Here is a 115,108-nt window from a genome sequence, read left to right on the forward strand (position 1 = left end):
GTTACGCACCACGCCTTCAGTAGCGGAGCAGGAAGGACATCTGATGGAAATGGAAGCCACGCAAGCACCTTAAAATCACCATCATACACTAAATCAGTAAGTTGGCAGCATTACCCGCAAGCAGGTACGCAGCGAAACAACTTTATCCGAACGCCTACTAATCGAGGCCACCGCCGAAGTTATTGCCAAAGTACGAATGGAGCATTGCAGTGATATCCGCCGGGCTAGAACCCTAGCCAACGCGCTGTTTGATGAGCTTGAGGCGGAGTGCGCAGCCGTCGACTCTCTGTGTAAGTTGGGCGAGCTAATGCTGGACGTAGATGAAAACGGGCGCGACCGCCTTAACGAGCTTTACCATGCCATCATCAGCATGCCGGAGCGCGTTAAGTCGATGAAAGCCCTGAGCGAGACGATGAAGAGTTTCATCGGCCTTGAACGGCAGGCCTATAGCATGGACGAAGGCGACCAATTTGTCAGGCTATTACGCCTATCTGTGGACCCAAATGCTGGCCGACGACGGCTATCAGTGGTTCGTGGAAGAGGGCGGACTGACTCGCGAAAACGGACAGAAATTCCGCGAGGCGATTTTGTCCCGCGGGAACAGCACTGATTTAGCTGAACTTTATCGGGCGTGGCGTGGGCACCATCCGCAGATCGAGCCGATGCTGGTGAATCGCGGCTTGAGTTCGTAAAGGGATTTTTCAGGCTGGAAACTGAACCGGGCGCGATGCCCGGTTTTTTGTCCACTTACACCCAGTCGTCGTTATGATTCGCGATAGCCCACGATATTGACCCGCTGGCGACTATTATACCCACGGTGAATCCGAAGGTCTGGAAATGGGTCAAATCATTACTCGTATCTGGAATCTGCCCCAGGGCGATGATATTTGCGACAACAGTGAGGCAGAAGTAATCAGTGATCCATTACCACCCCCGATATGAGCACTATGAGCTAATTTCCAATTAATTGTTATCTATAACATCCCGCGCCACTGGCCTCGTCGCCAAGGGACGGCGGTAAGTTGGAATTATCCGCGAGGTCAGGCCAACCACTTTAAGCCCAAGCATTTAGCCGGGGCTTTTTCGCATCTGATATCCCCATACCTGGGACTATAAGCGCATAGCGCAACGCAGTACCCATCGATTGGCAGACCAGAACCTGCCTTTTTTATTCCGGGTTCCGGGAATCACTATCAATATGTCTCGTCGTTAATTCATGCCGAGAGCCCCCTCCAATACCGCTCCCGGACAACGTCTGGAGGTAAGAAATATGCCTATGATTCCGCGACGTGATTTTGTTCCGCGGGAATGGCACTGATTTAGCTGAACTTTATCGTTAGTGGCGTGGGCATGATCCGCAGATTGAACCGATGCTGGTGAATCGCGGCTTGAGTGCGGAAGGGCTTTTTCAGGCTGGAAACAGAACCGGGCGCAATGCCCGGTTTTTTCACCTGAAAGATGCATCTGCCAGCTCAGTTGAACCTCTTGTTTATCCTCCCGCCTCGCTCGATATAACCATAAGCATGCCTTATATTTTAATGGTGGCGATTTGCCGCATATGCCAACAGGAGTTCAAAATGAAATCCAACGAGCAAGGTTCGAACAAAGATCAGTCTAAGCAGTCACAAAAGAACCCCAAAGATGACCAATCCAAACAGAAACCGGGTAAAGCCAGGTAGACTCTCATAACTAAGTTTGACGGAGGTTTTATGACTGATCGTCCAGATTACGTTGATCCTCTTCCTGATGATGAAACGCTTCCTGATGATGACATTCCTGACACACCTGATGTGAATGACCCGCTGGTCGAGGATGACCCTGATATCACCAGGAGACCGCTATAAAAATTTGATAACCGCCTTCGGGCGGTTTTTTTATGTCAAGCGTGCACAGCTATGTTGTCTAAAGGTAAAACGTTAAAGTGGAAAATAATGCGCAACGATATTGGCCAGGAGACGTGATGGATTTTTCCCCTTTTATGCACGCGTTAGCGGCACTTAGTGTCCAGTGTCTGTGCGGTCTGAAATGGAATCGGTGGGGTACGGGCGGGGCGCTGGGTTCGCTGTGGTTTATCGCCCGGGAACAGACCCAGGCTGAATACCGCTGGATTGCTCTGTTTGGTCACGGCAAGCGCGCCAATATGCCGTGGTGGGGCGGGTTTGACTGGCAGGTCTGGAATGTCGCCAGCCTGCTCGACTGGCTGGTGCCGGTGGTCGCCTGCACCCTTATCTGGCTTTTATCCCGCTCCATGCGCCAGAAAAGGGCAAATATCCCGCAGCTATAGCGCATGTTTAGTCTTTATTTATCTTCCCCATGCTAGCTTATTGAGGATCCGCAACCTGGTATGGAATGCCGGGTCCGTAGATAGCAAAATACAAATCTATCCATGCAAGCATTTACCGCCAGTCTCTGGCGGTTTTTTTTGCCTTTCAGCCTGAACATGAATTTTTTTCAACACCAGTGAATTTTTCTCGTTTGCCGTAAGCCCGGCGCTGTGACATCTTTTTTAGACATTTAGCCATCCAGAAGGCTAAAGCTTCAAGAGATGAATTATCACTGTCGGCAATTACCTGGCGGCAGTTAAAGGAGAAAAGCATGCAGCGACAACACGCCCCGTACCGTGCCGATGTGGTAGGCAGTTTCTTACGTCCCGACGCCATCAAGCAGGCACGGATCCAGTTCGCCAGCGGTGAGATTAACGCGCAGCAGCTGCGTGCAGTAGAAGACGAGGCGATTCGCCATGTGGTTGAACAGCAGTGCGCCTGCGGCCTGCAGGTGGTGACCGACGGGGAGTTTCGTCGCGCCTGGTGGCACTTTGATTTCTTCGACGGTCTGCAGGGTGTGGAGCGCTACGAATCTGAGCAGGGGATCCAGTTTAATGGTGTGCAGACCAAAGCCCACGGCGTGCGCGTCACCGGTAAACTGGGCTTCGGCAGCCATCCGATGCTCGACGACTTCCGCTATCTGCAAAGCATCAGCGGTAATGCCCAGCCGAAGATGACCATCCCAAGCCCGAGCGTGCTGCATTTCCGCGGTGGGCGTAAGGTGATCGACGCCACGGTCTACCCGGATCTGGAGGTCTATTTCGACGATCTGGCGCAAACTTGGCGCGATGCTATCCACGCGTTCTACGACGCGGGCTGTCGCAATCTGCAGCTGGACGATACCGTATGGGCCTATCTCTGCTCCGACGATCAGCGCCGCCAGATCCGCGAGCGGGGCGACGACCCGGACCAGCTGGCGCGTACCTATGCCCGTGTGCTAAACAAGGCGCTGAAAGGCAAGCCGGACGATCTGACTATCGGGCTGCACGTCTGCCGCGGCAACTTCCGGTCAACTTGGATCTCCGAAGGGGGCTACGAGCCGGTGGCCGAGATTCTGTTTGGCACCGTCAACGTCGATGCTTTCTTCCTGGAATACGACAACGATCGCAGCGGCGATTTTGCCCCGTTACGCTTTATCCGTCCGGGCAAGCAGCAGGTGGTGCTGGGTCTGATCACCACCAAAAGCGGCGAGCTGGAGAACCCGGAAGGGGTGAAAGCGCGTCTGGAAGAGGCAGCGAAGTATGTCGCGAAAGATCAGATCTGCCTCAGCCCGCAGTGCGGCTTTGCCTCCACCGAAGAGGGGAACGCCCTGACCGAAGCGCAACAGTGGAACAAGGTGCGTCTGGTCACGCAAATCGCCAGCGAAGTCTGGTAACCGCTTCTCACAGCGTTGCATTAATAAAGTGCAACGCTGTGCCATCCTGATCCGCGCCTGAGTTTAAAAATCCTCTCCAGCCCCCTGATCTCGCTGATTTTTCGTTCTGGCATCCTTTTTGCTCTGTCTCCTCCTGAATGCTTTTTCTGCGTCCACGCCGTAACGGACGATTTCGCACAGCGTTTCTTTTCAGGAGTGAAAATTATGCATCGTCGTACCTTGTTAAAAGCCTTTGCTTTGTCGGCCTCTGTGGTGGCCATGGGGATGAGTTTCAGCGTGCAGGCCGCCGACACCATTAAAATTGGCATCATGCACTCCCTCTCCGGAACGATGGCGATTTCGGAAACGCCGCTTAAGGATGTGGCGTTGATGACCATCGATGAGATCAACGCCAAAGGCGGCGTGCTGGGTAAAAAACTGGAGCCGGTGGTAGTAGACCCGGCCTCCAACTGGCCGCTCTTTGCCGAAAAAGCGCGTCAGCTGTTAAGCCAGGATAAAGTGGCGGCGGTGTTTGGCTGCTGGACCTCGGTCTCACGCAAATCGGTTCTGCCAGTGTTTGAGGAGCTGAACGGTCTGCTGTTCTACCCGGTGCAGTACGAAGGGGAAGAGATGTCGCCGAACGTCTTCTACACCGGGGCCGCGCCTAACCAGCAGGCTATCCCGGCGGTGGAGTACCTGATGAGTGAAGACGGCGGAGCGGCGAAACGCTTCTTCCTGCTCGGCACTGACTATGTCTACCCGCGCACCACCAACAAAATTCTGCGCGCCTTCCTGCACTCCAAAGGGGTTCAGGATAAAGATATCGAAGAGGTCTACACCCCGTTCGGCCACAGCGATTACCAGACCATCGTCGCCAGCATCAAGAAATTCTCTGCCGCAGGCAAAACCGCGGTGGTCTCCACCATCAACGGTGACTCCAACGTACCGTTCTACAAAGAGCTGGCGAACCAGGGCGTAAAAGCCACCGAGGTACCGGTTGTCGCCTTCTCGGTAGGGGAAGAGGAGCTGCGCGGCATCGACACCAAACCGCTGGTGGGTAACCTGGCGGCGTGGAACTACTTCGAATCGGTGGATAACCCGGCCAACCAGACCTTTGTTGCGGCGTACAAAAACTGGGCGAAAACGCAGAAGCTGCCAAACGCCGATACGGTCGTGACCAACGATCCGATGGAAGCTACCTACGTAGGCATCCATATGTGGGCCCAGGCGGTAGAGAAAGCGGGCACCACCGATGTGGATAAGGTGCGTGCGGCGATGGCGGGCCAGTCCTTTAAAGCGCCGTCGGGCTTCACCCTGACCATGGATGCCACCAACCACCATCTGCATAAGCCGGTAATGATCGGTGAAATCGAGGGTAACGGCCAGTTCAACGTGGTGTGGCAGACCGAAGCGCCGGTACGCGCCCAGCCGTGGAGCCCGTTCATCGCCGGAAACGACAAAAAACCCGACACGCCGATTAAAACCGCCAGCAACTGAATCCGGATCAGAGAGGTAAAGCCATGAAAGTCATGCGCACGATCTTCGCTCTCGTATGGCTTGCCGGACTGCTGCCAGGGATGGCGCAGGCAACGGACGCCGATAATTTTGTTGCCGCCAGCCGCAGCCAGCAGGCCGTTCTGCTGGAGCAGTGGGCCGCCGCGCCGGATCCGTCCAGGCTGCCGCTGCTGCAGGCTCTGAAACAAGAGAATGTTGTTGTCGACGACAACAAACACGCTTTTACCCGCCAGGCGGGCGGGTTAATCGCCCTCGGTGATGCGGCTCAGGCGCAGGGCTCACCTAAAGCGGTGCGCCTGACCAACCGCCTGAGGGTGCTGGCCGCCACCGCGCTCGCTACCCATCAGCTGACAGGTGACAGTGTCACCGAAAGGCTGGCGGCGGCGCGTCAGCTTCAGCGCGATCCCCAGCCGCAGATGCTGCCGTTTTTACAACGCCAGCTGGCGAGTGAAAGTGATGATGGGGTGCGGCAGGTGTTGAGCCTCGCCGTCGCCAGTCTGCAACTGACCAGCCCGCAACCCGCGGTGCGCAAGCAGGCGGTGACGCTGCTGGGAGAATCGAGCGACCCGGACGTGCAGGCCCGCCTGCTGCCCTATACCCGCGCCCAGACGGAGCCGGATGGTGAAGTACGCGAGGCCGCGGCGGAAAGCCTGCGCCAGATCCAGCATCGTCAGACGATAAGCGACCTGCTGGGGCAGGCGTTTATGGGGCTGTCGCTGGGCTCCATTCTGCTGCTGGCCGCGCTCGGGCTGGCGATCACCTATGGATTGCTGGGGGTGATCAATATGGCGCACGGGGAGATGCTAATGCTCGGGGCTTACGCCACCTGGCTGGTGCAGCAGGCGATGGCGCAGTTTACCCCACAGTGGCTCACCTTTTATCCGCTGGTGGCGCTGCCGGTGGCGTTCATGCTGACGGCGACGGTAGGTATGGCCCTTGAGCGCACGGTGATCCGTCATCTGTATGGCCGTCCGCTGGAGACGCTTCTCGCCACCTGGGGTATCAGCCTGATGCTCATCCAACTGGTGCGCATGCTCTTCGGAGCGCAGAACCTCGAAGTGGCGAACCCGGCATGGCTCTCCGGCGGCGTGCAGGTCTACGCCAGCCTGATCCTGCCGTGGAACCGGCTGGTGGTGCTGGGCTTTGTGCTGCTGGTGCTGTTTTTCACCTGGCTCATCCTCAACAAAACCCGTCTGGGGCTGAACGTGCGGGCGGTAACGCAGAACCGCAGCATGGCCGCCTGCTGCGGGGTACCGACCGGGCGCGTCGATATGCTGGCTTTTGGGCTGGGATCGGGGATTGCCGGGCTCGGCGGCGTGGCGCTGTCGCAGCTGGGGAACGTCGGGCCGGAGCTGGGCCAGGGTTACATCATCGACTCCTTCCTCGTGGTGGTGCTCGGCGGTGTGGGTCAACTGGCTGGCAGCGTGGCGGCCGCCTTTGGTCTGGGGATTTTCAACAAGATCCTCGAGCCGCAGATGGGGGCCGTACTGGGCAAAATTGTGATTCTGGTGGCGATTATTCTGTTTATTCAGAAGCGCCCGCAGGGGTTGTTTGCACTGAAAGGGAGGGTAATCGACTGATGAGCCAGCCACTGACCTTAACCCTGGCGCGGAAAGCGCCGCGCAGCGTCCCGATACTCCTCGGCCTGATCCTCGCCGCACTGCTGGTGCTGCCGTTTCTGGCGCTGCTGCCCGCCACCCATCCGCTGGCGGTCTCTACCTGGATGTTGACGCTGGTGGGCAAAATCCTCTGCTATGCCATCGTTGCCGTGGCGCTGGATCTGGTGTGGGGCTACGCCGGGATGCTCTCGCTCGGCCACGGTCTCTTTTTTGCCCTCGGCGGCTACGCCATGGGAATGTACCTGATGCGTCAGGCTGCAGGCGACGGCCTTCCGGCGTTTATGTCCTTCCTCTCCTGGAGCGAATTACCCTGGTACTGGTGGGGCACCCAGCATTTCGCCTGGGCGCTGGTGCTGATTGTGCTGGTTCCGGGCCTGCTGGCACTGCTGTTCGGCTGGTTTGCCTTCCGCTCGAAAATTAAGGGGGTCTACTTTTCGATCATGACCCAGGCGCTGACCTTCGCCGGGATGCTGCTGTTCTTCCGCAATGAAACGGGCTTTGGCGGCAACAACGGGTTTACTGGCTTTACCACGTTGCTGGGCTTTTCCGTGACCGCCACCACCACGCGTATCGGATTGTTTATTGCCACCGTGCTGCTGCTGGCCGCCTCGCTGGCGGTGGGCTATGCGCTGGCGAAAAGCAAGTTTGGCCGCATTCTGACGGCGGTGCGGGATGCGGAAAACCGGCTCACCTTCTGCGGCTACGATCCGCGCGGTTTTAAACTGCTGGTCTGGACCCTGTCCGCAGTGCTGTGCGGACTGGCCGGGGCGCTCTACGTTCCGCAGGTCGGGATCATCAACCCCGGCGAGATGTCGCCCACTAACTCCATCGAAGCGGCGATCTGGGTGGCCCTCGGCGGTCGCGGAACCCTGATCGGCCCGGTAATTGGCGCGGCATTGGTCAACGGTGCAAAAAGCGTTTTTACCGTGGTGATGCCGGAGTACTGGCAGCTGTTTCTCGGGCTGATCTTTATCGCGGTCACGCTGTTTTTACCGCGCGGGGTCACGGGCCTGTTGCGCAAAGGAGATAAATAATGCAGCCAGCCGAAGCGTTATTTACCCGCCAGCTTCCCGGAGATCGTTACCGCGATCAAACCGACCCGGTGTTGCAGCTGGAGGGGATCAACGTCAGCTTTGACGGTTTTAAAGCACTTACCGATCTGTCGCTCAATATTGGCGTGGGGGAGTTGCGCTGCGTGATTGGCCCCAACGGCGCCGGGAAAACCACCCTGATGGATGTTATCACCGGTAAAACGCGCCCCCAGAGCGGACGGGCAATTTACGATCAGACAACCGATCTCACCACCCTCGACCCGATAGCCATTGCCCGCCAGGGCATCGGGCGCAAATTCCAGAAGCCGACGGTGTTTGAGGCCCTGACGGTATGGGAAAACCTCGAGCTGGCAATGAAAGGGGATAAATCGGTGTGGGCCAGCCTGCGCGCCCGGCTGAGCAGCGAGCAGGGGGACAGGATCAATGAAATGCTAAGCCTGCTTCGCCTCGGCGGGGAGCGGCATCGCAGGGCAGGGTTGCTGTCGCACGGCCAGAAGCAGTTCCTGGAGATCGGCATGCTGCTGGTGCAGGAGCCGCATTTGTTACTGCTCGACGAACCGGCCGCCGGGATGACCGACGCCGAAACCGAGTACACCGCCGAGCTGTTCCGCACCCTGGCGGGTAAACACTCCCTGATGGTGGTGGAGCATGACATGGGTTTTGTTGAAACCATTGCCGATCACGTGACGGTGCTCCATCAGGGCCGGGTGCTGGCGGAGGGCTCGCTGCGCGACGTGCAGGCCAACGAGCAGGTAATAGAAGTCTATCTCGGACGCTAAGGAGCGCGGATGCTTAAGGTTAATGAACTCAATCAGTATTACGGCGGGAGCCACATTCTGCGCGGGGTCAGCTTTGAGGCGCTGCCGGGCGAAGTCACCTGCCTGCTCGGGCGCAACGGCGTAGGTAAAACCACGCTGCTGAAGTGTCTGATGGGGCTGATACCGGCGCGCAACGGGGAGATCCTCTGGCAGGGCACAAATCTTACCCAGGCTAAACCGCACCAGCGGGTGCAGGCGGGTGTCGCCTATGTGCCGCAGGGGCGGGACATTTTTCCCCGCCTGACGGTGGAGGAGAACCTGCTGCTTGGCTTATCGCGCTTTCCGGCCCGCGAGGCGAAGCAGGTGCCCGACGAGATCTGGCGGCTGTTTCCGGTATTACAGGAGATGAAGCAGCGTCGGGGCGGCGATCTCTCGGGCGGGCAACAGCAACAGCTGGCAATTGGCCGGGCGCTGGCCAGCCGTCCGCAGCTGCTGATTCTGGATGAGCCGACGGAGGGGATTCAGCCGTCAGTGATCAAGGAGATCGGCCAGGTGATCCGCCAGCTCGCCAACCGGGGCGATATGGCGATCCTGCTGGTGGAACAGTTCTATGATTTTGCCGCCGAGCTGGCCGACAGTTATCTGCTCATGTCCCGGGGAAGCATTATCCAGCGCGGGCGCGGAGAGAACATGGAGCAGGAGGGTGTCCGCGGCCTGGTCGCAATTTAACAGGGTTGTTTTGCGCAATGTTATACTATAACATCCTCACTTACTTAAACGGAGTGAGGATATTATCTTGGCAGGACATATTGGTAAGTTTGCAATGACTCTGGGGGCGCTGCTGGTCAGCGGCCAGCTGTATGCCCATTCCCACGGACATCAGATGACCGAGGCGGAACAAAAAGCGGCTAACGGCGTGTTTGACGACAAAGACGTAAAGGATCGCCCGCTGTCCAACTGGGACGGCGTCTGGCAGTCGGTCTATCCGTTTCTGCTGAGCGGCGATCTCGACCCGGTATTCAAAAAGAAGGCGGAGAAAGACAAGAGTAAAACTTTTGATCAGGTAAAAGCCTACTACCGTACCGGTTACGCCACCGACGTAGAGAGCATCGGCATCGAAAATAATGTGATGGAATTTCATCGCGGGAAAAACGTCGCCAGCTGCGAATATGTCTCTAACGGCTATAAGATCCTGACTTACGCGTCCGGTAAAAAAGGGGTGCGCTACCTGTTTGAATGTAAGGACGCCAGCAGCCAGGCGCCGAAATTTGTCCAGTTCAGCGACCATATTATCGGCCCGCGCCAGTCCAGCCATTTCCATATCTTTATGGGCAATACTTCCCACGAGGCGTTATTAAAAGAGATGGACAACTGGCCAACCTACTATCCAAACGAAATGTATAAAGAGCAGGTCGTTGAGGAGATGTTGCACCATTAATTTCGGTGCGATATGTGTGCCGGGTGGCGGCTGCGCCTTACCCGGCCTACTAAAGCTCTACGCTATATTAAATTGGGCGTTTCATCCCACGCCTTCATCCGCATCCCGCGCAAAATCATCATCCACGCCAGCACAATGGCGACCATCATGATCACAAACAGCGACCAGTGCGGAAGGTGGGTTAGTATCAGCCCGGTGATCATCGGGTTAAACGCCGCACCCAGCCAGCCGAGCGCCTGGGCGGAGAAGTAGCTCGCCTTCATGCCCGGTGGGGCGATATTGTCGATAAGCATATATTCGCCTGGCGCATAAATAATTTCGCCGATGGTAAACACCGCCGCGGCAATACCCCAGTAGACCAGATTCTCGCCGGAGAGCATAAACCCCGCCAGACCAAGAACGAAAAATAGGGTGCCCAGGGTCATCAGCGGGCGAATATTACGTGCCGACAGTTTGCGACCAATGATGTATTGCAGGGAGACCACCAGCGCGGCATTCACCGGGAGCACCACAGCCACCACCTTTTGGGCAAAATCGCTGTCGTAATCGGCCGCCAGCACATACTGAGAGATACAGCTGGCGAACGAGCCGCCCACGTAGGAGGCCAGCAGCCCGGAGAGGGTATACCAGAACAGCGCCCGGTCACGAAGCAGCACCGAGGGCTGCCACGGCACCGGGGCGTTTTCACCGTCGGCCGCCACGCTTTTCTGCACATAGCGCTGAACTAAAACCAGCGGCAGCGCAGCGCAGAAGGCGGCAACCCAGAACGGCAGTTGCAGGCTGTACATCACCAGCAGCGTGCTCAGCGGCGGTCCAATGGTCCAGCCAATGTTCAGAAAACTGTAGTTTAACGAGAAAACGCGCGCCTTTTCCGCCGGGCTCAGCACATCGGAAAACCACGCCTTCAGCACCGTGGAAAAGACCGAATAGGCGCAGTTGATGAGCGAGAATGCCAGCACCACCATGACTGCATTATCCACCAGCGGAATCGCCAGAAAGCCCAACGCCACTGCGGTAATGGCGATCAGCATATAGCGGTTTTTATCGAACTTGTCGGCCAGAATGCCAAACCCTAAGCTGAATACCACGCCAATCGTCAGGGCCACCGTCAGGGCATAACCAATATTCTCCACGCTCATGTTGAAGACGCGGGTTAAATAGATGGTCATAAACGGCAGCGTGGCGCCGCGGCCAATGGTGAGTAATAGCGATGACGCCAGCAGCGCTGCGGTTGAACGCCTGAGAGACTGTTTCATTTTCCTGCCCGACAAATGCATGTAAATTTTTGTAATATCTATCAGGATTATCACGCCATAAGCATCTTGTATAGCACCCAATTTATCCCTAAGTGCTTTGCCTGCCTGTCAGAATTAATGATCTGTTCCTCGCCCGTTTTTTTGGTTACTTTGATAAGTGTTTACAAAAATTTAATAAACAGGGGCAGGGTATGACGCGCAAAGACGGGCTGCTGGCGTTGCTGGTCGTGGTGGTTTGGGGACTGAATTTTGTGGTGATCAAAGTCGGGCTGCACAATATGCCCCCGCTGATGCTGGCCGGTTTACGCTTTCTGCTGGTAGCCTTCCCGGCGCTCTTTTTTGTCGCACGCCCGAAAATCCCGTTTCGTCTGTTGCTGGGCTACGGTCTGACCATCAGCTTTGGTCAGTTTGCCTTTCTGTTTTGCGCCATTAACTTCGGCATGCCTGCCGGGCTGGCTTCCCTGGTGCTGCAGGCGCAGGCATTCTTTACCATCATCCTTGGAGCAATGGTGTTTGGCGAGCGGCTGCAGGGTAAGCAGCTGGCGGGGATCGCTCTGGCCGTCGTCGGCGTGCTGGTGCTGGCAGAGGCCAGCCTCAACGGGCAGCACGTCGCGCTGCTGGGCTTTTTACTGACTCTGGCGGCGGCATTCAGCTGGGCCTGCGGCAACATTTTCAACAAAAAGATCATGCAGCTGGAGACGCGTCCGGCGGTGATGTCGCTGGTGGTGTGGAGCGCGCTTATTCCGATTGTGCCCTTTATGCTGGCCTCCTGGCTGATGGATGGCCCGACGGTCATGCTTAACAGCCTGGTCACTCTCGATCTCACCACCATTTTGTCGCTTTTCTACCTGGCCTTTGTCGCCACCATTATCGGCTATGGCATCTGGGGCTCACTGCTCGGACGCTACGAAACCTGGCGGGTGGCGCCGCTGTCGCTGTTAGTACCGGTGGTGGGGATCGCCAGCGCGGCGCTGCTGTTGGATGAAAAGCTCGGCGCATTGCAACTTGCAGGGGCAATTCTGGTGATGGCAGGGCTCTATATTAATGTCTTTGGTTTTCGCGTGCGCCGGACAGCGCGGGTGAGAAGCTAAAAAAAAGCCCCGCGCGGGCGGGGCAAAACGAATTAATTGTGCTGATTGTAGTACGGCACCCCTAATTCGTCGGATTTGTCGCTGCCTGCGCCCATATGGTTAAAATCGTGAGGCGACTGACCGTTAGCGGTCGGCAGAATCATCGTGTCGCGGCTGTGTGGCTGCGGCACGGATGGCGTTTGCTCCGCAAAACTCTGGCCTGAGACCAGCACCAAAGCGGTAAAGGCGGCGGAAGCGAATAGTTTCATGATTTCCTCGATACGTCTTAGAGCCTAACTCACCAGGCTCTTAATACAGGCGATTAGCAGTTACAATGATTGATCGGAAGCAGATACCGGGATTCCCCATGCATATTGGTAATACGGTATTTATGCGGCGGCACATCGAAGTAGTTCTTGAACGTGCGGGTCAGGGTCTGTTGCGATTCAAACCCGTAACGCTCAGCCAGATACAGGATCGGCTCGTTACTTTCCTTCAGCTTCTGTGCGATTTCCGTTAATTTGCGGCTGCGGATGTACTGGCCTAATGAGTGGCCGGTCTCTTTTTTAAACATCCGTTGCAGGTGCCATTTTGAGTAACCTGAGCGCTCAGACACTTTTTCAAGCGAGAGCGGTGACTCCAGGTTATCTTCGATCCAGTCCAAAATGCTATGAATAGTGATGGCGTCAGTATTGCGTCTGGACATCGTCATACCTCTTTCTGTTTACGGCAGGATTTTCTTAAGCAAACGCTCAAGAGTTGCCACTTCGTCCGCCGTTAAGTTTTTTGTTAGTTCCTGGTGCAGCTCTTGTCCTACTAATTGATGACATTTTTCACACATTTCCGCGCCGTTGCTGGTCAGTTGCAACAGCACGCCGCGTTTGTCATTCGGATTCGGGCGGCGTTCAATCCACCCTTTGCAGACCAGCCGATCGATCATTCGGGTCAGCGCGCCGAGGTCCACAGATAAGATTTTCTTCAGCTCAACCGGGGTAATACACCCTTCGCAGCGCACAGAACAAAGCACTTTAAACTGCGTAGCGGTGATATCCAGCGGCGACAGATAGTCATTGAGCAGGCGATCTTTCTTCTGGTTAACCATATAGATAAGGCGACCCAGCGGAATGATTTCGTTGAAGAGGTCACTGGTGCTTTTCACAATGGTTGCCCTGGCAAGTAGTTTAATCACGGCAGATATTATTGCTCAGGCAACTATAAGTCAACTGAATGCATTTGCTTATGACACGATTTGCTAAAGCGATTCAGATCAAGTTTTTGCCCGTTTTGTCGTTCTATCCATCACCAGAATAAATTGATTCCGTAACGAAAATATTACTTACGATGTGTGCGTGGCTGAAACAGGCGGTTTAACCTTATAATTGCCCGGTTAAATTTTGATAAGGACAACTCAGTAAAATGGTTGATTTAATTAAAGCAATTGGGCTTGGGCTGGTGGTATTGCTGCCGCTGGCTAACCCGTTAACTACCGTTGCGCTGTTCCTGGGTCTGGCGGGCGATATGAACCGTGAGCAACGTAACCACCAGTCGCTCATGGCATCCGTATACGTCTTCGCGATCATGATGGTGGCGTACTACGCCGGGCAGCTGGTCATGAACACCTTCGGGATCTCTATTCCCGGCCTGCGTATCGCGGGTGGACTGATCGTTGCTTTTATCGGCTTCAGAATGCTGTTCCCGGCGCAAAAAGCGACGGATACCACCGACGCGCAGGACGCGCTTGAGGAGAGGCCGGGTAAAGAGGTGCCGAATATCGGCTTTGTGCCTTTGGCGATGCCCAGCACCGCAGGGCCGGGCACCATTGCTATGATCATCAGCTCTGCCTCAACGGTGCGTAGCGGGTCAACTTTTCCGGAATGGGTGGTGATGCTTGCGCCGCCGCTGATCTTCGCCCTTATCGGCGTGATCCTTTGGGGCTGTCTGCGCAGCTCCGGCGCCATTATGCGCTGGGTAGGCAAAGATGGTATCGAAGCGATCTCCCGCCTGATGGGCTTCCTGCTGGTCTGCATGGGCGTGCAGTTTATCATTAACGGCGTGCTGGAAATTATCCAGACCTACCCCTAATCATTGAACCGGGTGGCATTCCGCCACCCGTTCGCCTCGCTAGCCGTGATGGGGCTGCTCTTCCAGCGTGACGGGCCATTTGCGGAAAATCAATACCGACCAGATTAACGCCGCCAGCGCCGGTATCGCCCCCAGATAGCCGATTGATGCCATCGACAGATGCAGGCTTATCTGATTCCCCACCAGCGCACCTGCGCCAATCCCCAGATTGAAAATGCCGGAAAAGAGCGCCATCGCCACGTCGGTGGCATCGGGCGCCAGCGCCAGCACTTTAACCTGCATCCCAAGACCAATAATCATGATCGCCACGCCCCAGACCAGGCTCAGCAGCGCCAGATGCATTTCGCTCCCGGAGGCGGGGAGCAGAAGCAGCAGACAGACCAGCAGCAGGCCAATAGCGCTGCTGACCAGCGTAGAGGCGTGACGGTTGCCGAGCTTACCGAACAGCAGGCTGCCGATAATGCCGGCGCCGCCCAACAGCAACAGCAGTACCGTGGCGAAGCGGGCGCTGAATCCGGCAACCGACTGCACAAACGGCTCGATATAGCTGTAGGCGGTGTAGTGCGCAGTCACCACGACGACCGTCAGCAGATAGAGGCTCATCAGCGCAGGGCGACGCACCAGCAGCGGCAGGCTTTTCAGGGAGCCGGAGTGCTCGCTCGGCAGTTTCGGCAACAGTTTAATCAGACACAGCAGGGTGAACAGCGCCCCGAGGCCGATAACGAAAAAGGTGGTACGCCAGCCAAAATATTGCCCGACGATGCGGCCCAGCGGCAGCCCAAGCACCATCGCCAGCGCGGTGCCGGTCGCCAGCAGGCTCAGCGCCTGGGCGCGCTTCCCAGCCGGGGCCAGGCGGATAGCCAGCGAGGCGGTAATCGACCAGAAAATGGCGTGGGCAAACGCAATCCCGATCCGGCTTATCACCAGTACGGTAAAGTTCCATGCCAGGAACGACAGCACATGGCTGGCGATAAACAGCACGAACAGGCCGATCAGCAACGCGCGGCGCTCAATCTGGCTGGTGAGCAGCATAAAGGGGAGCGACATCAGCGCTACCACCCAGGCGTAGATGGTAAGCATGATCCCCACCTGCGCCGTCTCCATGCCGAAACTGCTGGCGATGTCCGAAAGCAACCCGACAGGGACGAACTCCGTGGTGTTAAAGATAAACGCGGCGACGGCGAGGGTCACCACCCGTAGCCATGCGACCCGGCGGGAAACTGTGTTGGTTGTCATAGGAATGTCAGGGATCGGTTAGGTATATGAGGTGTTTTGATCTTAAAACCATCACTGATGGAAATACAATCATTTTGTGATGCAGATCTCACTGTGGTGGCAAAGTAATCGCTGGTGAAATCGGTTATTTTCCATGAATATAGGATGCAACATTAAGTTAACAGTAGGTAGAGCGATGCAGGAAATTGAGTTTTATCTCGTTGATGCGTTTAGCGATAGCGCATTTGGCGGTAATCCGGCAGCAGTGTGCCCCCTCGCGGAGTGGTTGCCGGATGAGACGCTACTGAAGATGACGCAGGAGCATAATCAGTCGGAGACCGCCTTTTTTGTGCGCCATAAAGGTGGCATCGAACTGCGCTGGTTTACCACCCACGGCGAGGTCAACCTCTGCGGCCACGCGACGCTTGCCACCGCCTGGGTGTTGTTCAACGAGATGGACTATCCCGATGCCCGGATCCATTTTGATACTGCTTCCGGCAGGCTCACCGTCAGCCGGGACGGTGACTGGTTAACCCTCGATTTCCCGGCCTGTCCGACGGAGGCCCAGACCCCACCGCCAGAGATGCTCCACGCGCTGGGGATTGACCGCTATGTCGAGGCCCGTAAGGGACGCGCCTGGGTGCTGGTGCTGGAAAACCGTCAGCAGGTTGAGGCGGTTACGCCTGATATTCAGGCCATGACCCCCGGCGAGCACAAAGTGTCGATTACCGCCCGGGGCGAGGGCGAATACGATTTTGTCAGCCGCTTTTTCTCGCCGGGCGTGGCATTGTGGGAAGATCCGGTTACCGGCTCGGCGCATACCATGCTGATCCCCTACTGGAGTGAAAAGCTGAACAAAACCTCGCTGTTTGCCCGCCAGGTCTCTGCGAGGGGTGGCGATGTGCGTTGTGAACTGAAGGGCGACCGGGTGCTGATGAGCGGCAAGGCATCACTCTACATGAAAGGTCATCTGTTTTTACGCTAATAACAAGGGTTAACCCAATGAAAGAAATAGCATTGTATCTGGTCGATGCGTTTAGCGACCGCGCATTTGGTGGGAATCCTGCAGCCGTTTGCCCTCTGGAGGCGTGGCTGCCGGATGAGGTTCTGTTAAAGATGGCACAGCAGCATAACCAGTCGGAGACCGCGTTTTTCGTGCGCACCGATACCGGTTTTGAGCTGCGCTGGTTTACCACGCTGCATGAAATTAACCTGTGCGGTCACGCCACGCTTGCCAGCGCCCACGTGATTTTTGAATATCTCGACTACCCGCACACGGAGATCGTTTTTTCCACCCGCTTTGTCGGCGAACTGCGGGTTAAGCGCAGCGGCGACTGGCTGACGCTGGACTTCCCGGCATGGGGTTGTGAGGCGGTGGAAAACCCACCCGAACTGCTGTTCAGCACCCTGGGTATCCGTGAGGCGAAAGAGGTGCGGGCAGGGCGCGATTATATGGTAGTGCTGGAAAACCAGCAGCAGGTTGAGGCCCTAACCCCGGATATCGACGGCATGATGCCGCTGGGTAAGATGGTCTGCGTCACCGCCCCGGGGGATGAGTATGACTTTGTCAGCCGCTTCTTCTGCCCGGGCGAAGGGGTGGCGGAAGATCCGGTTACTGGCTCCGCCCACAGCATGTTGATCCCTTACTGGAGCGAGAAGCTGGGTAAAACTGCTATGCAGGCTCGCCAGGTCTCCGCTCGCGGCGGCGATCTGCGCTGCGAGCTGAAGGGCGACAGGGTGTTGATTAGCGGGCAGGCGGCGCTCTATCTGAAGGGCACCGTTTTCCTCCGCACGCTTTAGAAGCCTTTGTTGTGCTTTAACCACTCCACCTCTTCAGGGGTGGAGCTTCTCCCCATAATGCTGTTGCGGTGCGGATAGCGGCCAAAGCGCGCAATAATCGCGCGGTGTTTGATTTCCGCATTGAGAAAGCCCGGCTCATTCAGGGCGGTAAACAGCCGCTCTGCTTCCTGATGAATGACCCGTGATTCCGCATGCATCATCGGCAGTAGCGAGACGCCCTTTTGGTTGCTGTCCAGTTCATGCCACATCGGCTGATAAACCAGCTCCTGAGCCAGAATCAGGGCCATACCATCCTGCTGCCAGGCGCGGGGATCGTTGCGGTTCAGGTTACGCGAAAGCTGATCCAGCAAAATAATTTCCGCCAGCCGTCCGTGCGGCCTGTCCCGCCAGTGAAATAGCTCCCCCCGGCAGGCGGCCTGCCACAACGGGTAGAAGCGATGTTTGCACTGGGCGTCAAAATCATCGTTACGGGAAAACCAGAGCGCCTGGTGTTGGTCGTGAAACCAGAATTCAAGAAGCGGGGTGTATTCCATGGTAGCTCCGGCGTTGGGGATAGTGGTTAAAACGTAGCACAATTGTTGCTCACTCTCTGTGGGAGAGGGGCACTCATTACCCTCGTCGGCATCGCCCAGCGGCGCTGCGCTTGCACGGGCCTACACCCCCCCGTAGGCCGGGTAAGGCGCAGCCGCCACCCGGCTTAAGGCCGCACAATCTACCCCAACGACGCCCCCCCGCACAGTACCAGTTCCTGCCCGGTGACGGGCGCAGCCTCGGCGCTCAGCAGATAGCTCACCATTGCCGCTACCTCTTCCGGGGCGATGAGCCTCCCCATCGGCGGCATTTTTGGCGGTGACGTTTCCCGCCCCGGCGCGCTCAGCATCGGCGTCTGGGTTGCTCCCGGCGCAACCACGTTGGCGGTGATCCCCCGCGGCGCCAGCTCTGCCGCCCAGCTGCGCACCATGCCTACCAGTGCCGCTTTGGTGGCGACATACTGCGACCGGCCCGCGGCACCGCGAGAGGTTCGGCTGCCGATAGCCACCAGCCGTCCACCGGCGCTCATCCGTGGGGCAAAGTGGTTGAACAGGATCTCGGCGGCGTGAATATGCAGCCCCCACAGGCGGGCGCTGACTGCCGGATCCAGCTCACCGAGCTGGGCGGCAGCCATCATCCCAGCGGCGTGAATAATCGCCTGTGGCACCGGAAGGGCGTTGAGCGCGCCAGAAATCGTGACAGTGTCACTTAAATCGACGCTCAGGCTGGTGAAGTACGGATGGGCGTTATCCACCCCGCGACGGCTGATGCCCGTTACCTGCCAGCCCTCGGCCAGCAGGCGGTTAACGATCGCTTCGCCGATGCCGGAGCTGGCCCCCGTGACGATGGCTGAACGCATATCACCCCTCCAGCAGCGCGCGCGGCACTTTAAACACCGCCTTGCGCACGGTCATGGGTTCATCCACGGCACACAGCGCCTGATGGGGTTCTCCGGGCAGAAATACCGCGAAATCGCCGGCGCGCAGGGTGATGCTCACCGGATGAACCGCGCCGGGAGCGATAAAGAGATCCGGCTTGCGCTCTTCGTCGCCCACCTTGGCCAGCGACTGCGTGCCGGCGTTAATGATCTCTTCACCCGCCAGCACCACCTGAATATCGGCCCACTGATGGTGATATTCAGTATGGCGCTCGGCCTGCGGCTGAGTCTGCGCCGGGCCGATATGGCAGAACCATGTACAGCCTTCCGGCTGCCAGCGTCCGTCATCCCGGGCAGTTAGCGCCGCCAGAGTGCACTCCGGGCGATGGAGGATCTCACGGAGAGCGCAGGGCAGCCCTGCCAGCGGCAGGGCGTTAAGGTGACCGATAATCACTGTTGCGACTCCTTCACCCATTCCGGGGATACGCGTACGTATTTGATCGCCTGACGGAAATACGTGTAGGCGATATGCAGCGTGCCGTCGGAGCTCTGCTTGATGCTGGGATAGGAAAACTCACGGTTGAGCTTCTCCAGCGAGTTGTTGGTCATGCAGTAGCCGTCGCCTTCATCGAGATTGCGCTGCCAGGGCCAGCTTTTCCCGCCGTCGTTGGATATCGCCACCGTCATCGGCGCGCGCGGTGCGCCCCAGAACGCGGCGCGGCCATCGGTCACTTCCGGCTCTTTACGCCCGTCGCCGTCGTCGATCTCGTCATACAGCGAGGCGCGACGCTCCAGCGCCCCCGCCGCGCTCATGTGGTTAAACACCAGCGCCAGCTCGCCGCTCGCAAGGGTGGTGACCTGAATCGATGAGTTGTTGTTCGGCAATTCAGTCGGCTCCGGCACCGACCAGCTTTCGCCGTTGTCCAGCGACTGGCTGATGTAGATATTATCCGCCCAGCGGCTGCGGTAGAGCGCCACCAGATTGCCGTTTTTCAGCGCCGTAATGTTCATATGCACGCAGCCCAGGCTCTCCGGCACCTCGACATCGCGCCAGCTTTTCCCCTGATCTTCCGAGATTTTTACCGCGCTGATGTCGTCGTTACCTACCCATTTTTCGCCCGGCTTAGTGCGGCAGTAGAAGACAGGCAGCAGCCAGTTGCCGTTCTCCAGCACCACGATGGGCTGGCGAATAAAGGTGCCGGGCTTATCGAGCAGGGTGGCGATCTCCCCCCAGCTCTGGCCCAGATCCTCAGACTTGCGGTAGCGCACGATGGCGGTATCCTGGTTGCCGGAGATCTGCGCGGTCCACAGCAGCCACAGCACGTTGTCAGGGGCAAGGAACAGGACCGGGTTCTGCTCCGAGCGGCTGGCGTCGTCGGAGAGCTTCACCGCCGCGCTCCACTGATTGCTGCCGGGGGCCAGGCGCGACCCCCACACCGAAATATCAGCGATCCCTTCCTGGGTGCCGCCGAACCAGACGCACATCAGGGTGCCATCCGGCAGCGGCAGCAGGTTCGCGGCGTGGTTCTGCGGGCAGGAAGAGGGCAGCATCGCCGTTTCCACGCGGGCATCCTCTGGCTGCGGGCGAACAATCCCGTCACGGGTTACGGTTACAGACATATCAGACTCCATTATGTTGAACAGGGGCATGCGCTTTGCGATCCGCTTTATTCGGGATGATGCGGTCGAGAACCATAATCACCGCCGGGGTGATCAGCGCAATGTACATATTGTTAATACCAAACGGGTCGCCCAGCAGATACCACAGCGAGGTCATCACACAGGCACCAATCAGGCCAGCGTTGGCACCGCGGGTGCTTTTGAAGAACGGGGCGTAGAAGGCGATCACCGCCACCACCGAAATCGACAGACGAATGGCGCGGGTGAAGAACGACAGCTTCAGCACTTCCGGTACCAGCAGGACGAAGATCAGCGGCAGGAAGCCAATCAGCAGCGACAGCCAGCGGGTCGCTTTAAACTCCTGCTCCGGGGTGGGGTTGCGGTATGGCACGTAGAAATCTTTCACCACCAGCGAAGCGATAGCCAGTGCCACGGTACTCACGCTGACAAAAATCGACGCCACAAGTGACGTTGTCACCAGGCCGGCCAGCCATGGATTCATGTCCTGCAGGAAGATAGGCATGGCGTAGAGGCTGTCGATCTCCGGGTGCAGATACTTCGCCGCCACGCCAATCACCGCAATCGCCAGCGCAATCGGCAGGCAGAAGAAGAAGGCGACCCAGGTGGAGCGTTTCGCTGATTTCACATCCTTGGTGGACGAGATGGCCTGGATAACGAACTGGGTACAGAAGATGGAGCCGATGGTGCCGATCAGCCAGGCGACGATGGTGCTGGCGCCGATGTTGCCGTCCCAGGTCCAGTAGTAGCTCGGCATCTGCTCAATCATAGGCGTAAAGCCGCCGGTTTTAGAGAGCGCGAAGCCCATGATGATCAGGATGCCGAAATATTTCAGGGCGCTGTGCAGCAGCGTCACCCACGCCACCCCCTTCATGCCGCCAAAGGCGAAGTAGAAGGTACTGACAACCGCGGTAATAAAGGCGGCCACCGGCAGGTTGACCTTCAACACGGTGGAGATCGCCGCCGCGCCGGAGACATAGTTGCCGACGTTTACCAGCAGCAGGGCGTAGATCATGATGATGGAGATGATGTTTTTGGTGCTGTTGCCGTACTTCTCGGCAATCGCCCCGGAGATGGTGATTTTGCCGGTGTTATAGATACGTTTCACCAGCAGCAGGCCAAACAGCGGGAAGCCGATGGCTGCGCCAATCACCGACCAGGAGGCGGCAAAACCATCCTCGAACGCTGCCTGGGCGGTCCCGATGGTGGACTTAGCGCCGATATATTCAGACATCAGCAGGATCCCGACGATAAAGGCCGGCATCGCCCGGGAGCCTTCCATAAAATCACCGGTGTTTTTACTGCGTAACCGGAAGGTCAGCCAGGTGGTAAACAGGATGTAGACAATCACGATGCCTACGATGATCAGGGTATCTTCAGCGGTAAAATTGTTCATCTTTGCCTCTCTTCAGGGCGTAGGAAACCTGGGCACACCCGGTGCCCGGTATTCTTATGGACGAAATCAAACGCCGGTTACTGCAGTGACTTCGTCACTATCTGGCGGATCTGTTCAGTCTGTTGCGCATCGAAAGCCACCGCGTAGCGGCTTTCACCCACCTCTTCGCTCATCACCTGCAGCGCTTTTTTTACCGCCGCCGGAGAGAAGGCCACTTTATACAGATTCGTGCGCAGTTCAGTCACGCCATCCTGCGCCCGACGCGAGCCCTCAACATCGCCCGCATGGAAACGCGTCCAGATGGCGTTGATCGCCTCCGGCGCCACGTTCGCCAGCCCGGAAATACAGGCCGAACAGCCCTCAACAAAGCCCTGATGGATGAGCGAATCGGGGCCGTTGAGCACGTCAAAACCGTCGATATCCGCTACGGCTTTCAGGAACCCGCTCAGGCTCTCGTAGCTGCCTGCGCTGTCCTTAATGCCGATGATGTTCGGGTGCGAAGCCAGCACCCGCGCGGTCTGCGGCTCGATGGTATTGCCGGTGCGCGCCGGAATGTTGTAGAGAAATACCGGCACCGTCAGGGCATCGGCGATGGCGGTGTAGTGGGTAATCAGTTCCGCCTGGTTCATGGGAACAAACCATGGGGTGATTACCGAGACGGCATCCACGCCGAGGGTTTCGATCTGCTTGCCGAGACGAATAGTGGCGCGGGTGGAGATTTCCCCGATATGCGCCACCACCGGCGCACGCCCGGCGACCTCTTCCACGCAGGCGCGAGTGACGGCCACTTTTTCCTCTTCGGTCAGCACGAAAAACTCCCCGTTGGTGCCGCCGCAGAAAATGCCGTTACCCGCCGCCAGCTGACGCTGGATCTGGCGTTTCAGCCCCGGCAGATGCAGGGCGCCGTCGTCCGTAAAGGGGGTGACGATCGCCGTCAGCACGCCTTCAATCTTGTTACGCATTATTCACTCCTTCGATATTAACGTTCGGGGAACAGGGTCTGGTAAATACCCTGTACCTCGGCATGGCTGACCTGACGCGGGGCGTTATTCATCAGGCGTTTTACGTTCAGGGCGGCATCGCTCAGGGAAGCGATATCATCCCGCGGGACGCCCAGCGTCTCGAGGTTGTCCGGTAAGTTCAGGCGGCGCACCAGGGCGGCAAACCACTCCACCAGCGCGTGGGATTTCGCTTCCATCGACAGGGAGGTATCGGCACCCGGCACCAGATCCCACACTTGGGCAAATTTTTCCACCGCGTCCGGGCGCACCACGCGCATGCAGGGCGCTAACAGGATGGCGTTCGCCACCCCATGCGGCAGGTGATATTTGCCGCCCAGCGGATAGGAAAGGGCATGCACCAGATGGGTTCCGGCATGGGCGATGGCTACGCCGCCGTAGTAGGACGCCCACAGCATTTCGAGCTTCGCCGCCAGGTTGTGCGGCTCGGCGCAGGCGGTTTCAATGTTATTGACCAGCTTGCGCAGACCAATCAGCGCTGCGTTATCGCTCACCGGATTCGCGACGGTGGCGGTAAAGCACTCGATCAGGGGGCACAGGGCGTCGATCCCGGTCGACGAGGCGATGTGCGGCGGCATGCTGGTGGTCAGTTCCGGCAGCAGCGCCACGTAATCGGGCAGCAGTACCGGGGAGATAATGCCGATTTTGGTGCTCTGCTCGGGTATGGCGAGGATCGCGTTCGGCGTGGCTTCGGAGCCAGTACCGGCGCTGGCGGGAATCAATAATGAAGCAAGGCGCTGGGTGGGCTTTTCACCTGCCAGCAGGGCGTCCAGCCCCGGCGAGGCCGGATGGCACAGCACGGAGAGCAGTTTCGCTACATCCAGTACGCTGCCGCCGCCTACGCCCACCACCAGATCAAAAGCGGTATCGTTGATGTCAGCCAGCAGAGCGTGAACGTCGTGATGCGTGGGCTCTGGCGGCACGCGCTCAATCACGCTGACGCTGCGGTTATCGGCTTCCAGCAGGGCGCGGATAGCGCGGGCGGCCTCCAGACGGGCAATATTACCGTCGGTGACCAGTAAAAGGCGCGACTTGCCTGCTAGCAGTGGCGCGAGGGCCGGGATCGCACCCGCACCGCTGATTATCGTACTGTTAATGGTTAACACATTGCTCTCCTGTTGCTGTGTCTGTGATTGATTTCGCTCAAAACAGGCAATCACAGTCATCGTGTCTCTAAATTTATAATTTATTCGCAAACCGAATAACTTGATCTTGCTCACATATAATCAATCATGATTGAATATAATCATTAACAGGAACGACGAACCTTTGGGGATGAACGTGAACAACCTGAACAGAGAGATCGTGGTGATCGCCGACGACTTTACCGGCGCTAACGACGCGGGGGTGAGCCTGGCGCTAAGCGGCAAAAAAGTCAGCGTGGCGTTTCAGACGCCTTTTACCGACGACACCGATGCGCTGGTTATTAATAGCGATAGCCGGGCGATGAAGGCATCAGAGGCGGCTGAAAAACTGACGCAGTATGCGACCGACGTTCACGCGGCCAAATGGCTGATTAAGAAAATTGACTCAACGCTTCGCGGCAACCCGGGCGCTGAAGTAGAGGCGCTGCTGAGGCTCAGCGGTAAGTGCCAGGCGATTATCGCCCCGGCATTTCCGGCCGCTGGGCGCACCACCGAAGAGGGCGTCTGCCTGGTGAACGGCGTGCCGGTGACGGAGACCGAGTTTGCCAGCGACCCGAAAACCCCGGTACGCCACGCGCATGTAGCGAAGGTGCTGGCGGAGCAAACCCGGCTTAAAAGCAGGGTGGTCACGCCGGCGGAACTTGCCACAGCGCTCGCGAGCGATGCGCGTCTGGTGATTGTGGATGCGCAGACCGACGCGGAGCTGGACCAGATTATCAACACGGCGTTTGCCTGCGATGAAAAGCCGCTGCTGGTGGGCTCCGCCGGGCTGTGCGATGCCCTGGCGCGCCGTCTTGCCACGCCGCGCCAGCTGCTGGCGGTTATCGGTTCGATGAGCGAAATTGCGCAAAAGCAGATCCAGCGCGTGCGCGACCAGCACAATGTCAGCACGGTATTAATTGATATCAATGATGTGTTTAACGGGACGATGGCGGGATACCAGCAGCAGATCGCCCAGGCGCTTGCGGCAGGCCAGCACTGCGTGGTGCATACCTGCGCTGACACCCAGGCACGGCATCAGATAGAGACGCTCTGCCAGCAGCACGGGTTAAACCGCGCGGCGCTGGGAGAGACTATCAGCGCCTTTCTGGGTGCGCTGACGCGTAACGCGCTGGAGATCAGCCACCCGGCGGCGCTCTATGTCTCCGGAGGAGACGTGGCGATGGCGGTTGCCAGCGCGCTCGACGCACAAGGTTTTGCCATTCGCGGACAAGTGGCGCAGTGCGTGCCGTTTGGTCGATTTTTGGGTTGTCGCTGGCAGGGGCCAGTCATGACCAAAGCGGGCGGTTTTGGTACTGAAACCACGCTGCTTGAGGTTTTGCATTTTATCGAGGAGAAGATGAGTGACTAATATCATTGCTGTAACGATGGGTGACCCGGCGGGCATTGGCCCGGAAATCATTATCAAATCCCTGACCGAGGGGGAGCTCTCCGGCGCGCCTGTCGTGGTGGTGGGTTGCGCCCGTACCCTGCAACGGGTGCTGGAAAAAGGTATCACCGCGCCGGCGGAGTTACGCGTGATCACTCGCGTCAGCGACGCACAGTTCGGCCCGGCCATCATTAACGTGCTGGACGAACCGCTGGCGGAGCCCGACAGCTTACAGCCCGGCGTGGTGCAGGCTCAGGCCGGTGACCTGGCCTACCGCTGCGTGCGTCGTGCCACCGAGCTGGCGATGGCGGGCGAGGTGAAAGCCATTGCCACCGCGCCGCTGAACAAAGAGGCGCTGCATCTGGCGGGCCATCACTATCCCGGCCATACCGAACTGCTGGCGCACCTGACCGACAGCAAGGATTACGCGATGGTGCTCTATACCGATCAGCTGAAGGTGATCCACATCACCACCCACATCGCGTTGCGCAAATTCCTTGATACCCTCAACCAGGATCGGGTAAAAACCGTGATTGGCATTGCCGATACCTTCCTCAAGCGGGTGGGCTACACCAATCCTCGTATTGCGGTGGCCGGGGTTAACCCGCACGCCGGGGAGAACGGTCTGTTTGGTGATGAAGAGATCAAGATTGTCGGCCCGGCCGTTGAGGCGATGAAGGCCAAGGGGCTGAATGTGTTCGGGCCGTGTCCGCCGGATACGGTATTTATGCAGTGCCACGAAGGCATGTACGACATAGTGGTGGCGATGTATCACGACCAGGGCCATATTCCGTTAAAATTACTCGGTTTTTATGACGGGGTGAACATCACCGCCGGGCTGCCGTTTATCCGTACTTCAGCTGACCACGGCACCGCATTTGACATTGCGTGGACAGGTAAAGCGAAGTCTGAGAGCATGACGGTTTCTATCCAGTTAGCGATGCAAATCACACGGGAATAATATGAAGGGATATAGCCGGTTAGAACAGATAATGGACTACCTGAAAGGGCACAATCTGGTGACAGTGGATCAGCTGGTGGCGGCAACGGATGCCTCGCCTGCGACCATCCGCCGGGATCTGATTAAGCTCGATCAGGAGGGGGTCATCAGCCGCACCCACGGTGGCGTGACCCTGAACCGGTTTATCCCTTCCCAGCCCACCACCAGTGAAAAGATGCAGCGCAGCCTGGCGGAGAAACACGCCATCGCCTGCGCCGCCGCCAGTTTTGTTAAAGCCGGTGACGCGGTGGTGCTCGATGCGGGCACCACCATGATTGAACTCGCGCGCCAGCTCACCCATCTGCCGCTGCGGGTTATTACCAGCGATCTGCATATCGCCCTGTTTCTGTCAGAGTTTAAGCAGATTGAGGTGACGATCATTGGCGGGCGCATCGACGATTCCAGCCAGTCCTGCATTGGCGAGCACGGTCGCCGCCTGCTGCAGAACGTCTGGCCGGATATCGCCTTTGTCAGCTGTAACGGCTGGGATCTGGAGCGCGGCATTACCTCGCCGACGGAAGAGAAAGCGGCCCTGAAGCGCGATCTGATTGCCAACGCCCGACGCCGCGTATTGCTCGCCGACAGCACGAAATATGGCGCCTGGTCGCTGTTTAACGTGGCGCACCTCAACTCCCTGACCGATATCGTCACCGATAAACGTCTGGATGAGAATGTGCAGCAGACCTTAAGCCAGCTGGATGCCACCCTGACCTTAGCGCCGTAACCCCTCAGGGCAGGCGGGCGATATTGGCCTTAATCACCTCTACCGAATGGCGGAACTTCTGCTGCTCCTCTTCCGCCAGTTTTAATTCAATGATCTGCTGGACCCCGCTCTGGGCCAGCACCGCCGGCACGCCAATCGCTACCCCGTCAACGCCATACTCACCCTCCAGAATGCAGGAGATCGCCAGCGCCCGGTGGCTGCCGGTGAAGATATTGCGGCAGATTTCAGCGATGGTGGCGGCGATGCCGTACTCCGTGCAGCCCTTGCGGGCGTAGATCTCAAAGCCCTGTTTGCGCACGCGTTCGGCCAGCTCGTCAAAATCCAGCGTCTGGCCGGTATGGCGTTGATACACCTCGGCAATGGGTGAGCCATATACCGACGAATGGGACCAGACCGGGAACTGCGTATCGCCATGCTCGCCCAGGATAAAGGCGTCGATGCTCTGGGCGCCGATATCGAGCGCCTGCGCCAGGGTCCGCCGCAGACGGGTGGTATCCAGCCAGACGCCCGTGCCGATCACCTGATTACGCGGCAGGCCGGAGAGCTGCCACACCTGCCAGGTGATGATGTCGCACGGGTTGGTGGCAATCAGAAAGATGCCGTTAAAGCCGCCCGCCATCATCTGCGGAACAATATTCTTCACAATGCTGGCCGTGGCGTTCAGCTCATCCAGCCGCGTCTGGCCCGGTTCGAGGGCGCCGCCGGAGACGGTGATCACCGCGATATCCACATCGGCACAGTCGCTCGCCTCGCGGGTGGAGATGCTCATCATGCCTGGCATATAGGCGGCAGCATCCGCCAGGTCCCAGGCGTGGCCTTCACTGCGCGGCTGGTTGATATCCACCAGCAGTAGCTCTTCGCAGATATTCTGGTTCAGCAGGGCGTAGGCAGCGGAGGTGCCGACGTTTCCGGCCCCGATAATCATCACTTTACGGGCTTTGGTGTTCATTGTTTTCCTGAGATGTTAACCGTGACTGTGCCCAAACTTACGCCGCAGTCGCGGGAGGCGCAATGGTCAGGCGCAGCTATAAGTTAAAAATATGCCGTTGCGTTTGTCGGCCAGCGTTATGGTGGAGAAAAACGACAAAAGGAGCCTGCCATGTATTCCATCACCTCTGAATCGCCCGCCCATCCGGATATCACCACCCTGATTGCCGCCCTGGACCGTTACCAGAGCGCGCTCTATCCGGCAGAGAGCAATCATCTGCTGGATCTGACCGGGTTGCCCGATCACGCCCTGATAATGATGGTGATCCGCGATCGCCAGCTTAACGCCGTCGGCTGCGGGGCCATCGTGCTGAACGGCGACGGAAGCGGCGAGATGAAGCGGGTCTATATCGATCCGACCCATCGCGGACAGCAGTTGGGTGAAAAGCTGCTGGCGGCGCTGGAAGATGAAGCGCAAAGCCGGAGCTGCCACACCCTGCGGCTGGAGACGGGAATCAAGCAGCTTCCGGCCATCCGGCTCTATGAACGCTGTGGCTACCAGCGGTGCGAGGCGTTTCCTCCCTATGCCCCCGATCCCCTGAGCCTGTTTATGGAGAAGATGCTGGTGGCTGACCTTCGTTTAGCAGTGCTATAAACGCCTCCAGTTGCCGGGTCATCGCGCCCCGGCGCCATACCAGCCAGGTGGTGAGCCAGCGCCAGTTTTCCGCCAGCGGCCAGGCGGCCACCTGGTGATGTCCGGGCATACTTTCCAGCATTGAACGGGGCATCAGCGCAATGCCCGCCCCGGCAATGACGCAGGCCAGCATCCCGTGATAGGACTCCATTTCGTGGATGCGCCCTGGCGTGGCGCGATCCGCATGAAACCAGCTCTCGAAATGGCGGCGGTAGGAGCAGTTGGCGCGAAAGGCGTAGATATCGTGCCCGCTGATGTCGGCGGCCCGCGCAACCTTTGGATGACCGGCAGGCACCACCAGCATCATCTCCTCCCGGTAGACCGGCATGCCCTCCAGTTCCGGGTGGTTTAATGGCCCGTCCACAAAGGCCGCGCTCAGCGTCCCTTCCAGTACCCCGTCAATCATCGTCCCCGAAGGGCCCGTCGCCAGCGCAAACTGAATGCGCGGGTAGCGCTGGTTAAACTGCGCCAGCGAGGCCGGGATACGTACCGCCGCGGTGCTCTCCAGCGACCCGAGGGTAAACAGCCCCTGGGGTTCATCACCGGCCACCACCATCCGCGCCTCATCCACCAGGGCGAGGATCTGTCGGCTATAGCGTAAAAAATTATGCCCAGCGGGTGAGAGGCGCAGCCGCTGGTTCTCGCGGATGAACAGCGCCACGCCAAGATCGGCCTCCAGCTGTTTAATGCGGGTGGTCAGGTTTGAGGGCACGCGATGCACTTTCTGCGCGGCCTGGGTAATGCTGCCGGTCTGGGCGACGGCGTTAAACATCTCCAGCTGGGTCAGATCCATATCGTTCTCGTTTCGTGAATAAGGTGGTTATTATTATTCATTTTTAAGAAATAGCAGATCGCGCCACACTGTAGCAACTGTTAATACACGGAGCCGATCATGACGACACCTTCTGCTACCCATGCCCTGTCCATTAACCCGGCAAACGGCGAAACCCTGGCCGTCTGGCCGTGGGCGACCGCTACCGAGGTTGAACAAGCCCTTGCACAGACCGATACCGCTTTTCGCCAGTGGCGCAGCGTGCCGGTGGCGGCGCGTGCGCAAAAGCTACGCGATCTGGGCGCCGCGCTGCGCAACCGTGGCGAAGAGATGGCGCAGATGATCATGCGCGAAATGGGTAAACCCATCGCCCAGGCGCGCGGGGAGGTGGCGAAATCCGCCGGGCTCTGCGACTGGTATGCTGAACATGGCCCAGCGATGCTTAATACCGAGGCAACCCAGGTGGCGGACGCGGTGATTGAGTATCGCCCGCTGGGGCCGGTGCTGGCGGTGATGCCGTGGAACTTCCCGCTCTGGCAGGTGCTGCGCGGTGCGGTGCCGATTATCCTGGCGGGCAACAGCTATCTGCTGAAACATGCCCCGAACGTGCTGGGCGCCGCGAACCTGATTGAAGCAATCTTTACCGACGCCGGATTCCCGCAGGGGGTGTTTGGTCAGCTGAACGCCACTAACGACGGGGTGAGCCAGATGATTGCCGATCCGCGCATTGCGGCGGTCACCGTCACCGGCAGCCTGCGTGCCGGGGCCGCCATTGGCGCCCAAGCCGGGGCCGCGCTGAAAAAATGCGTCCTTGAATTGGGCGGTTCCGATCCCTTTATTGTCCTGAACGATGCCGACCTGGATCTGGCGGTGAAAGCAGCGGTGACCGGTCGCTATCAGAACACCGGGCAGGTCTGTGCGGCAGCCAAGCGCTTTATCGTCGAGGCGGGTGTTGCCGATGCGTTCAGCCGTCGCTTTGTCGAGGCCACCGCGGCGCTGAAGATGGGCGCGCCTGATAACGAAGAGAACTACCTCGGCCCGATGGCGCGTTTCGATCTGCGCGACGAGCTGCATCAGCAGGTTCAGGCTACGCTGGCCGAAGGGGCGACCCTGTTGCTGGGAGGCGAGAAGATTGCCGGGGCAGGGAACTACTATGCGCCGACCGTGCTGGGGAATGTGACTCCAACGATGACCGCGTTTCGTCAGGAGTTGTTTGGTCCGGTAGCGGCGATTAGCGTAGCAACCGATGCCGAACACGCGCTTGCCCTGGCTAACGACAGCGATTTTGGGCTTTCGGCGACGGTCTTTACCGCCAATGCAGAGCTGGCCGACCGCTTTGCCCGCCAGCTTGAATGCGGCGGGGTGTTTATCAACGGCTACAGCGCCAGCGACGCCCGCGTGGCGTTCGGTGGGGTGAAGAAGAGCGGCTTTGGCCGGGAGTTATCACACTTTGGCCTGCATGAGTTCTGTAATGTGCAGACGGTGTGGAAAGACCGGGTTTGATTTTGAGCCCATTGTTCCGCCGGGTGGCGCTGCGCTTACCCGGCCTACAGAACCCGTAGGCCCGCGCAAGCAAAGCGCCGCCGGGCGTTACCAGGTTTGACGTTGTACCTGTATTCTTGCCGGGCGGCGCTGCGCTTACCCGGCCTACAGAACCTGTAGGCCCGCGCAAGCAAAGCGCCGCCGGGCGTCTGTCATCATTCTGAAATAGTTCTGTCATTTTCACTGCGTAGACTCGCCCACGTCTAAGTCATTGTTAATGAAGAAATCATGAACTTAATGCAAATTTTTCGCCGCATTACTCCCCGGCAGTTTGGTTTGCTGGCGGGGATCTTCTGTATCATCGGCCTCTTTTCCGCGTTGCAAATCTCTTCATCGGTTTTACTTTCCGTCTCCCTGCGCGATGCCCAGCGCAACGAACAGCGTAACCAGATGGCCTGGCTGCAACAGGCAAAGGTCGATCAGGCCCGCATCTCGTTGCTGGCGGCAAGCGATCTGCTTAACCGCGCGGGGGTTTATTTTATGCAGGATAAAGAGACCGGATCCGACGGCAGCTGGCACAGCCTGATGGACGAGGCGCAACAGGCGCTACGTGATTCTCAGCAGGCCTTGCAGGCGTGGCAGGCAATGAACCCGCCGCAGGATGAAGCACTGCTCAACAGTTACCAGTTGTTTTTCGACGCTATCCGTGAGCAGGCCGACGGGCTGGTCAACGGTCAGTCGATCGATGCCTTCTTTGCTGTACCCGCTCAGGCATTTCAGGCCGATTTTAATGACAACTATGCCCGCTATCAGCAGGCGAGCGCCCAGCGCGCCACGGAGGGGCGACAGCGGCTGACCGCCAGCCTGTCCGACCTGCAATCGCTGTTCCTGCTGGCCCCGGTTGTTCTGCTGGGGATTGCAATTGCGGTGTGGTTTGCCATGTCCCGCTGGGTGATCGTCCCGCTGCGTCGCCTTATCGCCCATATTAATTTGCTGGCGGCGGGGGATCTCTCTTCGCCGCTACCCACCGTGACCCGGTTTAACCGCGAGATTGCGCAACTGGGCGGTAGCGTGGAGACGCTGCAACAGGGCCTGCAACAGCTGGTGACCCAGGTCAGCGAGGCGACCACCTCGATGGTGACCAATATTGGCTCGCTGGCGCAGGGCAATCAGGATCTCTATCAGCAGTCTGCGCGTCAGGCGCAGGAGTTGAAAGAGGTGACCGCGCATATTGCCGCGCTGGAAACCCACGTCGAGGGAAACAGCGGCTACGCAAAACTGGCAAGCTCACGGGCGGACGAGGCGCGGGAGATGGCGGCAGGGGGAGACCGGATGATGGAGACGGTCAATGCCTCGATGGCGGCCATCGTGGAGCGCTCTTCGGAGATGCGCGGCATTGTGGCAATCATCGATAATGTGGCGTTCCAGACCAACATTCTGGCGCTGAACGCGGCCATTGAAGCGGCCCACGCTGGCAACCAGGGGCGTGGATTCGCCGTGGTGGCGCGGGAGGTGGGGCTGCTGGCGCGTAAAAGCAGCCACTCGACCCAGACCATCCAGCAATTGATCAACCACTCGTTACAGGGCATCGAGGATGGCTCAAAAGCCGTCACCCGGCTGGAGGATAACCTCCAGCAGGTGATTGGCCTGGTGGGTAATCTTTGCAGTCTGCTGAATGAGATCTCCGTTGCCACCCTCAGCCAGGGCGAGAGTATTCACCGTATGACCAGCCAGCTTCAGGCGCTGAACCAGGTGGCTCGCCAGACCGATGCGCTGGTCAATACCGCCTCCGAAGCCTCCCAACGGCTGCACGATGAATCGGGCCTGCTGTTGCAGGCCGTCTCGCGGTTCCGACTGCCTGCCTGACGCCATCCATAAGCCTCTGTTATACTCGCAGGCCGTTTTTGGCCTGTGAGCAAGGAGCAACCGATGGCTGCGAACATCAATAATCAGATGCTGGACGCCATTCTGGCGCAAGTACGCCCCCTGTTGGGCAAGGGTAAAGTTGCCGATTACATCCCGGCGCTGGCCTCGGTCAATGGCAACAAACTCGGCATTGCCATCACTACGGTGGACGGGCAGCACTTTCAGGCCGGTGATGCCACCGAGCGTTTTTCCATTCAGTCGATTTCGAAAGTCCTGAGCCTGGTGGCGGCGATGCGTCAGTATGACGAGGATGAGATCTGGCAGCGGGTAGGGAAAGATCCCTCTGGTCAGCCGTTCAATTCGCTGTTGCAGCTGGAGATCGAACAGGGCAAACCGCGTAATCCGTTTATTAACGCCGGAGCGCTGGTGGTGTGCGACATGCTGCAAAGCCGCCTGAGCGCACCGCGTCAGAGGATGCTGGAGATCGTGCGTCAGCTCTCCGGAGTAAGCGATATCGGCTACGATTCCGCCGTTGCCCGTTCGGAGTTTGAACACTCGGCGCGCAATGCGGCGATCGCCTGGCTGATGAAATCGTTCGGCAATTTCCATAACGACGTGCCTACAGTGCTACAAAACTACTTCCACTACTGCGCCCTGAAGATGAGCTGTGTCGAACTGGCAAAAACGTTTCTTTTTCTGGCTGCTCAGGGTTATGCCCCGCATCTCTCAGAGCCCGTTGTTACGCCGATGCAGGCCCGGCAGGTCAATGCGTTGATGGCGACAAGCGGGATGTATCAGAACGCCGGTGAGTTCGCCTGGCGGGTGGGGCTGCCTGCCAAATCGGGGGTAGGTGGCGGGGTAGTGGCGATCGTGCCTCATGAGATGGCGATTGCGGTCTGGAGCCCTGAACTGGACGACGCGGGGAACTCCCTGGCGGGCGTCACAGCGCTGGAACACCTGACTCAGCAGCTGGGGCGTTCAGTCTATTAAGCACTGCCTGTGCCGTCACGCTGACGGCGCAATTGATAAGCACTGCTAACTGGAAGATGATAGTTATCCCCTTAATGTGATATACATTAATCCCAAACTTTTAACATTCATCCGCGTGGATGTGTATTCAATGTTAAAAGCAAACCTATGGATTGATATTGCATGTCTTCTGCTCACGCCAGAACATTCACACTTTTTCAGCCGCACAGTCCGTTCCGAAACGCGGCGGGAATAGTGGTATTGACCACGCTGTTCTATTTTATCGGCGCGCAGCTTCGTCTGATGGAGTCGCTGTCGATGTTCTGGCCGCTCAATGGCGTGATGGCAGGGGTGTTTGCCCGCTACGCTTACCTGAACCGGCCTCGCTATTACGTGATGTCCTATATCGCCATGCTGGTATACGACGCCATCACCACCGACTGGGGCATCTCCTCGCTGGGCATTAACCTCTCGAATATGGTGTTTATTGTCACCGTAGCCCTGTTGGTCCAGCGCGACAAGCAACTGAAAAACCGCACCCCGGATCCGGTGAATGCCCTGCGGCTGTTTAACTATTGTCTGCTGGCTGCGCTGCTCAGCGCCCTGCTCGGAGCGGCGGTGGCGGGCGGGGTGGACAGTCGCGCCTTCTGGCCGCTGGTCGCCGACTGGTTTAGCGAACAGTTTTCTACCGGGGTATTGATTGTCCCCTGTATGCTGACCATGACCTGGCCCACGTTCAACCGGGCCATACGTGCCAGTCATTTGATGCCGGTGGTGTTACTGGTTATCTCGGTGATGGCCTCGGTCGCAATCGGTGGGGCCGGTGCGCTGGCGTTTCCGCTACCGGCGCTGATCTGGTGCGCGGTACGCTATTCGCTGCCGGCAACCTGTCTGTTGACCTTTGTCACCGGGACGGTGGAGATCACCTTGATTGGCAACTCCATCATCACCATCGTGGCAACCACGCCGCTCACCACCCCGATGATGTTCTCTGCCCGCTTGGGGATCGCCACCCTGGCAATCTGCCCGGTTATGGTCTCGGTCAGCATGGCGGCGATCAATTCTCTGATCCGCCAGGTTTCCCTGCGTGCCGATTACGACTATCTGACTCAGGTTTACTCCCGCTCCGGGCTGTATGAGGCGCTCAAAAATGTTGAAGGGAAGCGCAAAAGCCCGCGGCTGACCGTCATGCTGCTGGATATCGACTATTTCAAAAGCATCAACGACAACTATGGTCACGAGTGTGGCGATACCGTTCTGGCCGCTTTTGCGCGCAAAGTGCAGGAGACGGTAGGTAACGCAGGGCTGGTGGCGCGAATGGGCGGCGAAGAGTTTGCCGTGGTGGTTAACTCCGCTTCAGCCGGACAGGCATATGCTCTGGCGGAACGTATTCGTACCACGGTTGAACAACATCCCTTTAACTGGCGGGGGCAGACGCTGTTTTTAACCGTCAGTATTGGTCTGGGCAGCGGAAGGTCGGAGCCGTCACAGCTCACAGAAGTGTTTAATCGTCTGATGACTGAAGCGGATGATTATCTGTATCGTTCGAAAAAAGCAGGTCGAAATCGTACCAGCGCCCGAATGACAGAGATAAAAACTACCGAACAGGCGGTAGCGCCTTCGGAACAGCTGTAATCGTTTGCCAGGGCGCGGTGACGCCCTTTACCATATATTCACGAAACTGATAAATGCCTTGATACAAAAATTCAACGTCAATAATATAAAAGGGTGATTATATCGGAAAAATCGTGTGATGAACGGAACTGACAGACTCAGTAAATCCCCTCGCGTGCCTGGCAGTCGATTTATCAAACGCATGTATCTGATGCGAATGCTTGGAACCTTCCTCTGCTTTATTCCTATTCTCTCTGTCCTGCTGGAACAGCAACGTTCCGTCTGGCTTATGGGATTGCTGGCCATCAACGCCTTTGTCTGGCCAACTTTGGCCTGGTGGCGCGCCCGGCGTTCTTCGACGCCGCTCCTTACCGAACATCAGAACCTGGTTTTAGACGCCGGGGCAGGCGGCTTCTGGATCGCCATGATGGCGGTCAATCCGCTGCCTTCCGTCGCCATTGCCACTATCTTACTTGCCGACCGGCTGGCGGCGGGTGGCTTCCCGTTGATGAAAAAGGCCGGGGCGGTGATGGTGGCGGTCTTTATGGGGAGCTGGCTGTCGCAGGGAATGGCGCTGGTGCCGTGGGTGTCGCAGCGCACCCTCTATGCCACGCTGCCGTTGATTGCTATCTATACCGTGGCGCTGAGCGTGCTCACCAACAGTATCGCCATGCGGCTGCGCTTCAAATCGCGCGAGCTGGAGCGCATTGCGATGATGGACCCGCTGCTGGACATTGCCAACCGGCGTCTGCTGGAGGAGCGTATCGATCATGAGCTGCATAAACTGCAGCAAACCTGCCACGATTCGGCGCTAATGTTTATCGATATCGATAACTTTAAAGAGGTCAACGATCGCTACGGGCACAAGGTAGGGGATATGCTTTTAGTGACAGTGTCACAAATCTTGCATATCGCCAGCCGTCAGAGCGACACCCCGGCGCGACTGGGTGGGGACGAGTTTGTGATCCTGCTGCCCGATACCACCCTCGACGAAGCGCGAGTGGTCGCTACCCGCATTATGGATGCGGCAGCGGTTATCGGTGACGTCGCGGAAGAAGCAGTCCATTGCACAATGAGTATTGGCATTGCCTGCGCCACCCGGGAGATGGGAAATGTTACAGACTGGTTACAGGCTGCCGACGCCGCACTGTATCAGGCTAAACGCGATGGTAAAAACCGCATTTTTGCCCACTGACCCGCCTCAGGATGCGCTAAGCTTTTAAAAAGCCTGACGTACGGAGCCCGTATGAAATCACCCTCACTACCCAGCAATGAAGCAATGCGTCTCAGTGCCTTGCGTGAATCCGGGCTGCTTGAACCAGAAGATCACCCGACTTACGCGCGCATCACCCGGCTGGCAAGACGCGTGTTTGGCGTGCCGGTGGCGATGATCAACCTGGTTGACGAGCACGTTGTGGTCGTTAAATCCACCGATGGCGGCGACCCGACCAACCTGCCGCGAAATCTCTCGTTTTGCGGCCATACCGTCCTTAGCGATGCACCGCTGGTGATCCCCGATACCCTGGACGATACCCGCTTTGCTGATAACCCTCTGGTCACCGACGACGATCCTATCCGCTTTTACGCGGGTTATCCGCTGCGCCTGCCCGGTGGGGCCGCGGTGGGATCGCTCTGTATTATCGATCACTATCCACGGCCTTTTTCGCCTTCTGACATTGAGGCGCTGGCCGATCTGGCGGCACTGGTGGAAGCGGAGTTTGCCGCCGCCAGCGCCAGTATCACTGACCCGCTGACCGGGCTCTACAACCGCCGGGGCTTTCATCATCTGGCGACCTATGCCATTCGCGCTGCCCGCCGTCGGGCTGAGCCTTTAACCCTGGCCTGGTTGGATCTCGATCGTTTTAAGCAGATAAACGCCCGCTATGGCCGCACAGATGGCGACAACGCCCTGAAGGCGATGGCCGGTCTGCTAAGCTCCACTTTTCGTGAAGCCGACGTGCTGTCGCGCTACGGCGGAGATGAGTTTGCCATCCTGTTTGCCAACAGCGACGAAAAGGGGGCATGGATCGCCATGCAGTTTCTTACCGAACAGGCGGCGAACTGGAACGAGCATGCCGAATATCCGTGGGCGCTCTCCTTTTCCTGGGGCGTGCGCGAGTTCGATCACGACCGCGACGATCTCAAGAGCTGGCTGGCCACTGCCGACCAGATGATGTACTCCATGAAACAGCAGCGAGGTACCGGATGTTGAGAAGGGAGAAGTAAACCCCGCAGGCGTTCTGGTCTACAAATTCATATAGATCCTGTCACAATTCACACCGGAATTGATCAAAACAGGGGTTCGTGGTCGTAAAGTTTGATAAGTTATCGTACCAATCTTATCAGGCTGTATGACTAATCATTACAAGGACCCCATTGTGAACACACTAAACCGTCGTGATTTCCCCGGTGCTCTCTATCCTGAACGTATCATCCAGTTTGGTGAGGGCAACTTCCTGCGCGCGTTTATTGACTGGCAGATCGATCTGCTTAACGAGCATACCGACCTGAATGCCGGTATTGCGATTGTGCGCCCCATCAAAAGCGATTTTCCGCCTTCGCTGAGCACTCAGGACGGCCTGTATACCACCATCATTCGCGGCCTGAACGAGCAGGGCGAAGCGGTCAGCGACGCGCGTCTTATCCGCTCGGTGAACCGTGAGATCAGCGTTTACGATCAGTACGATGAATTCCTGAAGCTGGCGCATAACCCGGAGATGCGCTTTGTCTTCTCTAACACCACGGAAGCGGGGATCAGCTATCACGCCGGGGATAAGTTTGAGGATGCGCCTGCGGTCAGCTATCCGGCAAAACTGACCCGCCTGCTGTTCGAGCGTTTCAGCCATTTCAACGGGGCCGCCGATAAAGGTTGGGTGATCGTGCCGTGCGAATTAATTGACTACAACGGTGATGCCCTGCGTGAGCTGGTGCTGCGCTATGCCCAGGAGTGGGCGCTGCCTGCGGCCTTTATCCAGTGGCTCAACGATGCCAACACCTTCTGTTCTACCCTGGTGGACCGTATCGTCACCGGCTATCCGCGCGATGAAGTGGCAGAGCTTGAAGCCTCTCTGGGCTATCACGATGCCTTCCTCGATACCGCTGAACATTTCTATCTGTTTGTGATCCAGGGGCCTAAATCGCTGGAGCAGGAGCTGCGTCTCGATAAGCTGGCGCTGAACGTGCTGATTGTTGATGACATCAAGCCATACAAAGAGCGCAAAGTGGCGATCCTCAACGGCGCACATACCGCGCTGGTGCCGGTGGCGTTCCAGGCGGGGCTGGATACCGTGGGTGAAGCGATGAACGACACCGAAATCTGCGCCTTTGTCGAAAAAGCGATTCATGAAGAGATTATTCCGGTGCTGGATCTGCCGCGGGATGAGCTGGCCTCGTTTGCCAGCGCGGTAACGGGCCGTTTCCGCAATCCGTATATCAAGCATCAACTGCTGTCGATAGCCCTGAACGGCATGACCAAGTACCGCACCCGCATTCTGCCGCAGCTTCTGGCGGGGCAGCAGGCCAGTGGTAAACTCCCGGCGCGCCTGACCTTTGCGCTGGCGGCCCTGATCGCCTTCTACCGTGCGGAACGTAACGGCGAAAGCTATCCGGCGCAGGATGACGCGCACTGGTTAACCCGTTTCCAGCAGCTGTGGACGCAGCATCATGACCAGCAGATCAGCACGCGTGAGCTGGTGACAGCGGTGCTGAGCGTCAGCGAGCACTGGGAGCAGGACCTGACCCAGGTGAGCGGGCTGGTAGAACAGGTTGCGCAGGATCTGGATGCCATTCTGCATCAGGGCATGCGCGCCGCCGTCAAACCACTCTGCTAAGCCATTGAGTCTCCCTCTCTCCTGACGGGAGAGGGGGAATACCCGCATCGGTTACGTTGACAGGTTACTTGTTTTAGTTACAACATACTTTAATCCCTTCTTCTTTTCCCGAAATGAAACACCGTGCGGTCTAATCAGGCTTAGCAAAACGACAGCATTTTTTAACATACTTGCAACCGTGATAACGATCACGTTTAATAGTCACCGCTCTTTTTTCCCGATGAAGCTGACTATGATCGTTCGACCCCAACAGCACTGGTTGCGTCTTATTTTTGTCTGGCACGGTTCCGTGCTGACCAAAATCTTTTCCCGCCTGTTCCTCAATTTTTTGCTCTCCATCGTGGTGATCCTGATGTTGCCCTGGTATACCTCGCTGGGCATCCGGCTGACGGTCGCGCCGTTCAGCATTCTTGGGGTCGCCATCGCAATCTTCCTCGGTTTTCGAAACAACGCCTGTTACGCCCGCTATGTTGAGGCGCGACAGCTGTGGGGACAGTTGATGATTGCCTCGCGCTCCCTGTTCCGGGAAGTGAAAAACACGCTGCCGGAGGATCCGGCGTTAGGGGAGTTTGTCCGCCTGCAGATCGCCTTTGCTCACTGTCTGCGCATGACCCTGCGCAAACAGCCCCAGGCTGGCCAGCTCTCAAAATACCTGTCAGCAGAGAACCTGCGAGCGGCGATGGACTCCAGCTCCCCGGCGAACCGCATCCTGCTGATTATGGGGGAGTGGCTGGCAGTAAGACGCCGCAATGGTGAACTGTCGGATATCCTGTTTCACAGCCTGAATATTCGCCTGAATGACATGTCTACCGTGCTGGCGGGCTGCGAGCGGATCGCCAATACCCCGGTGCCGTTTGCCTACACGCTGATCCTGCACCGTACGGTCTACCTGTTCTGTATCATGCTGCCGTTCGCGCTGGTCAGCGACCTGCATTACATGACGCCGTTCGTCTCGGTATTGATTTCCTATACCTTTATCTCGCTCGATACCCTGGCGGAAGAGCTGGAAGAGCCGTTCGGCGTCGAGAATAACGACCTGCCGCTGGATGCCATCTGCAATGCGATGGAGATTGATTTGCTGCAGATGAACGACGAGCAGGAGATCCCGGCGCGCAAACTGCCGGACAAGTATTACCAGCTGACGTAATTTCCCGGGTCATCAGGCCGACTTTTGTATCGCAGTGTATCTGCGCGCGAGCGCGATACACCGCCTTGCAAAACGGCCAAATCTGCACACATTCGCCATACATCAGGGTGATGAGATAAGCGGGTCGAATACCTGACCCGGAGAAATCACCATGATGAACAAACTGGCTTACTCAACCCTGGCTTTAACCCTCTCATTCGCCACCGTATCCGCCTGTCAGGCCGAGGCGGCAGGCAGCGATTATCACGCGGCCTTTAAGCAGATCCACCAGATTGACGCAGGCGATCTGAATATTGGCTATGTCGATATCGGGCCGAAAAACGGCGAACCGGTGATCCTGCTGCACGGCTGGCCGTATGATATTCAGAGCTATGCCCAGGTGGCTCCCGCGCTGGCGGCAAAAGGCTACAGAGTGATTGTGCCGTACAACCGCGGTTTTGGCACCACGCGTTTCCTGTCGTCTACCACCCCACGTAATGGCCAACCGGCGGCTATGGCGAAAGATGTGATTAACCTGATGGACGCCCTGAAAATCAAACGCGCGGTCTTTGCCGGTTACGACTGGGGCGCGAGAACGGCGGATATTGTGGCGGCGCTGTGGCCTGAGCGCGTGAAATCGCTGGTTTCGGTGAGCGGGTATCTGATTGGTAATCAGCAGGCGGGGGCGAAACCGTTGCCGCCGAAGGCCGAATTGCAGTGGTGGTATCAGTTCTACTTCGCCACCGAGCGCGGTAAGAAGGGGTATGCGGCCAACACCCACGACTTTGCGAAACTGATCTGGACTCTGGCATCCCCCGGCTGGAAATTCAGCGATGCGACCTTTAACGTCAGCGCCAAAGCGCTCGATAACCCGGACCACGTGGCGGTGACCATCAGCAACTATCGCTGGCGTCTGGGGCTGGAGCGGGGTGAAAGCCGTTACGACAGCTATGAGCAGAAGCTGGCGGCCGCACCGACCATCAGCGTGCCCACCATCACCATCGAAGGTGATAACAATGGCGCACCGCATCCGGAGCCTGCGGCGTATGCGGCAAAATTCACCGGCAAGTATCAGCATCGCACCTTTACCGGCAATATCGGCCACAATCCGGCCCAGGAAGATCCGCAGGATTTCGTCAAAGCGGTGGTGGATGCGGACAAGTTATAAGCCAGCTATGCTATTTTTTTGCCCATCGCTGAAAAACAGGAGCTTAGGGTGGAGACAACCGATCACATTCTTGTCGTGGATGATGACAGAGATATACGCGAGCTGATCGTCGATTACCTGGTGAAGTCCGGCTATCGCGCCACGGGTGCGGCCAACGGCAAGGAGATGCGCGCCGTGCTCGACAGGCAGGCCGTGGATATGGTGGTGCTGGATATCATGATGCCGGGGGACGATGGCCTCACGCTCTGTCGCCAGCTGCGCAGTGGTCAACATAAGGATCTGCCGATTTTGATGCTGACCGCGCGCCATGACGATATGGATCGCATTCTGGGCCTCGAGATGGGAGCAGACGACTATGTGGTTAAACCCTTTGTGGCGCGTGAGCTGCTGGCGCGGATCAAAGCGATACTGCGCCGGTTTCGCACGCTGCCGCCCAATCTGCAGGTGACGGAAGCCGGGCGGATCATCGCCTTTGGCGACTGGCAGCTCGACACCAGCGCCCGTCATCTGCTGGACGCTACCGGCACCATCGTGGCGTTGAGCGGGGCGGAGTACCGCCTGCTGCGGGTATTTGTCGATCATCCTCAGCGCGTATTAACCCGCGATCAGCTGCTTAACTTCACCCAGGGGCGGGATGCAGAGCTGTTTGAACGTTCAATCGATCTCCTGGTCAGCCGGGTGCGCCAGCGCTTAAATGAGGATGCGCGCACACCACTGTATATAAAAACAGTACGTAGTGAAGGCTATGTCTTTTCGATGCCCGTTAGCATTGTTGAGGCCAAAGAATGAGGCTCTGGCCGCGCTCGCTCCATTACCGCCTGCTGCTGATTGTCCTGCTGGGGTTGCTGCTCGCCAATGGTCTGAGCCTGACGCTGGTGCTGGCCGAGCGCATGAGCAGCGCCCGGCACGTGATGCTCGGCAATCTGGAAGATGATGTTTCCACCAGCGTGGCGATTCTGGATCGACTGCCGGCAAATGAGCGGGCGCAGTGGCTCCCGCGTCTTGAGAGGGGCAACTATCGGTATCTGTTGGGGCCCGGTGAGCCGGGGGCGCCTCCGGCGGATGCCCGTTCACGGGATGCAGTCCGGACCCTGACGGAGACGCTCGCGACCCACTATCCGCTGCGCTTCACGGCGGTGCCGGGGCCGGTTTCGCACATTCAGGCCCACCTGACGCTAAGCGACGGCTCGCCGCTGACGCTGGATCTCACCCCCCGCATGCCCCCGATTGCCCGCTGGCTGCCGGTGGTCTTTGTGATCCAGCTTTTATTAGTGGTGATCTGCGCCTGGCTGGCGGTGCGCCAGGTGGTGCGGCCCTTTACCCACTTTACCCGGGCGGTGGACACGCTCGAACCCACCAGCCCCAATCCGCTGACGCTCACCGAGCAGGGGCCGCTGGAGGTACGTCAGGCGGCGCGCGCCTTTAATGCCATGCAGGCGCGGATCCAGGCGTCGCTGAAGGAGAGGGCGCAGATTCTGGCTGCTATTTCCCACGATCTCCAGACGCCCATTACCCGAATGCGGCTGCGCGTGGAGATGGCCGACCAGCCTGATCTGCGCGACAAACTCACCCAGGACCTGGACAGCATGACGCGCCTGGTGCGCGAGGGGATAGACTACGCGCGCTCGTCCGGCGTGGCGCCTGAACCGGTTCGTAATGTCGATCTCTATACCTTTATTGATACGCTGGTCTGTGACTACAGCGATACCGGCAAAAACGTGCAGTTCTCGGCGGCGAGAACGCACGTGCCTTTTGCAACCCGTCCGCAGGCGCTGCACCGGATCCTCACCAATCTGCTGGATAATGCCCTGAAGTTTGGCGATAAGGCAGAGGTGACGCTGACGACAGATGGCAACATGGTGCAGATTGCCGTGGAGGATAACGGGCCGGGTATTCCGGAGCATGAGCTGGCGGCGGTGTTGCAGCCGTTTTACCGGGTGGAGTCTTCCCGTAACCGGGAAACCGGGGGGACGGGGCTGGGGCTGGCGATAGCGTTACAGCTTACGGGGCAGTTGAATGGGGAGTTGCAGTTGGTGAACCGGGTTGAAGGGGGGTTATCGGCTCGGATCATGTTGCCGGTGGGGTGAGGCAGGGCATGTGGCTTCAGAGGGGGTTCCGTTCACTATAAGTTTGTTGCTTCTCTGTAAACCACGTCACCGGTGAACGTGTTAAGGGGGCTATCGCCGCCCCCTTAACAATCCCGGCTCCCGGCAAGAAAATCGCCGCTTCGCGGTGCCCTCAGCTTATTCCCTCCGGCTATCGGGTCGGGGGCGATCCTACATCCCTGTAGGTCGCCCCCTCTCGGCGCATCCCTGCGCCTCGCCCCGGCCTGCGGTCAACGCTTCGGCGATTTTCAGCCGGACCAGGGAGTCGCTGTAATTTTTCTCTTTATATCAAACTTCTTCAGCGCTGATTTTTTGATTTTGTAGGCCGGGTAAGGCAACGCCGCCACCCGGCAATACCGCACGGTGCCCATAATTCCTCGCCATTTGTACCGCCATGTATCCACCTGCCGCCCAGGTACACTCCCTGACAAAAACCCCCATTCCCCCACACACCGCAAACACATCCCCACGCTGTAATGGCCTCACTATCAACTGGTAAGTGAGGTGTTTATGTTTCTCGTGATCGCATTTTTAGGCGGCATGGTCAGTCTGCTCAGCCCCTGTACGCTTCCCGTTATTCCTCTGCTGTTCGCCGGATTTCGCGGCCAGCGGCGTCAGCTTGTCGCTATGCTGTGCGGTATGGTGATGATGTTTACCCTGGTCGCCAGCCTGATCGCCGTCGCCAGTGACTGGGTGGTCAGCGCCACCATCGTGGGACGCTGGGTGGCGCTGGTACTGCTGAGTCTCGCCGCCCTGGCGTTGATCTTCCCATCTTTTGCACAGCGCATCGCCGGGCCAGCGTTACGCCTCGGCAATGTGATCAATTCCCGGAGCAACACGACCCGCGGCTTAGCCTCGGCGGTGCTCGCCGGGCTGGCGGTCGGGCTGCTGTGGTCGCCCTGCGCCGGACCGGTGTTAGGGGCTATTCTCAGCCTGAGTCTCGCGGGACATAGCCCCATTGCCACCGGCAGCCTGCTGGCAGCGTATGGCAGCGGTTGTGCAGTGATGCTCGCGCTGCTTGGCTTCAGTGGTCAGGCGCTTATCGCCCGCCTGAAAGCCAAATCGGGCCTGATGGAGGGGCTGCGAAAAACCGCGGGGGTGATGATGCTGATGTCCGTCGCGTTTACGGCGTTTGGTCTGAACAGCCTCTTTCAGGGGGCAAACGGGCTGGCCGACCGGCTGGAGAAAACGCTGCTGCAACTGGCGCCAGGAAGCCAGACTCCGCCGACGCTTCAGCCGGTGGCACAGCCGGTCACCACCAGCGCGATGCCCTCTCTGGAAGGGGGTACCGGATGGCTCAATGGCGAGCCGGTTAGCCCGGCGTCGTTAAAAGGCAAAGTGGTGTTGATCGACTTCTGGACCTGGGACTGCATTAACTGTCAGCACTCGCTGCCGTACGTTCGCGACTGGGCCAACAAATATTCGTCACAGGGTCTGGTGGTGATCGGCGTCCATACCCCGGAGTATCCGTGGGAGAAACCGCGGGCCTCGGTGCAAAAAGCCATTAACAAATGGCAGCTGCCGTACCGGGTGGTGACTGACAATAACTATAAAATCTGGACCGCCTTTGGCAATCGCTACTGGCCTGCGCACTACTTCTTCGATGCCAAAGGGCAACTGCGTTACGCCTCTTTCGGCGAAGGGAATACTGACAAGCAGGAGCAGGTGATCCAGCAGCTGCTGAAAGAGGCAAAAGCGTAGCTACGGTGTGCGTCGGGCGATGATAAACAGCCGCGGAAAGGCCAGCAGTATCTGCCCATTTTCCTGGAGCGGATACTGCTCCTCCAGCAGCTGATGATAGCGATGTAGATAGCGCTGCTGCTCACTCTCATTGAGATCCTGAAGCCACGGACGCAGGCCAGTGGCGCTTACCCAGTCGACGATCGCCTGGTGGGAGGCCATCTGGTGATAATAGGTCGTACGCCAGATATCCACCTCGCAGCCCGCTTCGGTCAGGATATCGTAATAGGCATGGACGCCGGGGAGCGCTGCCCGGCCGCGATCCGGATAATCCTGTTCTAACGCCACCTCACGCATCAGCACGTGGGTGGGCTCCAGGTCGTTATCCGGCATCTGGATAGCCAGTACGCCGTGCAGTTTCAGCATTGAGACCAGATGCGGCAGCAATTCATAGTGATTCTCTACCCACTGCAAGGAAGCATTGGCGTAAACCACGTTCAGGGTGCGTTCGGGGCGGTAGTGGCGAATATCCGCCTCAATAAACCGACACCCTGGCAGGGTGGCTCTGGCTTCTGCGAGCATGGCGGGCGAGGTATCGACGCCGGTTATCTGCGCCGTGGGCCAGCGCTGCTGCAACAGCGCCGTGCTGTTGCCCGGTCCGCAGCCGAGATCGACCACATCGGTAACGTTATCCAGCGCAATCCGGGACAGCAACTCTAAGGCGGGGCGGGTGCGTTCCGCGCCATATTGCAGATACAGGCCAGGGTTCCAGTCGGTCATGCGGGCATCTCCAGTTTGCTCTTTTCTGAAGTGTAGATGATGAGGTTTCAGACATGACAGAAATCCCTTTCTGTCGGTGCGCGGATGTTAGACGATCTTCTTCAGGGCAACGTGATAGAGCAGCATGATGGTTTTGCCGTCGACGATAGTGCCATCATCAATAGCCCTGAGGGCCTGTTCAATGGGCCATTCCAGCACTTCGATATCTTCACCTTCGGCCTCGATACCGCCTCCTGCGCCGGTGCGATCCCCTGCGTGATATTCCGCGATGTAAAAATAGAGCTTCTCGGTGACGGAGCCGGGGCTCATAAAGGCTTCGAACACCTTTTCCACCTGGTCAATCTGGTAGCCGGTCTCTTCTTCCACTTCGGCTTTGATGCGCTTTTCCGGGGCCATGTTATCAAGCAGGCCTGCGGCGGTTTCGATCAGATAACCGTCGTGACCGTTTATATAGACCGGAAAGCGAAACTGGCGGGTGAGGATCACCGTTTTTTTCTCGCGGTTATAGAGCAGGATGGTTGCACCATTTCCCCGATCGTAGGCTTCGCGGTTCTGACGCTGCCACTCCCCGTTGCGACGGCGCAAATCGAAGGTATATTTTTTGAGCGTGTACCAGTCATCTGACAGCGTTTTGCTATCGAGAATGCGTACTTCTGCACGAGTTGATTGCACGATGCCTCCTGTATAGGTAGAGTGACCATCATAGTCTGCACATTCGTGCAATATCAAGATCAAACATGCAACCTCAGGAATCCTTCATGCTCACCCGTCAACGCAAACAGCTGATCCTTGAAAAACTGAACACCGAAGGAGAGGTGCTCTCTAAAACCCTCAGCATCGAATTTCAGGTGTCGGAAGATACCATTCGCCGGGATCTGCGCGAGCTGGCAGCCGAGGGGCGTTTACAGCGGGTGCATGGCGGCGCGCTGCCGGCATCAAAAGCGGTATCCAGCTTTGCCGAGCGCAGCCACCTTGGCATCGACGCCAAAAAGCGGGTGGCGCAGAAGGGGGTTGAGCTTATCTCGCCGGGACAGGTGGTGATCATTGATGGCGGGACGACCACGACCGAGCTGGTTCGCTGCTTGCCGACGGATCTCTCCTTTACGGCGGTCACCCACAGTCCCGGTATTGCGTTGGCGCTGGTGGACCATCCCCGGGTTGAGGTGATCCTGATTGGCGGGCGTTTGTTCCGCCACTCTATCGTCACGGTGGGAGCCGCCGCGATTGAGGGTATCGAACGTATCCATGCAGATCTCTTTTTCATGGGGGTAACCGGTATTCATCCGGAAGCGGGGTTAACCACCGGTGATTATGAAGAAGCGTGCATCAAACGCGCATTTTCCGGCAGGGCCGCCGAAACGGTGGTACTGGCGTCGCCGGAGAAGATTAATACCGCTTCACCCTTTCTGATTGGCGAGCTTTCGCTTATCAATACCGTGGTGGTTGAACCGGATACCGACAGTCGCTGGGTTGAGGCGGTGGTCGGGCAGGGCGTGTCGGTTGTTAAAGCGTGACGCGAAAATGCTAATCGCAGGAAGAGCGCAGCCGTATAAGCTACGCTTTTGCAGTAACCTGTTCATTACTAAGGACTACGTGATGCTGCAAAAAATCAGCCTTATATCCCTTGCCTGTTTACTCTTCACCGGCTGTATGTCCATGTCCGGTGAGGGCACTTCGCCCGAAGAGAAGAAGTTTCGTAAAGTCGAGGCCGCGGCGAAAGAGTGCGCCGAAATTGTGAAAAACCAGACTATCGAACTCACCGCAGAAGGCAAAGACGCCGACACCCGCTGGACGACCATCGACTATGTGGGGCCCGATCAACGTACCCGCACCGTAGAATATCGTACCTCGTCGGTGCTGGATAACGGCGAGCCGGGTAAAGCGTGGCAAACCTGTATGTCGGATAAAAAAGCGCTGGTGCCTGAGCTGAAATTATAAGGTCAGGCCGCCAGGGGAAGAAAAACTACCGGCTGCCACCTGCCGGTTTTTTTTGCTATGCGTCCCGGCAAACAATATACTAAAATACATTATATAAATATGTATATTGATGGGTGCATATCGTGACTACAAATAGCGATATTCAGGATGCAATGAAACAGGCGGCACTGGGGGCTGCGGAGCTTTTGCGCGGTTTGTCCAATGCGGACAGACTGCTGTTGATGTGTCAGTTAAGCCAGGGGGAAGCGAACGTTGCGCAGCTTGAAGAGGCGGTGGGGATCCGTCAGCCTACGCTGTCCCAGCAGCTGGGGGTGTTGCGGCGTTTAAAGCTGGTGGAGACCCGACGTACAGGTAAACAGATTTTCTACCGGATTGAGGATCCGCGGATCTTTACGCTGCTTAACACCTTATATGACCTCTATTGCCCAGAGAAAGGTGTCGATCATGAGCGTTGATTTCTCTCACTTCACGCCACTGAGTAGCCTCGCGGGCGGGGTATTAATCGGGCTTGCCGCCATACTGCTGATTCACTTCTGCGGGCGAATCGCCGGGATCAGCGGCATTGTGGCGGGAATGCTGACGAAACAGACCCGTAAAGAGGGGTGGCGGATAGCCTTTTTAATCGGTCTTATCGGTTCACCTCTGTTGTTCAGCCTTTTCTTTCCCTTACCTGAGATAACAGTTCATACCTCGTGGCCGCTGATTGTCGTGGCGGGCCTGCTGGTGGGCGCCGGGACGCGTCTGGGATCCGGGTGTACCAGTGGGCATGGCGTCTGCGGGCTGTCGCGTTTTTCCAGACGCTCCCTGGCGGCCACGCTGACTTTTATGGCGGTCGGTATTGTTACCGCAACGCTGACCGGTTTCTGGCTCGGTTAAGGAAGAAATATGTTAATGGTCATTGCCGCGTTTCTGTGTGGCCTGATTTTTGGCGTGGGTTTGCTGATAAGCGGGATGGCAAATCCTGAGAAGGTACTTGGCTTTCTGGATCTCTCTCAGCCCTGGGATCCCTCTCTTGCCTTCGTGATGCTCGGGGCGATTGCAGTGGGGATAGTCGGCTTCAGGTTAGCTAAAAGCAGACAAACGTCGTTTTGCGGTGCGCCGATCCGACTGCCGGAGAATAACACCGTAGACCGCGCGCTGCTGATGGGCGCTGTTCTGTTCGGCCTGGGTTGGGGGCTGGCGGGTATTTGTCCCGGACCGGCGCTGGTCTTACTGGGGGCGGGCGCAGGGAAGGGAGTGCTGTTTGTGTTGTCGATGCTGGCCGGAATGTGGATCGTGGACAAAGCCCGGCCAGCGTAAAAAATTAGGCTGGAAACCTTGACCCGATTTGCCCGATCCTGTCAGGTAATTCATCCCATCATCCATCTGTTTAGAGAAAGAGAGCGCTATGAAACTCTATGTGTATGAGCATTGCCCGTTCTGTATCCGCGCGAGAATGATCTTTGGTCTTAAAAAGGTGCCCTTCGAGCTGGGCGTGATAATGGAAGGGGATGTCGACACGCCAACCCGTATGGTGGGCAGAAAGGTCGTGCCGATCCTGCAAAAAGAAGAGGGCGTTTACATGCCGGAAAGCATGGATATCGTCCATTATGTCGATGAGCTTAATGGTGCGCCGGTCATCAAAGGTGAATGCGATCCCCTAATTGAGGTCTGGTGCAAAGAGAACACGCGCACCGTCTTTAACCTGGCGATCCCACGTTTTACCCGGGCGGATTTTAAAGAGCTGTCCACCCCAGCCGCGCGCGAAGCCTATACCCAGCGTGAGATAAAAGCGTTTGGCGATCTGGAGGCATTAATGGCCAATAGTCAGGCCTTTATCGATACGCTGGTGGATGAACTGGCTAAAATCGAGCCCTATCTGCGTGCCAGACACCCGATAAGCATCACCGATTTTTATCTTTTCCCGGTGCTGAACTCGCTGACAATTGTGAAAGGCTTCCCGTATCCGGACTACCTGAGCGACTATCTGGACCACGTTGCGACATCCTGTAACGTACCGCTGTTTACCGATAAGGCATTGTAATTGAAGGGGGCTCGCCCCCTGAACATAAGCAAGTTTATCCAGCGCATTTTTGGCTGCAACACAAACAAGGAAGTGCTATACTGTATATAATTACAGTATAGGGGGTGCATAATGGCTGTTGAAACAAAATATGTTGTCGTAAGAAAAGGTGAAGAGAAAATGACATTTGCCAGTAAGAAAGAGGCTGACGCTCACGACAAACTGCTCGACCTCGCAGAAGCGTTCACCGACTGGCTGGTGCAAAGTGACATGCAGATGGATGAAACGCAGGCTGAAAATCTGGGGCTGTATCTCGCCGAGCAGAAAGAGGCCGTGCAGCATATTCTGCGTACCAGCAAACTTCCCGATCTCAATGCCGCAACAGCAGCAGAGAAAGCAGAGTCAGATGAAGGTAGCAGTAAAAAAATCAGAGCAGTCAAAGCTGCCTGATCAACACATCATCGCTGATCCTGTCGCCGCGAGTGGGAAACTGCTCGCGGTTTTTTTTGCCATATGCCCGGCTCAGGTGGGCGGATGTGGGGCAGGAAACAGGCAGGGCATTAACGTAATCGTCATCGCTGATACCTGTTCCTCGCATAACAATACAAGTGGCCCGTTTAAGCACGGTGCGGTAAGTCGCTCATTATCTCTTGTATTTCATTAAACAGTCTTGCCAGATGGAAACCATCGCAAACGGAATGGTGGACCTGAACGGCGAGCGGCAACAATGTCTTTCCATCCTGTTCGCAGTATTTGCCAAAGGTGAACATGGGCGCGAAAAAGTTCTTCATGTTTGCAACGTTGACATTGAAACTGGTAAACGTTGCCCAGGGAATAGCCGATACGAAAAATATATTGTCCGGTGACTCGCCCTTAGGCCAGTAAGAAAGGTTATTACCGTAGCGTGTAACGTCTTCAGAATAGGTTTTTTGGAAGTGCTCCATATTGCCATCGTAATGACTCCATAATGATGAAAACGTCTCCGTTTCATTATGGAAAATGGTGTAGCTTGGATAAACTTCCTTCCATATAACCAGCTCATCGTCCTTCATGGCCATACGAAACTCTGTATGCCTGTTTACGACTTCAGAAATGATGGAGATGATAGTAGGGTAAAACTTCCAGCCCACGTCTTTAATATGTTTTAGCAGATCGGTGATGTCTAAATTCACAGTCTGGTTAATGGTGCTCTGAGCAAAAGACTGAAATACCGCAAAATGTTCCTTCCTGGCCCAACGAGATAAGTCAACAGGCGTATAGTCTGGGATTGTTTTTTTCATTTCTAACCCTTTGATTAGCGATGTAATCCTGCGTTCAGCGTAAGATTTTTCCATGATAAACCAGCATATCTTATTATCACGCTGATATGCATCGGTAAAGTGAGGCTGACTGCCAGTTACGTTAAGAAGAGCGGTGACTGCGACGGTACCTTAAACATTGCTGCGCAAAGCGCTCCTCTTAAAGCTGTTTCCTGCGCTTCACTGAGTACATCACTTCGTCACTTTTTTTGATCATTTCGTCAAGCGACGAATACTGGCCCTGATCATTGTGCAGAATGCCAGAAGAGTAATTGATATTGTACGGTTTACCTGATTTTTGGTTGTAATCGTCAACCCCCCGACGAAGCTCATGCAAAAAATCCTCCGTACTGCTCCGGGTGGTAATGAGCACGGCGAATTCGTCTCCACCCAGCCGACCGGCAATATCGCCGGGCTTCAGGAACTGAAACAACAGTCCTGAGAAGACTTTCAGAACCTCATCGCCTTCAGCATGTCCCCAAAGATCATTGATAGGTTTGAATTTATCCAGATCAAAAAAGATAAGGCTGAACGGTGTATTACGCTCAGTGAGGGTGCTGAACCGTTTTTCTCCTGTCCGGTAAAAACCCCGCCGATTAGCTATTCCGGTCAGGCTGTCGGTCATTGCCATGCCGATGACCTGAAATTCATCCTCAACAATGAAGGCCAGATCCTTGAGTGAAGCAATATCCTCGTCGTTAAAGCTGCGAGGGATGGTATGAATGAGGCAAAGCGTACCGGCCACTTTTCCGTCAGGCAGATGCACCGGGTAGCCAGCGTAAAATCTGATGTAAGGTTCACCGGTGACCAGGGGATTATCATGAAAACGCTCATCAACAGATGCATCGTTAACGATAAAAGCGCCATCCTGCAAAATGGCGTGCCCACAGAATGAGATATTACGTGGCGTTTCCCGGACACCGAGACCCTCGCATGCAATCAACCATTGTCGCTCGCGATCCAGCAGGCTTATCAGGACCACAGGTACCTGAAAGATTCGCCTGGCAAGCCGGGTAAGACGATCAAAACGCTCATCGTCTCTGGTATCAAGCAGGTCTGCGAGATAAAGCGACTTTAGTCTTTCTTCTTCATTTTCCGGTATGCCGGGGAATTTCATAGAACCTCAACGACTTATGCGCGTTTTTGATGTTTTCATCTACACAACAATATTCTTTAGCTGAGTATAGGATAAGCAGAAATTACCCGCCTGTCTGGACACTGATATCTGTTTCTGTCGGGCCTTGTCAGCTTGAGAACCGTTGCCATTTTTAAAAATGGCAACAACCGCGCCATCTGCTTGTTCCGCGAAATGGATTTTGAGGGGGGCGAATTGGAGATCATCAGAAAAAGGTACAGCATCATTCTGCGCCCCGTCCGGCCGACCTGGGACTCGTTCGCGAAGATGGAGAAAACGCCCGCCTTTTACCGCAGGCGGACGATCTCTCTTCTGTTTATTTCGAAGGCAGCTGACACTGTATACCCTGGCGGTTGCACCGCAAAAAAAAGTCCGGGACAGTGCCTCTGACGGGGAATGGCGTCAAAGACAGGACAAAGAGATTTATTTCGCGGCTTCCTCAATAAGTGTGGCTACGTCCTGGGGATGAGAAACCATCACGACATGGGATGCCCCTTTGATCACCACGGTGTGCTTTGATCCCGCGCGTTCAGCCATAAAACGCAAACTTTGGGCAGGGATATTTTTGTCGCTGTCACCATAAATGAAGTAAGAGGGCACTGTTTTCCAGGCGGGGGCTCCCGATTTTTCAGTTAATGCTGCTTCGGTCACAGGTCGTTGTCCTGCCGCCATCAGCGCAGCTTTTTCAGCTGACACGTCATGAGCGAATTGCTGGTGGAACTTCGACTGCTCAATGGACAGATCGACGTTACCATCAGCCAGCTTAACCGGCGCGGAAAGCGCCTCGCCAAGAGTGCCACCGGGGAATTTCCCCGCCAGTTCAGCGGCAGCCTCACCCGTGTCAGGAGCAAATGCGGCGACATAAACCAGTGATTTAACATTTTTCGTTTCCCGGGCTGCGTTCGTTATCACCTGGCCGCCATAGGAATGCCCGACAAGTACAACAGGTCCTTTAATATTGTTCACAACAGAAGAGACGTAAGCTGCATCAGTCGAAACACTGCGCAGCGGATTAGCCGCTGCGACGACGTTATACCCATCTTTCTGCAGGATGCGGGTGACATCATTCCAGCTTGATGAGTCAGCAAAAGCACCATGAACCAGGACAACAGTCGGCTTTGCGGTTTCGGCGAAAGCACTGGCAGACAGCAGAGCGGTAGCAATAGCGAGGGAGGCAGCAAATTTAGACATGATAGTTTCCCTTTTAACACAGTTGATAAGGTATGCGTATGATGGGTGTGGCCTGTATGGAACAGGCCACCTCGTTAGCCGCGAATAAAGCCCAGGACGTCAGCATTAAAGCGGTCGGCCTCTGTTTCAGCCAGACCATGTGAGCCGCCGGCATATATCTTCAGTGTGGCGTTCGCAACGATCTCAGCGGCGCGGTGTGCTGATGCCTTAATGGGCACAATCTGGTCATCGTCACCATGAATAATCAGAGTAGGGCGATCAATCTGCTGCAGATCGCGTGTGTAGTCGACCTCGGAGAACTCACGGATGCAGTCATATTGTCCTTTAATACCTCCCTGCAACCCGATCCTGCGAAAGTTTTCCCGCAGCCCGTCATTGGTTGGTACATGGTCGCGATTGAAGCCATAGAATGGAATGGTCAGGTCGAAGAAGAATTGAGCACGGTTTTTGGCCGTTCCTTCGCGAATGGCATTAAATACCTCCAGCGGAGTGCCGTCGGGATTAGCATCGGTCCGGAGCATCTGAGGAGGTACTGCGCCAACCAAAACAACTTTAGCTACACGGGAAGTACCATGACGACCGATATAATGTGCAACTTCGCCACCCCCTGTGGAATGACCTACTAAAATAAGGTCCTTCAGATCCAGCGCTTCAATAAGTTCGGCCAGATCGTCAGCATACTGATCCATATTGTTGCCATGGAATGTCTGGTCCGAACGCCCGTGGCTGCGCCGGTCATGAGCGATGACCCTGAAGCCATTCTGGCTGAAGAAAAGCATCTGCTGATCCCAGGCGTCAGACGATAACGGCCATCCGTGAGCAAAGAGGATTGGCTGACCTGAACCCCAGTCTTTATAGAAAATGCCAGTCCCGTCTGTCGTTGTGAATGTGGACATATCTTTCTCCTGTTATGAATTGTATGTTGCTGCGCAATTGACTTGTGCACGACTTGTTTGTGTGTGAATTAATCTGACATTACTTTTTGTTGTTGTCAATCGCTTGCAATTAAATCGCACACAAATTATTTTAGAGGGACTGGAGGACATATGACTAAAGAGATAAATACCGGGGATTTACTTCCGGATGTGCACGGCATGCTCTGCTTCTCGCTATATTCCGCGGGACATGCGTTTACGCAGCTCTATCGCCCAATGCTCGATAAGCTGGGTTTAACCTATCCCCAGTACCTGGTGATGATCACTCTGTGGAATCAGGATGGACGCACTGTGAAGGAACTGAGTGGAATACTCTTCCTTGAGTCCAGCACGCTGACTCCTTTACTTAAGCGGCTGGAGAGTGCGGGGTTGATCACCCGGACACGCAATCCGAAGGATGAACGTGAAGTGCTTATTCATCTGACAGAGAAGGGGGACACACTGAAAATTGAGGCCAGCAATATCACGCGCTGTATTGTGGATACCCTTGGAATGGATGCGGATGCAGTTGCTGACATTAAATCATCAGTCGATAAGATCCGTGATCAGATACAGCGTGCACAGAGACCGGACAAGTGATGTTTCATAGACCGGGACGTCGCGATGCCATCCCAGCTGCGTGCCGGGTAGGTATTCGGTGACGAGCAGATGGGAAATCGTCCCGTGCTCAATCCTCAGCCAGTCGGCAACGCGGTTTCGCAGCGGAACCAGACGTGCATCAAGCCTCGGACTGGGCTTGACGGTATGCGTATTGAAATCGTAAAGCCCGCCGAAGCTGAGAATACGGACCTTTGATTCATATTCTTTATACCGTGCAGGCATGAGAGGCAGCGTGGCGATAATCTCCAGCAAACCTGTCTCTTCTTCCGGCGTGAGAAAGTCGGCCTGATAAATCAAGCCCGGAATGGAGGGTAGCTTTTCGTCTGCAAACAAATCAAACTGCATGTATCCTCCGAAACCATCACTAAACCTGACCGGTGTTACTCGTCAGGATCGCCATTCCTTTTTTTTAGCCTGGCCGCAAGCCAGGGCGCGGTGAGGCTTTTCTTACTGCGGCTGACCTCTTCCGGCGTGCCGGCCGCAATGATACGTCCGCCGTTTTCGCCCGACCCGGGACCGAGATCGAGAACCCAGTCGGCTTCTGCGGCAATGCGCATATCGTGCTCCGCCATGACCACCGTATCGCCGCGCTGAACCAGACTGTCGAGGACCCGCATCAGCTTGTCCATGTCCGCTGGATGCAGCCCCGTGGAGGGCTCGTCAAGCAGATAGAGTGTTTTACCCCGCTGTACGCGTTGCAATTCCCAGGCGAGCTTAATGCGCTGGCATTCGCCGCCGGATAGTTCGGTGGCGGGCTGCCCCAGTTTCAGGTAGCCGAGACCGAGCGAGGCAAGCGCGGCCAGGGAGCGCTGGATGGTGTCATTATGTCTGAACACCTCAACGGCTTCATCGACGGTGAGATCCAGCACGTCTGCTATCGTTCTGTTATGCCAGCGGACCTGGAGCGTATCCTCATTGTAGCGCCGTCCGCCGCAGGCGGAGCAGGGCGCGCTTGCCTGGGGCATAAACATCAGTTCGATAGTGATCTGTCCCTGTCCGTCGCAGGCGGGGCAGCGGCCGGCGGGCAGGTTAAAGGAAAAGCGGCTGGCGTCAAAACTTCGCTTTTTCGCTTCGTCGGTATCGGCAAATAGCTTGCGCACGGTATCAAAGAAGCCGGTATAGGTCGCCAGGTTAGAGCGCGGCGTGCGCCCGATGGGTTTCTGGTCGATGCGGACCAGACGTTTCAGAGTAGTCCCGCCAGCCGTGATCTTACCCTGTACCCCCGGAACCAGGCTGTCTTCCTCTGACTCCTCATCCTCAGGGGTTTTGTCGAGTCGCTGAAGCAGCGCCGGGAGCACCCGGGCCAGAAGCGTGGACTTGCCCGATCCGGATACGCCGGTGATGGCGGTCATCCGTTCAAGAGGGATGCGGACATCCAGCCCGTGAATGTTATTGCAGGTGATTTGCTCAAGCTCCAGCCAGCGATCGGGAAGTTCACGCCTGCGCAGGCCCGGACGGTGTTTGTCGAAGAGGTAGCCTGCGGTAGGTGAGCGGGAAACCCGTGCCAGACCGGATGGTGCGCCGTTATAAACGATCTCACCGCCCAAGTGCCCGGGACCGGGCCCCACCTCCGTGAGCCAGTCGGCTTCGGCGATAACGTCCAGATTATGTTCGACAATAACCAGCGAGTTGCCAGCCTCCAGAAGCAGGCGCAGAGACTGGAGGAGGGCGCGAACATCTTCCGGATGCAAACCGGCTGCCGGCTCGTCGAGCACGTAGAACACGCCAAACAGGCGGGAGATAAGCTGCGTGGCCAGTCGGATACGCTGCAGCTCGCCGGACGAGAGCATGGTAGTCCGCCGACCGAGAGAGAGGTGGCCGAGGCCTAGCCTTTCGAGCTGGTCGAGGCGGCCGCAGATATCGGTCGTCATCCTGATGACGGCCTCCCGCAGCGCGGCTTCGCCAGGCATATGCGGCGAATGGCCTTCGGCAAAGGGTAAAAGCAACCCCTTTAACTGCGTTATCGTCAGCTCACCCATTTCGGCAATGTCGTGGCCCGCAAAGGTGTAGGCCAGAGCATTGCGGTTGAGCCGTTTGCCGTGGCATTCGTTGCACGGCGCCACGGTGATGAAGCGGGAGAGGCGTTTTTTCACTGACTCCTTACCGCCCGAATAGCTTTGCAGAAGATATTTTCTGGCACTGGTATAGGTACCGGTATAGGCGGGCTCGGTGCCTGCCGCGAGTGCCTCCTGGCGCTGCTCCGCATTTAGCCCCATGAAAATCGGCACTGACGGCTGTTCGTCGGTGAAGAGGATCCATTCCCGATCTTTTTCAGCCAGCGTATTCCACGGGGCATCGATGTCGTAGCCCAGCGAGTCAAGAATTGAGCGCAGGTTTTTTGCCTGCCAGCCGTTGGGCCAGGAGGCTATCGCCCCTTCGCGGATGCTAAGCGACCCGTCAGGAACAAGCGCGTCGGCCTTCACTTCATGCACCATGCCCATGCCCTGACAGGCAGGGCAGGCGCCCTGAGGATTATTGGGCGAGAAGGCTTCTGCCGGCAGGAACGGGATGTCGGTGGGATGGATGCCAGCACGTGAAAAAAGCAGCCTGAGGGTGACGGAGATCCGCGTCAGGCTGCCAACCGTTGAGCGTTCCTGCGCGCCGGCCCGGCTCTGCTGCAGGGCTACGGCGGGTGGCAGCCCGTCTATGCCGTCCACGTCCGGTGCCGAAGCCTGCTCAATCAGGCGCCGCGCATGCGGCGCAACAGATTCCATAAACCGTCGCTGCGCTTCGGCGTAGAGTGTGTCAAACGCCAGGGAGGATTTACCGGATCCGGATATCCCGGTAAAAACCACCATGGCATCACGGGGAAAGGTGAAGGAAACGTCCCGGAGGTTATGCGTCCTGGCTCCATGTACAGTGACGCCGGTACGGATATCCTCAGGCTGTACATTTATGCTTTGCGATAGTTTTTCTGATGACATTAGTTCCCCTGATAATGCGTCAGTCTGTCGATATTATTAGTTTCGCCTTTCACGTAAGAGCTCCGCTCTGACTGAAAAGGGCCGGACAGACGGCATGAGAAAAGAACTTCAAGGTTAGTCCCGGGACGCGTATTGGACAATTGCCGGTTTCGGTAATTCAGTCGTGACGAAATGGAATGTCAGTACGGGGTAAGATGGCAGAACTGCTACACCTATTTACAGGAGAAGATGATGAACCTGGTAGACGGTATTGAGGCGTTCGTGAAAATTGCTGACCTGGGCAGCTTCGCGGCCGCGGCGCGCGAGCTGAATATTTCCCCCTCTGCTGTAAGTAAGCTCGTCAGCAAAACAGAAGAGGAGCTGGGTACGCGCCTACTTAACCGTAACACGCGTGGTTTAAGCCTGACGCAAGAAGGTAAAATGTTTCTTGAGCGTAGCCGGGTAATACTTAATGAACTGACAGCAGCGAAGGAGGAGCTTTCGTCTGTATCAGGCGAGCCTAAAGGCAAGCTTCGAGTGAGTATGCCTTATATACCGTCCTTTTTCCTGCCGGTGATCAGCCGTTTTATGGCGCAATATCCGGCAGTAACTCTTGAGGTAGATCTTAGCGACAGACTGGTTGATGTGGTGGATGAGGGATTCGATGCGGTAATACGCGTCGGCCAGTTGTCAGACTCCCGCCTCACGGCCCGCTCGCTCGGTAACTGTGCCATGAATCTGGTGGCATCACCAGATTACCTCAGGCGATACGGGATTCCTGCCTGCGTGGAGGATCTCAATTCCCATACCTGTATTCAATACCGCTATCCCTCAAGTGGGCGCACGGAGCCCTGGCCACTTCTGAATTCAGCATCCGGCGTGCAGAATGTTATTCCTTCTCTCGTCTGCAACAGTACGGACATTCGCCTTGGGCTGGCACTTGACGGCAAAGGTATTGCTTTTATGCCGGGGCTGCTCACGGAAAAATATATTGAATCAGGTGAGCTGAAAATTGTGCTGGGAAATATTGTCGAACAAATCTATGAAATCAATCTGGTCTGGCCCACGAATAAATATGTGCTTCCCAGACTTAAAGCCTTTACGGATTTTATGGTGAATTATTTTACCGGAAATTAATAACTATCAGAAAGGTTTCTCTCTTTCATTCAGGATACTGTCTGAAAGAGAGAATATGGAATTAAACCAGCTTCAGCATGATCGCACTGAAGATAATAAGAAAGATACTTGCCCCCTTGAGCAGACGAATTTTATCTCCGTTAATCAATACGCCTACCGCAACGGCACCGATGGTACCCACCCCCGTAAAGATGGCATAGGCCACGGAAAGGGGAATCTCGCGCATGGAGATACTCAGCGAGCTGAGCGCAATGGCAAAGAGTACAATGGTAGCCAGAAGGAACGTGATCTTACGGCGAGCGGTTCCGGCATTGGCATAGCCATTCAGAGTGGAAATACCCGCAACCTCGAAGCAGGCGGCAACAAACAGAATGAGCCAGGAAATCATGATTTTGCTCCTTTAACACCAATAACGCCCAACATCAGGGTGACCACGAACACGATACGGAGGATTTCTGGCTGACCTCCGTGAAACAGGGTGTCGGTCATTTCTACCAGTACCACAAATAGGGTACCGAGACCGGTATAAACTACATACGCGATACTCGCCCTGACATATTTGAACGACAGCATGAATATGCCGAAGCTGGCCACCACGCAAACCATGGTCAGGAATATTTCAAATGGACCCTGGGCATGCTTAAGACCGAATGCCCAGGCGCACTCAAACATCGCGCCGATGATAATAAGGATGAGACCTCTGGTGTTCATAACAATTCTCTCTTCAACAACTTCAGTGAGTTAAATTTCCATTTCGCCACAAAATATTCACGAAAGATTCTTGTCGCGGAAAAATAATTAAAATAGATCAGAAATGTTTAAATTAATAAACACTGATCGAGTTAAGTTTATTTGGTTACGCACTGGAATAAATGTAATAGTAAGACTCTCATTCTGTCTGGACAAGACACTTTATTGATATTTCAGAAGTGACAAAATGGAAATATCACTCATTGGAACATAACTGAGTCTGAAAGGAGGCTAGGCTTGACCCATGATAACGTTGAGGCGTGATGTGAAGGGCTGTCGCGTTCCTGACAGGATTTTGGGCTTTCTTGTCGCTGGAGAACGCAAGGGGCTTGCCGTGTTGCTCGAGATACTCACGGGTGGCCATCATGTAATCAAAGGCTGATTCAGTCTCACCAAAGCGGAGGTGCATCAGGCGACCAGTCGCGTCATCAATAAAGACGAGCAAGCAGTATTTCGGCGCTTGACTTTCAAACTTCAAACCAGTCATGTGGAGAACCATCAATCCATCAGACACAGCTTCTGACGTTCGGTCAAAGTAAGCTGGAGAGCAGCATCACGACGGCGCATGCGTTTTTCAACAACTGACTGTAGGTTGTGGTTGGTCCGGCTCAGTTCTTTATAATATTGCAGGTATTACCTTGGTGCGCATAATGCATATTATGTTAAATCATGTTGACTGTTAACTTACTTCATGAACCAAGACGGTTCGCATAAAATCATAGGGTTAAGTCCCCCTTAATCTCTCGTTTGCTGGCATTATGTTTAAGAGCTATTTTCTTCATATCCACGAACTTCTCTGAGGATGTCTCAGATGTATATACTCGACCAGGCTGGTACTCGTCTATCGAGGCAGAAATCGCAGCATTTTCCCTGCGGTTGCTATTGCAACTCTGATTATTTTGAAACGCTGGTACTGTGCGCTGATTAAATTAACCGATTACACTAACCGTACCAATTTGACCCAGAAAGCTCGGGAAACAATAGCCCTCAAACGCCTTCTGCTACTGTTGATGGCTATGCTTCGGTCTTCAGTAAATACAGACTTCATCGAAGATGACGGTCGCCCTACCCAGCTTCGCACTCATATTTCTCGTCACAATATAAACACTTTTCTCGCTATTGCTGAAATTTCAGACTACTTACAAGCCATGTTGATGGGGCGTGTTGATATTACTCAAAATAAGCATTATCAGCATTTGGCTCTTAAGGAGCGCCGAAAGACTGCTTCTCTTATTCCGTTAGTTCAGATCGTATAGGAGCAGACAACACTAACTGTTATTGACGCTCATACACCGCTCGATGCGGTAAAACAATTTAGCAGCCATGGGAAATTAAAAACCCGGCACAGTGGCCGAGTCTGATTTCATCTACAACATTTTGTCTAACGCGGATTACTGGTGAATCACCTGCATGAGACGATTAAACAGCGCATTCCCTTGGTCGCGGCTGGCGATGATTGATTCTCTCAGTGCCTGCATTCGTGTCTCATGCTCCTGAATTTCCCCCTCATTCATAAAAATCCTTTCGCCAATAGTGTCAACACTGTACTCTCTGAAGTATTGGTGAACATCGTCAATTAACCGTGTCAGAAAGGCGTGAATCTCTTCACCGCAATACACGTCAGCGTTTCTGAACGCATCTCTTGCGACTGCAATATCTTGTGCGCCTAACCCATAGGCAAAGCGGGGGAATTCGTCCATTATCGCTGTAAATGCATTTCTGATTTCGACACGAGGATCCATAAGGTTTATATCTTGCGCCCTCCTAGCAATAGCCTGATTTTCCTCCGCAATTTGCGTTGTCCTCTTAGCGGTCTTTCTGTTCTGGAAATACACCAACAGTCCCAAAAGAAAACCCAACCAACTCAACAGCGGTGCAGCGCCTGCAAACAAATCTGAAATGCTTTTCCACATAGTGTACTGACCTACTTTTCTTTATTGTTTAACTACTGATTGTTCTAACTCGGGTAATTATTTACCCATTTGCTTTCAGGGTATTGACCAAAATGGCGGTTGAGGTAGGTTTTGCGGCAGGAGTTCAAAACGGATACTAAATTAAACCTTACACACCGGCCTTTACCCCATAAGCGTGATTTCTGTGTCCAGAATTTATGCTTTTACAGCCACCTGCTGCGTGAGCGCTGATTTATGGGCTAGGTCGGCGACGACTAAGTTTAACAGGAATAGAGTTTCATTTGGTTTAAACGGAACCCTGGCCTATGGATACGAGCACCTGATTCACAGAGCAGGTTAGAGGAGATGATTGATGAAAGTTAAAGGTATCAAGCATGATGTACTGAGGGCGAAAGCCCTCAGTACTCCAGAATCTCAGGCCGCATATGAAGAGGCAGAGAGAGAAGCTATGTTATTTAATTTACTACAAGAAATGAAAGGTAAAGCCGGAATGAATAGTAAACAATTAGCTGAAAGAATGGGAGTGACTCCGCCTGCGATTACTAGACTTGAAAGAAATCCAGCCAGAGCAAGCATCTCAACACTTGATAGATATGCCGCTGCCTGCGGAATCCATCTAAAAATAAGCATTTGAAAAATTTAAATAAATTATATTTTTTAGAATTCAGAAAATGCACCCTCGTGCAACGCGAGGGTCAACGTTAGCGGCGACTAGAATACCCGTTGATGCAAAGTGCACACCATTCAAACAAATGTATTGAGGATTAACCCACTAGGTACATAGACATAGCTGGTAGGCATCTCCACCCGTGAAAAGAACGAAATTCCATATGGCTTTAAGCAGCGCCAGCCCATATAAAAAATTTCGAATTTAAACTCCACGCATTAATCAAGAAAATCAGGACGTTGCTTTGATATGCATTCTGATACTTCGGTTATCACAGCAAGACAATTTTGAATAAAATCATCATCCACAAGGACCAAACCCTCAACACCTGAAACATCACCCTCTTCCTGAACAGGTGTAGTAGGTGTATCAACTACAAAATCAAGATTATTGAATTTAGCGACCAAATTGTTATAGCTAGCCCCATCACCATGCTTTAACGCATTGATTGCAAGATAATAATCATGAAACTTATCTTTCAGCGCAATCTCGCCTGCCTGTTCGAGAATAGATTTAGCCTCTTTGAAACCGTCTCTACAGTGTAACCTGCGCTGTAAGTGAGCCTCGTAAACAGAAAACAACCCCACTGCATGAATCATTTTTTGCAGATTAAGAGCTTGCATATTTTTTAAAGGTGGTGTGGCACCAGTTTCAGATAATGCTTTAACTGATAAATCATAGCATTCATTAATTTTTGCTAATGAGAAATTTGTGCATCTGTACGCTAACTCAGAAAATGAATGCATAGGTTCCTTAAAATCCCTGTTTTGAAAATGTGATGAGAAATGATTAATGAACTGTAGTTAAGCCTATCAGCTAAAAACATCCATACGGGTTGTGCAGGACCAGCTCATGAAGCAAGGTAACAAAATATTATGTTTTTTAATGGAAATCAATTATAAAAACAATACATTAATCGGCGCGATGTCTGTGAACTAGCGTTGCAATCAACATAAGTTAAATGCGATCTATGGCAGCAACGCAGACGTACCGGGCCTCATATTACGCGCCCAGCTTTATCCCCTCGCCTCAGCTTCTCATTCCTCACCGTACACTCCGACACACCTCAAGCACTTTTTCTCTCAGCCATCGATGACCGGGATCCCTTTCCATTCTCGGATGCCACATCTGCGACACCGTGATGGCGCGGGTCTTGAACGGCAGTTCGAATACATGCAGCTGCTCCGTCATCTGCGGGTTTTGCAAATACAACGCCGGAACCATGGCGATAAGATCCGATGCCAGCGCTACGGACAACGCCGTCGGAAAGCCAGGCACCACGCTTGCCACCTTACGCGACAAACCTGACTCCGCCAGTGCATCATCCACAAACCCATGTAATGATCCATTCGGCGCGGCCACCACATGGCCCCAGGCGACATAATCCTTTACGCTGATTTCCGGTAACGATGCCAGCGGATGCGTCTTACGAACGGCACCGACAAACCGGTCCTGAAAAAGTCGCTGCAGGCGAATTTCCGGGCCCATATTGCTCTGGACGCCAATTTCCAGATCGACCAGACCCTCACGCAGATAACGTGACGTTTTTTCCGGCTTGGGCGCGAAACGGATACAGACGTCCGGGGCTGCCTCAGCCACAGCGGCAATCAGCGCCGGGCCAAACGCGACGACAAACCCATCGTTGGCCCGGATGGTGAAAATCCGCGCCAGACTTTCCAGCCTGAGCGTCTCCATTGACGGCTGTAACACTGCCCTCGCCTCCTGCACCGCATTTCTGGCGCGATCCCGGGAGGCTTCAGCCCAGGGGGTCAGCACCATATTTCGTCCGGCTCGCACCAGAATCGGATCGCCCGTCACCTCACGCAGCCTGTTGAGCGTGCGGCTCATGGCGGATGCACTTAGGTTTAAGCGCCGTGCAGCACCGGCCACGCTCGCTTCTGCCAGCAGAATGTCGAGTGCGACCAACAGGTTAAAATCGGGATCGGACATGATAAACCTCAGATAAGGCGTTCGGTGCAATGATTAAGTGTAAACCATGCGTCTTACGCCTTATATACCTCGTGCTTATAGTTTCGTCATCAAAACCATATTCAGGAGTTCAGATGATGATGCTATTTTCAAACCAACCCGGTGATGACGGGCTGCCAGGGTCGGAGCGCGCCCGGGTGATGATCGCCGTAATGGTGACCACCCTGATGGGGGTATTTGATGGCACCATGATCAACATTGCCCTTCCCTCTATGGCGCAAGCGATGCAGGTGCCTGCAAGCTACGCGGTCTGGTTCGCCAACGGTTACCTGCTCTCTGCGGCCATGACGCTGATGATCTTCGCCTCGCTCGCGACGATCTTTGGCACTCGCTCCATATTTCTTACGGGGCTCACCACCTTTACGCTGACCTCACTGGGCTGTGCAGTGGCAACCACCCCGGAAATGCTTGTGGCAATGCGTATCCTGCAGGGGATCGGCGGTGCGGCGACGTTAAGTATTGCTCCTGCGATCCTGCGCAGCGTTTTTCCGGGACGACTGCTTGGCCGCGTGCTGGGTCTGCACGCCCTGCTTATTGCATCCAGCACCGCCATTGGCCCGGTGCTGGGCGGAACCATACTGGATACCCTGAGCTGGCAATGGTTGTTTGCCATTAACATTCTTCCGGGAACCTTAGCCCTGTTGCTGGCTTTCAGGGCGTTACCCGGAAAATCAACGTCCGGCAAAGCTGCGTTTGACCTCCCAGGCGCGCTACTGTCAGCGACCCTTTTAGGCGCAATGATTATGGCGGCGAACAGCCTTCACCTGGCGGCGGTCTGCTGGGGACTCCTCGCCCTGTTCAGCACGATGCTGTTTATCTGGCATATCCGCCGCGCCCGGGCACCCATACTGCCGCCCGTCATATTCAAGAACGGACGTTTTACCCTCGCGGCATTAACGTCACTGGCCTCTTTTGTCAGCCAGGGGATCACCTTTGTTGCGTTGCCTTTCCTGTTTCAGAGCGTATATGGCTACAGCCCTGTTGTATCCGCGCTGCTGTTCGTGTCCTGGCCGATAGGTATTGTGCTCATTGCACCCCATGCCGGCCGCTGGGCAGACACGGTTTCTGCGCCGCTGATCTCCACTGTTGGGCTGGCCATCTTTGTGGTGGGATTGATCCTGCTGGCGATGCTGCCCGCCTCGCCTTCCGTATGGGATATCGGCCTGCGTAGCCTGGTTTGCGGCATCGGATTTGGATGTTTTCAAAGTCCTAACAACCGGGAAATGTTGTCGAATGTTGCCCGCGAACAGGCAAGCTATGCATCCGGGGTATTATCCATTGCCCGAACTTTCGGGCAGTGCCTGGGCGCCGCTGTTGTCGGTATCCTTCTGACCCTCATATCGCCGGAAACCGGCCAGACGTTGAATGAACGGGCTGTCCACTTCGCCCTGTGGGTCGCTGTCGCTGCGTCTGTCGCTTCAGTGTTGTTTAGCCTCAGCCGACTGCGCAGAACGCATGTGCTTTCGTTAGGAGGAAGCAATCGTTAATCTTCTCAACTAGACTTCTTAGCGGCTGTACGTCTTTAACTGCGGACGCAGCCCACTTCACTCAGGTTCTTTTATTCCCCGAGAGGTCTATCATGTCATTTGTTACCACCAACGATGATGTCAGTATCTTCTATAAAGATTGGGGTCCTAAAGATGCACAGCCCATTTTCTTCCACCACGGCTGGCCATTAAGCGCTGACGACTGGGATAACCAGATGTTGTTCTTTTTAGCTGAAGGTTTCCGCGTTATTGCCTCCGACCGTCGTGGTCATGGCCGCTCAAGTCAGGTCAGCGATGGACACGATATGGATCATTACGCCGCCGATGTGTCTGCCGTTGTGGAACATCTGGATCTGCGTAACGTTGTCCATGTTGGTCACTCCACCGGCGGCGGACAGGTTGCGCGCTATGTGGCGAAATACGGCCAACCGCAGGGTCGCGTGGCGAAAGCGGTTTTAATCAGCGCCGTACCGCCATTAATGGTGAAAACGCCGGAAAATCCAGGCGGTACACCGTTGGAGGTTTTTGATGGATTCCGTAAAGCGCTGGCCGCAAACCGGGCGCAATTTTATCTCGACGTGGCGACGGGCCCCTTCTACGGCTTCAACCGAGCGGGGGCTGAAATATCCCAGGGGACTATTCAGAACTGGTGGCGGCAAGGGATGATTGGCAGCGCGAAAGCGCACTATGAAGGCATTAAAGCCTTTTCCGAGACGGACCAGACCGACGATCTGAAAGCGATCACCGTGCCGGTGCTTATTTTGCAGGGTGATGACGATCAGGTGGTGCCTTATAAGAATGCCAGCCTGCTTCAGGATGAACTTATCAGCAACAGCACGCTGAAAGTTTATCCGGGCTATCCTCACGGGATGCACACGACGCACCCTGATACGATCAACAAAGACTTACTCGATTTTATCCGCAGCTAAGTCAATGATTCGGGTGGCTTTCGCCACCCGTTTTACTTCCGCGCCCCTTATAAGGAGGCTTTTAACCGTGCGACCGCCTCTTTCAGGTTTTCATCCGTGACGCTGACGTATGACATGCGCAGCGTGTTGTGATCCGGCTCGTTACAGTAGAAGAACTCCCCTGGCACGTAGACCACGCCGTTGTTGAGGGTCTTTTTCAGCCACTCGGTAGTGTTCATCTCATATTTAAATTTCGCCCACAGGAACATGCCACCCATGGGTTTGTGGAACGTCAGGTGATCGCCCAGTTCGCGCTCCACCGCCTGGCAGAGGATCTCGCATTTGTGTTTATAGGCGTCACGGATCAGCGCGATTTGTCCCGCCAGGCGCCCCGTGGTGAGATAGTGATAAGTGAGCGACTGCGACAATGTGCTGGTGTGTAAATCAGTGGCTTGCTTGAGGATCACCACCTGACGCTTCACCCAGTCCGGTAACACTAACCAGCCTACCCTTGCCCCCGGCGCGAGGATTTTTGAAAAGGTCGAGGTGTAAATCACGTTATCGCTGCACCCCATCTCTGCCGCCCAGGCTTTTAACGGCGTGAAGGTGTTGTCGGTAAAATTGATTTCGCCGTAGGGATCGTCTTCGATAATCACAAAATCGTAGCGCTGCGCTAATTCCACCAACTGCTTGCGGCGCTGCTCTGTCAGCGTTACGCCGCCTGGGTTGCCAAACGTCGGTACGATGTAGACCGCTTTAATCGGCGTGGTCTTAACCAGCGCTTCGAGCTCATCTACGATCATCCCTTCGCCGTCGGTACCCACCGACATCAGGTTAGCCTCGGCTAACTGCAGAACCTGCAGGGCCGCGAGATAGGTTGGACGTTCAACGACAACAATGTCGCCCGGATTGATCAGCGCACGGGCCAGAATATCCAGTGACTGCTGGGAGCCGGATGTGACGACAACCTCGTCGATACCGCAGCGGATCCCCCTGCCGCTCAGCAGCTGACAGATTTCGCCGCGCAGCTCCGGGCTACCTTCGCTCAGACCGTACTGAAAAGCCTCCTTCCAGGTGCTGGAGAGCACCTTTTCCATTGCCATTTCCAGCCCTTCGCGATCGAAAAGATCCGGATTGGGAATGCCCCCGCCGAGTGAAATCACCCCTTCCATCTTGCTGTGTTTTAATAGTTCTCTGATCGCCGATGACTGGAGGTTTTGTACTTTGTGGGCAATTTTGTTCTGCGACATCTCTCGTTATCCTGGTTTGTTGTCTCCCAATCTAAGTATCACATGTCGGCGGCTTTGATAATCACTTTCTGCGGCAGAAAAACGAGGAATAACAATTGCAGAAGCCGGAGCACGACGGCTCCGGCAGTAAGGATCAGAATTCGATACGGGCGCCGAAGTTATAGCGGCGGCCTTCCAGCATCGAAGACTGGTTGTACGAGGTGCGGTAAAGCGGGTTTGCGTCAAACAGGTTATAGATGCCGGTCATGAGTGTAACGTTTTTGTTCAGATGGTAACGCGCGCCTAAATCGACCAGCGCGTAGGCTTCTGTTTCGCTGGAATTGCCGATGTCCGGTGAGGTGCTGCGCCAGCTCGCTTTGCTCCATAACGCCAGGTCGTTTAGCGCATGCCATGTCAGAGAGACGTTAGCCATGCTTTCCGGGAAGTCACTCAGGGCGTAACCTTTATACTCGCCGCTCTGCTGTTCGCTGTGAGTCCAGGTATAGTTGGCATTGGCTCTTAACGATGAGGTGACCTGCCAGTCGCCGTTCAGCTCCACACCGTAGATTTCGGCATCGCTGACGTTGAAATACTGGAAGACAGAGTCAGCGACGTAACCATTATACGTACACTGCTGCGAGGCCGACGCGGTACAAATGACCCGGTCGCTGATTTTGTCCTTGAATTTGGTGTAGAAGACGGTCGCGTCCAGCGCCAGCGCATCCTGCTGCCAGTAGACGCCAAGCTCGGTGTTGAGGCTCTCCTCCGGTTTGAGATCGTCATTACCGATGCCTATTTCCGAATAAGGATAAGCCCCATACACGCTGGTAAAGCCGGCATTATTCTGGCGCAGATCCGGTTTTTTATAGCCCGCCGACACACCGCCCTTCAGCGCCCAGTTTTCATCAAGGGTCCAGTTGCCGTAGATCTTAGGCGTGACGTGATAACCAAAGTAGCTGTCGTGATCCAGACGCGCCGAGGTCGTTAAGGTGAAATCCGGGACGATCATCCATGCATCTTCGGCGAATACCGCCCAGCCGTTGCGCGATATTTCGCTCACCGGCGTTACGCCCGGCGCCTCTTTATCTTTAATGCCGAACTCATCGTCCAGCTCATTGCGGGTAAAGTTGATGCCCAGCGTCAGCTTGTGGTCGCCGAGGGTAAAGGTGTTGGCGCTGTTCGCCTCGTAGTTTTTCTGGGTAATAAACTGTGATGCCATTCCCGGCACGCGGTACTCGGTTTTCGCTTTCTCGTAGCTGACGAAGTTCTTCACCTCAAGTATGTCGCCATACCAGGCGTGCTGCGACAGCGAAGCCGCGTCGCGGTCGAAGCCCCAGTACCACTGTTTATCGTTATGCGTTTTCTCCTGATTCCCTTTCGTAGCGTTCAGATCCCAGAGCTGGGTCTCCGTTGGCGACAGGGCGATCGTCGCGTCCAGGTTGCCGGACTGATGCTTCACAAAACGCTCGTCGTTGACGCTATCATCATCGCGACGGTCGAGATAATCCGCGGCCACGCTTACCCCCAGTTTACCGGGGATCACCGGGCCCATCACAAAGGCATTGGTCTGGTTGGTGTTGCCGTACTCGCTCTTCTCCTGCAGGAAGTAGTTATCCTCCAGAACGCCTGTCCACTTCTCCAGGTTGTACGCTTTTTTAGTGATGACGTTGACCACGCCGCCGATGGCGTCAGAACCATACAGGGATGACATCGGCCCGCGGATCACTTCGATGCGCTCGATGGCGGCCAGCGGTGGCATAAAGGCGGCCTCGGTACCGATATGGTGGCCGTACGGGCGGGATTCGCGGGTGGCCTGTTTGATGCCGTTCACCATGTAGGAGGTATAGGTGGAGTCCATCCCGCGCATCTGGACATCGCCAGTCGCCAGGCTGCCGTGGCCGTTACCCACCAGGAGACCCGGCATCTCGCGCAGGGCTTCGGTGACGTTCTGGTTAGAGCGGGTGTTCAGCTCCTTTTCATTCACCACCGAGATGGTTGCTGGTGCCTCGCGACGTTCCTGGCTGAAGCCGGTCGCGGTCACGACCAGCTCATCTTCGTTAACGGCGGTGGATTCCGCGGCGAAAACGGCCGCAGGAAGGTTTGCCAGGGCGAGCGAAACCGCCACGGCCATGCGTGTCTGCTTTATCACAACAGGATCCTTAGAGCTGGGTTAAATCAATCTTGAGCACGTAGTCAGCTTTGTGAGCTTTCTCATCCTGCTTGACGCTGGCATAGAGCGTGCTGGCATCGGCAGACAGCACCAGGCTGTTTGGCATCGCCGTGGTTTTAATGGTGTGATTCAGGTGATAAGTGTTTGCATCGATCACGCTAATCTGGCGATCGTTACGATGGGTGACGTAGACCTCTTCACGCGCCGGGTTATACAGCACGCCAACGGAATTAGGAGTCGGTACACGATGAAGCAGCTTGCCGGTGTCCAACTGCACAACCAGCACATCTTTGGTGTTGGTGTCGGCGATATACCCCACCCCTTTGGCACTGTTTAGCGCAATATTCAGGAAATAGTGCTCCGGATCGGCAGGATCGACCTTCACGCGGCTGAGCAGCTTCGATGTTTTAGCATCCAGCGAGATCAGCTCCCCGACACCCGACACGACATACACTTTGTCGCCCGCTTCATCTACTGCAAACCCGACCGGCTCAAGTTTTTCAAGGGTTTGGGCCAGTGCCTGCTTCTCGGTATCCACAACCCAGAGTAATCCTTTATCCTTACGCCCTATCCCCGAGACATAAAGACGCTGATGCTTCTTATCCAGCACCACTTCACGCACGTGCACGCGATTTTCTGGATCTGACGTGTCGCTTAGCTGAATTGTTTTAATGGCTTTATCAGTACGGGTATCGAGCAGCGTGACCGACCCTTCCAGCGAATTACCCAGATAAAGGCGATGATTTTCTTCGTCCAGCGCGACGGCGAATGTGCGACGTTCCGTGGGGATCTTCGCTTCAATTTGCAGCGTCTGCGCCGCCAGCTTAAAGACCAGCCCGTCCGTTTTGTCTTTATCAAAGGAAGGTGCTGACGCAGCATAAAGGGCCTGCTGACCCTTATCGTAAGCCAGCTCGTACACGCCGTGCCCAAGTGACTGGGTGACGAAATCTTTCTCGGTAAAGGTTTCAGCGAGTGCAGCGCCAGAGTGCATTGCCAGGGAAATGGCGACGGCGCACAGGGTTTGTTGTATTAGGGCAGAGGGAATATACATGTCATTTTTCTTTACAGTTGCTTACGTAAAGAAAAATGATAATGAAAATAAATATCATTAACAATTACAAATGGCGTGTACTACCCTACCAATTTTTGTACCGATTTAATCGAAGCGGATTATTCTCGCCGCCTGGCTTGCCAGACCGCGGAAAATCGCCCCGCTTATCTGTTCCGGAAAATCCGCCGGTAATTCCGCTCTGACGGTGGCGATTACTTCATCCGTGCGGTCGGCCATCTCTTTCATCAGCCTCCGTGCGAGTCCGCTTCGATAAACAGACTGAAATTCTTACCGTGACCATCAATTGAGGCCAGCATCCAGAACAGGATCTGCGCTTTTTACCACTCCTTTGCCCAGCTGGGGTTATCGGGCAGCGTCGACCCTCTTTTCACCACATGGAGTTCCAGATCCAGCGCCGCGAGAATTTTGAACAGGGTTTCCAGCTTGGTGGATTCAGGTTTGTTCTCGAAATCCGATACCGTAGTTTGTTTAATGCCAACCTGTTCAGCGGTCTCCGATTGCGTTAACTTATTGACCTTACGCTGATCTCTGACTGCCTGTGCCAGTGCGCCTGCCGTTGTTACTTTCATGCTTACCCCTCATAGAGGATATTTTAGAAAAATCCCCTATAGGGGATAAAACAAGAATAACCCCTATAGCGGTTAAATTCAATTTATCCCCTGCAAGGGATAAAAAGGGGCAGCCCACCCTACTTTTCTGTTAAGCGACTGTTCAGGGCACGATGTTTAGGTACGTTTGATTATGAAGGTACATTGTATGTTGTAACTATTAAAAGGTGTTCACAATATCCCGGTATGAGAGAAAACTAATACTCCATGCTTTATATTCTCAAGAGCGAAAAGCCATCGGAATTAAATATCTGAATCAATCATTAATAGGCCATTGCCTCTAAGACAAAAGTGCCAGAAAAAGACAGACCTCATGAAGACGACAGTCCAGCAAACTAACGAAACGGGGAATGGTTATTTAAAAACCCGGTTAAGCATTATTATCGTTTAACCGAAACGCATCCAATAAAAAAAGAACCACCAGCAACCAATGATTTTATTCATCTTTTTAACAGGCGAAGCCGGATCCTGCTGAAAAACGCCGCGTAGCGCCAGGAAGTCAGGCTATCATTGATGAATAAGACAGTGATTTTTTCTCATTGAAGACCAGGACGTCAACATATAACGGGTGAACTCCGGGGTATTCCTGTTGCCCTGTTTTACTGGTTGAAAATTATTTGGAGAGGATGGTTATGGTTGAATGCTTTACGAAAAATAATACTCGAAATTTTCCGCGGATGTATTTTTCGCCATAGGTATGGGTAATTAAAAAAGGCCAACAAATTTAAACATACTGGCTATGTATATATAAAAATGCCCATAAGGGAGCAATGTATATGGCGATATTCAGGTCATTCTGGCAGGCAGGATTCGAAGGCGCTGATTTTATCACCCGGGCGGGTCATCCCCTTTCAATGGATAACGCAACGGCGCATGACGTACGGTATGCCGAGGATTACCGCGCGCTTAAGCCCTTCAATATGCACACGGTAAGAGAGAGCGTCGGCTGGCGTCTTGTTGATAAATCAGGCAGTTACGACTTTACCACCGTCGCTAAAAAAATGATGTCGGCAAAAGAGAACGGTATCCAGATTTGCTGGACGATCTGTCATTACGGCTTTCCCGCTAATCTCGATTTTTTCTCACCGGAATTTGTCTCTCGCTTCGCTCATCTGTGTGGCTCGCTGGCCGCGTTTTTGCGCCCCTGGTATGAGGAGCCGCCGGTCTACTCTCCCATCAACGAAATCTCATTCACCGCCTGGGGCATTGCGGAAGGATTGTTTCCCACCTCCCCGCCGGGCGTGGGCGAAAGCGAGCTGGTCAAACGACAACTTGTTCGTGCTGCCATAGCCGCCTGCAACGCCATTCTGGCGGCCGATCCCAGAGCGCGAATTTTACATTGCGACCCGTTAATCCATCTGATTTCACCGGATGACGACCCTGCAAACATTGAGCAAACCGAAGCGTTTCGTACCGCGCAGTTTCAGGCGTGGGACATGCTGACGGGCAGGCATGAGCCTGAGCTGGGTGGCCATCCGCGCTATCTGGATCTGATAGGCGCCAATTACTACCACGACAATCAGTGGATGATGGGCAATAACCAGCGCCTGCCGTGGCACTTGGGTGACGGTCGGCGACGGCGATTGCACGAAATGTTGCAGGAGACCTGGGAACGTTATCGCCGCCCTATTCTGCTTGCCGAAACCAGCCATGTGGGTAGCGGGCGCGGCGCCTGGATTAACGATGTCGTCTCAGAGGTGGCTCAGGCGCAGCTGGCAGGCGTAGAGCTGGCAGGCATTTGTCTTTACCCGATTATCGACCGCCCCGACTGGGAGAATAACGCAAACTGGCACCACTCTGGCTTATGGGACGTGAGGCCCGACAAAGAGCGAGAGTTGAATGCCGTTTACGCCCGGACTCTTAAACATGTCCAGACCCGGCTGGAACACTTTCACCAACTAACTGGCGTCACTACCTGCACCAGCACAGAGGTATCAGGCATGAAAAAAATCTATGTTTTTAGTCACCTGCGCTGGGATTTTGTTTTTCAGCGCCCGCAACATCTGATGACACGGCTTGCTCAGCACTACCAGATCGTCTTTATCGAAGAGCCGCTGCATTCCGTTGGAAAACCTGAGCTGAAGATTTCCCAACCCGCGCCGAATGTGACGGTCATCCAACCACAGACACCGTCAACAGAGCCGGGTTTCCATGACGGACAGATCGCCTGGCTGGAAACACTGCTGGCAGAGATACGCGAAGAGGATGAGACCCCGGTCGTCTGGTTCTACACGCCGATGGCCCTCCCTCTGCTGAAGGTCTTTACCCCCGCCGTCGTGGTGTATGACTGCATGGATGAACTCGCCGCCTTTGAAAAAGCACCCCGCCAACTCTTGCAACGAGAGTCAGCCCTGCTGACGCGGGCGGATATTGTCTTTACCGGCGGGCCAAGCCTGTATGCGGCAAGAAAAGGACGCCACCCGAACATTCACTGCTTTGCCAGTAGCGTGGATGCGGTGCATTTTGAACAGGCGCTGGATCGGGCAAATCACCATCCTCTGCAGGACGCTATTCCGCATCCGCGCCTGGGCTATTACGGCGTAATCGATGAACGCATGGATTTGTCGCTGATCGCCGCCCTTGCCGATGCGCACCCGGAGTGGCAAATCGTGATGGTTGGTCCGGTCGTGAAGATAGACCCGTCAACCCTGCCGCAACGAAGCAATATCCATTACCCCGGCATGCAGCCTTATCAGGCCCTGCCCCATTTCCTTGCCGGGTGGGACGTCTGCCTGATGCCGTTTGCGCTGAATGAATCCACTCGCTTTATCAGTCCGACGAAAGTGCTGGAGTACATGGCCGCGCAGCTTCCTGTGGTGAGTACCGCCATCGCTGATGTTGAAAAACCCTATGGCCACGTCGTGGCGGTTGCCAGGGATCATGCCGCCTTTGTCGCCGCTTGCGAAGAGGCGCTGGCATTGTCTGAGGAAGAGCGCGCTTCGCAGCGGCAGATCATGCAAAACATCGTCGCCAGTACCTCCTGGGACACAACCGTGCAAAAAATGCATGAGCTGATTGGGCAGGCGCTCTCTCGTCATCAGGCGCAGGAGACGGCTACAACGGATGCTGGAGGCGAGGATGTTTCACTTCAGGCAGTTTTACGCCTGATCCCCCCTGCCAGAACGGGTTCAGAAGTAGAGCCATGCTTAATTCTGGGCGCCGGGCCAACTGGCCTGAGCGCAGCCTATCACTTTGGCGAAGGGGCAACCTTACTGGAGCGTAATGAGACGGTGGGAGGCTTGTGCCGCTCGGTTCAGGACAAAGGATTTACCTTCGATTATGCGGGACACATTATGTTTTCCGCCGATGAAGAGGTGCTGGCGTTATACAACATCTTACTGGGTGACAATATCCACTGGCAGATCCGCGAAGCCTGGGTCTATACCGACGGCGTCTATACCCGCTATCCCTTCCAGGGATCGCTTTACGGCTTGCCAGCCCCGGTGATCAAAGAGTGTATTCTGGGTGCCATCGAGGCGCGTTACGGTACCGGGTCAGAGGTGAAAAGCATGGCCTCGACCTGTGGGAATAATGCCGAGACGCATCGCCGCCATCATCATGACTGCTGTGCCGATGGCGCGGTGCCGGACTACACCAGCACAGGCCAGAACGTACCGCCGGAAGGCAGTTTTGAAGCCTTCATCTATGAAACATGGGGCAAAGGGATCGCCCGTCATTTTGCTATTCCCTACAATAAAAAATTATGGACGGTGCCACTCTCAGAGATGGAAACCTCATGGCTGGGTGGGCGCGTCCCCTTGCCCGATCTGGACCAGATCATCGAAGGCGCGCTGGGCGAAACGGCGAAGCCTATGGGACCCAACGCGCGATTCGGCTACCCCCTGAAAGGCGGTTTTCAGGCGCTGATGTCCGGCTTTGTGCCGCACATAAAGGGCCGCATTGAGACCGGCGCCGAGGTCAGCAAAATCTACGTCAATCAGCATATTGTCGTGCTCTCTGACGGCAGACAGTACCGCTATGAGCAGATGATCAGCACGCTGGTGCTGCCGGAGCTTATACGTCTGATGGGTGACGAAGTACCGCCAGAAATTCGTAAAGCCGCAAAAGGCCTGCGCCATGTCTCCGTCCGCTGCGTCAATCTGGGCGTTAATCGCGACACCCTGACGGATAAACACTGGATCTACTACGCTGGCAAAACCGTATTCCACCGTATTTTCGTGCAGGGCAACGCCAGCCCGTTCTGCAGTCCGCCGGGTGCGTGCGGCCTCACCTGTGAGATAAGCTACTCCCCGGACAAACCACTGCCCGCTGACGGCCAGGCGCTGATCGACAGATGTATTCAGGAGTGCATCGAGGTTGGGATCATCTCGGAAACCGATGAGATCCTCACCAGTAACCAAATCGATATCCCTTACGCCTATGTCATCTATGACCAGCAGCGTAAAGAGAACGTTGAGATGATCAGAAAATGGCTGTTGCTGCACGGCATCACGCTGGCCGGACGTTACAGCGAGTGGGAATACTACAATTCGGACCATGCGTTTATCGCCGGAAAGGCGGCAGTTGAGAAGGTTCGCCAGTCTGCGTATCGCCACTCTGTTTCATAGTGGTGACAGTGTCACGAAACGTAACCAGAGGGCACGAGATGTGCCCTCTTTCCGTTTACTCAGTGGGTAAACCGTTCGCAAGCGTGGAGAAGTAGCGCTGTTTCTGCCACTCCGCACGATTACCGATGACGTACAAGCGTTGTTTCGCCCGGCTGACTGCAACATTGAGCAGATTAGGTCGGCTGGCCGCCCATGATTTAGCGCCGGGCCGCTGAACATTTCCCCCAAGGACAAATATCACAATACTGGCCTCTTTACCCTGGGTGGTATGCACTGTGCCGGTCTTTTGAGTGTCAAACCCTAGTTCAGACGCCAGCTGGGATAACTTCTGCGCACAATCTTTGAACGGTGAAACCAGGAAAATATTGTCTGGCTTTATGCCATGACTATCCCGCAGGCCCGATAACAACGTTCTGACCGCTTCACCTTCCTCTGCAATCCAGTTCCCTTCACATGCCTTGCCTTCGACATCAATCCAGCAACTTTCCGGCAAGGGCAAGGATACCGCCTTTTTCCCATGAACCATGAGACCGTCATAAGCAACCGCATTACTGACGGTGAACATCGGATCGTCACAGCGGCGATGAACGCGAAGCGGACAGCCAACCCAGACCTGCCCATTATCCGGGTCAGGCAAAAGCGTGCCCAGATCCATCGTGTGATCGGCCAGGATTTGCGCCGACACCATCCCCGGCCACCAGCACGCTGAAACGCCATAATGCTGCGCCAGCGCCCCTTCCACGACTTTAGCGATCCCGCTAACCGGTTCCAGCTGTTTTGGATCCCCTACGACAACCGTTCGGGCTGCACGCCAGATGGCGCCTGCGGCCTGCTGGGGTAACGCCTGCCCCGCTTCATCGATAAGCAACCAGCCAATCGCTTCCCTGCCAATCCGTTTAAACATGCGCGGGACGGAAGCAAAGGTCGTTGAAATGACGGGAACGACAAGCGTCAGGGAATTAAGCGCCAGCTCAGCCTGCTCCTCGGACAAATTCTTGCCTTGTAGCCAGTTACTCACCAGATTGATATTGCTGATGAACGGCTCCGGATGATGCTCAATAAAGGCCCTGTGAACATCCAGGGCGGCCAGGAACAACGCCTGTCTGGCTTTTTGCCACGCGCCGTCCGCCCAGGGTGCGGACTTCTCCCGCACCTCATCGCTGGCATGGGGATCGGGCCAGACATCACCCAGTGCCGATTTTGCCTGCTCTGACCGCGCTTGCGTTGAGATAAGCTCCAGGTGCATCTCGCTCAGAGCACGATCAAACTCCTGCAACTGCCGCGTCTGGTCCGTAACGCTCTTCTCTGCCTCCTTCTCTTTGCGTTCGAGGGCATCCCGTTCTGTCTGGTATATCCCCATCTTTGCGCGAAGGTGATCGCTCTCCTGGGTTAAACGATGATAACGCTCACGCCACTCACGATGGGCGCGTCCCCATGTGGAGATCCAGTCCAGAAATGTGGGCTTATGGGAACCATGCTGTTCCAGGCGCTTGCCGGCGGCCTCAAGCTGCCCGCTCCATTCAGCGTAATGGGCCTGATGCTCGATTTTTTCAACCTGGATCTTCGCCTGCGTCTCCTGAGCCTGAGTCAGATGGGCTGCCGTCAGCGTCCGGGCGTCGCGCTTTTCCAGAATGCGCTGATGAATCTCATCGATCTGCTTATCCAACGTTGCGTAGTCGATAAGCTGCTGACGTATTGCCTCTTCCCGCTCCTGCGCCTGTTTAAAATTCAATTTCGCCTTATCCCAGGAGATGGCCGGTTTTCTTTTCCCGGCTTTTATCAGTCTGAGATGGTAAGCCAGCCCTTCTCCCCGCTGAGGCGTGAACCTGTCCGGAGGCAATAACGGCGTATCCTTATTCTCTTCCGGTTTTCTCCACCAGAACACCTTCATAAAAGTGTTCCTGTTGCCTTTGTTGCCCAGTCTGGCCGCCAGCAAACCCCAACCCGGCTTACCGATAAGTTCAGAAACCAGATCGGCAAAATAATCACTTTCGCGATGCACGCTTTCCGGCACGGCGTCTGCGCCGGGCAGTTCAAGCGAGATATTTTCCACCGCGCCGTTATTTGCGGAGGCAACGACAATAGAAGACCCCTTTATTGCAGGATGCAGAGGATAGTAAGGGTATCTGTCGTCCCCAAGAATCAGCATATTTTTGCCCGCGAAGACCTCATCTTCATGGCGAATCAAACTCCCGGCCCGTTGCGTCACCACCGCGGCAACCACATCCCGTAATAAGGTGGTTTTCCCTGTCCCGGGAGGACCATTCACGGCAAAGATACCGGCTTGATCGGCGTGGCGACGCCAGATCTCGTTAACCGCTAACTGTTGGCTGAATGCCAGAGGATAAGGCGAAGGCCAGGCGCCCGCAGGCGGTTGCGTGGGAAGCAATCGCTGAAAGGCGAGCCGTAAACCTTCGGGTGAGCGTAGATCGATACGCGCTCTGTCAGGTTCAGAGACAGCACGCATATACTCAACGAATCCCGGTCCTGCATCGTTTTGCTGCCAGGCGTGACCAAGATTACGCAGCTCGCTGATATAAAAACTGTTTAATAAACCATCCTGTACGGGATCAACCTTCTTTTCTTTATCTTTGTTATCCGGTGTTGGCTCCTCCCCGGCGGGCTTCGGTGCCTTAACCTGGATACATTTCACAAGACAGACAAACTCAGATTCTAAGGTTGAGTGCGGGAAAAGCGTTTTATCAACCACCAGCGCCACCAGCTTCTGGATCCAGTCGATATCCGGGCTGTTCCCGTTAGCCTCTAAAAGCGCGGCTTCATCGGCTATCCATTGCATAAGACGCAGGGTTAAGGCATCGAAACCGGCGAACCCACAGTCAACAAGAGGAAGGGTGTCACCTGGCGGAGGTAAGTCGGAAAAGTCTACGGGAACGTTGTTCTCAAGCGCCGCCACGCCGTCCTTATGGTGCAGGATTTGACCGGCAGCCCATGCGGAGAGCGACAGCATAAATGTCTGATAAAGCGGTATGCCCTGCTCATTGAAGCTAATATCAAAAAGCCGACTGTTGACTCGTCCCCTCTCTTCAACGACATCATCATGCGCGCCAATCTTCTCTTCCAGTTGCTGAGAAAGCGCCGTGGCATCATAAACACCGCATTGCGCGGTATAGAGCCAGACTTTGTCATCCTTAAGAGGTTTATCGGTGTGTCTGGTATCGCGCCAGGGGAGATTGCCACCTTGCGCAACTTTATAAGCTGGCCGGAACAGATCGTCGGGATTATCTTTGTCGAGTTTCTGAGGCGTAAGCGCCTCTACCGCTTTCCAGAACTGAAAAATGTGTTGTGCCTGCATCTGCTGTTGAAATACCTGAGTAGGAGGTGATCGTTCGGCTGTTTGGCGCATTGCTAAGCAGCAAGAATAAAATACTTACACGAACAAATAATACCCCTGGTAACAAATGGGTCAACCTTGCAGACAACAGAAGGACGCCATAGTCAACTGAACCCTAACACATTTTTCGCTGAACAATTGGAACCCAGGGGGACAGACAGCAGGGTCACAGCATTGACTTCCCTCCGAATAGAACGACAATAAACGTACCCGGCGACATTCGTATAACTGGAGCTTATCATCGCCTGTTCACGTCGTTCTCAGCTTGCCACTCACCTTAAGCGCTCCGGCGCGCTCATCGCCGCGCTTATACTGGTCAGTTGCAGCTCAACTCCACCCAAATCTCTGGTAACGCCGCTACCGCCGGTCGCGAAACAGCCCCTGCCCGATAAAAGCGCGCGCCACGAGCCGGTGCGCGGCGTCTGGCTGGCAACCGTCTCCCGCCTCGACTGGCCGCCTCAGGCGTCAGTGAATGGCCGCGGCGCACCGGCGCGGAACGCCATGCAGCAAAAGGCCCTGACCGATAAGCTGGATAACCTGAAAAGCCTCGGGATCAACACCGTTTTTTTCCAGGTGAAACCGGACGGCACGGCTCTGTGGCCCTCTAAAATATTGCCGTGGTCCGATATGCTGACCGGCAATATAGGAGAAGACCCCGGTTACGATCCGCTGCAGTTTATGCTGGATGAAGCCCACAAACGCGGGATGAAAGTGCATGCTTGGTTTAACCCTTACCGCGTCTCGACCAATATCCGCCCGGGTACGGTCGCCGAGCTGAACCGAACCCTGAAGCTGAATCCGCCCAGCGTCTATGTCCTGCATCGGGAGTGGATCCGCACCGCGGGGGATCGCTTTGTTCTCGACCCCGGCATCCCGGAAGTCCGGGACTGGATCACCAGCATTGTGGCGGAAGTGGTGTCGCGCTATCCGGTGGATGGGGTGCAGTTTGATGACTACTTCTATGCCGAGTCCGCAGGCTCGAAGCTGAACGACAGCCAGACCTATCGCCAGTACGGTCAGGACTTTGACTCAAAAGCCGACTGGCGGCGCAACAACACCCAGCAGCTGATTACCCAGGTGTCGCGGACCATTAAACAGCTAAACCCGAACGTGGAGTTTGGCGTCAGTCCGGCAGGCGTATGGCGTAACCGCTCCCACGACCCGGCCGGGTCCGATACCCGGGGTGCGGCGGCTTACGACGAGTCTTTCGCCGATACCCGTCGCTGGGTGCAACAGGGCCTGCTGGATTACATCGCGCCCCAACTCTACTGGCCTTTTGCCCGGGATGCGGCACGCTATGACGTGCTGGCTAAGTGGTGGGCCGATGTGGTGAAACCGACCAATACACGCCTCTATATTGGCGTGGCGCTCTATAAAGTGGGCGAACCCTCGAGCAAAGAGCCCGACTGGACGGTGAAAGGCGGCGTGCCGGAGCTGAAAAAACAGCTTGATTTGAATGAATCTGAGCCGAACATCGACGGCACGATTTTGTTCCGCGAGGACAATCTGAATCAGCCCCAGGCGCAGGATGCGGTACGGTATTTGCGGACGCGCTGGGGATCGTGATGAGGATAGACGCGTGACCGCTACTGTTGTAGCGGTTTCACGTTAGACGAACAACCTCAAACTCTTCTGCAACAAGCTCCATATCCTCCGAAAAAGAGCCTTCCTGCGTAAAGAAGCGCTGATGTTCTTTGCGCCAGTACGCAAGGCTAAGATCGCCTTCGCCTTCTTTGCGGGCAAACTCAGCGCTGACATCACAAAAACGCACCAGACGCGCTGAAACCAGCCTGACAACGCAGGCAGGTCGCGCTTGCCCATCCAGGATGATGATGTAACCGCCAATGGTGGAGCTCGCGCCTTCTTGCTGATAAGAGGCAAGGGAGCCACAGGTGGCTGTTTTTATCCCCCTTCTGATCAAGTCTGCAAGCTCGCTGGCCAGTGCTGGACTGTCACCCATCTGCCAGACAGTCGCACCTGGATACTTCACCTTTAATTCATCAACTGCAGTCATAAAAATCCTCTTAAGCGCACCGGAACATAATGCCGGGGGCACTGCGCTTGCCTTCACGATGGCTGATGCAAGCTATCCATTTAGCACCCTGCGATCAACTCCTTACATTTTGGGGGACCGCAAATCAGGTAATGGCAATAAGGGTTTATCTCTTCACATTATTGCTCTAGTTTTTACTGGCATAAATTCCAGTGAGATTGAGGCAATATTCGGCCTGTAATGTCGACAGGTAACGTTGCTGGCTTCCGGCTTTTCTTGTACCCTTCCCCGCTTTCAGACCTTTAATAATAACCGGATGCATATGACCGCTCACCCTTCCAGAGATCCGCTGCACGGCGTCACCCTTGAGATGATGGTTAACGCCCTCGTGGCGCGCTATGGCTGGGCGCAGCTGGGCAAGCTGATTAAAATCAACTGCTTTAACAGCGACCCCAGCGTCAAATCCAGCCTCAAATTTTTGCGCCGCACGCCCTGGGCTCGCGCTGAAGTCGAGGCCCTCTATCTGGATTCGCTGGAAGATACCGCGCCGGCCAAAGCCGACGACGATACCTCCAGCCCCTGGGAGAGAGCCCGGGCTAACCGTTAAGGTCGACGCAACAGCACGATACTGCGGCCCGCCAGCGGGAAGTCAGTATCCGGGGTGATAGCCTGGCCCAGGTTGTCATCCTGCACCGTACTTAGCTCCAGCACCCAACCACCCTCGCCGCAATCCGGAATACGGAACGGTACCGCAGCCTCGTAAGGATTGATCAGCAGCAGCACTTCCTGCCAAATCCCGTTTTCTGCCTCTAAATCGGCCCGGGTCAGATAGAGCCCAAGGGTGGTGCCTTCATCCCAGTGCTCTGGCAGTTGCAGGCCGCCACCCGCGTTGTACCACAGGATCTCCATCCCATCACGCCAGCTCTCGCGGCGTAACAGCGGCTGGCGGGTACGCAGCTCAATTAGATGCCGGGTAAAATTACGCAGCATCTCGGCGCTTTCCGGCAGATCTTCCCAGTGCACCCAGCTGATCTCGCTGTCCTGACAGTAGCCGTTGTTGTTCCCCATCTGGCTGCGGCCAAACTCATCCCCTGCCAGCAGCATCGGCGTGCCGTGCGAAAAGAGCAGCGTGGTGAGGAAGTTGCGTTTCTGCTGTTCGCGCAGGGCGTTAATCTGCTCGTCTTCGGTAGGCCCTTCGGCGCCATAATTCGATGACCGGTTATCATTGTGGCCGTCGTTATTATCTTCGCCGTTTGCCTCGTTGTGCTTCTCGTTGTAAGAGACCAGGTCGTTCAGGGTAAAACCGTCATGGGCAGTGATAAAGTTGATGCTCGCCCACGGACGGCGCCCGCGTTGGTCGTAGAGATCGCCGGAACCGAGCAGGCGCGCGGCAAAGTCCGAGGAGACGTTATCCCCGCGCCAGTATTCGCGCACGGTATCGCGATATTTGTCATTCCACTCGCCCCAGCCGGGTGGGAAGCCCCCCACCTGATACCCGCCAGGGCCGATATCCCACGGCTCACCAATCAGCTTCAGCCGGGAGAGCAGCGGATCCTGCATCATGGCATCGAAAAAGCCCCCGCGCTGGTCGAACCCTTCCGGCTCGCGACCCAGAATAGTACCGAGGTCAAAGCGGAAACCGTCAATATGCATCGATTCGGCCCAGTAGCGCAGGGAGTCCATGATCATCTGCAGCACACGGGGATGGGAGGTATTCACCGTGTTGCCAGTACCCGTGTCATTCACATAGTAACGGTGCTGGCCTGCAATGGTCCGGTAGTAGGAAAAGTTGTCGATCCCCTTGAAAGAGAGTGTCGGGCCCAGCTCGTTGCCCTCGGCGGTGTGGTTATAGACCACATCCAGGATCACTTCGATACCCGCATCGTGGAAGGCGCGCACCATATCGCGGAATCCCTGGATGCCGTTCGGACCGTAATAGCGCGACGCCGGGGAGAAGAAGTTCAGGGTGTTATACCCCCAGAAGTTTTTCAGTCCCCTGTCCAGCAGATGTTGATCGTCCGGGAAGGCATGCACCGGCAGCAGCTCCACCGAGGTGATGCCGAGGCTTTTGATGTAATCCACAATCGCTTTATGCCCCATCCCTTCAAAGGTGCCGCGCAGCTCAGGCGGAACGGCCGGGTGAAGCTGGGTAAAGCCCTTCACGTGGGTTTCATAAAGAATAGTTTCAGACCACGGCACCGCCGGGCGATGCGGGTCCTGTGCGTCGAACACCCGGGGGTCGATAACCCGGCATTTCGGGGTAAACGGCGCGCTGTCCCGGGTATCAAAGCTGAGATCGAGATCGTCATGCCCCAGCTCATAGCCAAAATGGGCGGCGTTCCAGTTAAGCTCGCCGGTTAACGCCCGGGCATAGGGGTCGAGCAGCAGTTTATGCGGGTTAAAGCGGTGGCCGTTTTCGGGATCGTAAGGACCATACACACGATAGCCATACAGCGCGCCCGGCTGCAGATCCGGAACGTAGCCGTGCCACACTTCATGGGTGTATTCCGGTAGCTCCAGACGGGCAATTTCATGCTGGCCCGTCGGATCAAACAGACATAGCTCAACGCGTTCGGCACAGGCCGAAAAGAGCGCAAAATTGACGCCTTTGTCGTCGTAGTTTGCGCCGAGCGGGTAACTCTGCCCCGCCTCAATCTGATAGATCTTATTATTTGCCATAACATCTCTCCCTCGAACCATCATTATTAGCCGCAGGCCAGTAACACCCGCCAGCAATCCTGTGCATCATGTAACTTCAGGCTTTCGCCCGGTATAACGATTTCACCGCTGAAACAGTCCTGATAGCGACGCCCGGCCAGTTCAGCAGGCAAGACAACCTCCGTATCGCCCCACAGTGCCGCGCCGGTCAGTGGAAACGTCTGTGCGGCGCTGGCAAACGCCAGACGTGGAGCCACCACGATCAAGACGTCGTCGTCATCCACGCGGGCAAAGGCGATAGCTTTGTCCGCCCTTTCCCCCCGGGTCAGCAACGCGACATAGCTGCCCAAGCGGAACAGCGCCGGTTTACGCTGGCGCAGATTCAGCAGCGTGCTGGTGACATACACCTTAAGCTGGCCGTCGAGCCAGCTCGCCTCACGGGAGGCGGTATATACATCAGCGCTGTTGAGCTGCTGGCTGAGCTGCGCGAAATCCGGCTCGCGGCGGTTATCGGGGTCGACGAGGCTAAAGTTGAGCCCCTCGCTGCCCTGATAAACATCCGGCACGCCCGGGGCGGTCAGTTTGATCACCGTCTGGCTCAGGCTGTTTACCAGCCCGGCGCGGATAAACGGGCGTAACGAGGTGCTGAAGTCGCGCAGAAAATCCTGATTTTCCGGCGAGAGCAGATGGCGGGCATACTCCAGCACCACCGTCTCATAGGCTTCGTTGCTGTCTACCCAGTCGGTGCGCAGCTTGGCCTCGCGCAGCGCTTTCTCCACAAAGGCCAGGAAGCGCGCTTCCAGCGCGTTCAGACCCGCCGCATCCTGGGGATCGAGTCCAGGTGGCCAGACCCCCGCCAGCGCCTGATATAACATCCAGGTGTCAGCGGCTCGCGGCGCCGTGCCATCGTTCAGAAAGCGGACATGGGTCTGGTTGAGTTGCTGCCAGCGGGCCACGCACTCGGCCCATACCTGCGGCGCTTCGGTCAGGGTATAGAGCCGGGCGCGGGCATCTTCCCCGCGCTTGGTGTCGTGGGTTGAGGTGCCCGAGAGCGCATCCGGCTGGCGCTCACGCCGCGCCGTCATTTCGGTATGGAAACGCGTCAGCGAGAAGGCGCGCGGCACCGGTTCGGCCCCGACTTCGTTAAGCGCCAGATCCATGTGCTGACGGAAAAACAGCGTGTCCTCTACGGATTTCGCCATCAGCGGCCCGGTCAGCTGCTGGAAACGGGTGCGGAACTGGCTGGCGGTATCGCGGGCCTCATCGCTGACTTCGCCGGTCAGGATACGGGTCAACAGCGTGAGCGCGTCCGGGTCGGCGCTGACGTGGGTCAGCACGTTTTGTAGCAGCCGGATATCCGCACTGGACATCCCCTGCGCGGTGCCATAGGTGCGATAGACCGGGAAGGCCACCAGCAGCTCCCGCAGCGCCAGGCGCAGCAGCTCTTCATCAATCGCCAAGCTTTCCACGTGCGCCAGTTTTTTGGCCAGCGTCAGCAGCGTGGAAAACTCCCCGGCGAAATTGCGATCCACCATCAGCAGGCGCGCCGCACGCAGTTCAGCGTGCATGTCCACCGGGCTACCCACCACCGCGTCGTAGGCCTGACGCAGGCTGTCGATTTTGTCGTCATCCACCAACACTTCCGAGAGTGAGGCGATGAATTCATACCCGGTCGTGCCGGAGATCGGCCAGTCTGCGGGGAGGTTCTCCCCTTTACTGAGGATCTTCTCTACCGTGATGTAGCAATCGGCTCCCGCCTCCTGCCGCAGACGTTGCAGGTAAGCGCGCGGGTCGGCCAGACCATCCACATGATCGATGCGCAGCCCGTCCACCGCCCCCGACCGCACCAGGGCCAGGATCAGGGCATGGCTGTCATCGAAGACCGCGTCGTCTTCAACGCGCACCCCCACCAGGCCGGTGATCTCGAAGAAGCGCCGCCAGGAGAGATCCCGCGGGGCGTCGCGCCAGCTGGTAAGTCGCCACGGCTGCTGGTCATGCAGGCGTGCAATCGCCTCAGGCTCGCGCAGGTTCAGAACCTCTTCCTCGCGTCCCATCCAGCTCTCCGGAGTGAGCGGATAGAAGTTGTCATAAACGGCCAGCGTCGGTTTACCGGTGTTGGGATCGCGCTGAATGCTGATCTCCCCGTTCGCCAGTACCACGTCAAAGTCATCGCCCAGAAACGGCAGCGTCAGGCGACGGGACCAGTCGATATCAAAGTGACGGGCATAGCGGCTCTTCTCGCCGTGTTCAATCACATCGCGCCACCAAGCGTTTTCAAGCGAGGTGGACATATGGTTCGGGACGATATCAAGGATCAGCCCCAGGCCAGCCGCCTTCAGGGCGCTGACCAGCCGTTCAAATCCGGCGCGGCCACCAATGGCCGGGTCGATCTCATTGGCGTCGGTCACGTCATAGCCGTGGGTCGAATCGCGGGCCGCGGTAAAAATCGGCGAGGCATAGAGATGGCTGATGCCAAGTTGTTGCAAATAAGGCACCAGACTGGCGGCACGATCAAACGTCATGCCATTACGAAACTGGATACGCCAGGTCGCTGTGGGGATCATCAGGTTGGTTCTCCAGGGGCAAAGCGGACAATAAGGGTGTCGGGCCGTAATTCGGTATGGATCTCAGGCCAGGCTAAGAGGGTTTCACCCGGCAGATCGGGCAACGCCTCCGTATGGCCGCCGACGTTAAACGCCAGCGACAGGGTTCCCCGTGGAAACGTCCAGGTGACTGCCACGCAGCCGGGTGCCAGGTCCAGCACCTTGCCCCCACCGTTGCGGGCGGTTGCCAGCAGCGGCACAATCACCTGCTGACGCAGCTGTAACAGGTGGCGAGTAAAGCTGAGCCAGCTTTCCCCCTCCGGCTGGTTAACTTTGTCCCAGTCGAGTTTCGATCGTGTAAAGGTCTCCAGCGCATTCGGATCGGGCACACCCTCCTCCTGATGGCTGGCATGGTCGGCGAACTCCTTCGCCCGTCCTTCCCGTACCGCCCGCGCCAGGTCACCGTGAAAATCGGTAAAGAAGAGGAATGGCCGGGTTTCACCGAACTCCTCGCCCATAAACATGAGCGGGATATGCGGCGACAGCAGCAGCGCGGCCAGCAGCACCCGGGTGCGATCCTCCCCGATAAGGGAGAGCAGACGATCCCCCTGCGCCCGGTTACCCACCTGGTCGTGATTCTGGATAAAGTCGACAAACGCCACCGGCGGCTGGTCGATGCTTTTAACCCCGCGTGGCTCCCGGTCCCGGGGAGTGATTTCGCCCTGATAGGCAAACCCTTCCGCCAGCGCCCGGGCGACCCATTTTTCCGGCTGATGCGCAAAGTCCCGGTACCAGGCGTGGGTCTCCCCGCTGGCCAGGACGTGAATGGCATTGTGCAGATCGTCATTCCATTCGGCGGTATAAAGCGACGGGGAGCCATCCTCACCGTAAGGATGCAACGAGATAATGTTGCGGTTGTCTTCAGTGGTGAGATGGATCGGGCGATCGGTTATCTGCGCCCGGATGCGTTCAGCAATTTCCACCAGGATATGTTTTTCAGACGAATCTGCAATGTGATCGATGGCGTCGAAGCGCAATCCGTCGAAGCGGAACTCCTCCAGCCAGTACAGCGGCACGCCGATCATAAACTGACGTACGGGGGCCACATCGTAGGCGATGCCATTTCCCCAGGGGGTCATTCGCTCCGGATGGAAAAAGTCCGGCGACAGGCGTGGGAGGTAGTTCCCCTCCGGACCAAAATGGTTCAGCACAATATCCAGCACCACCGACAGCCCCAGGCCGTGGGCGGCATCCACAAAGGCTTTCAGCTCATCCGGCGTACCGTAGGCGCTGTGCGGGGCATAGAGCAACACCCCGTCATAGCCCCAGTTGCGATTACCTCCGGCCTGCGATACGGGCATCAGTTCAATCATTGTGATGCCCAGCGAGGCCAGATACGGTAGCTTATCGGCTGCCGCGCGGAAGGTGCCTTCCGGAGTAAAGGTACCGATGTGCAGCTCATAGACCACGCTCTCTTCCCAGCGTCGGCCCTGCCATTCGGTGTTACGCCAGACATAGCTGTCGGGATCGCACACCAGCGAAGGACCGTTTACATCCCCTTGCTGGGCGCGGGAGGCGGGATCCGGCACCGCAGTGCCGTCTGCCAGAATATAACTGTAGGGTGAACCGGGTTTGACGTAGTCAACCGTCAGTTCGAATCCGCCGTCACCGGTCGGGTGCATCGCCAGCGTTTCGTCGTTGAGGCGCAGGGAGACCTGCTCCTGACCGCTGGCCCATAGATGGAAGCGAACCGTGTTAGCATCAATGTGTTCACAACCCCAATACGTAATAGATTTAGCTGTCATTCCACCACCTCGTTTGACCCGTGTTCCTCAGGGTGCTTAACGTTTATCGTTACGCAGAGGGAAAAAGAGAAAGTGCGGCGGCAATCCGCCGCGCATGCACATCAAGCATAGACCAGGAAATTAATGTGAGATGGGTCACGACGAAGCGGCAGGAAGAAGTGTGGTCAGGGTGTTGTCGGGCGGCGGCTGCGCCTTACCCGGCTTACGAACGATAAACCTGCATGCCCGGCAAGCGCAGCGCTGCCGGGCAATCAGACATTGCCTTATGCTGGTTCCGGGAGGCGGAAGCTGGCAATACTTTGGGTGAGGTGTCTGGCTTGCTCTTCCAGCGAAGCCGCTGCTGCCGCAGACTCCTGCACCAGTGCGGCGTTCTGCTGGGTCACGCCATCCATTTCGGTCACGGCCTGTCCTACCTGACCAATGCCGCGGCTCTGCTCTTCGGACGCCACCTGAATCTGCTCCATCAGCGCGTTGACTTTGTTCACCGAGGTGATGATGGCATGAATAACTTCACCCGAGCGATTCACCAGCTGCGAACCATTTTTCACGCTGGAAACCGACTGGGCGATAAGGTTCTCAATATCCTTCGCCGCCACGGCGCTTTTCTGCGCCAGGGTGCGCACTTCAGTCGCCACCACCGCAAATCCACGCCCCTGCGTACCGGCGCGAGCCGCTTCAACGGCAGCATTCAGCGCCAGAATATTGGTCTGGAAAGCGATGCTGTTAATGACGCTGGTGATATCTTCGATGCGCTTAGAGTTAGCGGCGATGGTGTTCATGGTGTCGATCACCTCGCGGGTCACGGCCTCCCCGGTACGGGCGTTGTTCACCGCATCCTGCACCAGCTTACCTGCCTGGTTGACGTTCTCGGTATTATTGGCAACCGTCGCGCTCAGTTGCTCCATGCTGGCAGCCGTTTCCGTCAGGGCTGCGGCCTGCTGCTCGGTGCGGGAAGCCAGGTCGATATTGCCGGAGGCAATCTCCTGCGAGGCGTGGTTAACGGTGTGGCAGGCAGCACGTACCTGAGAGACCGTATCCAGCAGGGCCAGACGCATCTCCTCCATCGAGCCCATCAGCAGGTCGATCTCATTGTTCGATCCGGTTTTCTGCGGGACCGCTTCCGTTAATTTACCGGCGGCGATCTGGCTGCAGTGCTCACGGGCCAGATGAATCGGCGCGAAGACAAACCGCTTCATCAGGACGCTTACCCCAACAATGACCACCACAAAAAGGGCGGCAAAAGCGATAATGATGGTTAAGCCGGAAGAAAACTGCGACCGCGCATCGTCATTTAACTGTTTCGCGTATTTCTGGTGCACCGACAGCACCTCATCGAGAACAATTTCGTACTGACGGTCGAGGCCAGAAATCTGCGGGATCAGCGCATCAAACTTTGCCTTGTCATGGGCAGAGGCCGCCTCAATCAGCGGCACCAGGCCACGATCGCGGTAGGCCAGCCAGCCGTCATTATAGTTTTTCACCAGCGGCGCTTCGTCCGCCAGGCGGGGGGCGTCATTAAAGGCGGCGAAGGCGCCATCGGCTTTGGTCAGAGCCAGCTTAACGGAGGCCAGCTTCTCATCGAGACCGGTGGTGTCGCCACTTTCCACCTGTTTCATATACTCCATAACCCGCACGCGCAGGGTACGGCTGTGGTTAATGGGATCGATAATGGATAACACCACCTGAATCTCTTTATTCACGTTATCCAGGGAGTTGTTGCTTTTAATGGCCAGCCAGACGTTGGTAGCGGCACTGGCGACAAAGAAAAACAGCAGGGCAAGCAGGATGGTAAGAGACGACTTTTTTAATGACATAAATACCTCAGAAACAATACGGTCTGAGGTATTATCGGCAGCGCAAAATTAACATTGAGTTAAAGTTATTTATTAATAAAAAAGCCGAAAAACAATTTAATTTATTAAAATCACTGCATTACAAAATAACTGCTAATAATTTAACCTGTGGAGCATTGTAAATATTCAACTATTTACTCAATCCTTATTGCTGAATATTTAATCGCTCAGAAAAGGCGCGCTGGAAAACTGCGGCCAGTGGATCTCTCCTACCCCGTTTAATTTTGGCCGGGAGAAGAGAAAACCCTGAAAACGCTTAATGCCAGCCGACTCCAGCCAGCACCACTCTTCGATCTTCTCGATGCCCTCGGCCACCAGCGCAATTTCCAGGTCGGTGCAGCAGCTGATAATCGACTTCACAATGGCCTGCTTCGGGCCGCTCAAATGGATGTCGCTAACAATCTCACGGTCGATTTTGAGCTTATCCGGCTGGAAACGGGTTAACAGCGACAGCCCGGCATACCCGGAGCCAAAATCATCGATCGCCAGGCCAATACCTGCCGCCCGAAGCTGCTTAATGGCGCTGTTAAACTGGTTAAATCCGGAGATCATTTCGTTTTCGGTAACTTCAATGACCACCTGCTCCGGCTGCAGGCCGTGGATGAGGATCTGGTCCATCAGAAAATCGACGGCGCCAGGGACGTTCACCAGCGACATCGGCAGCAGATTAACGGCGATTTTATGATCGCCAATCCCAATTTTGTCCGCCAGCGCAAAGGCATACGCCTTGGTCTGCAGGTCCACTTCGTACATTTTGTCCTGATCAATGGCGCTAAAGAAGCGTTCCGGGCTTCCCCCGTCGTTACCGCGGATCAGCGCTTCCAGCGAAGAGATTTTCCCCTCGGTGGGTTCAATGATCGGTTGCAGAGCAAACTGGCAGACCTGGTTATCGATGGGCCCGTTGATGCATTTCCCAAACGGGGCGTGTTCCGGGGCCAGTTTCCATCTTTCCGGCAGGAAAACCGCTCCGTCGCGGGTGGGCTGTTCCCGGGTAATAAACGACTGAATAAACTTAAACACCCGATCCTGCGCCGCCAGATAGGAGTCCAGCTTGCTGTAGCGCAGCACCGATGAGAGCACCGATTTTTGGCTATCCACCAGCAGGTCGAAGAGCAGCATGCCCACATTTTCGAAGCGCCTGCGCGGGCCATAATCGCGCATCAGCTCCACCACGCTGTGATGGCGCTTGTCGCTGCGGATCTTACAAAACAGTTTTTCAAGGACCTCTTCTGGCCCTTCAAGGATCTGCAGGAAATCGGCGCCGTTAAACAACAAAATGCCCGTCACGTCCAGGGCGGAATTGCGCTGCCTGGCTTTCTCAACAAGTGAAATAAGAGATAATGATTGGCAGGATGGATTTAACTGGCTTTTATAAATGAGAGTCGTCAGCACAGCTAGTTTTCCTGGTCGAATGTTAGGCCTTTTAAGCTCTTGTTTAGCATAAATTACATTCGTGGACTAATAGTATTACGAGGATATATCCAGAAAAGATCGATTCGGCTCAAAAATAATCAATGTGAATGTTTATTTAGGCAATAAAGGAGAGAAAACATCCCTGTTGTCATAGCCAGGCATGCCGTCCATGGCACGTTCAGGTAGGCTGGTTTGTATCAGATTTGCGCCATCCCACCGTCCACAAACAGCTCGACGGCGTTGATAAAGCTGGCGGCATCGGAGGCGAGAAACGCCACCGCTTTACCCACCTCTTCCGGCTCGCCAATACGCCCCATCGGTACCGTGGCGGCTAAGGCATCAAACAGTCCCTGCCGCTGATCTTCTGGCACCAGTTCTCCCAGCCCAGGGGTTTTAATCGGGCCCGGGCTGACCACGTTCACCCGAATGCCGCGCCCCTGCAAATCCAGCGCCCAGGAGCGGGCGAAGTTTCTGACCGCTGCCTTGCTGGCGCTATAGACGCTGAAGTTAGCGGTGCCTTTAATGGAGACCGTGGAGCCGGTCAGGATCACCGATGCTTTGTCGGCCAGCAGCGGCAGCGCTTTTTGAACGGTAAACAGTACGCCGCGGACATTGGTGGCAAAAATGCGGTCAAAGTGTTCTTCGGTTATCGCCCCCAGAGGCAGCATATCGCCCCCGCCAGCGTTCGCGAACAGCACATCCAGCCGCCCGGACTGTTCGGCGATTTGGGCATAAACGGTATCAAGATCGGCGAGTACGGAGGCGTCGGCGCGAATGCCGGTGACCTGCCCGCCGAGGGTGGCGACGGCGTTGTCCAGCTCCGCCTGGCGGCGACCGGTGATATAGACCTTCGCCCCCTGGGCTTGCAGCTCTTTTGCCGTTGCCAGACCAATGCCGCTGGTGCCGCCGGTGACGAGTGCAATTTTACCTGTTAATGCTGTGTTCATTTTGCTTTTCCTTCCACATTGTTGGTGTGGAAGCACTGTAACCCTTGCGGCATTAGCGAAAAATTAGCAAAAATGGAAATCACTTTTTCCCTGTGGGAATAATCTCTGTGGCGGAGCGCCTCTCTATGGATCAATTACTGGCCATGCGTGCCTTTACGCGCGTGGTAGAAACCGGCAGCTTTACCCGGGCGGCGGACTCTCTGAATATGCCCATCGCCACCCTCAGCAAGCTGGTGAAAGCGCTGGAGGCCCATCTGGACGTGCGGCTGCTGCAACGCACAACCCGCCGGGTGACGGCGACGCCAGAGGGCCAGGACTATTACGACAAAGCCCGTCGGGTGCTGATTGATATCGAAGAGATCGACACCTCTTTCAGCCAGGCGAAACAGCAGCCCCAGGGGCACCTGCGCATTGACGTGGGCGGCTCAACGGCGCGAGACGTGCTGATCCCTGCGCTGCCGGACTTTATCCGCCGCTACCCCGCTATCCGTATCGATCTTGGCGTGGCCGACCGGCCGGTGGATCTGATCAGCGGCAATGTGGACTGCGTTATCCGCGGCGGCGCGCTGGAGGACTCTTCGCTTATTGCCCGGCATATTGGCAATGCGGAGATGGTCACCTGTGCCACACCGGGCTACCTGAAACAGTTTGGCATCCCCGCCTACCCGGAGGAGCTGCGCAATGGTCACAAGCTGGTGAGTTATCTTTCGCCGGTAACCGGGCGCGCCGTGCCGTTTCGCTTTACCCATGAGAATGAGACCCGCGACATTAATCTTGTGCATCATATCGGGGTGAACGAGAGCAACGGTCATCTTGCGGCAGCGGTGGCCGGGATGGGAATAATACAGACGTTTCGATACTCAGCAGGCGCACTGCTGGAAGCGGGCACGCTGGTGGAGATCCTCGACAAGTGGCGCCCGCCGCACTACCCGTTTTACGTGGTTTATCCGCAAAACCGGCATATGACGCATCGTCTGAGGGTATTTATCGCGTGGCTGGCGGAGGTCTTTCCCGCCGCGGTGAAGGGATAGCCGGGCGCAACGCCCGGCAGGACAATCAGTTCAGCTGATAGTCGAGGGTGATTTCCGCTTTCAGCAGCTGTGAAACCGGGCATCCCGCTTTCGCTTTCTGGATAATGCCGTCAAACTGCTGCGGGTCGATGCCCGGAACGGTCACTTTGCTCTGCAGAGCGACTTTGCTGATGGCGAAACCGCTGTCGGTTTTGTCCAGCGAGACATCGGCAGTGGTGTCGATGGAATCCGCGGTATAGCCCGCCTCACCCAGCATCAGCGACAGGGCCATAGAGAAACAGGCCGCATGCGCAGCACCAATCAACTCTTCCGGGTTGGTACCTTTTTCCCCTTCAAAACGGGTATTGAAGCCGTAAGGCTGCTGATTAAGAACGCCGCTTTCCGTCGAAACTGTCCCCTTGCCGCGTTTAATATCACCAGACCAGTGTGCTGAACCGTGCTTATGAATTGTCATTCTTGCTCTCCTTGTTGGCTTACAAAGCATTTAGTATAGACCACGCTGAAGAGCGAGCCCGAAAGAGTGATATATCAGGATTATTCTGTGAAGTCGGAGAGGTTATGGCTATTGCAATCAGGCGTTTTCCGTGTAATTTAAATCCGTCCTCGCCGATATTTATTTTAGAGGCCAACTAACACAGGAATATTTTTAACGAGTCCAAAGAATATATTCTATTTTTTAAGATCATGAAAAAGCATGATTTTATGACAGCAATATTTCTGAGAGGATTCTTAAACACAGCGGCAAAAATATTTGTCATTCTGGATATCACGATGTTTTTGCGAACCGGACCATTAAACAGAAAACGACACGGAGGCAACATGTTTAATTATTATTCTGCAAATACGACATCCGCACAGCCGGAACTGGTTAATGCTATCGCACAGGGTTTACGCGCTGAAATGGGCGCGGTCACTGAAGATGATATTTTGATGGAACTGACCAAATGGGTCGAAGCCTCAGATAATGACATCCTCAGTGATATCTACCAGCAGACCATTAACTACGTTGTCAGCGGGCAGCACGCCAGTTTCTAAAAACCTGCTATGCTGGAGAGGCAACCTTAAGGGTTATATTTCGATCACCTTATCACTATCAACAGGATGGAGGAGTCAATATGAAATCGAACCGTCAGGCACGCCATATTCTGGGACTGAACTACAAGCTGTCTAACCAGCGCAAAGTGGTGATTGAGGGGGGCAATGAAACGCAAGTCACCCACGCCACCGGCAGAAAACGCCACGAACCAAAGTAAGTTCTCCCTAAAGATCCCCGACACCATCGGCAAAACCGATGGTGTTTTTATTTGTATGTTGCAGTTTTTAACATCCACCTCCTTTATACTACCTGCCTGACACCCCCTATGGGCACGACAGCGAAGATGATGAACAACAGTGCCAGGGACGGATATGCAAAAATTAAGTGAGTAACATGGACAACAAAGCCAAAAAAAATCGCTCCCTCTATATTCCTTACGCCGGTCCGGTTCTGCTGGAGTTCCCTCTCCTGAACAAGGGCAGCGCCTTCAGCATGGAAGAGCGCAGCAACTTCAACCTGCTGGGCCTGCTGCCGGAAGTGGTTGAAACCATCGAAGAACAGGCCGAACGCGCGTGGATCCAGTACCAAGGATTCAAAACCGAAATCGATAAGCACATCTACCTGCGCAATATTCAGGATACCAACGAAACCCTCTTCTACCGCCTGGTGCAAAACCATCTCGACGAGATGATGCCGGTGATCTACACCCCAACCGTCGGCGCCGCCTGCGAACGTTTCTCGGAAATCTATCGCCGCTCACGGGGCGTGTTTATCTCCTATCAAAACCGTCACAACATGGATGACATTCTGCAGAACGTCTCCAACCACAACATCAAAGTGATCGTGGTAACCGACGGCGAACGTATTCTGGGACTCGGCGACCAGGGGATCGGCGGAATGGGCATTCCGATCGGTAAGCTGTCGCTCTACACCGCCTGCGGCGGCATCAGCCCGGCCTACACCCTACCGGTGGTGCTGGATGTCGGCACCAACAACCAGCAACTGCTTAACGATCCGCTCTATATGGGCTGGCGCCACCCGCGCATCACCGACGACGAGTACTATCAGTTCGTGGATGATTTCATCCAGGCGGTAAAACACCGCTGGCCGGACGTACTGCTTCAATTTGAAGATTTCGCCCAGAAAAATGCCATGCCGCTGCTGAATCGCTATCGCGACGAAATCTGCTCCTTTAATGATGATATTCAGGGCACCGCCGCGGTAACGGTCGGCACGCTGATTGCGGCCAGCCGCGCCGCGGGCAACCAGCTCAGCTACCAGAAGATCGTCTTCCTCGGCGCCGGTTCCGCCGGGTGCGGCATTGCCGAGCAGATCATCGCCCAGACCCAGCGCGAAGGGCTCAGCGAAGAGCTGGCGCGTTCCCGTGTCTTTATGGTCGACCGTTTCGGCCTGCTGACCGACGCCATGCCAAACCTGCTGCCGTTCCAGACCAAACTGGTGCAAAAGCGCGAGAATCTCAAAAACTGGGATACCGATAACGAAGTACTTTCGCTGCTGGATGTGGTCCGCAACGTGAAGCCGGACATTCTGATCGGCGTTTCCGGCCAGACCGGGCTCTTCACGGAAGAGATCATCCGCGAGATGCATAAATACTGCACGCGTCCAATCGTGATGCCGCTGTCGAACCCGACCTCGCGCGTGGAAGCCACCCCGCAGGACATCATCGCCTGGACCGAAGGCAACGCGCTGGTCGCCACCGGCAGCCCGTTTGCGCCAGTGGTCTGGAAGGACAAAATCTACCCGATTGCCCAGTGCAACAACTCCTATATATTCCCCGGGATTGGGCTTGGCGTTATCGCCTCAGGCGCATCGCGCATCACCGATGAGATGCTGATGTCCGCCAGCGAAACCCTGGCGAAGCACTCTCCACTGGTCAACAACGGTGAAGGGCTGGTGCTGCCGGAGCTGAAGGATATTCACGTGGTATCGAAGGCGATCGCTTTTGCCGTGGGCAAAATGGCGCAGCAGCAAGGGGTGGCGGTGAAAACCTCTGCCGATGCGTTGCAGCAGGCGATTGACGAGAACTTCTGGAAGCCGGAGTACCGCAGCTACCGTCGGACATCGATCTAACCTCTGTATCGCCGGGCGGCGCTTTCGCTTGCCCGGCACGTCCCCCACCGAACCCGTAGGCCGGGTAAGGCGTAGCCGCCTTCCGGCGAACCTTACCTGCCCCGCGTCACCCACCAGAATACCAGCGCCAGCAAACTGACCATCGCCCCCAGCAAACACACTCCCTGCCAGCCAAAATGGGCCCAGGTGACGGTGGTGCCAATCGCCCCCAGCCCGCTGCCGACGGCGTAAAACAGCATATAGAGGCCAACCAGCCGACTGTGCGCCTCTGGCCGGGTGCGAAAAATCAGGCTCTGATTGGTAACGTGTAGCGCCTGACCGCCCAGATCCAGCAGCACGATGCCGATCACCAGCGCCCAGAGTGACATCTCCATCAGCGACAGCGGCCACCAGGCCAGCAGCAGCGCCAGAAGCGCCATCGCGCTGGTGCGTTGCGCCAGTCCCCGGTCGGCCCACTGCCCGGCCCGGGCGGCGGCAAGGGCACCAATCACCCCCACCAGCCCGAATGCGCCAATGGCTGTGTGGGAAAAGTGATAAGGCGCGGCGCTCAGGGGAAGTACTAACGCGCTCCAGAAAATATTGAACGCCGCAAACATCAGCAGCGCCAGGATGCCCCTGACCTGTAAGACCTTTTCCTGACGAAGCAGCGTCACCATTGAGGCGAGCAGGCGCGGATAGCTGAGCGTAGCATTAACCGCTGGTGTGGTAGGTAGCCCTCGCAACAGCGGGATCGCAATCATTAGCATGAGGAATGCGGCAAAGAAATAGACTCCGCGCCAGCCTGCAAGGTCACTCACGCCCCCGGCAAAGACCCGCGCCAGCAGCAGCCCGATAAAGACCCCACCCTGCGCTGCCCCCACCACCCGCCCCTGCTCATGAGGCGCAGCCGCGTTCGCCGCATAAGCGATCAACCCCTGGGTCATCGCCGTACCGAGCAGGCCAACGGCCAGCATCGCGGCCAGCAGCACAGGCGCGGTTCGCGCCATCCCCACCGCCACCAGCGCGGCCACCAGTGCCAGAAGTTGGATCGTCATCAATCGACGACGATCCATCCTGTCACCCAGCGGCACCAGAAAGAGCAGCGCCAGCGCACAACCGGCCTGGGTGGCAGTGACAACGCCGCCGACCGCCGCCTGGCTGATAGCAAAATCCTGCGCCAGCGCATCCAGCAGCGGTTGCGCGTAATAGACATTCGCCACGCTCATTCCGCTGGCGATCGCAAAGAGCCAAACCAGGCTACGCGACAGACCCGCAGGTTTCGCCTCACCCGGCGATAACGCCATTTCCACTTTCATGCTCTCACACCCTCTGAATTGGTTTTAAAATAAAACCAAATAAAGGCTAGATGATGTGGTTTCAAAATGCAACCAACTAACATTCCTTGCTGAAAGGCACCTTCCCCGCTACACTCGCTTCATCCATCAACCCACTGAATAAAAAGGAGGCTAATTATGCTGTGTAATGAAATCTTTGATATTTCATTCCACCTTGGTGATCGCACCTGCTCAAGCGTTATCGGTTTCGTGCTGCGATAACTTCGGCTTGAGCGAAGACACCTAAGACTGAATCCCTTCTCTCGGGCTTACCGGGTTATCGTCAGCGATGTATGACGAGGCATTTTCATGCCTGTAACTCTTGAGTAAGCAAATGAGCACATTACTGACTGCACTTTCTCTCCGTGTTGATACTGCCTTTGACACGCTGTTTAACGATCTCACCTTTAGCCTGAAAAAAGGCGACCGCATTGGTCTGCTGGGCGATAACGGCTGCGGCAAAAGTACCCTGCTGAAGATCCTCGATGGCACCGAAACGCCGCTTTCCGGCACGGTGGCGCTGGCCGGACACTGCCTGATGGCGCGGGTGGAACAGCATCTTCCGGAGACGATCTATCCCTTAACCATGCTGGATGCGGTGCTGGCGCAACTGCCGGTAGCCGAGCGTGAAAGCCTGCGCTGGCGGGCAGAAACGCTGCTGGCGAGCATGGGTTTTACCCCTGCGGACACCGCTCTGCAATCTGCCACCCTGAGCGGCGGGCAGCACACCCGTCTGCTGCTGGCGCGGGCGCTGATTAGCGAGCCGGATCTGCTCCTGCTGGATGAACCCAGTAACCACCTGGATCTGCCTACGCTGCTGTGGCTGGAACAGTTCCTACAGCGCTGGTCCGGCAGCTTTGTGCTGGTGTCTCACGACAGACAGCTCCTGGATGCCGTCACCAACGGCAGCTGGATCCTGCGTGATAAAACGCTGCACTACTTCGCCCTTCCCTGCACCCGCGCCCGTCAGGCGCTGGCAGAGAAAGACGAGAGCGACGCCTTGCGCCATAAAGCCGAGCAAAAGGAGATCGACCGGGTCACCGCCAGCGCGAAACGGCTGGCGACCTGGGGCAAGGTCTACGACAACGAAGATCTGGCCCGCAAAGCAAAACAGATGGAACGCCAGGTAGAGCGGCTGAAGGAGAGCCAGACGGCGCTGACCACCGGCACGCCATGGACTTTAACTCTGCGTGGCGATGCGCTGCGCGCCGACCGACTGCTGGAAGTTGACACCCTCGGCGTTCCGCCTGCCCCTGGCCTGCCGGCGTTATTCTCGGTAGAGAACGTCCGGCTCAAAAGCGGCGATCGGGTGGCGATTGTCGGACGCAACGGCTGTGGTAAATCCTCCCTGATGCGGCTGATCTGGCGGCAGTTTAATGCCGGAGAAACGCAGGCCGGGCTGAAGATCCACCCGCGCGTGGCAATGGGCTATTACGACCAGACCCTGCATCAGCTGGCGGATGACGCCACGCTGATTGACGCTCTGGAGCCGTTCGCCCCCAACCCCCAGGATCGCAAGATGGCGCTGATCTCCGCCGGGTTCGCCTGGGCGCGCCACGGGCAAAAAGTCAGCACGCTCAGCGGCGGCGAGCGTTCCCGGCTGCTGTTTATTGGTCTGACGCTGGCCCGCTTTAGCCTGCTGATGCTCGACGAACCGACCAACCATCTGGATATGGAAGGCAAAGAGGCGCTGGCCGAAACGCTGCAACAGTTCGAGGGTGGCGTGCTGCTGGTCAGCCATGACCGGCAGTTAATCAGCCAGAGCTGTAACCGCTTCTGGCTGATTGAAAAGGGCCAACTCAGCGAATGGCACGATGCCGACGCGGTGTTTGCCCGGCTGCGGGAGGAGAGCAGATTACAAGCCCAACCGGTCCCCGCTACCCTGTCCGTCAGCCAGGCTGAACCCACTGACGATCTGTTAGAGCGGCTGATCACGCTGGAAAGACTGCTGGAAGAAGATCGGCTGCGTAAGCCTAAACATCAGAAGCCGCAGCTTCAGGCGCAGTGGCTTGAGGAGATTGCCGCGCTGACGGCGCAGCTGTAGGAGATCGCCCGGCGGGTAGCCGCCGCCGGGCAATTTTTTACTTCGGCTGAAGGGTTTTCCAGGCATCCCATGCCTGTTTGATTTCCTGCTTCGCGGTGGCGGCATCGTTAAAGCCGTTCAGTTCCACCGACTTGCGCCCTTCCGGCAACTGCTTGTAGACGCGGAAGAACGACTCCAGACGCTGCTGCTCAATCTTCGGCAGATCGCTCAACTCTTTGATGTCGTCATAGGTCGGGTCAATTTTGCTGGCTGGCACCGCCACGATTTTATCGTCTTTCTCGCCGCCATCGATCATCTTCAGCACGCCAATGGCGCGCAGTTTTATTAGCGTGCCCGGAGCCATCGGCGCGCGGGTATAAAAAATCACATCCAGCGGATCGCCATCCCCCGCCAGCGACTGGGTCAGCGAGCCGTAGTTTGCCGGGTAAGCTACCGGCATCGACTGGAAACGGTCGGCGATGATAAAGCCGGTTTTGGCGTCGGTTTCATACTTAATGATCCCACCCGCCGGAATTTCGGTGACGGCATAAAACTCTTCCGGGTTGTTGTCAGGCTGAGGGAACTCGAGGATGTTTTGCGCCTGTACGGAAGCGGACAAAAGAACGCTCACTGCGAGAAGTTTTTTTACCAGATGCATTGTCTTTTTAACTCTTCGGTTATTGAGAAGACAACACCTTACGGTCTGGTTATGTCAGAAACATTACACATTTACTGCAGAAATAATAACCACTCTATTATTGAGCTCATTACTCATTTTGCGCGACCCTGGCCGCAAAAAAGCAATTAAATTATTACATTATGTTGCTACGGCCTTGTCACAATCATTAAATAACCTAATCCTTAATGGGTATTTCGTCCTGTCGAACCTGCCCCGCAGATCCGCAATATGAAAATGGAGAAACATATGAAAGCTGCTGTCGTGACCAAAGACCATCAGGTAGAAGTGACCGAGAAAACCCTGCGCCCGCTGAAACACGGGGAAGCGCTGCTGAAGATGGATTGCTGTGGCGTCTGCCATACCGATCTTCACGTCAAAAACGGTGATTTTGGCGATAAGACCGGGGTGATCCTCGGCCATGAAGGCATCGGTGTCGTCAAGGAGGTTGGCCCTGGCGTCACCTCGCTGAAACCAGGAGATCGCGCCAGCGTGGCGTGGTTCTTCGAAGGCTGCGGCCACTGCGAATACTGTAACTCCGGTAACGAAACCCTGTGCCGTAACGTGAAGAACGCGGGCTACTCTGTGGACGGTGGGATGGCGGAAGAGTGCATCGTCACTGCCGATTATGCGGTAAAAGTGCCGGACGGCCTGGATTCCGCCGCCGCCAGCAGTATCACCTGCGCCGGGGTAACGACCTATAAAGCGGTAAAAGTCTCTGAGATTAAGCCTGGCCAGTGGATCGCTATCTATGGCCTCGGCGGGCTGGGGAACCTTGCATTGCAGTACGCCAAAAACGTGTTCAACGCCAAAGTGATTGCGGTTGATATCAATGATGAACAGCTGAAACTGGCCGAGAGCATGGGCGCCGATCTGGTGGTCAACTCGCGTAATGAAGATGCCGCGAAATTCATCCAGGAAAAGACCGGCGGCGCACACGCTGCGGTGGTAACGGCCGTGGCGAAAGTGGCCTTTAACTCTGCGGTAGATGCCGTTCGCGCCGGTGGCCGTGTGGTCGCCGTGGGCCTGCCGCCGGAAGCGATGAGCCTTGATATTCCACGTCTGGTGCTGGATGGCATTCAGGTGGTGGGCTCGCTGGTGGGCACCCGACAGGATCTGACCGAAGCCTTCCAGTTCGCCGCCGAAGGCAAAGTAGTGCCGAAAGTGGCGCTGCGTCCGCTGGGGGATATCAACGCCATCTTTAAAGAGATGGAGCAAGGCCAGATCCGTGGCCGTATGGTGATCGATTTCCGGTCATAACCCTCGCATGCCCGGCGGCGCTTCGCTTGCCGGGCCTACGGCTATAACCCCCCGCTATCCACTCGTTTGATGTTAACCCTCAGGGCACCTTTGGTTAGTGCAAAGCATACAGCCTCGCGAATAAACCGTGTAAACTACCTTTAGTAGACACTGGCGCGAGGGCAATATGGTCGTTAAACGGTTAAGAAAAGAGGATCGACGGATACAGTTGCTGGAGGTGGCTCGTGGGATTGTACGCCAGCAAGGCACCGAGGCACTGACGCTGGGCTATCTGGCCGAGCGGGCAAACGTCACCAAGCCCATTCCCTACGATCACTTCGGCGATCGTGAAGGGTTGTTGATGGCGCTCTATCAGGATTACAGCGATCGGCAGTTAAAAAAATTCCGTGAGACGCTGAATGTCGACAATAAAACGCTGGAAAACACCGTCCGCTTTTTCAGTGCCGCCTATATTGATTGCGCTATCAGCGCCGGGCCAGAGACAGGGCCTATCGCTGCGGCCCTGTCCGGCTCCCGGGCGCTGCAGACATTCCGGGAAGCCTGCGTTGCCGAATGTGCAGACTGCCTGCGCACGGCGCTCTCCCCCTATATCACCCTGAAAGGGGTACAAGGTGAAGCGGCGCTGACGGCCATTATTGGTGCGGCGGAAGCGCTTAGCACCGCTGCCAGCAACGGGGCACTGGCCCGAAACGTCGCGGAAGATATGCTCTGCGGCGCGATGTTTGGCGTACTGAACACCTGTGCCGACAGCACAAAATGAGTGGTGTTGTCGAATTGACATGTAAGTTACCAATAGTAAGATAGGTGGCAAGTTAACTTGCTGCTGAGGTGGTTATGTCTGTAACACATGTCATAGATAATGCGCTGATCGTGACGGCTCACCCTGTCGAAAATTCGTTATCCCACTCACTGGCGGCGCGAATTGCCGCCCGCTTACGTGAACAAGGCACGCAGGTCGAGATTGCCGATCTCCAAGCTGAAGCCTTTACACCGGCAATGCTGCGTCCCGATCTTGATTTGTATCACGGGGATGCCAGCGCCCCTCCTGCCGATATCCGGCGTGAGCAACAGCGTGTGGAGCGGGCAGATATGCTGGTGTTTGTCTTCCCGATCTACTGGTGGTCCGTTCCGGGTCTGCTGAAAGGCTGGTTTGATCGGGTACTCACCCTGAACTGGGCGTACAAAGTGGCGGAAGACGGCAGGATTGTGGGTAACTTACGCGATGTACCGGTACGCCTTGTCGCGACGGCGGGCAGCGATCTCAAGGGCTTTGATAAACACGGCTATTCGACGGCGATACGAACCCAGTTAGTTGAAGGCGTTTTCGGCTTTTGCGGCCTGAAGAATGTCACGCTGGACATTCTTTATCAGGCCGATACCGCCTCGCCGGAGCAAGTTGAAGATTTCCTGAAAAACCTCGAAAGCGTGATGTGAGTGCTTTTTGCCGGGTGGCGCTTCGCTTCCCCGGCCTACAAAAGCCAGGCCGGGGAAAACGTAGGCCCGTGCAAGCGCTGCGCCGCCGGGCAATCAGCGCGCACGTTGCTTAGGCTATCGCCTGTGCGTTAGCCTCTCCCCGCCGCGCTTTCAGACGGCCATAAATCAATAGCGACGACATGGCGCAGAACGACAGCAGCGCCGCCGGTAACGTGACGTAACTCCAGCTAAAGCCCAGCGTAATCATCATCCCGCCAAAGTACGCCCCAATGGCGCTACCGAGATTAAACGCCACCTGCCCGCCTGCCGCACCGAGCATTTCCCCGCCCTGCGCATTCTGCAAAAGCAGGATCTGCAACGGTGCCGACAACGCAAACAGCCCGGCACAGCAGATACAGCCCATCACCAGCGAGGCCGCAGGGAACGCACCGAAGGCAAACAGCAGCAGCAGGGAGAGTACAATGACCAGATCGGTGAAGGCTGCAATCCGCAGCGGGCTGTAGCGCCCGGACAATTTGCCACTGAACAGGTTTCCCAGCACCATGCCGAGCCCCATCAGCATCATGATCGCGGTCATCACCCCTTCGGAAAAGCCCGACACGTTGATCATGAAAGGCTTAACGAAGCTGAACCAGGCAAAGACCCCGGCGTTGCCGAACATGGTGGCGGCGAAGATAAACCACGGCTCCGGCTTTTTCAGGAAGAGAAACTGTTCCCGCAGACGGGTCTGCGATTTATCGAACGTCTGCGGCACCCACAGGGCGACAGAGAGCAGCACCAGCAGATTGAATGCGGCAATCAGGAAGAAGGTGTAGCGCCAGCTGAACTGGTGCCCAAGCCAGGTGCCAAGCGGTACGCCGGCAAGATTGGCGACCGTCATCCCGGCAATCATCCCTGCTACCGCCAGCGTCACTTTGCCCGGCGGCGCAATGCGAGAGAGAAGAATGGTGCCGACGCCGAAGAACGCACCGTGTGGAAAGCCGGAAACCAGCCGTCCGATCGCCAGCATGGTGTACGAGCTGGAGAAAGTAAAAATCGCATTGCCAATCAGACAGAGCGTTACCAGAAACAACAGAATGGTTTTAAGCGAAAACTTGCTGGAAAAGAGCGCGATAATCGGCGCGCCAATCACTACCCCGAAGGCGTAAAACGAAATCATATTCCCGGCGGAGGGAATAGTGATCCCCACATCCCGCGCCAGCTCGGTTAATACACCCATAATGCCAAATTCGGCCATCCCCAGACCGAACGTGCCAAGCGCTAACGAAAACACCGTCTTTTTCATACCACAGCCACTTGTTAAAAAAATGCGACAGACATTATTGAACAATCTTGTATGGTGAGCCAGTTCAAATCGCGCCGCTGGCAGCTTCATCCATTATTTCGGGTGGGGTGTGAATATTTTCCACCAATCCCCCTGTCCGTGATTACACTTCAAAGTGTTATGTCACACCGTCCCGGCAGAAACCCTGAAAGGAACGCATCATGGCAGATAAAAAGAAAAGCAAACCCGTTGCGACTAACACGCCTCCCGCCCCCCTTAAACGCAAGGAATATGAAAAAGAGCTGCATCGCCTGCATGAGGAGCTGGTAACGCTTCAGCGCTGGGTGGTGAGTAAGGGCCTGAAGGTGTGCGTCGTCTTTGAAGGGCGCGATGGCGCCGGAAAAGGGGGCACGATCAAAGCCCTGACAGAGCGCGTCAGCCCACGCGTGTTCCGGGTGGTGGCGCTGCCCGCCCCGACGGAAAAGGAAAAAAGCCAGCTCTACTTCCAGCGCTACGTGCCGTATCTGCCCTCGGCGGGGGAAATCGTGATTTTCGACCACAGCTGGTACAACCGCGCGGGGGTGGAACGGGTAATGGGGTTCTGTACGGAAGAGCAAGTAGAGAAATTTCTCGACGGTGCGCCCATCATTGAAAAAGCGATGGTCGATGCGGGCATTATTCTCATTAAATACTGGCTGGAAGTGACGCCTAAAGAGCAGGAGCGTCGTCTGCGCGACCGCATTAACGACGGGCGAAAAACCTGGAAGCTCTCCCCAATGGACATTAAATCCTTCACCCGCTGGGATGAATACACCGAAGCGCGCGATGCGATGTTCGCCGCCACCGACACCGCATGGGCCCCGTGGTTTGTCGCCCGCTCCGAAGATAAAAAGCGCGTGCGGCTGAATATTATCTCGCACCTGCTGTCGCAGATTCCCTATAAAGATATTCCAGAGGAACCGGTGAAATTACCGAAACGAAAAATCGGCAAAGTTAAGCCGACCGCTTATCCGTTCCGTTATATTAAAGAGAAATTCTGAGTATCGCCCTCCCGGTTCTTTATCGGGAGGATGCAATTTAACTATTACAGACGAAGCGAAATTGTCTTTATTCTTCAGGATGGATATGACATTGCCCGTAAAGAAGAACTAACTCATGGAAACAAGTATTAAGGAAAAGAACGCCGGCAAGGAGCATTAAACCCGCTCCGAAACACCGTCCGGAGCGGGGGATTTTCCCCGTAGGCCCGCGCAAGCGCAGCGCCGCCGGGCAACAGAGCACCTTACTTCATCCCTTCACTCGCATCTTTTTGCGCTTCCATACGCTCCACATCCTGATACCAGCGCGGATGGTGTTTCTGCGCCCAGCGGCGGCTCACCTTCCCTTCGATCATCCCTTTAATCGAGCCTTTGACCCAGAACGCCATATACATATGGATCAGAATGGCGTGGATCAAAATAATGGCCGAGGTCGCATGGATCAGCAGGCTGTAACGCACCACCTGCATCGGGAAGTACTGGGCAAAGTACGGACGCCAGATAATGACGCCGGTCACCAGCAGCACAAAAATCATGCTCATGATGGTCCAGAACATCATCTTCTGCCCGGCGTTGTATTTACCCACTCTCGCAACTTTATGCTCGTTGCCCTTCAGCACCTCAACAATGCCCTTCAGCCAGGGAATATCCTGCTTGTCCGGGATGTTGTGATGCACAAAACGCACAAACATAAACATCAGCGCCACGAAAATCAGCCCCCCGAAGAACGGATGCAGAATACGGCCCATCTGCGGGGTGCCGAAGGTCTCCGTCAGCCATTGCAGGGTCGGGAAGAAGAACGAAATCCCCGACAATGACACCAGGAAGAAGCAGATCACTACCGTCCAGTGACAGGCGCGGTCGATAAACTTCGTGCGCACAATCATTTTCGATTTAGTCATGATGCTCCTCCTCATCGTCATCCACCTCTTTGTTCGGCCCGATACCCACGTAGTGATAAATCAACCCGGCAAAGGTGGCGATAAAGCCCGCCGCAGAGAGCGGCTTCAGCGCCCCTTTCCACAGGTTGATGGAGGTATCGATCGCCGGGTCCTTCGGCAGGTTGTGATACAGTTCCGGCTGGTCGAGATGGTGCAGAACATACATCACGTGCGTTCCGCCCACCCCCTGCGGGTTATAAATGCCCGCATTGGCATAGCCGCGCGCTTTCAGCTTATCCACCCGCTGCTGCGCCACTTCCAGCATCTCCTTTTTGGTGCCAAAGTGGATCGCCCCGGTCGGACAGGTCTTCACGCAGGCAGGCTCCTGGCCGACGCTGACGCGATCCACGCAGAGGGTGCATTTGTAGACGCGGTTATCCTCTTTACTGAGGCGCGGCACGTTGAACGGACACCCGGCGATGCAGTACCCGCAGCCGATGCAGTTCTCCTGCTGGAAATCGACGATGCCGTTGGCGTATTGAATAATCGCCCCGGCGGACGGGCAGGCTTTCAGACAGCCCGGCTCCTCGCAGTGCATGCAGCCGTCTTTACGGATCAGCCACTCCAGCTTGCCGTTCTGATCGGTTTCGCTAAAGCGCATTACCGTCCAGGATTTGGCGCTCAGATCCGCCGGGTTATCGTAAACCCCAACGCAGTGCCCCACCTCGTCGCGGATATCGTTCCACTCTGAACAGGCCACCTGGCAGGCTTTACAGCCCACGCAGGAGGAGACATCGATCAGCTTTGCCACTTCCGCCTTGTAGTCCCGCGCGCGGGGCGCGGGGGTAAAGCCGTTAGTGGCGGAGCGTTTGATGACGTCTTGTGTTTCCATCGACATTTATTCGCTCCTTATGCTTTCTCGATGTTGACCAGGAACGCCTTGTACTCTGGCGTTTGCGAGTTGGAATCCCCCACCGCAGGCGTCAGGGTGTTGGCGATATAGCCTTTCTGTGCCACCCCTTCAAAGCCCCAGTGCAGCGGAATACCCACGGTTTCCACCTGCTGGCCGTGAACGTTCAGGGCCTGCAGACGACGGGTGACCACCGCCACGGCGCGAATAAACCCGCGCTGGCTGCTGACCTTAACGCGATCGCCGTTGGCAATCCCTTTGGCCTTCGCCAGGGTTTCGCTGATCTCCACAAATTGCTCCGGCTGGGCGATGGCATTCAGTCGCGCATGCTTAGTCCAGGTGTGGAAGTGCTCAGTCAGGCGATAGGTAGTGCCGACGTACGGGAACTTGTCTTTCTTGCCCATGCGCACAACATCTTCCTGATAGACACGCACCACCGGACTGGAGACCACGTTCGGGTGCAGCGGGTTGGTGCCGAGCGGCGTTTCCATCGGCTCGTAGTGTTCCGGGAATGGCCCTTCCGCCAGCTTGTCGATGGCAAACAGTCGTCCCAGCCCTTCCGGCTGCATGATAAACGGCCCGGTGTTGCTGCCCGGCGCGGCGGTGTTGAAGTCCGGAATATCATTTCCGGTCCACTTCGTGCCGTTCCACTGGATCAGCATCCGTTTCGCATCCCACGGCTTGCCGTTGATATCCGCCGAGGCACGGTTGTAGAGCACGCGACGGTTAAGCGGCCAAGCCCAGGCCCAGCCCAGCGTATTGCCCAGCCCGGACGGGTCGGCGTTATCGCGGTTAGCCATCTGGTTGCCCTGCTCGGTCCAGCTCCCGGTGTAAATCCAGCAGGAAGAGGAGGTGGTACCGTCATCGCGCAGTTGGGCGAAGCTGCTCAGCAGCTGGCCTTTTTTCGCGATAAGCGCGCCACTGGCATCATAGAGATCCGCCAGCGCACGGCCGTTATTCTCTTTCGCCACTTCTTCCGATTCCGGGTGATCCGGCTGTTTGTAGTGCCAGTTCATCCGCAGCAGCGGCTCAACGCCCTTCCCGCCTTCAGTGCGGTACATCTCACGCAGGCGATGGAAAATCCCGGCCAGGATCTCGCCGTCGTTGCGCGCTTCACCCGGCGCATCCTGTCCTTTCCAGTGCCACTGCAGCCAGCGACCGGAGTTGGCGATAGAGCCATCCTCTTCGGCAAAACAGGTTGAGGGCAGACGGAACACTTCGGTCTGAATGGAGGCGGGATCCACATCGTTCATCTCGCCGTGGTTCTGCCAGAAGTGCGAGGTTTCCGTCACCAGCGGGTCGATCACCACCATGTACTTCAGCTTGCTGAGGCTGGCGACAATCTTGTTTTTGTCCGGGAACGACGCCACCGGGTTAAAGCCCTGGCAGATGTAACCCGTCACGTCGCCCTTCGCCATCATGTTGAAATACTTGATGACGTCGTAAGCCTGGTCCCATTTCGGCAGCCAGTTAAAGCCCCAGTCGTTCTCCTTCTGCGCCGCATCGCCATAGAACGATTTCATCAGGCTGACGAAGAACTTCGGATAGTTGCTCCAGTAGTTCACCTGATCCGGCAGGGTCGCTTTTGGTGTGTTCGCCGTCAGGTAGGTTTGCAGATCGGTCTGTTTTTCCGACGGCAGGGTCAGATAACCCGGCAGACTGGTAGAGAGCAGCCCCAGGTCGGTAAGGCCCTGAATGTTGGAGTGACCGCGCAGGGCGTTTACGCCGCCACCGGCCATGCCCATGTTGCCGAGCAGGAGCTGGATCATCGCCATGGTACGGATGTTCTGCGCACCCACGGTGTGTTGCGTCCAGCCCAGCGCGTAGAGGAACGTCGTGGTTCTGTCCGCGGCACTGGTGGAGGCCAGCACTTCACACACTTTCAGGAAATCCGCCTTTGGCGTGCCGCAGATGTTCTCCACCACCTCTGGCGTATAGCGGGAGACGTGCTGCTTCAGCAGGTTCCAGACGCAGCGCGGGTCGGTCAGGGTTTCATCGCGTTTCGCATAACCGTTTTCATCGAACTGATAGTTCCATGAGGATTTATCGTACTGGCGTTTTTCGGCGTCATAGCCGCTGAACAGCCCGTCCTCAAAGGCAAAATCTTCCCGCACCAGCAGGTTCGCGTTGGTGTAGTGCTTAACGTACTCGGCGTTAATTTTATTGTTTTCGATCAGGTACAGCAGCACGCCAGACAGGAACGTAATGTCCGTACCGGAGCGGATCGGCGCATAGATATCGGCCACCGATGCTGTACGCGTAAAGCGCGGATCGACGACGATCAGCGTCGCGTCATTGTTATTTTTCGCTTCCATCGCCCAGCGGAATCCCACCGGATGGGCTTCAGCGGCGTTACCGCCCATCACCACCACGACGTTAGCGTTTTTGATATCAACCCAGTGGTTGGTCATCGCACCGCGACCAAATGTTGGAGCAAGACTTGCTACCGTTGGTCCGTGTCAGACGCGCGCCTGGTTGTCTACCGCCAGCATGCCGAGTGAGCGCACAAATTTTTGCGTCAGCATGCCGGTTTCATTACTCGCCGCCGAGGCGCAGAGCATCCCGGTGGAGAGCCAGCGGTTGACCGTTACACCCTGTTCGTTGGTCTCAACGAAGTTGGCGTCGCGGTCGGCTTTCATCAATCTCGCAATGCGGGTGAAGGCCTCATCCCAGGAGATGCGCTGCCATTTATCGGAGCCCGGCGCGCGGTATTCCGGGTAACGCAGACGGTTGTCGCTGTGGACATAGTCCAGCAGACCTGCCCCTTTCGGGCAGAGCGCCCCGCGGCTGACCGGATGATCCGCATCGCCTTCAATATGATAAATCGACGCTTTGGCGTTCTTCGCGCCATCACCCAGGCTATACATCAATAGCCCGCATCCCACGGAGCAGTATGTGCAGGTGTTGCGGATCTCTTTGGCGCGCAGCAACTTATAGTTGCGCGCCTGAGCCAGCGCCATTTTGGGGGCAAACCCCAGAGCGGCTACTGTTGTCCCGGCCATACCGCCCGCGCAGATTTTAAAAAACTGTCTGCGACTGACGTCCATCGTTGTCCTCGTTAGATCATTGAGAAGTCCGGCGGAAAACTAACAGCAAAGCCCCTGTTTTTTTTGCGGCAAATCAATATCGCCGATCTTCGCCCTCTTAATAGTCAGCGCTGGCGGCTTTTACTAATGCTAAAGGGTTACTTCGGCACAGATAAATTCGCGGAAGGTACTGAAACAGTGCTATAAATTTGCCCCTTAAATTGATAGCCGGTGGAAATGCGATGGAGAGAAAAAAAGCCACCCTGGTCGGTCTGGCCGCGATCGTGCTCTGGAGCACGATGGTGGGTCTGATTAGGGGCGTTAGCGAGGGATTAGGTCCGGTTGGGGGCGCGGCGGCAATCTATACGCTGAGCGGTTTACTCTGTCTGGTAACGGTGGGTTTCCCCAGGCTACGTCGTTTCTCGCCCCGCTATCTCATTGCCGGCAGCGTGCTCTTTGTCAGCTATGAAATCTGTCTTGCCCTCTCGTTAGGCTATGCCGCCACCCGCCACCAGGCAATTGAGGTGGGGATGGTGAACTATCTCTGGCCGAGCCTGACCATCGTGTTCGCCATTCTGTTCAACGGGCAGAAAACCACCCTGTGGGTGATCCCGGGTCTGATCATCGCCCTGCTGGGAGTGAGCTGGGTATTAGGCGGCGAAAACGGGCTGAACCCAACGGATATCGCCCGCAACATCGTCTCCAACCCGCTAAGTTACGGCCTTGCGTTCGTTGGCGCCTTTATCTGGGCAGCCTACTGCACCGTGACCAGTAAATACGCCAACGGCCAGAACGGGATCACCCTGTTTGTATTGCTCACCGCCCTGACCCTGTGGCTGAAATATGCTTTCAGCCCGCAGCCGGAGATGGTGTTTAGCGTGCCGGTGGTGATCAAACTTTTGATGTGCGGCGTGGCGCTGGGGTTTGGCTACGCGTCGTGGAATATCGGTATCTTGCACGGCAACGTGACGCTGCTGGCGGCAGCATCCTATTTCACCCCGGTACTGTCAGCGGCACTGGCAGCGGTGCTGCTGAATGCGCCGCTGTCGTTCAGCTTCTGGCAAGGGGCGATGATGGTGTGCGCTGGCTCGCTATTGTGCTGGTACGCCACGCGGGCCCGTAGGGGTTGAGTTTTGTAGGCCGTGTAAGGCGAAGCCGCCACCCGGCATTGTTGCTCCGGCACAGTCTGATTCCCCTAACTCTCTCCCTCAAGGGAGAGGTTACTGTTCCGCCGCAACCAGTTCTGAAGCAACTTCCCGTCCTGACTCATCTCTCCATCCTGACGCACGCACAGGTAGTAATCCCGGCCATCGTCGATAGGGAGATCGAAGATCTTCACCAGCTCACCGCTCTCCAGATAGGGCGCAATCAACGGCTCGCGCATCAGGGCGCAGCCCAGCCCCGCCTGCACGCCCGCCAGGGTTAACAGCCCGTCTTCAAACATCGGGCCGCTGCGCCGCAGCGGGCGTTTTACCCCCTGCTGGATAAACCACTGCTGCCAGGTGGTGCGCTCCTCATCATGCAGGAGCGGCATTTGCAGCAGCTGTTCGGGGGTATCGATATGCCCGTGCAGGCGCAAAAACGCCCGGCTACAGACTGGCACCATCTGCCCGGAGATCAGCTTTTCGCTCTGGTAGCCCGCCCACTGCCCATTGCCGAAGCGGATCGACATATCCGAAGCATCGCTCAGGTAGTTGCGGTGATTGGCGTAGACCACGTTAATTTCGGTCTGTGGGTTAGCCCGCATAAACCCGGGCAGGCGCGGGATAAACCACCCCATGCCAAAAAGCGGGATCAGGCTGATGGTCACCTGGCGGGTCTGCACCTGCTCCAGCAGATGCCCGGTGGCCTGGCGCAGCACATTAAAGGCCGCGCGAATGGAGCGGTAATAATCCCGCCCCTGCTGGCTCAGGATCAGCCCGCAGCCCTGACGCTCGGTGAGCGGCATCTGTAAATACCCTTCCAGCACTTTCAGCTGATGACTCACCGCCGAGGGCGATATGTCCAGCTCCTGGGCCGCCTGCGTCACGCTGCCCAGCCGCGCTATCGCCTCAAAGGCCCGCACTGCACGGAGCGGTGGATCGTTCGCCAGCCGGCTCTCGGCAAAGGCCGACAACGCCAGGGATTGTTCTGTTTTATTCATATATTGATCTGTCATGGATAATCCGGTTAATCAACCATTTATAATAATCATTAAAATCAATTAGATAGTGCAAGCTCCAAAAATCATAAGAAAGAATATATGCGTATTTCACAATTTAATTCAATTATTAGATGTTAGCCGCTGAAAAGAGCAATTTGTCGGGTAACAACGTTGGACACACTCATTCAACAACTGATCAACGGCGTGATGCTGGGCAGCATCTACGCGCTGATCGCGCTGGGCTATACCATGGTGTATGGCATTTTGCGCATTATTAACTTCGCCCATGGCGATATTTTGATGGTCGGCGCGCTGACCACCCTGTCGGCGCTGAATCTCCTGAATGGCTATTTCCCCGCCATGCCACAGCTGCTGCAGCTCAGCTTTGCGCTGCTGATCGCCATGGCGGTCTGCGCCCTGCTGGCGATGGCCGTTGAGCGCTTTGCCTACCGCCGCCTGCGTAATGCCCCGCGGCTGGCACCGTTGATCTCCGGGATTGGCGTATCGGTGCTGCTGCAAACCGTGGCGATGATTATCTGGTCGCGTAATCCGCTGATGTTCCCGCAGATCCTGCCGATGGACCCGATTGCCATCACGGCGGGCAGCGAGGCGCATCCCCCGGCGATTGTCACGGTCACCGGCATCGTCACCGTGGCGCTGGCGCTGATCGTCATGACCGGCCTGTGGCTTCTGGTGGAGTACACCCGCCTCGGCCGCGGTATGCGCGCGGTGGCTGAAAACCCACGCGTCGCCACCCTGATGGGCGTTAATCCAAACGCTATCATCACCCTGACCTTTGCGATTGGTGGCATTTTTGCCGCGCTGGCCGGGGTGATGATGGCCAGCAACTACGGCAACGCCAGCTTCTCGATGGGCTTTCTGCCGGGCATTAAAGCCTTTACCGCAGCCGTTCTCGGCGGCATCGGCAATATTCGCGGAGCGATGATTGGCGGGATCCTGCTCGGCATTATCGAAGCGCTGGGTGCCGGTTATCTGGGCGAGTTGACTCACGGCGTGTTCGGCAGCAACTACCAGGACGTGTTCGCCTTTATCGTGCTGATTCTGGTGCTGGTCTTCCGTCCGGCAGGTCTGTTGGGCGAGCGCGTGGCGCACAGGGCGTAAGGGAAAATCATGACTGCCATTGAAATCAAAACCCCGACGGCCAGCGGTAAATTCTGGTCCGGCATGACGCTCTTCGTGCTTGCCCTGCTGCTTGCGCCGGTCGTGGCTACCCAGCTGGGCGGCAACTACTGGGTGCGGGTGATCGACTTCGCCCTGCTCTATATCATGCTGGCGCTGGGGCTGAATATCGTTGTCGGCTACACCGGCCTGCTGGATATGGGCTTTATCGCCTTCTATGCCGTTGGCGCCTATCTGGCGGCGCTTATGGCGTCACCGCATCTCGCAGAGGTGTTCCCGATCCTGAACCTCTGGTTCCCGGACGGGCTGCACACCTCGTACCTGCTGATTATCCCGATTGCAGCGCTGGTCGCGGCGGTGTGCGGCATTCTGCTGGGTGCCCCGACGCTGAAGCTGCGTGGGGATTACCTGGCGATTGTGACCCTCGGCTTCGGGGAGATCATCCGCATTCTGATGCGTAACCTCGACCGCCCGGTGAACATCACCAACGGCGCAAAAGGTATTACCGGCGTTGACACCCTCAACCTGTTTGGCCTGAAGTTCAGCGGCGTTTACCACTGGTTCGGCGTCAAAGTGCCCGCCCT

At 56.2% G+C, this 115,108-nt stretch carries 107 protein-coding genes and 5 pseudogenes (1 of these 112 cut by a window edge); 62 read left to right on the forward strand and 50 right to left on the reverse strand.

The genetic code is table 11. The features are described 5' to 3' along the window. The coding region (locus FHC51_RS23280) for an IS1 family transposase (RefSeq protein WP_130054469.1) at positions 1-60 on the reverse strand (60 nt) is incomplete at its 3' end. Between the two features lie 55 nt (positions 61-115). Here FHC51_RS23280 and FHC51_RS22985 point away from each other — a divergent pair. From FHC51_RS22985 to zinT, 13 genes and pseudogenes are all read left to right on the forward strand, one after another. Beyond that, a pseudogene (locus tag FHC51_RS22985) lies at positions 116-499 on the forward strand (hypothetical protein); the annotation flags it as partial. After that, positions 474-692, forward strand: a pseudogene (locus FHC51_RS16140) (M3 family metallopeptidase); the annotation flags it as partial. The pseudogenes FHC51_RS22985 and FHC51_RS16140, both read left to right, overlap by 26 nt. A gap of 588 nt (positions 693-1,280) precedes the next feature. Beyond that, a pseudogene (locus tag FHC51_RS23110) lies at positions 1,281-1,397 on the forward strand (hypothetical protein); the annotation flags it as partial. Then, the gene (locus FHC51_RS16145; protein ID WP_220436032.1) at positions 1,371-1,679 is read left to right on the forward strand and encodes a hypothetical protein; all 309 of its coding nucleotides are present in this window, start codon (positions 1,371-1,373) and stop codon (positions 1,677-1,679) included. The pseudogene FHC51_RS23110 and the gene FHC51_RS16145, both read left to right, overlap by 27 nt. 30 nt (positions 1,680-1,709) lie before the next feature. Continuing rightward, on the forward strand, positions 1,710-1,844 hold the full coding sequence (locus tag FHC51_RS22990; protein WP_231604280.1) for a hypothetical protein: 135 nt from the start codon (positions 1,710-1,712) through the stop codon (positions 1,842-1,844). A gap of 116 nt (positions 1,845-1,960) precedes the next feature. After that, positions 1,961-2,284, forward strand: a complete 324-nt coding sequence (locus FHC51_RS16150; RefSeq protein WP_220436033.1) for a hypothetical protein — start codon at positions 1,961-1,963, stop codon at positions 2,282-2,284. A gap of 311 nt (positions 2,285-2,595) precedes the next feature. Next, the gene (locus FHC51_RS16155; RefSeq protein WP_220436034.1) at positions 2,596-3,699 is read left to right on the forward strand and encodes a cobalamin-independent methionine synthase II family protein; all 1,104 of its coding nucleotides are present in this window, start codon (positions 2,596-2,598) and stop codon (positions 3,697-3,699) included. Between the two features lie 204 nt (positions 3,700-3,903). Further along, on the forward strand, positions 3,904-5,175 hold the full coding sequence (urtA, locus tag FHC51_RS16160; RefSeq protein ID WP_103824459.1) for an urea ABC transporter substrate-binding protein: 1,272 nt from the start codon (positions 3,904-3,906) through the stop codon (positions 5,173-5,175). Positions 5,176-5,198: 23 nt separating this feature from the next. Next, positions 5,199-6,773 (forward strand): urea ABC transporter permease subunit UrtB, encoded by a 1,575-nt coding sequence (urtB, locus tag FHC51_RS16165; RefSeq protein WP_220436035.1) that lies wholly within the window; start codon positions 5,199-5,201, stop codon positions 6,771-6,773. Next, positions 6,773-7,846, forward strand: coding sequence for an urea ABC transporter permease subunit UrtC (gene urtC, locus FHC51_RS16170; RefSeq protein WP_220436036.1), 1,074 nt, complete (start codon positions 6,773-6,775; stop codon positions 7,844-7,846). Before urtB ends, urtC begins: the two co-directional genes overlap by 1 nt. Beyond that, positions 7,846-8,643, forward strand: coding sequence for an urea ABC transporter ATP-binding protein UrtD (gene urtD, locus FHC51_RS16175; RefSeq protein WP_103179546.1), 798 nt, complete (start codon positions 7,846-7,848; stop codon positions 8,641-8,643). Before urtC ends, urtD begins: the two co-directional genes overlap by 1 nt. A gap of 9 nt (positions 8,644-8,652) precedes the next feature. Next, on the forward strand, positions 8,653-9,351 hold the full coding sequence (gene urtE / locus FHC51_RS16180) for an urea ABC transporter ATP-binding subunit UrtE (RefSeq protein WP_220436037.1): 699 nt from the start codon (positions 8,653-8,655) through the stop codon (positions 9,349-9,351). Positions 9,352-9,418: 67 nt separating this feature from the next. Further along, on the forward strand, positions 9,419-10,060 hold the full coding sequence (gene zinT, locus FHC51_RS16185; protein WP_220436038.1) for a metal-binding protein ZinT: 642 nt from the start codon (positions 9,419-9,421) through the stop codon (positions 10,058-10,060). A gap of 62 nt (positions 10,061-10,122) precedes the next feature. Here the strand turns inward: zinT and ydeE are convergent, their stop codons facing one another. Continuing rightward, complete coding sequence (ydeE, locus tag FHC51_RS16190; RefSeq protein ID WP_220436039.1) at positions 10,123-11,316, reverse strand: efflux MFS transporter YdeE; 1,194 nt, start codon at positions 11,314-11,316, stop codon at positions 10,123-10,125. A 191-nt stretch (positions 11,317-11,507) separates the two neighbouring features. On the opposite strand from ydeE, the gene eamA reads away from it, so the two are divergent. Further along, a complete protein-coding gene (gene eamA, locus FHC51_RS16195) occupies positions 11,508-12,407 on the forward strand; it encodes an O-acetylserine/cysteine exporter (RefSeq protein ID WP_220436040.1) in 900 nt (299 codons plus the stop codon). Positions 12,408-12,439: 32 nt separating this feature from the next. Here eamA and marB read toward each other — a convergent pair whose 3' ends face one another. Genes marB through marR form a run of 3 tightly spaced genes read right to left on the reverse strand, consistent with a single transcriptional unit; the run spans position 12,440 to position 13,545 of the window. Then, complete coding sequence (marB, locus tag FHC51_RS16200) at positions 12,440-12,655, reverse strand: multiple antibiotic resistance protein MarB (RefSeq protein WP_103179554.1); 216 nt, start codon at positions 12,653-12,655, stop codon at positions 12,440-12,442. Positions 12,656-12,708: 53 nt separating this feature from the next. Continuing rightward, positions 12,709-13,092 carry an MDR efflux pump AcrAB transcriptional activator MarA gene (marA, locus tag FHC51_RS16205; protein WP_139156372.1) on the reverse strand — a complete coding sequence of 128 codons (384 nt, stop codon included), beginning with the start codon at positions 13,090-13,092 and terminating at the stop codon, positions 12,709-12,711. Positions 13,093-13,110: 18 nt separating this feature from the next. After that, on the reverse strand, positions 13,111-13,545 hold the full coding sequence (gene marR, locus FHC51_RS16210) for a multiple antibiotic resistance transcriptional regulator MarR (protein ID WP_103824448.1): 435 nt from the start codon (positions 13,543-13,545) through the stop codon (positions 13,111-13,113). Between the two features lie 257 nt (positions 13,546-13,802). Here marR and FHC51_RS16215 point away from each other — a divergent pair, with 257 nt between their 5' ends. Beyond that, complete coding sequence (locus tag FHC51_RS16215) at positions 13,803-14,468, forward strand: MarC family NAAT transporter (RefSeq protein ID WP_220436041.1); 666 nt, start codon at positions 13,803-13,805, stop codon at positions 14,466-14,468. A 39-nt stretch (positions 14,469-14,507) separates the two neighbouring features. Here FHC51_RS16215 and FHC51_RS16220 read toward each other — a convergent pair whose 3' ends face one another. Beyond that, complete coding sequence (locus FHC51_RS16220) at positions 14,508-15,704, reverse strand: sugar transporter (RefSeq protein WP_220436042.1); 1,197 nt, start codon at positions 15,702-15,704, stop codon at positions 14,508-14,510. Positions 15,705-15,879: 175 nt separating this feature from the next. Here FHC51_RS16220 and FHC51_RS16225 point away from each other — a divergent pair, with 175 nt between their 5' ends. Together FHC51_RS16225 and FHC51_RS16230 are read left to right on the forward strand one after the other, a co-directional pair. Next, the gene (locus tag FHC51_RS16225; protein ID WP_220436043.1) at positions 15,880-16,668 is read left to right on the forward strand and encodes a PhzF family phenazine biosynthesis protein; all 789 of its coding nucleotides are present in this window, start codon (positions 15,880-15,882) and stop codon (positions 16,666-16,668) included. Positions 16,669-16,685: 17 nt separating this feature from the next. Beyond that, on the forward strand, positions 16,686-17,483 hold the full coding sequence (locus FHC51_RS16230) for a PhzF family phenazine biosynthesis protein (protein WP_220436044.1): 798 nt from the start codon (positions 16,686-16,688) through the stop codon (positions 17,481-17,483). Here FHC51_RS16230 and FHC51_RS16235 read toward each other — a convergent pair. The 7 genes from FHC51_RS16235 to FHC51_RS16265 form a co-directional block, all read right to left on the reverse strand. After that, positions 17,480-18,016: a DUF924 family protein gene (locus tag FHC51_RS16235; RefSeq protein WP_114387110.1), complete on the reverse strand. Its 537-nt coding sequence runs from the start codon at positions 18,014-18,016 to the stop codon at positions 17,480-17,482. The two genes, FHC51_RS16230 and FHC51_RS16235, sit on opposite strands and share 4 nt — an antisense overlap. A 179-nt stretch (positions 18,017-18,195) precedes the next feature. Continuing rightward, a complete protein-coding gene (locus FHC51_RS16240; protein ID WP_220436045.1) occupies positions 18,196-18,873 on the reverse strand; it encodes an SDR family NAD(P)-dependent oxidoreductase in 678 nt (225 codons plus the stop codon). Between the two features lies 1 nt (position 18,874). Next, on the reverse strand, positions 18,875-19,345 hold the full coding sequence (locus FHC51_RS16245; RefSeq protein ID WP_220436046.1) for a YhcH/YjgK/YiaL family protein: 471 nt from the start codon (positions 19,343-19,345) through the stop codon (positions 18,875-18,877). Further along, positions 19,342-20,511: an exo-alpha-sialidase gene (locus tag FHC51_RS16250; RefSeq protein WP_220436047.1), complete on the reverse strand. Its 1,170-nt coding sequence runs from the start codon at positions 20,509-20,511 to the stop codon at positions 19,342-19,344. The genes FHC51_RS16245 and FHC51_RS16250 overlap by 4 nt, the downstream gene beginning before the upstream one ends. Before the next feature lies 1 nt (position 20,512). Beyond that, positions 20,513-21,925: a sodium:solute symporter family protein gene (locus FHC51_RS16255; protein ID WP_220436048.1), complete on the reverse strand. Its 1,413-nt coding sequence runs from the start codon at positions 21,923-21,925 to the stop codon at positions 20,513-20,515. A 77-nt stretch (positions 21,926-22,002) separates the two neighbouring features. Continuing rightward, on the reverse strand, positions 22,003-22,887 hold the full coding sequence (locus FHC51_RS16260; RefSeq protein ID WP_220436049.1) for a dihydrodipicolinate synthase family protein: 885 nt from the start codon (positions 22,885-22,887) through the stop codon (positions 22,003-22,005). A gap of 17 nt (positions 22,888-22,904) precedes the next feature. Then, positions 22,905-24,050: an iron-containing alcohol dehydrogenase gene (locus FHC51_RS16265; protein WP_220436050.1), complete on the reverse strand. Its 1,146-nt coding sequence runs from the start codon at positions 24,048-24,050 to the stop codon at positions 22,905-22,907. 169 nt (positions 24,051-24,219) lie between these two features. Between FHC51_RS16265 and FHC51_RS16270 the strand changes: the two genes are divergently transcribed. The 3 genes from FHC51_RS16270 to FHC51_RS16280 are packed head-to-tail and all read left to right on the forward strand — an operon-like array spanning position 24,220 to position 27,182. Beyond that, the gene (locus tag FHC51_RS16270; RefSeq protein WP_220436051.1) at positions 24,220-25,440 is read left to right on the forward strand and encodes a four-carbon acid sugar kinase family protein; all 1,221 of its coding nucleotides are present in this window, start codon (positions 24,220-24,222) and stop codon (positions 25,438-25,440) included. After that, positions 25,433-26,419, forward strand: a complete 987-nt coding sequence (locus tag FHC51_RS16275) for a D-threonate 4-phosphate dehydrogenase (RefSeq protein WP_220436052.1) — start codon at positions 25,433-25,435, stop codon at positions 26,417-26,419. The genes FHC51_RS16270 and FHC51_RS16275 overlap by 8 nt, the downstream gene beginning before the upstream one ends. 1 nt (position 26,420) lies before the next feature. Next, complete coding sequence (locus tag FHC51_RS16280; protein ID WP_103824434.1) at positions 26,421-27,182, forward strand: DeoR/GlpR family DNA-binding transcription regulator; 762 nt, start codon at positions 26,421-26,423, stop codon at positions 27,180-27,182. 4 nt (positions 27,183-27,186) lie between these two features. Here FHC51_RS16280 and FHC51_RS16285 read toward each other — a convergent pair whose 3' ends face one another. Then, positions 27,187-28,131 (reverse strand): L-lactate dehydrogenase, encoded by a 945-nt coding sequence (locus FHC51_RS16285; protein WP_220436053.1) that lies wholly within the window; start codon positions 28,129-28,131, stop codon positions 27,187-27,189. A gap of 150 nt (positions 28,132-28,281) precedes the next feature. Between FHC51_RS16285 and FHC51_RS16290 the strand changes: the two genes are divergently transcribed. Next, positions 28,282-28,764 carry a GNAT family N-acetyltransferase gene (locus tag FHC51_RS16290; RefSeq protein WP_220436054.1) on the forward strand — a complete coding sequence of 161 codons (483 nt, stop codon included), beginning with the start codon at positions 28,282-28,284 and terminating at the stop codon, positions 28,762-28,764. Here the strand turns inward: FHC51_RS16290 and FHC51_RS16295 are convergent. After that, the gene (locus FHC51_RS16295) at positions 28,718-29,596 is read right to left on the reverse strand and encodes a LysR family transcriptional regulator (protein WP_114315000.1); all 879 of its coding nucleotides are present in this window, start codon (positions 29,594-29,596) and stop codon (positions 28,718-28,720) included. The genes FHC51_RS16290 and FHC51_RS16295 overlap by 47 nt on opposite strands. Positions 29,597-29,695: 99 nt before the next feature. Here FHC51_RS16295 and sad point away from each other — a divergent pair, with 99 nt between their 5' ends. From sad to FHC51_RS16355, 12 genes are all read left to right on the forward strand, one after another. Then, complete coding sequence (gene sad / locus FHC51_RS16300) at positions 29,696-31,078, forward strand: succinate-semialdehyde dehydrogenase (RefSeq protein WP_220436055.1); 1,383 nt, start codon at positions 29,696-29,698, stop codon at positions 31,076-31,078. A 267-nt stretch (positions 31,079-31,345) separates the two neighbouring features. After that, positions 31,346-32,923: a methyl-accepting chemotaxis protein gene (locus FHC51_RS16305; protein ID WP_220436056.1), complete on the forward strand. Its 1,578-nt coding sequence runs from the start codon at positions 31,346-31,348 to the stop codon at positions 32,921-32,923. Between the two features lie 63 nt (positions 32,924-32,986). Then, a complete protein-coding gene (gene glsB, locus FHC51_RS16310) occupies positions 32,987-33,913 on the forward strand; it encodes a glutaminase B (protein WP_114387098.1) in 927 nt (308 codons plus the stop codon). 162 nt (positions 33,914-34,075) lie between these two features. Further along, entirely contained in the window at positions 34,076-35,527 is a 1,452-nt protein-coding gene (locus FHC51_RS16315; protein ID WP_103824427.1) for a GGDEF domain-containing protein, read from the forward strand. Between the two features lie 181 nt (positions 35,528-35,708). Continuing rightward, a complete protein-coding gene (locus tag FHC51_RS16320; RefSeq protein WP_255585070.1) occupies positions 35,709-36,701 on the forward strand; it encodes a sensor domain-containing diguanylate cyclase in 993 nt (330 codons plus the stop codon). Between the two features lie 51 nt (positions 36,702-36,752). Next, positions 36,753-37,718: a sensor domain-containing diguanylate cyclase gene (locus FHC51_RS16325; RefSeq protein ID WP_220436057.1), complete on the forward strand. Its 966-nt coding sequence runs from the start codon at positions 36,753-36,755 to the stop codon at positions 37,716-37,718. Positions 37,719-37,884: 166 nt separating this feature from the next. Continuing rightward, positions 37,885-39,336: a tagaturonate reductase gene (locus tag FHC51_RS16330; RefSeq protein WP_220436058.1), complete on the forward strand. Its 1,452-nt coding sequence runs from the start codon at positions 37,885-37,887 to the stop codon at positions 39,334-39,336. 232 nt (positions 39,337-39,568) lie between these two features. Then, positions 39,569-40,483 (forward strand): bestrophin family protein, encoded by a 915-nt coding sequence (locus FHC51_RS16335; RefSeq protein ID WP_103824423.1) that lies wholly within the window; start codon positions 39,569-39,571, stop codon positions 40,481-40,483. 151 nt (positions 40,484-40,634) lie between these two features. Beyond that, positions 40,635-41,630: an alpha/beta fold hydrolase gene (locus tag FHC51_RS16340; RefSeq protein ID WP_220436059.1), complete on the forward strand. Its 996-nt coding sequence runs from the start codon at positions 40,635-40,637 to the stop codon at positions 41,628-41,630. 48 nt (positions 41,631-41,678) lie between these two features. Next, a complete protein-coding gene (locus FHC51_RS16345) occupies positions 41,679-42,419 on the forward strand; it encodes a response regulator (RefSeq protein ID WP_220436060.1) in 741 nt (246 codons plus the stop codon). Then, complete coding sequence (locus tag FHC51_RS16350) at positions 42,416-43,717, forward strand: ATP-binding protein (protein ID WP_220436061.1); 1,302 nt, start codon at positions 42,416-42,418, stop codon at positions 43,715-43,717. Before FHC51_RS16345 ends, FHC51_RS16350 begins: the two co-directional genes overlap by 4 nt. A gap of 528 nt (positions 43,718-44,245) precedes the next feature. Continuing rightward, complete coding sequence (locus FHC51_RS16355; protein ID WP_220436062.1) at positions 44,246-45,436, forward strand: cytochrome c biogenesis protein/redoxin; 1,191 nt, start codon at positions 44,246-44,248, stop codon at positions 45,434-45,436. Here FHC51_RS16355 and tam read toward each other — a convergent pair whose 3' ends face one another. Continuing rightward, complete coding sequence (gene tam / locus FHC51_RS16360) at positions 45,437-46,195, reverse strand: trans-aconitate 2-methyltransferase (protein WP_220436063.1); 759 nt, start codon at positions 46,193-46,195, stop codon at positions 45,437-45,439. 87 nt (positions 46,196-46,282) lie between these two features. After that, positions 46,283-46,867, reverse strand: a complete 585-nt coding sequence (locus tag FHC51_RS16365) for an NUDIX domain-containing protein (RefSeq protein WP_220436064.1) — start codon at positions 46,865-46,867, stop codon at positions 46,283-46,285. 86 nt (positions 46,868-46,953) lie between these two features. On the opposite strand from FHC51_RS16365, the gene FHC51_RS16370 reads away from it, so the two are divergent. From FHC51_RS16370 to FHC51_RS16400, 7 genes are all read left to right on the forward strand, one after another. Further along, a complete protein-coding gene (locus FHC51_RS16370) occupies positions 46,954-47,709 on the forward strand; it encodes a DeoR/GlpR family DNA-binding transcription regulator (RefSeq protein WP_114387087.1) in 756 nt (251 codons plus the stop codon). Between the two features lie 82 nt (positions 47,710-47,791). Then, complete coding sequence (locus FHC51_RS16375) at positions 47,792-48,133, forward strand: hypothetical protein (RefSeq protein ID WP_220436065.1); 342 nt, start codon at positions 47,792-47,794, stop codon at positions 48,131-48,133. A 152-nt stretch (positions 48,134-48,285) separates the two neighbouring features. Beyond that, on the forward strand, positions 48,286-48,588 hold the full coding sequence (locus FHC51_RS16380; RefSeq protein ID WP_220436711.1) for a metalloregulator ArsR/SmtB family transcription factor: 303 nt from the start codon (positions 48,286-48,288) through the stop codon (positions 48,586-48,588). Then, a complete protein-coding gene (locus FHC51_RS16385) occupies positions 48,578-49,009 on the forward strand; it encodes a YeeE/YedE family protein (protein WP_220436066.1) in 432 nt (143 codons plus the stop codon). Before FHC51_RS16380 ends, FHC51_RS16385 begins: the two co-directional genes overlap by 11 nt. Positions 49,010-49,018: 9 nt before the next feature. Further along, on the forward strand, positions 49,019-49,432 hold the full coding sequence (locus FHC51_RS16390; RefSeq protein ID WP_220436067.1) for a DUF6691 family protein: 414 nt from the start codon (positions 49,019-49,021) through the stop codon (positions 49,430-49,432). A gap of 88 nt (positions 49,433-49,520) precedes the next feature. Beyond that, positions 49,521-50,156 carry a glutaredoxin 2 gene (grxB, locus tag FHC51_RS16395; protein WP_220436068.1) on the forward strand — a complete coding sequence of 212 codons (636 nt, stop codon included), beginning with the start codon at positions 49,521-49,523 and terminating at the stop codon, positions 50,154-50,156. Between the two features lie 111 nt (positions 50,157-50,267). After that, complete coding sequence (locus FHC51_RS16400) at positions 50,268-50,585, forward strand: YebG family protein (RefSeq protein WP_220436069.1); 318 nt, start codon at positions 50,268-50,270, stop codon at positions 50,583-50,585. Between the two features lie 167 nt (positions 50,586-50,752). On the opposite strand, the gene catA is transcribed toward FHC51_RS16400, so the two are convergent. Beyond that, positions 50,753-51,415 (reverse strand): type A chloramphenicol O-acetyltransferase, encoded by a 663-nt coding sequence (gene catA / locus FHC51_RS16405; RefSeq protein ID WP_220436070.1) that lies wholly within the window; start codon positions 51,413-51,415, stop codon positions 50,753-50,755. Positions 51,416-51,593: 178 nt separating this feature from the next. Continuing rightward, entirely contained in the window at positions 51,594-52,550 is a 957-nt protein-coding gene (locus FHC51_RS16410) for a sensor domain-containing diguanylate cyclase (RefSeq protein ID WP_220436071.1), read from the reverse strand. A 132-nt stretch (positions 52,551-52,682) separates the two neighbouring features. Here FHC51_RS16410 and FHC51_RS23285 point away from each other — a divergent pair, with 132 nt between their 5' ends. Beyond that, on the forward strand, positions 52,683-52,958 hold the full coding sequence (locus tag FHC51_RS23285) for a hypothetical protein (RefSeq protein ID WP_375373808.1): 276 nt from the start codon (positions 52,683-52,685) through the stop codon (positions 52,956-52,958). Positions 52,959-52,991: 33 nt separating this feature from the next. Here the strand turns inward: FHC51_RS23285 and FHC51_RS16420 are convergent, their stop codons facing one another. Together FHC51_RS16420 and FHC51_RS16425 are read right to left on the reverse strand one after the other, a co-directional pair. Continuing rightward, a complete protein-coding gene (locus tag FHC51_RS16420; RefSeq protein WP_220436072.1) occupies positions 52,992-53,759 on the reverse strand; it encodes an alpha/beta fold hydrolase in 768 nt (255 codons plus the stop codon). A 74-nt stretch (positions 53,760-53,833) separates the two neighbouring features. After that, positions 53,834-54,655: an alpha/beta fold hydrolase gene (locus tag FHC51_RS16425; RefSeq protein ID WP_220436073.1), complete on the reverse strand. Its 822-nt coding sequence runs from the start codon at positions 54,653-54,655 to the stop codon at positions 53,834-53,836. A 150-nt stretch (positions 54,656-54,805) separates the two neighbouring features. Between FHC51_RS16425 and FHC51_RS16430 the strand changes: the two genes are divergently transcribed. After that, complete coding sequence (locus FHC51_RS16430; RefSeq protein WP_103824408.1) at positions 54,806-55,273, forward strand: MarR family winged helix-turn-helix transcriptional regulator; 468 nt, start codon at positions 54,806-54,808, stop codon at positions 55,271-55,273. Here the strand turns inward: FHC51_RS16430 and FHC51_RS16435 are convergent. Further along, positions 55,220-55,639 (reverse strand): hypothetical protein, encoded by a 420-nt coding sequence (locus tag FHC51_RS16435; protein WP_255584897.1) that lies wholly within the window; start codon positions 55,637-55,639, stop codon positions 55,220-55,222. The genes FHC51_RS16430 and FHC51_RS16435 overlap by 54 nt on opposite strands. 35 nt (positions 55,640-55,674) lie before the next feature. After that, entirely contained in the window at positions 55,675-58,218 is a 2,544-nt protein-coding gene (locus tag FHC51_RS16440; protein ID WP_220436074.1) for an excinuclease ABC subunit UvrA, read from the reverse strand. A gap of 228 nt (positions 58,219-58,446) precedes the next feature. On the opposite strand from FHC51_RS16440, the gene FHC51_RS16445 reads away from it, so the two are divergent. Beyond that, a complete protein-coding gene (locus tag FHC51_RS16445; protein WP_246842278.1) occupies positions 58,447-59,334 on the forward strand; it encodes a LysR family transcriptional regulator in 888 nt (295 codons plus the stop codon). 61 nt (positions 59,335-59,395) lie between these two features. On the opposite strand, the gene FHC51_RS16450 is transcribed toward FHC51_RS16445, so the two are convergent. From FHC51_RS16450 to FHC51_RS16460, 3 genes and pseudogenes are all read right to left on the reverse strand, one after another. Beyond that, entirely contained in the window at positions 59,396-59,722 is a 327-nt protein-coding gene (locus tag FHC51_RS16450) for a multidrug efflux SMR transporter (protein WP_220436075.1), read from the reverse strand. Beyond that, the gene (locus FHC51_RS16455; protein ID WP_220436076.1) at positions 59,719-60,045 is read right to left on the reverse strand and encodes a multidrug efflux SMR transporter; all 327 of its coding nucleotides are present in this window, start codon (positions 60,043-60,045) and stop codon (positions 59,719-59,721) included. Before FHC51_RS16455 ends, FHC51_RS16450 begins: the two co-directional genes overlap by 4 nt. 343 nt (positions 60,046-60,388) lie before the next feature. Beyond that, positions 60,389-60,587: pseudogene (locus tag FHC51_RS16460) on the reverse strand (ISNCY family transposase); the annotation flags it as partial. Between the two features lie 503 nt (positions 60,588-61,090). On the opposite strand from FHC51_RS16460, the pseudogene FHC51_RS22995 reads away from it, so the two are divergent. Further along, positions 61,091-61,334, forward strand: a pseudogene (locus FHC51_RS22995) (hypothetical protein); the annotation flags it as partial. Positions 61,335-61,475: 141 nt separating this feature from the next. Here FHC51_RS22995 and FHC51_RS16465 read toward each other — a convergent pair. Further along, a complete protein-coding gene (locus FHC51_RS16465) occupies positions 61,476-61,997 on the reverse strand; it encodes a hypothetical protein (protein WP_114387079.1) in 522 nt (173 codons plus the stop codon). 352 nt (positions 61,998-62,349) lie between these two features. Between FHC51_RS16465 and FHC51_RS16470 the strand changes: the two genes are divergently transcribed. Then, positions 62,350-62,631 carry a helix-turn-helix transcriptional regulator gene (locus FHC51_RS16470; RefSeq protein ID WP_114387078.1) on the forward strand — a complete coding sequence of 94 codons (282 nt, stop codon included), beginning with the start codon at positions 62,350-62,352 and terminating at the stop codon, positions 62,629-62,631. A 251-nt stretch (positions 62,632-62,882) separates the two neighbouring features. Here FHC51_RS16470 and FHC51_RS16475 read toward each other — a convergent pair whose 3' ends face one another. Next, positions 62,883-63,410, reverse strand: coding sequence for a hypothetical protein (locus FHC51_RS16475; protein WP_114387077.1), 528 nt, complete (start codon positions 63,408-63,410; stop codon positions 62,883-62,885). Positions 63,411-63,708: 298 nt separating this feature from the next. Beyond that, complete coding sequence (locus tag FHC51_RS16480) at positions 63,709-64,614, reverse strand: LysR family transcriptional regulator (RefSeq protein ID WP_103824403.1); 906 nt, start codon at positions 64,612-64,614, stop codon at positions 63,709-63,711. Between the two features lie 116 nt (positions 64,615-64,730). On the opposite strand from FHC51_RS16480, the gene FHC51_RS16485 reads away from it, so the two are divergent. Next, a complete protein-coding gene (locus tag FHC51_RS16485; RefSeq protein ID WP_220436712.1) occupies positions 64,731-66,140 on the forward strand; it encodes an MFS transporter in 1,410 nt (469 codons plus the stop codon). 92 nt (positions 66,141-66,232) lie between these two features. Next, the gene (locus FHC51_RS16490) at positions 66,233-67,069 is read left to right on the forward strand and encodes an alpha/beta fold hydrolase (RefSeq protein ID WP_220436077.1); all 837 of its coding nucleotides are present in this window, start codon (positions 66,233-66,235) and stop codon (positions 67,067-67,069) included. 47 nt (positions 67,070-67,116) lie between these two features. Here FHC51_RS16490 and FHC51_RS16495 read toward each other — a convergent pair whose 3' ends face one another. From FHC51_RS16495 to FHC51_RS16515, 5 genes are all read right to left on the reverse strand, one after another. Next, positions 67,117-68,298, reverse strand: coding sequence for a PLP-dependent aminotransferase family protein (locus FHC51_RS16495; RefSeq protein WP_220436078.1), 1,182 nt, complete (start codon positions 68,296-68,298; stop codon positions 67,117-67,119). A gap of 133 nt (positions 68,299-68,431) precedes the next feature. Then, entirely contained in the window at positions 68,432-70,426 is a 1,995-nt protein-coding gene (locus tag FHC51_RS16500) for a TonB-dependent receptor domain-containing protein (protein ID WP_220436079.1), read from the reverse strand. Between the two features lie 10 nt (positions 70,427-70,436). Beyond that, positions 70,437-71,498, reverse strand: coding sequence for a YncE family protein (locus tag FHC51_RS16505; protein WP_220436080.1), 1,062 nt, complete (start codon positions 71,496-71,498; stop codon positions 70,437-70,439). 105 nt (positions 71,499-71,603) lie between these two features. Beyond that, positions 71,604-71,744, reverse strand: a complete 141-nt coding sequence (locus tag FHC51_RS16510; protein ID WP_220436081.1) for a hypothetical protein — start codon at positions 71,742-71,744, stop codon at positions 71,604-71,606. 92 nt (positions 71,745-71,836) lie between these two features. Further along, positions 71,837-72,088 carry a helix-turn-helix domain-containing protein gene (locus tag FHC51_RS16515; protein WP_220436082.1) on the reverse strand — a complete coding sequence of 84 codons (252 nt, stop codon included), beginning with the start codon at positions 72,086-72,088 and terminating at the stop codon, positions 71,837-71,839. Positions 72,089-72,903: 815 nt separating this feature from the next. Here FHC51_RS16515 and FHC51_RS16520 point away from each other — a divergent pair. Continuing rightward, a complete protein-coding gene (locus tag FHC51_RS16520; protein ID WP_220436083.1) occupies positions 72,904-76,695 on the forward strand; it encodes an NAD(P)-binding protein in 3,792 nt (1,263 codons plus the stop codon). Between the two features lie 55 nt (positions 76,696-76,750). On the opposite strand, the gene FHC51_RS16525 is transcribed toward FHC51_RS16520, so the two are convergent. Then, positions 76,751-80,059, reverse strand: coding sequence for a DEAD/DEAH box helicase (locus FHC51_RS16525; protein WP_220436084.1), 3,309 nt, complete (start codon positions 80,057-80,059; stop codon positions 76,751-76,753). A 216-nt stretch (positions 80,060-80,275) separates the two neighbouring features. Between FHC51_RS16525 and FHC51_RS16530 the strand changes: the two genes are divergently transcribed. Then, entirely contained in the window at positions 80,276-81,613 is a 1,338-nt protein-coding gene (locus tag FHC51_RS16530; RefSeq protein ID WP_255585073.1) for a glycoside hydrolase family 10 protein, read from the forward strand. Between the two features lie 37 nt (positions 81,614-81,650). On the opposite strand, the gene FHC51_RS16535 is transcribed toward FHC51_RS16530, so the two are convergent. Continuing rightward, a complete protein-coding gene (locus FHC51_RS16535) occupies positions 81,651-82,061 on the reverse strand; it encodes an ASCH domain-containing protein (protein WP_220436085.1) in 411 nt (136 codons plus the stop codon). A gap of 301 nt (positions 82,062-82,362) precedes the next feature. Between FHC51_RS16535 and FHC51_RS16540 the strand changes: the two genes are divergently transcribed. Beyond that, positions 82,363-82,647, forward strand: a complete 285-nt coding sequence (locus FHC51_RS16540; protein ID WP_103179608.1) for a VF530 family DNA-binding protein — start codon at positions 82,363-82,365, stop codon at positions 82,645-82,647. Here the strand turns inward: FHC51_RS16540 and glgX are convergent. The 6 genes from glgX to FHC51_RS16570 form a co-directional block, all read right to left on the reverse strand. Further along, positions 82,644-84,719, reverse strand: a complete 2,076-nt coding sequence (gene glgX, locus FHC51_RS16545) for a glycogen debranching protein GlgX (RefSeq protein ID WP_220436086.1) — start codon at positions 84,717-84,719, stop codon at positions 82,644-82,646. The two genes, FHC51_RS16540 and glgX, sit on opposite strands and share 4 nt — an antisense overlap. Positions 84,720-84,745: 26 nt before the next feature. Next, entirely contained in the window at positions 84,746-87,262 is a 2,517-nt protein-coding gene (treY, locus tag FHC51_RS16550) for a malto-oligosyltrehalose synthase (protein WP_220436087.1), read from the reverse strand. Continuing rightward, positions 87,262-89,046: a malto-oligosyltrehalose trehalohydrolase gene (treZ, locus tag FHC51_RS16555; protein WP_220436088.1), complete on the reverse strand. Its 1,785-nt coding sequence runs from the start codon at positions 89,044-89,046 to the stop codon at positions 87,262-87,264. The genes treY and treZ overlap by 1 nt, the downstream gene beginning before the upstream one ends. Positions 89,047-89,309: 263 nt before the next feature. Then, positions 89,310-90,860 carry a methyl-accepting chemotaxis protein gene (locus tag FHC51_RS16560; protein WP_220436089.1) on the reverse strand — a complete coding sequence of 517 codons (1,551 nt, stop codon included), beginning with the start codon at positions 90,858-90,860 and terminating at the stop codon, positions 89,310-89,312. Positions 90,861-91,058: 198 nt separating this feature from the next. Beyond that, positions 91,059-92,291 carry a diguanylate phosphodiesterase gene (locus FHC51_RS16565; protein ID WP_220436090.1) on the reverse strand — a complete coding sequence of 411 codons (1,233 nt, stop codon included), beginning with the start codon at positions 92,289-92,291 and terminating at the stop codon, positions 91,059-91,061. Between the two features lie 218 nt (positions 92,292-92,509). After that, a complete protein-coding gene (locus tag FHC51_RS16570) occupies positions 92,510-93,259 on the reverse strand; it encodes an SDR family oxidoreductase (RefSeq protein WP_103824389.1) in 750 nt (249 codons plus the stop codon). A 125-nt stretch (positions 93,260-93,384) separates the two neighbouring features. Here FHC51_RS16570 and FHC51_RS16575 point away from each other — a divergent pair, with 125 nt between their 5' ends. Next, positions 93,385-94,290 (forward strand): LysR family transcriptional regulator, encoded by a 906-nt coding sequence (locus FHC51_RS16575; RefSeq protein ID WP_156238716.1) that lies wholly within the window; start codon positions 93,385-93,387, stop codon positions 94,288-94,290. A gap of 25 nt (positions 94,291-94,315) precedes the next feature. Here FHC51_RS16575 and FHC51_RS16580 read toward each other — a convergent pair whose 3' ends face one another. After that, positions 94,316-94,744, reverse strand: coding sequence for an OsmC family protein (locus FHC51_RS16580; RefSeq protein ID WP_103824387.1), 429 nt, complete (start codon positions 94,742-94,744; stop codon positions 94,316-94,318). Between the two features lie 365 nt (positions 94,745-95,109). Here FHC51_RS16580 and bdm point away from each other — a divergent pair, with 365 nt between their 5' ends. From bdm to FHC51_RS16595, 3 genes are all read left to right on the forward strand, one after another. Beyond that, positions 95,110-95,325 carry a biofilm-dependent modulation protein gene (gene bdm, locus FHC51_RS16585; protein ID WP_039028747.1) on the forward strand — a complete coding sequence of 72 codons (216 nt, stop codon included), beginning with the start codon at positions 95,110-95,112 and terminating at the stop codon, positions 95,323-95,325. An 80-nt stretch (positions 95,326-95,405) separates the two neighbouring features. Then, positions 95,406-95,543, forward strand: coding sequence for a stationary-phase-induced ribosome-associated protein (sra, locus tag FHC51_RS16590; protein WP_103824386.1), 138 nt, complete (start codon positions 95,406-95,408; stop codon positions 95,541-95,543). Between the two features lie 176 nt (positions 95,544-95,719). Next, positions 95,720-97,417 carry an NAD-dependent malic enzyme gene (locus FHC51_RS16595; RefSeq protein ID WP_220436091.1) on the forward strand — a complete coding sequence of 566 codons (1,698 nt, stop codon included), beginning with the start codon at positions 95,720-95,722 and terminating at the stop codon, positions 97,415-97,417. A gap of 92 nt (positions 97,418-97,509) precedes the next feature. On the opposite strand, the gene FHC51_RS16600 is transcribed toward FHC51_RS16595, so the two are convergent. Then, complete coding sequence (locus FHC51_RS16600; protein WP_220436092.1) at positions 97,510-98,712, reverse strand: MFS transporter; 1,203 nt, start codon at positions 98,710-98,712, stop codon at positions 97,510-97,512. A gap of 352 nt (positions 98,713-99,064) precedes the next feature. Between FHC51_RS16600 and FHC51_RS16605 the strand changes: the two genes are divergently transcribed. Next, positions 99,065-100,774, forward strand: coding sequence for an ABC-F family ATP-binding cassette domain-containing protein (locus FHC51_RS16605; protein WP_220436093.1), 1,710 nt, complete (start codon positions 99,065-99,067; stop codon positions 100,772-100,774). 37 nt (positions 100,775-100,811) lie between these two features. Here FHC51_RS16605 and FHC51_RS16610 read toward each other — a convergent pair whose 3' ends face one another. Then, entirely contained in the window at positions 100,812-101,411 is a 600-nt protein-coding gene (locus tag FHC51_RS16610) for an inorganic diphosphatase (protein WP_220436094.1), read from the reverse strand. Between the two features lie 267 nt (positions 101,412-101,678). Here FHC51_RS16610 and adhP point away from each other — a divergent pair, with 267 nt between their 5' ends. The 3 genes from adhP (at position 101,679) to FHC51_RS16625 (ending at position 104,123) form a co-directional block, all read left to right on the forward strand. Further along, positions 101,679-102,689 carry an alcohol dehydrogenase AdhP gene (adhP, locus tag FHC51_RS16615; protein ID WP_103821973.1) on the forward strand — a complete coding sequence of 337 codons (1,011 nt, stop codon included), beginning with the start codon at positions 101,679-101,681 and terminating at the stop codon, positions 102,687-102,689. A gap of 166 nt (positions 102,690-102,855) precedes the next feature. Continuing rightward, on the forward strand, positions 102,856-103,449 hold the full coding sequence (locus FHC51_RS16620; RefSeq protein ID WP_220436095.1) for a TetR/AcrR family transcriptional regulator: 594 nt from the start codon (positions 102,856-102,858) through the stop codon (positions 103,447-103,449). Positions 103,450-103,523: 74 nt separating this feature from the next. Beyond that, the gene (locus FHC51_RS16625; RefSeq protein WP_220436096.1) at positions 103,524-104,123 is read left to right on the forward strand and encodes an NAD(P)H-dependent oxidoreductase; all 600 of its coding nucleotides are present in this window, start codon (positions 103,524-103,526) and stop codon (positions 104,121-104,123) included. A 109-nt stretch (positions 104,124-104,232) separates the two neighbouring features. Here the strand turns inward: FHC51_RS16625 and araJ are convergent, their stop codons facing one another. Further along, positions 104,233-105,408, reverse strand: a complete 1,176-nt coding sequence (gene araJ / locus FHC51_RS16630; protein ID WP_220436097.1) for an MFS transporter AraJ — start codon at positions 105,406-105,408, stop codon at positions 104,233-104,235. Positions 105,409-105,608: 200 nt separating this feature from the next. Here araJ and ppk2 point away from each other — a divergent pair, with 200 nt between their 5' ends. Then, a complete protein-coding gene (ppk2, locus tag FHC51_RS16635) occupies positions 105,609-106,427 on the forward strand; it encodes a polyphosphate kinase 2 (RefSeq protein WP_220436098.1) in 819 nt (272 codons plus the stop codon). A gap of 242 nt (positions 106,428-106,669) precedes the next feature. On the opposite strand, the gene fdnI is transcribed toward ppk2, so the two are convergent. The 3 genes from fdnI to fdnG are packed head-to-tail and all read right to left on the reverse strand — an operon-like array spanning position 106,670 to position 111,262. Continuing rightward, a complete protein-coding gene (gene fdnI / locus FHC51_RS16640) occupies positions 106,670-107,326 on the reverse strand; it encodes a formate dehydrogenase-N subunit gamma (RefSeq protein WP_220436099.1) in 657 nt (218 codons plus the stop codon). Beyond that, a complete protein-coding gene (gene fdxH / locus FHC51_RS16645) occupies positions 107,319-108,203 on the reverse strand; it encodes a formate dehydrogenase subunit beta (protein ID WP_114314942.1) in 885 nt (294 codons plus the stop codon). Before fdxH ends, fdnI begins: the two co-directional genes overlap by 8 nt. Before the next feature lie 11 nt (positions 108,204-108,214). Then, positions 108,215-111,262: a formate dehydrogenase-N subunit alpha gene (gene fdnG, locus FHC51_RS16650; RefSeq protein ID WP_220436100.1), complete on the reverse strand. Its 3,048-nt coding sequence runs from the start codon at positions 111,260-111,262 to the stop codon at positions 108,215-108,217. A 221-nt stretch (positions 111,263-111,483) separates the two neighbouring features. Here fdnG and yddG point away from each other — a divergent pair, with 221 nt between their 5' ends. Next, on the forward strand, positions 111,484-112,371 hold the full coding sequence (gene yddG / locus FHC51_RS16655) for an aromatic amino acid DMT transporter YddG (RefSeq protein WP_114314939.1): 888 nt from the start codon (positions 111,484-111,486) through the stop codon (positions 112,369-112,371). Between the two features lie 65 nt (positions 112,372-112,436). On the opposite strand, the gene FHC51_RS16660 is transcribed toward yddG, so the two are convergent. Beyond that, positions 112,437-113,384 (reverse strand): LysR substrate-binding domain-containing protein, encoded by a 948-nt coding sequence (locus tag FHC51_RS16660; protein ID WP_220436714.1) that lies wholly within the window; start codon positions 113,382-113,384, stop codon positions 112,437-112,439. A 171-nt stretch (positions 113,385-113,555) separates the two neighbouring features. Between FHC51_RS16660 and FHC51_RS16665 the strand changes: the two genes are divergently transcribed. Further along, positions 113,556-114,506 carry a branched-chain amino acid ABC transporter permease gene (locus tag FHC51_RS16665; RefSeq protein ID WP_220436101.1) on the forward strand — a complete coding sequence of 317 codons (951 nt, stop codon included), beginning with the start codon at positions 113,556-113,558 and terminating at the stop codon, positions 114,504-114,506. Between the two features lie 9 nt (positions 114,507-114,515). Further along, positions 114,516-115,108, forward strand: partial view of a branched-chain amino acid ABC transporter permease gene (locus tag FHC51_RS16670; protein WP_220436102.1) — the 5' portion only. The gene runs 514 nt beyond the window's last position; 593 of the gene's 1,107 nt are visible here — the first part of the coding sequence; it begins with the start codon at positions 114,516-114,518; its stop codon lies beyond the right edge, outside the window.

It is taken from the genome of Leclercia sp. EC_58, assembly GCF_019584355.1.
In the GTDB taxonomy this organism is placed as follows: Bacteria; Pseudomonadota; Gammaproteobacteria; order Enterobacterales; family Enterobacteriaceae; genus Enterobacter.

Excerpts from the sequence above, each read along its gene's own strand:
- glsB (WP_114387098.1), top strand. The coding sequence starts at position 32,987 with ATGGCTGCGAACATCAATAATCAGATGCTGGACGCCATTCTGGCGCAA.
- FHC51_RS16295 (WP_114315000.1), bottom strand. The coding sequence starts at position 29,596 with ATGGATCTGACCCAGCTGGAGATGTTTAACGCCGTCGCCCAGACCGGC.
- FHC51_RS16475 (WP_114387077.1), bottom strand. The coding sequence starts at position 63,410 with ATGCATTCATTTTCTGAGTTAGCGTACAGATGCACAAATTTCTCATTA.
- FHC51_RS16150 (WP_220436033.1), top strand. The coding sequence starts at position 1,961 with ATGGATTTTTCCCCTTTTATGCACGCGTTAGCGGCACTTAGTGTCCAG.
- FHC51_RS16390 (WP_220436067.1), top strand. The coding sequence starts at position 49,019 with ATGTTAATGGTCATTGCCGCGTTTCTGTGTGGCCTGATTTTTGGCGTG.
- tam (WP_220436063.1), bottom strand. The coding sequence starts at position 46,195 with ATGACCGACTGGAACCCTGGCCTGTATCTGCAATATGGCGCGGAACGC.
- FHC51_RS16525 (WP_220436084.1), bottom strand. The coding sequence starts at position 80,059 with ATGCGCCAAACAGCCGAACGATCACCTCCTACTCAGGTATTTCAACAG.
- FHC51_RS16375 (WP_220436065.1), top strand. The coding sequence starts at position 47,792 with ATGCTGCAAAAAATCAGCCTTATATCCCTTGCCTGTTTACTCTTCACC.
- FHC51_RS16625 (WP_220436096.1), top strand. The coding sequence starts at position 103,524 with ATGTCTGTAACACATGTCATAGATAATGCGCTGATCGTGACGGCTCAC.
- FHC51_RS16290 (WP_220436054.1), top strand. The coding sequence starts at position 28,282 with ATGTATTCCATCACCTCTGAATCGCCCGCCCATCCGGATATCACCACC.
- FHC51_RS16410 (WP_220436071.1), bottom strand. The coding sequence starts at position 52,550 with ATGAAATTCCCCGGCATACCGGAAAATGAAGAAGAAAGACTAAAGTCG.
- FHC51_RS16260 (WP_220436049.1), bottom strand. The coding sequence starts at position 22,887 with ATGCGTAACAAGATTGAAGGCGTGCTGACGGCGATCGTCACCCCCTTT.
- FHC51_RS16325 (WP_220436057.1), top strand. The coding sequence starts at position 36,753 with ATGAAATCACCCTCACTACCCAGCAATGAAGCAATGCGTCTCAGTGCC.
- treY (WP_220436087.1), bottom strand. The coding sequence starts at position 87,262 with ATGATCCCCACAGCGACCTGGCGTATCCAGTTTCGTAATGGCATGACG.
- FHC51_RS16595 (WP_220436091.1), top strand. The coding sequence starts at position 95,720 with ATGGACAACAAAGCCAAAAAAAATCGCTCCCTCTATATTCCTTACGCC.
- FHC51_RS16155 (WP_220436034.1), top strand. The coding sequence starts at position 2,596 with ATGCAGCGACAACACGCCCCGTACCGTGCCGATGTGGTAGGCAGTTTC.
- FHC51_RS16230 (WP_220436044.1), top strand. The coding sequence starts at position 16,686 with ATGAAAGAAATAGCATTGTATCTGGTCGATGCGTTTAGCGACCGCGCA.
- FHC51_RS16240 (WP_220436045.1), bottom strand. The coding sequence starts at position 18,873 with ATGCGTTCAGCCATCGTCACGGGGGCCAGCTCCGGCATCGGCGAAGCG.
- FHC51_RS16250 (WP_220436047.1), bottom strand. The coding sequence starts at position 20,511 with ATGTCTGTAACCGTAACCCGTGACGGGATTGTTCGCCCGCAGCCAGAG.
- FHC51_RS16215 (WP_220436041.1), top strand. The coding sequence starts at position 13,803 with ATGGTTGATTTAATTAAAGCAATTGGGCTTGGGCTGGTGGTATTGCTG.
- FHC51_RS16535 (WP_220436085.1), bottom strand. The coding sequence starts at position 82,061 with ATGACTGCAGTTGATGAATTAAAGGTGAAGTATCCAGGTGCGACTGTC.
- FHC51_RS16320 (WP_255585070.1), top strand. The coding sequence starts at position 35,709 with ATGTATCTGATGCGAATGCTTGGAACCTTCCTCTGCTTTATTCCTATT.
- FHC51_RS16220 (WP_220436042.1), bottom strand. The coding sequence starts at position 15,704 with ATGACAACCAACACAGTTTCCCGCCGGGTCGCATGGCTACGGGTGGTG.
- ppk2 (WP_220436098.1), top strand. The coding sequence starts at position 105,609 with ATGGCAGATAAAAAGAAAAGCAAACCCGTTGCGACTAACACGCCTCCC.
- FHC51_RS16510 (WP_220436081.1), bottom strand. The coding sequence starts at position 71,744 with ATGAAAGAGATGGCCGACCGCACGGATGAAGTAATCGCCACCGTCAGA.
- FHC51_RS16560 (WP_220436089.1), bottom strand. The coding sequence starts at position 90,860 with ATGTCATTAAAAAAGTCGTCTCTTACCATCCTGCTTGCCCTGCTGTTT.
- FHC51_RS16620 (WP_220436095.1), top strand. The coding sequence starts at position 102,856 with ATGGTCGTTAAACGGTTAAGAAAAGAGGATCGACGGATACAGTTGCTG.
- treZ (WP_220436088.1), bottom strand. The coding sequence starts at position 89,046 with ATGACAGCTAAATCTATTACGTATTGGGGTTGTGAACACATTGATGCT.
- FHC51_RS16445 (WP_246842278.1), top strand. The coding sequence starts at position 58,447 with ATGATGAACCTGGTAGACGGTATTGAGGCGTTCGTGAAAATTGCTGAC.
- ydeE (WP_220436039.1), bottom strand. The coding sequence starts at position 11,316 with ATGAAACAGTCTCTCAGGCGTTCAACCGCAGCGCTGCTGGCGTCATCG.
- araJ (WP_220436097.1), bottom strand. The coding sequence starts at position 105,408 with ATGAAAAAGACGGTGTTTTCGTTAGCGCTTGGCACGTTCGGTCTGGGG.
- grxB (WP_220436068.1), top strand. The coding sequence starts at position 49,521 with ATGAAACTCTATGTGTATGAGCATTGCCCGTTCTGTATCCGCGCGAGA.
- glgX (WP_220436086.1), bottom strand. The coding sequence starts at position 84,719 with ATGGCAAATAATAAGATCTATCAGATTGAGGCGGGGCAGAGTTACCCG.
- FHC51_RS16370 (WP_114387087.1), top strand. The coding sequence starts at position 46,954 with ATGCTCACCCGTCAACGCAAACAGCTGATCCTTGAAAAACTGAACACC.
- FHC51_RS16570 (WP_103824389.1), bottom strand. The coding sequence starts at position 93,259 with ATGAACACAGCATTAACAGGTAAAATTGCACTCGTCACCGGCGGCACC.
- FHC51_RS16305 (WP_220436056.1), top strand. The coding sequence starts at position 31,346 with ATGAACTTAATGCAAATTTTTCGCCGCATTACTCCCCGGCAGTTTGGT.
- FHC51_RS16490 (WP_220436077.1), top strand. The coding sequence starts at position 66,233 with ATGTCATTTGTTACCACCAACGATGATGTCAGTATCTTCTATAAAGAT.
- FHC51_RS16285 (WP_220436053.1), bottom strand. The coding sequence starts at position 28,131 with ATGAACACCAAAGCCCGTAAAGTGATGATTATCGGGGCCGGAAACGTC.
- FHC51_RS16430 (WP_103824408.1), top strand. The coding sequence starts at position 54,806 with ATGACTAAAGAGATAAATACCGGGGATTTACTTCCGGATGTGCACGGC.
- marB (WP_103179554.1), bottom strand. The coding sequence starts at position 12,655 with ATGAAACTATTCGCTTCCGCCGCCTTTACCGCTTTGGTGCTGGTCTCA.
- FHC51_RS22990 (WP_231604280.1), top strand. The coding sequence starts at position 1,710 with ATGACTGATCGTCCAGATTACGTTGATCCTCTTCCTGATGATGAAACG.
- FHC51_RS16425 (WP_220436073.1), bottom strand. The coding sequence starts at position 54,655 with ATGTCCACATTCACAACGACAGACGGGACTGGCATTTTCTATAAAGAC.
- FHC51_RS16515 (WP_220436082.1), bottom strand. The coding sequence starts at position 72,088 with ATGAAAGTAACAACGGCAGGCGCACTGGCACAGGCAGTCAGAGATCAG.
- FHC51_RS16580 (WP_103824387.1), bottom strand. The coding sequence starts at position 94,744 with ATGACAATTCATAAGCACGGTTCAGCACACTGGTCTGGTGATATTAAA.
- FHC51_RS16340 (WP_220436059.1), top strand. The coding sequence starts at position 40,635 with ATGATGAACAAACTGGCTTACTCAACCCTGGCTTTAACCCTCTCATTC.
- sad (WP_220436055.1), top strand. The coding sequence starts at position 29,696 with ATGACGACACCTTCTGCTACCCATGCCCTGTCCATTAACCCGGCAAAC.
- FHC51_RS16660 (WP_220436714.1), bottom strand. The coding sequence starts at position 113,384 with ATGAATAAAACAGAACAATCCCTGGCGTTGTCGGCCTTTGCCGAGAGC.
- fdnI (WP_220436099.1), bottom strand. The coding sequence starts at position 107,326 with ATGACTAAATCGAAAATGATTGTGCGCACGAAGTTTATCGACCGCGCC.
- FHC51_RS16355 (WP_220436062.1), top strand. The coding sequence starts at position 44,246 with ATGTTTCTCGTGATCGCATTTTTAGGCGGCATGGTCAGTCTGCTCAGC.
- catA (WP_220436070.1), bottom strand. The coding sequence starts at position 51,415 with ATGAAAAAAACAATCCCAGACTATACGCCTGTTGACTTATCTCGTTGG.
- FHC51_RS16495 (WP_220436078.1), bottom strand. The coding sequence starts at position 68,298 with ATGTCGCAGAACAAAATTGCCCACAAAGTACAAAACCTCCAGTCATCG.
- FHC51_RS16350 (WP_220436061.1), top strand. The coding sequence starts at position 42,416 with ATGAGGCTCTGGCCGCGCTCGCTCCATTACCGCCTGCTGCTGATTGTC.
- urtE (WP_220436037.1), top strand. The coding sequence starts at position 8,653 with ATGCTTAAGGTTAATGAACTCAATCAGTATTACGGCGGGAGCCACATT.
- FHC51_RS16540 (WP_103179608.1), top strand. The coding sequence starts at position 82,363 with ATGACCGCTCACCCTTCCAGAGATCCGCTGCACGGCGTCACCCTTGAG.
- FHC51_RS16145 (WP_220436032.1), top strand. The coding sequence starts at position 1,371 with ATGCTGGTGAATCGCGGCTTGAGTGCGGAAGGGCTTTTTCAGGCTGGA.
- FHC51_RS16450 (WP_220436075.1), bottom strand. The coding sequence starts at position 59,722 with ATGATTTCCTGGCTCATTCTGTTTGTTGCCGCCTGCTTCGAGGTTGCG.
- FHC51_RS16605 (WP_220436093.1), top strand. The coding sequence starts at position 99,065 with ATGAGCACATTACTGACTGCACTTTCTCTCCGTGTTGATACTGCCTTT.
- urtC (WP_220436036.1), top strand. The coding sequence starts at position 6,773 with ATGAGCCAGCCACTGACCTTAACCCTGGCGCGGAAAGCGCCGCGCAGC.
- FHC51_RS16280 (WP_103824434.1), top strand. The coding sequence starts at position 26,421 with ATGAAGGGATATAGCCGGTTAGAACAGATAATGGACTACCTGAAAGGG.
- FHC51_RS16255 (WP_220436048.1), bottom strand. The coding sequence starts at position 21,925 with ATGAACAATTTTACCGCTGAAGATACCCTGATCATCGTAGGCATCGTG.
- FHC51_RS16465 (WP_114387079.1), bottom strand. The coding sequence starts at position 61,997 with ATGTGGAAAAGCATTTCAGATTTGTTTGCAGGCGCTGCACCGCTGTTG.
- FHC51_RS16520 (WP_220436083.1), top strand. The coding sequence starts at position 72,904 with ATGGCGATATTCAGGTCATTCTGGCAGGCAGGATTCGAAGGCGCTGAT.
- FHC51_RS16380 (WP_220436711.1), top strand. The coding sequence starts at position 48,286 with ATGAAACAGGCGGCACTGGGGGCTGCGGAGCTTTTGCGCGGTTTGTCC.
- FHC51_RS16235 (WP_114387110.1), bottom strand. The coding sequence starts at position 18,016 with ATGGAATACACCCCGCTTCTTGAATTCTGGTTTCACGACCAACACCAG.
- eamA (WP_220436040.1), top strand. The coding sequence starts at position 11,508 with ATGACGCGCAAAGACGGGCTGCTGGCGTTGCTGGTCGTGGTGGTTTGG.
- fdxH (WP_114314942.1), bottom strand. The coding sequence starts at position 108,203 with ATGTCGATGGAAACACAAGACGTCATCAAACGCTCCGCCACTAACGGC.
- urtB (WP_220436035.1), top strand. The coding sequence starts at position 5,199 with ATGAAAGTCATGCGCACGATCTTCGCTCTCGTATGGCTTGCCGGACTG.
- FHC51_RS16610 (WP_220436094.1), bottom strand. The coding sequence starts at position 101,411 with ATGCATCTGGTAAAAAAACTTCTCGCAGTGAGCGTTCTTTTGTCCGCT.
- FHC51_RS16575 (WP_156238716.1), top strand. The coding sequence starts at position 93,385 with ATGGATCAATTACTGGCCATGCGTGCCTTTACGCGCGTGGTAGAAACC.
- sra (WP_103824386.1), top strand. The coding sequence starts at position 95,406 with ATGAAATCGAACCGTCAGGCACGCCATATTCTGGGACTGAACTACAAG.
- FHC51_RS16600 (WP_220436092.1), bottom strand. The coding sequence starts at position 98,712 with ATGAAAGTGGAAATGGCGTTATCGCCGGGTGAGGCGAAACCTGCGGGT.
- FHC51_RS16420 (WP_220436072.1), bottom strand. The coding sequence starts at position 53,759 with ATGTCTAAATTTGCTGCCTCCCTCGCTATTGCTACCGCTCTGCTGTCT.
- FHC51_RS16385 (WP_220436066.1), top strand. The coding sequence starts at position 48,578 with ATGAGCGTTGATTTCTCTCACTTCACGCCACTGAGTAGCCTCGCGGGC.
- FHC51_RS16470 (WP_114387078.1), top strand. The coding sequence starts at position 62,350 with ATGAAAGTTAAAGGTATCAAGCATGATGTACTGAGGGCGAAAGCCCTC.
- urtD (WP_103179546.1), top strand. The coding sequence starts at position 7,846 with ATGCAGCCAGCCGAAGCGTTATTTACCCGCCAGCTTCCCGGAGATCGT.
- yddG (WP_114314939.1), top strand. The coding sequence starts at position 111,484 with ATGGAGAGAAAAAAAGCCACCCTGGTCGGTCTGGCCGCGATCGTGCTC.
- FHC51_RS16270 (WP_220436051.1), top strand. The coding sequence starts at position 24,220 with ATGAACGTGAACAACCTGAACAGAGAGATCGTGGTGATCGCCGACGAC.
- urtA (WP_103824459.1), top strand. The coding sequence starts at position 3,904 with ATGCATCGTCGTACCTTGTTAAAAGCCTTTGCTTTGTCGGCCTCTGTG.
- FHC51_RS16480 (WP_103824403.1), bottom strand. The coding sequence starts at position 64,614 with ATGTCCGATCCCGATTTTAACCTGTTGGTCGCACTCGACATTCTGCTG.
- FHC51_RS16225 (WP_220436043.1), top strand. The coding sequence starts at position 15,880 with ATGCAGGAAATTGAGTTTTATCTCGTTGATGCGTTTAGCGATAGCGCA.
- FHC51_RS16400 (WP_220436069.1), top strand. The coding sequence starts at position 50,268 with ATGGCTGTTGAAACAAAATATGTTGTCGTAAGAAAAGGTGAAGAGAAA.
- FHC51_RS16455 (WP_220436076.1), bottom strand. The coding sequence starts at position 60,045 with ATGAACACCAGAGGTCTCATCCTTATTATCATCGGCGCGATGTTTGAG.
- marA (WP_139156372.1), bottom strand. The coding sequence starts at position 13,092 with ATGTCCAGACGCAATACTGACGCCATCACTATTCATAGCATTTTGGAC.
- FHC51_RS16505 (WP_220436080.1), bottom strand. The coding sequence starts at position 71,498 with ATGTATATTCCCTCTGCCCTAATACAACAAACCCTGTGCGCCGTCGCC.
- FHC51_RS16335 (WP_103824423.1), top strand. The coding sequence starts at position 39,569 with ATGATCGTTCGACCCCAACAGCACTGGTTGCGTCTTATTTTTGTCTGG.
- FHC51_RS16485 (WP_220436712.1), top strand. The coding sequence starts at position 64,731 with ATGATGCTATTTTCAAACCAACCCGGTGATGACGGGCTGCCAGGGTCG.
- bdm (WP_039028747.1), top strand. The coding sequence starts at position 95,110 with ATGTTTAATTATTATTCTGCAAATACGACATCCGCACAGCCGGAACTG.
- adhP (WP_103821973.1), top strand. The coding sequence starts at position 101,679 with ATGAAAGCTGCTGTCGTGACCAAAGACCATCAGGTAGAAGTGACCGAG.
- FHC51_RS16435 (WP_255584897.1), bottom strand. The coding sequence starts at position 55,639 with ATGCAGTTTGATTTGTTTGCAGACGAAAAGCTACCCTCCATTCCGGGC.
- FHC51_RS16440 (WP_220436074.1), bottom strand. The coding sequence starts at position 58,218 with ATGTCATCAGAAAAACTATCGCAAAGCATAAATGTACAGCCTGAGGAT.
- FHC51_RS16315 (WP_103824427.1), top strand. The coding sequence starts at position 34,076 with ATGTCTTCTGCTCACGCCAGAACATTCACACTTTTTCAGCCGCACAGT.